Source organism: Mycobacterium sp. 3-98 (assembly GCF_035918355.1).
Lineage (GTDB): Bacteria > Actinomycetota > Actinomycetes > Mycobacteriales > Mycobacteriaceae > Mycobacterium > Mycobacterium intracellulare.
In genome coordinates this window covers 3,287,273-3,402,615 of the sequence record NZ_CP142360.1, presented here as the reverse complement: position 1 = coordinate 3,402,615, position 115,343 = coordinate 3,287,273, and the positions used below count along the sequence as shown (strand labels likewise).

Here is a 115,343-nt window from a genome sequence, read left to right as displayed (position 1 = left end):
TCGGTCGGCAAGTCCGCCAGCGGAACCTCGATGTCGAGCACGTCTTCGACGCGGCGCAGCAGGGCTACCGTCGCCTTCGGGTTCGGTGGCTGCGACACGTAATGCGGCACGGCCGCCCAGAACGTCACCGCCGGGATCCCGGCGGCCACGCAGGCGTCCTGAAACACCCCGGCGATTCCGGTGGGCCCCTCGTAGCGGCTCTCCTCAAGGCCGAAGCGCTTCGCCGACTCGGGGGAGTAGGCCGCGCCCGAGACCGGAACCGGCCGGGTGTGCGGGGTGTCGGCCAGCAGGGCGCCCAGGATCACCACGGTGTCCACGTTGAGCTTGTCCGCGATGGCCACCAACTCCGCGCAGAAGGTGCGCCAGCGCATGTTGGGTTCGACCCCGTGCATCAGCACGACATCGCGATCACTGCCCGGGGGCCGGCAGTGCGAGATCCGCATCGCCGGCCACACCAGCTCGCGGGTCACGCCGTCCACCTGCCGGATCACCGGGCGATTCACCTGGTAGTCGTAGTACGCCTCGTCGTCGATCTCCAAGATGGGGTCGGCTTCCCAGATGGCCTCGAGGTGTTCGAGCGCGTCGCTGGCCGCGTCGCCGGCGTCGTTCCAGCCCTCGAATGCGGCCACGACGATGGTCTGATGCAGTTCGGGCAGAGCGGCCTTACCACTAGGGAGGCCAAAGGGAGGGCCATCGGGCGGGGTCACAGAATTAGCGTACGGCCTTCCGCGCGACGACGATGCGGACCGCGCGCGGTTCGATGAGGAGTCGGGCAATTGGATCTAGCCCCCATCTTCGGGGCGCGGTGGCGGTGAATTGGCGCCCGCCGAGCGTTTCACCGGGGGCTTTACATAGGCCGACTATTCTTATGGCGTGACTGCCGCTGACGAAGGCCGTGCCGTGGACTTTGTGCTGGACGATCGCCACAACGGCGTCGCCGCGGTCAAGGCGAAATACGGCCGGCTGCAATCTCGTTAACCTTGGTAACTACTCCATTGCCGACAAGACCCGTGCGCTGGCGAGCCGGGGCAGCGCGGGTCGGGTCGAGCCAGGGCGTCCAGGCGTCGGGTGACGACGTAGACTTTTCTGGTCGAGAGGCGTTGCAACGGTTTCTGGAGGGGGCCTGGTCCCCTGCCGGTCTCCGCCACGCTCGGCAGAGTCAAGGACGCCTTCCGCTACGGAAGGAATGCACATGACGGCCGTTGAGACGAAGACTTCCGCGAAGAACACTTCCGCGTCGGATGCCTTCGCGCCGAACATCCGCCCCGACTGCACCGACGAACTGACGGCGGCCCTGCGCCAGCGGATCATGGTGATCGACGGCGCGATGGGCACGGCGATCCAGCGGGACCGGCCGGACGAGGCCGGCTACCGCGGCGATCGGTTCACGGAATGGCCGACCGCCCTGCAGGGCAACAACGACCTGCTCAACCTGACGCAACCGCAGATCATCGAGGGCATCCACCGCGAGTACCTCGAGGCGGGCGCCGACATCCTGGAAACCAACACGTTCAACGCGAACGCCATCTCGCTCTCCGATTACGACATGGCCGACCTGGCCTACGAGCTCAACTACGCCGGCGCCGCCCTGGCCCGCAAGGCGGCCGACGAGTACAGCACCCCGGAGAAGCCCCGCTACGTGGCCGGCGCGATCGGGCCGACGACGCGGACCGCGTCGATCTCGCCCGACGTCAACGACCCCGGCGCACGCAACGTCTCCTACGACCAGCTGGTCGCCGCCTACCTGGAAGCCGCCAACGGCCTGGTCGACGGCGGCGCCGACCTGCTCATCATCGAGACGATCTTCGACTCGCTGAACGCCAAGGCGGCCGTGTTCGCCGTCGAGACGCTGTTCGAGGACCGCGGACGCCGCTGGCCGGTGATCATCTCGGGCACCATCACCGATGCCTCCGGGCGGACGCTGTCCGGTCAGGTCACCGAAGCATTCTGGAACGCGATCAGGCACGCGAAGCCGATCGCGGTCGGCCTCAACTGCGCCCTGGGCGCGCCGGAGATGAGGCCCTACATCGCCGAGATGTCGCGGATCGCGGACACCTTCGTCTCGTGCTACCCGAACGCCGGCCTGCCCAACGCCTTCGGCGAGTACGACGAGACCCCGGAGCGTCAGGCCGGCTACATCGCCGACTTCGCCGAGGCGGGCCTGGTCAACTTGGTCGGCGGGTGCTGCGGAACGGCGCCGCCGCACATCGCCGAGATCGCCAAGGTCGTCGAGGGCAAACCGCCGCGCGAGGTGCCGAAGATCGAGGTGGCCACCCGTCTGTCGGGCCTGGAGCCGCTCAACATCACCGACGATTCCCTGTTCGTGAACATCGGTGAGCGCACCAACATCACCGGTTCCGCCCGGTTCCGCAACCTGATCAAGGCCGAGGACTACGACACCGCGCTGTCGGTCGCCCTGCAGCAGGTCGAGGTCGGTGCGCAGGTCATCGACATCAACATGGACGAAGGCATGATCGACGGCGTCGCCGCGATGGACCGGTTCACCAAGCTGATCGCGGCCGAGCCGGACATCAGCCGCGTCCCGGTGATGATCGACTCCTCCAAGTGGGAGGTCATCGAGGCGGGCCTGAAGAACGTGCAGGGCAAGCCGATCGTCAACTCGATCTCCATGAAGGAGGGCGAGGAGAAATTCATCCGTGAGGCGCGGCTGTGCCGCAAGTACGGCGCCGCCGTCGTCGTGATGGCCTTCGACGAGCAGGGTCAGGCCGACAACCTGGAGCGCCGCAAGGAGATCTGCGGGCGCGCCTACCGGATCCTGACCGAGGAGGTCGGCTTCCCGCCCGAGGACATCATCTTCGACCCGAACTGCTTCGCGCTGGCGACCGGAATCGAGGAGCACGCGACGTACGGGATCGACTTCATCGAGGCCTGCGCCTGGATCAAGGAGAACCTTCCCGGGGTGCACATCTCCGGCGGCATCTCGAACGTGTCGTTCTCGTTCCGCGGCAACAACCCGGTCCGCGAGGCGATCCACGCGGTGTTCCTGTTTCACGCCATCAAGGCCGGCCTGGACATGGGCATCGTCAACGCCGGCGCGCTGGTGCCCTACGACTCGATCGACCCCGAGCTGCGCGACCGCATCGAGGACGTCGTCCTGAACCGCCGCGAGGACGCGGCCGAACGGCTGCTCGAGATCGCCGAGCGGTTCAACAAGTCAGAGAAATCCGAAGACCCCGCCGCGGCCGAATGGCGCAGCCTTCCGGTCCGCGAGCGGATCACCCACGCTTTGGTCAAGGGCATCGACGCCCACGTCGACGACGACACCGAGGAATTGCGGGCCGAGATCGCCGCCGCCGGGGGCCGCCCGATCGAGGTGATCGAGGGCCCGCTGATGGACGGCATGAACGTCGTCGGTGACCTGTTCGGCTCGGGCAAGATGTTTTTGCCCCAGGTGGTGAAGTCGGCCAGGGTGATGAAGAAGGCCGTGGCGTACCTGCTGCCGTTCATCGAGAAAGAGAAAGAACAGAACGGTACGGCAGCGGCGAAGGACACCAACGGCACGATCGTGATGGCGACCGTGAAAGGCGACGTCCACGACATCGGCAAGAACATCGTCGGGGTCGTCTTGCAGTGCAACAACTTCGAAGTGATCGACCTTGGGGTGATGGTGCCCGCCGAGAAGATCCTGGCCGCGGCCAGGGAGCACGACGCCGACATCATCGGACTGTCCGGACTGATCACCCCGTCCCTGGATGAGATGTCCAACTTCGCCGTCGAGATGGAACGTGAAGGCCTCGAGATCCCGCTGCTCATTGGCGGCGCGACCACCTCGCGCGCTCACACGGCGGTGAAGATATCGCCGCGCCGGTCCGGTCCGGTGGTGTGGGTCAAGGACGCGTCCCGCTCGGTGCCGGTCGCCGCGGCCCTCCTCGATGACAAGCAGCGGCCGGGCCTGCTGGAAGCCACCGAGAAGGACTACGCATCGCTGCGAGAGCGGCACGCTCAGAAGAACGAGCGCCCGATGCTCACGCTGGAGAAGGCCCGCGCCAACCGGACCCCGATCGAGTGGGCCGGCCAGACGCCGCCGGTGCCCGCCCAGGGCCTCGGGGTGCGGGAGTTCAAGGAGTACGACCTCGCCGAGTTGCGCGAGTACATCGATTGGCAGCCGTTCTTCAATGCCTGGGAGATGAAGGGCCGCTTCCCCGACATCCTCAACAACCCGGCCACCGGCGAGGCCGCCCGCAAGCTGTACGACGATGCGCAGGAGATGCTCGACACCCTGATCAAGGAGAAGTGGCTGACCGCCAACGCGGTGATCGGGTTCTTCCCCGCAAACGCGGTCGGCTCGGGTATCGAAGACATCGAGGTCTACACCGACGACACCCGCACCGAGGTGCTGACCACGCTGCACCACCTGCGTCAGCAGGGGGAGCACCGGGAGGGCATCCCGAACCGGTCGCTAAGCGACTACATCGCGCCCAAGGACACCGGCCTGGCCGACTACATCGGCGCGTTCGCCGTCACCGCCGGGCTCGGCAGCGGTGAAAAGATCGCGGAGTTCAAGGCGGCCCTCGACGACTACAGCGCGATCCTGCTGGAGTCGCTCGCCGACCGGCTGGCGGAGGCGTTCGCCGAACGGATGCACCAGCGGGTCCGCAAGGAGTTCTGGGGATTCAAGCCCGACGAGCACTTGGACAACGACGCACTCATCGCCGAGAAGTACCAGGGAATCCGCCCCGCCCCGGGCTACCCGGCGTGCCCGGAGCACACCGAGAAGGCGACGCTGTGGAAGTTGATGGACGTCCACGAGCGCACCGGCATCGAGCTCACCGAGTCGATGGCGATGTGGCCCGGCGCGGCCGTCAGCGGCTGGTATTTCTCGCACCCGCAGTCGCAGTACTTCGTGGTCGGCCGGATGGCCCAGGACCAGGTCGCCGACTACGCGAGGCGCAAGGGCTGGACCCTGAAGGAAGGTGAGCGCTGGCTCAGCTCCAACCTCGCCTACAACCCGGAGGACTGAGCTCCGGCGCCTTCGTGCCGCGTCACCGCGACGCCGAGTACGTCAACGTCTGACGCGCGGCGCGCCCGGCGGGCTCGGACTGTGGCCAGAGTCCGGCCGCAATGGCATCACACCTTTTGCCCGCCTCCGAGCGACAACGCCCGCCTCCATCTGAGGTTGTCGCTCGGAGGTGGGCACGTCGGCAGTACCCCGGTCCAGATACTCCTGTGACTGGCGGTATGCCTGTGGCGCAACGACTTACACGGGGCTCATATGCGCAGCACGGAACTGAGCGCCGACAGCGGGATGTGCGCCTGCACCGTGCCGCCGTCCATGTACCACTGCATGACACCGGGTGTGAAGTTGATCGGGCTGTCGTGGCCGACCGGGTAGTCCGGCATGTAGAGGATCAACTCGTCGGGGGTCACCGCCCAGGCCTTGTACGCCCCGGAATAGACCTTGTCCGGGGTCCAGCGGTCGACGGTGAACGGGTAGGTGCCGGGGTCGTGCGGCGGCGGCGCCTGATCGAGCGCGGTTTGGACAAACGGTTGAGCCAGTGGGGGAATGGCGGTCAGCGGGTCCGACGTCGTCAGGTCCGCCAGCTGCACCCGCCTGCCGCTCGACATGTCAAACGTGAAGGTCCGATAGGCGTTGTTGGACTGGGGGCCATCGGCGTGATAGTCCTCGTGAAACACCGCGCTGAGCAGGTTGGCGTGCCGGAAGACTTCGAAGTTCTCCTCGCCGTAGCTGTCGGCGGCCATGCTGGAGTTGGCGTTTCGCCAGTTGTTGACCAGGGTGTGCAGGTAGTCACGGATCACCGGTCCTGTGGTCGGATTGTCGACCAGGTCCTCGGGCACCGCGACCTTGATGTCGCGCACGGCGTTGCGTTCCGAGGTGACCGAGGTGTGGCAGTACTGGCCGTCCCAGTTCCCGCCGAGCTCGCCGCAGAACGACGGCGCCGAGGCGTGCGCACGGGCGGTGGTGGGAAGCGTTGCGGCGGCGACCAATACGAACGCCGCGATGAGCCGGCGCGTCACAACAGCTGCACCTTGCTTGCCCGCCAGCGGCCGTCGACCTTTTCCATGGTCATCTTGATCCTGCTGCGGTCGATGCGCGGATCGGGTGCGGCCGTGTTGGTGACGGTCTGGTCGATGAACACCAACACGACGACCTTGTTCATGGATTCGGACTGGATGGCCGAGTCCACCACCACCCCATGCGCGGTCGCCTTGTTGTCGATCAGCAGCTGCCGAAGTTTCACGCTGGACTGGGTGTACATGTCCTTGAATTCGCCGGTCGCGCCGTCGAGCACCTGCCGGAAGTTCTCGTCGACCTTGTTCGAGTCGATGCTCGTCAGCACCTGCGCGTAGGAGATCGCCGCCTGCTGGGCCTGTTCGCCGGCCAGCCTGACCCGATGGTCCTGCCACTGCCGCCATCCCAGGAATCCCGAAACGGCAAGCGAGGCAACGAGTAACAGCGGCAGGATGCCGCGGCGCAGATATTGCCTCAGATCCTGTTTCCGAGGCCGCTTGCGGCGCTCGGCGTCCGGACGCTTGCGCCTGAGCAGACCGCCCTCGTCTTGATCCTCGGCCTCGTCGGCGGTCACGTCGTCGACATCGTCAGACACGTCTTGCGTCGATTCGGCGTCCGGCTCCGTCTTGACGGCCTCGGATTTCGGATTCTTTTGGGAGGTCACGATCACGGTCATCTCCTAGGATCGGCGCGGACGGTTCGGGGCCTAGTGCGGCGGTTCGATCGGCAGCTGCGGGCCGCCGTAGGGGGTCGGAATGGTGAAGCGGCCCTTGGGGGTCGGATCGGTCCGGCGGCCCAGGTTGGCCCCCATCGGCGGGCCGGCCGTGTCGTCGCCGCCCGGCCGCGGCGCGTTCTTGGCGCCCCGGATCGAGACTGCGGGGTCGTCGTCGCGGCAGTAGGTGTACATGAAGGGCTCGTAGTAGTCGGCGGCCGACGGCGGGTGCGACGGTGTCCCATAATCGCACACGTAGCGGGGGTACAGGTCGGCGATCGCCCACACCCCGTTGTCGTGGAACGCGCTCGTCACTGCGTCCAACACCGACCCACGGTAGTCCGGGAACAGCGCGTTGAGCGCCGGAACCCGCAGATACAGCAGCTGCGACACGGTCGCCATGCTGCCCAGCAACTGCACCATCGTGTCGGAATTGTCGGCGAACAGATTGTCGACGGCCGACAGGGTGCGCGGCGTCTGCGCAGTCAACCGGCGATAGCCCGCCTGCATCCTGGCCACCCCGGACAGCGTGCGGTTGAGTTCCGTTGCGGCCGCGCCCAAGCCGGAGTTCTTGTCGCTTGCCAGGGTGAGCACCACCCGGCTGGTCTTGATGATGCTGGTCGTCTGGGGCAGCACCGAGTCGAGCGTGGACAGCAGGAAGGTGCCGCCGTCGACGATGGCGGTCAGCTTCGCCGGGCCCTCCTTGCTCAGGCTCAGTTCCTTCTTGATCAATTCGATCTTGTGGGGATCGACCTGGGACAGCAGCCCGTCGGCGTCGCCCAGTAACCGCGCCAGGCTGACGGGAACGGTGGTGTGGTCCAGGGCGATACGGCTGCCGTCGTGCAGATACGGTCCGGCGTCGGACGCGGCCTCGAAGTTGATGTACTGCTCGCCGGCCGGCGACAGCGCCGAGACGTGCACGACGGCGTTCGCGGGGATCCGCACCTTCGAGGTGATGCTGGCGACGGCGTTCACCCCGTCGTCGGTGATCTGCAGCGACTCCACACGGCCGATGCGCACCCCGCGCAGCGCGACATCCTGATTGGGGAGCAGCCCGCCGGATTCCGGCAACTGCACCGTGACCCGGTAGGACGAGGTGAAGGGCTTAACCCGCAACGCGCCCACGAGCAGGTAGGCGGTGGCGACGACGAGGATCAGCACCAATCCGGCCACCGACAACCAAACCTGTTGCCGGTGGCCCCTGCGCACCACCCGGACAACGAAATTCGCGAACGTGGCGATGGTGCGGATCATGGGCGGGGTCCCGGCGGCGGCGGTTCGGGCGGCCCCGGTGGCGGGGCAGCCCCAGGCGGGGGACCGGGGGCGACGTCGATTTGGCCCGGGATGGTCGGGTCCGGAATCACCGGAACCTGTGGCGAATCCGGCCCCCGGCCCACCACGCGCTCCTGCAGGCGCCACAGGGTGTACTTCAGCGTGCCGACGAGCAGGTTCACGTTGTAGTGGTGGGGGCCGTGCAGCCCGATGTCACCGGGGTATCCGATATCGGGAAGCGACCCGAGCAGAATCTTGTCCACGCTGACGTTCACCGAAATCGAGTTCCCCGCAGTCGATTTGATTAACGGGGGAATCAGTCGATTCACCGACAGCCAGCTGGTGTCGGGGCTCACCGCCACATCGTTGGCGGCCCCGGCGACCGTGTTCAGGTCGCGGATCAGGCTGCGGCCGCTGGTGTCGGTTCCGCCGATCGACGGGAACCTGGCCAGCAGCCGGGAGGTGTCGCCCACCTGCACGGCCAGATTGGAGAGCTGGGCGGTGTTGTCGGCCAGGGCCGATGTGGCGGGACGGGCGGCCGACATCAGGTCGCTGATGGTGTGATTCTTGGCGTCGAGTTGGTCGGCCAGGTGCGACAATTGGGTCAATGCGTTCTTGATCTGATCGGACCGCGAATCCAGCGTCCCGAGCAGCTCGTTGGATTTGCGGATCATGTCCCCGAACGCCTGGCCCTGGTCGCCGGTCGCCTTGCCGAAACCGTTGATGATGTTGGTGAAATTGCGGACCGCCCCGCCGTTGACCAGAATCGCCGCCGAGCTCAGCACCGACTCGACCGTCGCGGCGGCGGCCGTGGAATCCAGGCCGATGGTGTCGCCGTTGCGCAGCAGCGGCGCATCCGTTTCACCGGCGGCCGGTGGCTTCAGGGCGACGAACACGTCGCCCAGCGGTGTCGCGGTGCGCAATTCGGCGGTGCTGCCGCGGGGGAGCTGCACGCCGTCCCTGATCCGCAGCCGGGTCAGCGCGGTGTAGTTGCGCGCGATCATCGATTCGAGCTGCCCGACGTCGGCGCCGGCGAGCTTGACCTTGGCGTTCATCGGCAGGTTGAGTGCGTTGGAGAACACCGCGTTCAGCGAATAGCCGCCCGAACCCAGCCCCGGCGCCGGAAGGGGCAGGCTGGCAAGGCCATTCGTGGCGCATCCGGCGCTCACCATGACCGCGGCCAGCAGCAACGGCATTGCCCGCCCGCGGGTGGTCATCATTTCTGCCCCATGGCGGCCATACCGTCCAGCACATAGGTCAACCCGAAATCGGGGCCGAAGTCCTGGATGGTCCCGGTGCTGCAGCCCAGTTGCCGAAGACCCATCAGGTTGCAGATCTCCTTGGTGTACTGGCTGTCGAAGATCAAACGGTCCGTGAGGAAGCGGGCCCGCACGGCGCCGTTGGCCCGGTCGATCATGTTGTAGGCGTTGTCGGCCAGCAGCGGGGCCAAATCCAGGAGCTCGGCCAGGTCGCGCCGCTTGTCGGCCACCGTCTTCAGCGTGGTGTTGCCGCTGCCGACGGCCTGCTTGACGTTGTCGCGGTTGGCGTCGAGCAGGTCGCCCGCCCGCTGGATCAGGTGGTCGAGCTTGCGTCCGGTGCTGCCGCTGCCGAGGTCCTCGTCCGCCATGATCTGGCTGACTTGGTGGATGGTGGTTGCGAATTCGCGCAATTTCGTGTCGTTGGCGGCCACGGCGTCGAACAGCGTGCTGATGTTTTTGACGATCGTGGTGATCTGCTCGCGGGTCGTCGTCCCGCCGTCGCTGGACAGGCGCAGCGCCTTGGACAGCTCGCCGAGAGCGGCTTTGATCTTCTCGCCGTTGCCGCTGACCACCGCGGTGCCACCGTTCAGCACGTCGGCGATCGGGCCGCCGCCGTGGCCGTCGCCCTCGAGCGATTTTGTCACCTTGTCCAAAACGTTGAGGACGCTGCTGAATTCGACGGGCGTCTTGGTGCGGGGCAACCCGATGGTGTCGTGGTTCTGCAGGGTCGGCCCGTCGTGATAGGGCGGCGTGAGTTCGATCTGTCGGTCGGTGAGGATGGAGGTCGACACCGTCACGGCCTGCGCGTCGGCGGGAATCTTGACGTGGCGGTCGACGGTGAAGTCGACCTCGACATAGCCGCCCTTGGCGTTGATCTTGGTGACCTTGCCCACCGGCATGCCCAGCACCGCGACCACGTTGCCCTCGTAAAGGCCCGAGGCGCTGTCGAATTGGGCGGTCACCGTGATCGTGTCCTCGTCGGAGCGCAGGAACCACCAACCGGCGACGGCCACCACCGCGATCGCCGCCACGGCAGCGACGATGGCCACCACCTTGACGACGAGCGGGGCGCCGGGGTTGTTCGTGCGGCCCTTCACTTGCAGTCCTTGAAGTACTGGATCATGCCGAACTGCTTGGCGCGACCGCTGATCGCGCACATCCACGAGTCGATCAGCGGAACGTTGGGGGCGTTGAAGTTGACCGCGTTGCCCTCGCCCGTGAGGTTGGCCGCCTCGCGGAAGAAGATCGGGCTGATTTGCAGCATGCTGTGCAGCAGGTCGTCGTGCGCGGACATCAAGGCGGTGAAGTCCCGCATGTCTTTGATCAGCGCGTCCAGACCCGCCCGGTCGTTGACCACGACCTGACTCATGGTGTCAACGAGACTCGTCAACGACTGCATCATCGCGTGGAAGACGGCGCGCCGCGCGACGAATTGGCCGAGCAGGTCTTGGCCCTGGTTGACCAGATTGCCGATGCCGGCCTGCTGGCGGCGCAGGGTGTTCGTCACCTGCTCGGTGCTGCGCAGTAGCTGGCCCAGCTGATCACGGCGCACCGCGATGATCGACGACAGCGTGTTGATGTTCGTGATCGCCTGCGGCACCACCGCGGGCAGGCCCTCGAGCTGCTTGCCCAGCACCGCCAGCGATTGGGCGAACCTGTCGGAGTCGACCTGCTCGAACGTCGTGGTCGCGTCCTGCAGCGCGGCTTGCAGGTCGTAGGGCACCTCGGTGTGAGCCAGGTCGAAGGTGTTGTGGGGCAGGTGCGCCGGGCCGCTGGGTTCCAGCGCGAGGTACCGCGACCCCAGAATGGTGGTGACCTTGATCCGGGCGCGGGAGTCCTTGCCCAGCGCGACGGTGTCCCGAACCTTCAGCCCGGCCTCGACGTGGTCGCCGACGAGTTTCATGCTCGTGACGTTGCCCACCGGGATGCCCGCGACCACGATCGGATTGCCGGCCCGCAGCGAGGCGGCTTGCAGGAACTCGGCGGTGTAGTGCCGATAGCCGGCGCCGATGGCGTGCACCAGCAGCATGACGCCGATCACCACCGCCACCACCGCGACCGCGATGAATCCGAGCCACGTCTTGTTGTAGCTTTCCAGCGGGCGTCGCTTCATCCCCGAAAGCCGTTGCCGCACAGTCTTGTCAGCCATCGACGGTGCTCCTGCATCTCGGGGTGTGCCACGCCCTGTTTCCCGGCGTGGCGGCGTTGATGATGATCGGCACGACATCGTTGAGCCCGGGGAAGAACCCCAGGAAGTTCACGTCACACACGTAGGCGTTGCCGTAGGCGCCCTGATTGCCGACCCGGACAAGTCCTTTCAGCAGCAGCGGGATGTTGTCGCCGAAGAACGCCACCTGCGGCTCGACGTCCATGATGTGCCGGGCCACGCCGGGCTTGCGATCGATGAATTCGCGCAGCGCCGGATAGACGTCGGACGCCGAGGTCGACAGGCGGCCGGTCACCCGCGCCAGCGAGCCCACGGAGGCGACCAGGTCGGGGCGCCGTCGGTCGAGCTCGCCGACGACGCTGCGGGTCTCGGTGATGACGCCGTCGAGATCGTCGTTCTGGGCCGCGAGGTTGCCCACCACCTTGTTGAGGTTGGTGATCACGCTGCCCAGCGCCTGATCCCGGCCCGCGAATGTCTCTGTGAGCGTGGACGTCTGGCCGACCAGCGTGGCCAGCGACGAGGTGTCGCCCTGAAGCGACTGAATGATGCCCTTGGTCAGGTTGTCGGCGTCGTGCGGGTTCAGCAGGCTGAACAACGGCTCGTAGCCGTTGAGCAACGTGGTGACGTCGAACGACGGCTCGGTGCGTTCCACCGGGATGGTGCTGCCCGGCGCGAGCAGCTCCGGACTCCCTTCCTTGCCCAACGACAGTCCGAGGTAACGCTGGCCGACGATGTTCTGGTAGGTCACCGACGCCAGGGTGTTTCCGAACAACCGCTGTTCTTGCTGCACGACGAACGAGACCTTCGCCAGTTTCCCGTCGAGCTCGACCTTTTCGACGCGGCCGACGCGCACCCCGGCCATGCGGACGTCGTCGCCCTCGCGCAGCCCGTACACGTCGGTGAACACCGCCGAATACCGTGCGGTGTCGCCGGCCACGTCACGGCGCAGGCTCACATACACCAGCCAGGTCAGCGCCAACGAGACGACCATGAACAGCGCCAGCGCGATGAGTGGACCGCGAAACTTCATGGGGCCTCCCCGGCCGGACGGCCCAGTGACACCGTGCTGCCACGGGTGACCGGTCCGAGCAGCAGCTCGGTGGCCGGCGAGGCGGGCGTTCCGGTGATCACGCCCAACATGTTTCGTTCGTACTGGCTCCCGACGGGCCCCACGTTCCCCCCGAATCGAGAGCCCCCGAAGGCGGACTGCGGAATCCACGGCGCCTTGGGCGCCACCGGGGCGACCCACGGCTGGTGCGGCTGCGGAGTCGCCGGAGCCCCCGGCGACGGGTTGTCGGGATTCGCGCTCCCTGGCACGGGCGGCGACGGCGTGATCCCCGGGGCCAGCGGGGGATTGGGATCGGTCAGGTTGGGAGTCGGGTTGATCAGCGGCGGGCCCACCGCGACAAGGTTTCCGTCCGGCCCGATCACCGTGCCCGGCGGGGGCGCCAGATCCTTGGGCGGATGATAGTTCTGCGGCAGCAGCACCTCGGGCAGGTCGGGGCGCACCGGAATCAGCGGCGCGGTAAAGCAGCTGGGCCCCTTGAGTTCGCCGTAGTGCGGACAGTCGGCGCGTGTGTAGGTGGAACTGGGCGTGAACGTCAGCATCGCGTGCATGTTGCCCAGGTTCTTCTCCGGGTTCCAGACCTGCTCCATGAACTGGTTGGCCAGGTCGTCCAGCTTGGTCACGGCGGGAACGAAGTTGTTCGACTTTTGCGCCAGCACGCCGAGCACCGGCGTGAAATCGGTGGTGATCCGGATGAGTTGGTCGATGTGGTTGTCGAACGACTGGCGCGTCGTGCCGACCGTGTAGTCCGCACCCGACACCAGCGAGGCCAGCTGCTCGCGCGTCTCGGCGAAGGTCCGCATCGGTTCGACGGCCTGATGCAATGCGTCGAGAAGATCGGGGGCGGTCTGCGCGAGCCCCGCCGTCGCATCCAGCAGGGCGGACACCGTCGACGGGCCGGTATCGGTGCTGACAATCGAATTGAGCTGGTCGAGAAGGCGATTCAATTGCGCGCCGGCATTGAGCAGGCTGACGCGACGGTGGTCGGTGGCCGCGCCCAGGGCGGCCAAGATCCCCACCGACCTGTCGTCACGGCCGCGCCCCGCGGCGGCCAGCAGGTCGCGCAACTTGCTGACGGTGGTTTGGAACAGCACGGTCGGCAACTGCTTGTCCTCCGGAATATGCGCGCCCTGGCGGATTTTCGCCCCCGGGCCCTTTTGGTTTGGGGAGCCCACCAACTGCACCGACGACACCGCGAACACATTGCTGGGCATCACGCGTGCGGTCACGGCGGCCGGAATCGCCTGGGCGTATTCGGGTTTGAGGTCGATGTGGACATAGTTGGGTTCGCCGTGTGCCGCCGGGACGACGTCGTTGACCATCCCGACAAGCACGCCGTGGTATTTGACGTCCGACTTCTGCGGAAGGCCATCGCCCACGTTGATCAGATCGGCAACCACCCGCACGTAATCGTTCAGCCTGCCGGTGGATTTGACCAACATCATGGCCGTGACCAGGGCGCTGACCACCACCACGGCGATGCCGACGCCGAACAGCTGGCGCTCGGAGGGGCCGCGTCCGTCCAGCTCAAGGGAATTGGGCATCTTCCACCGACCTCGCCACGGGCCTACCCGCCGAACCTTGCGCCGGAGTCCACACCCCACAGCGCCATGGTGAGCAGCATGTTCACGATGATCACGACCGTGATGCTGGCCCGCATGCCGTGCCCCGCGGCGACCCCGACGCCTTCGGGTCCGCCGCTGGCGTAATAGCCGTAGTAGCACTGGATGGTGGAGGCGATCCACACGAAGATGACGGCCTTGATCAACGAATAGACGATGTCCTGGCCGGCCAGCATCAGCGTGAAGTAGTGCAGGTAGGACCCGGTCGAACCGCCGCTGCCGATGCCCACCACGACTTGCGTGCTCAGGTAGCCGATCGCCAGGCAGGCGGCGTAGAGCGGAATGATCGCCACCACCGAGGCGATGAGCCGGGTGGTCACCAGGTAGGGAATGGGGCGGATCGCGATCGACTCTAGCGCGTCGATCTCCTCGGCGATGCGCATGGATCCCAGTTGGGCGGTGAAGCGGCAGCCGCCCTGCATGGCGAAGGCGAGCGACGCCATCAGCGGAGCCAGCTCGCGCGTGTTGACCAACGACGAGACGAACCCGGTGGCGGGCCCCAGACCGAGCAGGTCCAAGAAGTTATACCCCTCGATCCCGACGAGTGCGCCGACCGTCATGCCCAGCACCACCGCCACGCCCGCGGTGCCGCCGCCGACCACGATCGAGCCGTTGCCCCAGGTGATGTTCGACAGCAGCCGCAAGAATTCGCCGCTGTACTGGCGCACGGCGAGCGGCACAGCGACCGCCGCCCGGACGAAGAAGACCAGCAGATGGCCGAGCCGGATGATCGGCACTTTGCCCCTGCGGTAGAGCCGGACGAGCGGTGTCGAAATCGGTGCGAAAGGCACATACGCCGAGGCCGTCACGTCAGAGCCCCGTCCTGGGCGACAGCATGATGTAGAGCTGGCTGATGGCGACGTTGACGATCATCAGCAGCAGGATCGCCTCGACGACGGCGGCGTTCACCGAGTTCGCGACGCCCGTCGGTCCGCCCTTGGTGGACAACCCTTTTTGGCTTGACACGATGGCCACGATGGCGCCGAACACGATCGCCTTCAGCAGCGCCAGGACCATGTCACCGGTCGTCGCGAACGACGCGAACGTCGACACGAAGCTGCCAGGCGCGCCGTTCTGGAAGTACACGTTGAACATGTAGCTCGCGAAAAATCCGGCGAAGCACACGACGCCGGTCAGCGCCACACCGATCATCACCGCGGCTGCGAAGCGGGGGACGACCAGGCGCCGGATCACCGAGACCCCCATCACCTCCATCGCGTCGGTTTCCTCGCGCATGGTGCGCGAACCCAGATCGGCGGTGATCGCCGACCCGACCGCCGACGCCATGAGCACCGCCGCCACCAACGACGCGCCCTGGCGGATGACGGCGAGTCCGCTGGCCGCGCCGGCCAGCGAGGTGGCGCCGACCTGGCCGGCCAGCAGTGCGAACTGGATGGACAGGGTGACGCTGATCGGCAGCGAGACCAGGATCGTCGGCAGCACGGCGGTGCCGGCCATGAATGCGCCCTGCCGGACGAATTCGTGCCATTGGAACCGCCCGGTGATCAGGTCGACGAAGAAATATTGAACGGTGCGCACACCCAGGACGAACTGTTCGCCCACGGTCGTCAGGGAGGCGACCGGATGACGTTTGACGTATCCGACGGACCAGTCCCGGATGGCGACAACGCCGTCAAGCTGTGCTGTCGTCATAGCGGCGCGACCTGCGGTCGGCCTAGCAAACCCATGGCATAGGTCATCGCGTACCAGCTACCGCTGTCATCGGCCCTCTTCCCACCCCTAAGTCCTGAGTGCCGAGCAGAGGCCGTTGGGCGGCCGTTGGACGCTAACTTTATTAAAATAGTGTCAACAAGCGCCCAGTCTCTGCAGTTCATCGGTGTGTGCTGCATCACACTAGCCTATTTGATAGGGACTTTCAATAGTGTAGAGTCCCTCATCTGAGTTCGTCGCTGGACGCACCGCGGGGTTGTTTTGTCGGATTGACGAAGGTGATGGCATGCCCTCAGCAAACACCGGTTCGTTGCGGGACCGACGCCGTGCTGAGCTGCTGTCCCAGATCCAGCAGACCGCGCACCAGCTCTTCGCCGAACGGGGATTCGAGGCGGTGACGACCGAGGACATCGCGTCGGCCGCCGGGATCTCCATCAGCACCTATTTTCGGTACGCGCCCACAAAGGAGGGCCTGCTGGTCGACCCCGTCCGGGATGCGGCCGCCGAGATCGTGGGTTCCTACAGTGCGAGACCGCAACACGAGTCGCCCGTAGAGGCGCTGATCCAACTGTTCGTCACGCACGCCAGGGACGTCAGCGACGTTGACAACCTGGACACCTGGCGCCTCGCCGTGGCCACCGCGCCGCACCTGTTGAGTAAATCCGTGCTGATCAGCGAAACCGACCACGGCAACCTGATCCAGCAGGTCGCTCACCGGATGGGTGTCGATGCGATGGCCGACATTCGACCCGCGTTGTTGGTCCACACCAGTTTGGCCACAGTCCAATTCGTCCTCGACGGATGGTTGACCTCCGATGTCGGCGAAAGTCCGCCTTTTCACGAGCAATTGGAGCAAGCGCTGCGGCTCACCCTCGCCGGATTCGACTGAACCAGGCAGTGTTGAACGAAACCGCCGTGACTTTGCCGACCGCCGCGTGAAACAATCGCTGGCCGTGAAGACCTTCGAGGATCTGTTCGCCGAACTGGGCGAGCGTGCCCGCACCCGGCCGGCCGGCAGCGCGACGGTCGCCGCGCTCGACGGCGGCATCCACGGGCTGGGCAAGAAGATCCTCGAGGAAGCCGGCGAGGTGTGGCTGGCCGCCGAACACGAACCCGACGACGCGCTGGCCGAGGAGATCAGCCAGTTGCTCTACTGGACACAGGTGCTGATGGTCGCCCGCGGGCTGTCCCTCGACGACGTGTATCGGAAGCTGTGACCATGCTGCGGGTTGCGGTTCCCAACAAGGGCACGCTGAGCGAGCCGGCCACCGAGATCTTGGCGGAGGCCGGTTACCGGCGCCGTACCGACTCCAAGGATCTGACCGTCATCGACCCGGCCAATCAGGTGGAGTTCTTCTTCCTGCGGCCCAAAGACATTGCCATCTATGTGGGTTCGGGAGAGCTGGATTTCGGCATTACCGGGCGCGACCTGGTGGGCGATTCCGACGCCCCGGTGCGGGAACGATTGGCGCTGGGATTCGGTTCGTCGAGCTTCCGCTACGCTGCCCCGGCCGGGCGGGACTGGAAGATCGCCGATCTGGCCGGCAAGCGGGTCGCTACGGCGTATCCCAACCTGGTCCGAAAAGACTTGGCGGGCCGCGGCATTGAGGCGACCGTCATCAGACTCGACGGCGCGGTGGAGATTTCGGTGCAACTCGGCGTCGCCGACGCCATCGCCGACGTGGTCGGGTCCGGTCGCACCCTGAGCCTGCACAACCTGGTGGCCTTCGGTGATCCGCTGTGCGATTCGGAAGCCGTGCTGATTGAGAGCGACCAGGCCAGCCGCTCCGGGACGCAGGCCGCGCGCGATCAGCTGGTGGCGCGCATCCAGGGTGTGGTGTTCGGCCAGCAGTATCTGATGCTCGATTACGACTGCCCCCGCTCGGTGGTGGACAAGGCCACCGCGATCACGCCGGGGCTGGAGTCGCCCACGATTGCGCCCCTGGCCGATCCGGATTGGGTTGCCATCCGGGCGCTCGTCCCGCGCCGGGGAGTGAACGAAATCATGGATGAGCTGGCCGCCATCGGCGCCAAGGCGATCCTGGCGTCCGATATCAGGTTTTGCCGGTTCTGATTGCACACGCGGTGCGATCGCCGCGGCTGTGTTAGCGTCCGCCTCGGGGGACTGCCCGGGTTGGCGTATGGGCCGTCCCTGAAAAGGTCGCCGGCTGTTTCGTCCTCCAGGAGGTCTTCGTGACTCACGCGCTTGTTGTGTTGCTGGCTTTGTTGATTGGTGTCGTTGCCGGGTTGCGTTCGCTGACGGCACCCGCGGTGGTCGCCTGGGCCGCCGCCCCCGCCCTCCTGGGGTGGATCGACCTGCACGGCACGTGGGCGTCCTGGATGGCCAGCATCGTCGCGGTGGTCGTCTTCACGGTCCTCGCCGTCGGCGAATTGATCAACGACAAGCTGCCCAAGACCCCGCCGCGCACGGCGGCACCGATCTTCGCGGGCCGCATCGTGATGGGTGGCCTCGCGGGCGCGGCGCTGGGTGCCTGGCCGCACTGGACCTTTACCGCGCTCGGCGCCGGCGTCATCGGCGCGGTGCTGGGCACGCTCGGCGGTTACCAGGCGCGCAAGCGGCTGGCCGCCGCGGCGGGCCGGGACCTGCCCATCGCGCTGCTCGAGGACGCGGTCGCGATCGTCGGGGGACTCGTCATCGTGGCCGTGACGGGCCACGTGCTGACGGAGTACCTGCTGACGGCGGTTAAGTGACAGAACATTTCGACGCGATCATCGTCGGTGCGGGCCAGGCGGGCCCGCCGTTGGCGGGGCGGCTGACGGCAGCCGGGCAGCGCGTCGCGATCGTCGAACGCAAACTGATCGGCGGCACGTGCGTCAACACCGGGTGCATCCCGACCAAGACGCTGGTGGCCTCCGCGCATGCCGCGCACCTGGCGCGTCGCGGCGCCGACTACGGCGTCGGCACCGGCGAGATCAGCGTGGACATGGCGAAAGTCAAGGCCCGCAAGGACGAGATCATGCTCGACGACCGCAAGGGTGTCGAAGACTGGCTCGAGGGCATGGACGGCTGCACCGTCGTCCGCGGGCACGCGGTATTCACCGATCCGCACACCGTGCGGGTCGGTGACGACGTGCTGCACGCCGACCGCATCTTCCTTAACGTCGGCGGCCGCGCCGTGGTGCCCGACATTCCGGGCCTGGACGAGGTCGACTTCCTCACCAACGCGTCGATCCTCGAACTCGATGAACTGCCAACACATCTCGTCATCGTGGGAGGCAGCTACATCGCGCTGGAGTTCGCGCAGATGTACCGGCGCTTCGGGGCGCGGGTGACGGTGGTGGAGCGGGGTCCGCGGCTGGCGTCGCGCGAAGACGAGGATGTCTCGGCCACCATCGAAGAAATCCTGCGGACCGAGGACATCGACATCGTCGTCGACGCCGACGACGTGCGGGTCACCAAGACTGACAACGGATTTGAACTCATCCCGCGCGATGGCGCCACGCCCATCCGCGGGAGTCATCTGCTGCTGGCGGCGGGCCGGCGCCCCAACACCGACGACCTGGGCCTGCAGGCCGCCGGTGTGCGGACCGACGCCCGCGGCTATATCGTCGTCGACGATCAGCTCAAGACGAGCGTCGAGCACATCTGGGCGATGGGCGACTGTAACGGCAAGGGCGCGTTCACCCACACCTCGTACAACGACTTCGAGATCGTCGCCGCCAACCTGCTCGACGGCGACCCGCGGCGGGTGAGCGACCGCATCACCACCTACGCGCTCTACATCGATCCGCCGCTGGGGCGCGCCGGCCTGACCGTCGAGCAGGTCCGCGCGTCGGGGCGCAAGGCGCTCGTCGGAAAGCGGCCGATGACCAGAGTCGGCCGTGCGGTGGAAAAGGGTGAGACACAAGGCTTCATGAAAGTCGTGGTCGACGCCGAAACCAAGGAGATCCTTGGCGCCGCCGTCTTCGGGGTCGGCGGCGACGAGGCCATTCACTGCATCCTGGACGTCATGTCGGCCAACGCGCCGTACACCACGCTCTCCCGCACCATGCACATCCATCCCACGGTCAGCGAGCTCATTCCGACGGTGCTGCAGGAGATGTCGCCGCTGGACTAGGCGCTACGCCGCCGGCTCGCTCGAGCGCGAATCGCTTTGCGGGTCAAACGATTCCGGCCAGCCCGGGTAGGGCGGCGGTGTCCCACCGAAAAGCGGGCAGTGCTGCTGGTGGGGGCACCAGTCGCACAATCGCGACTGGGTGGGACGGAAATCGCCCGTCTGGCCGGCGGATTGGATGGCGCGCCAGATCGCGATCAGGGTCTTCTCGAAGCGCAGCAGCTCGTCGTGATCCGGCGAATAGTCCAGGACCTGACCGTCGGCCAGGTAGATCAGCCGCAGCCGGGTGGGCGGCACGCCGCGCGAACGCAACAGGGCCACCGCGTAGAACTTCATTTGGAACATGGCCTTGAACTCGGCCAGGGCCCGCGCTTCCGGTGGCGCCTTGCCGGTCTTGTAGTCGACCACCCGGAGCTCTCCGGTGGCGGCGACGTCGATGCGGTCGATGAATCCGCGCAGCAGCGTGCCGTCGGCGAGTTCGACCTCCACGCGTTCTTCGCAGCATTGCGGGTCGAAACGCGTCGGGTCCTCGAGGCGGTAGTAGCCGGCGAGCAACGCCTGGGCCTCGGCCAGCAGCTGGGAGCGCTGGGCCGGGTCCAATCCCGCAGTCATCTCCGGCGTCGCGGCCATCACCTGCTCCCAGGCGGGCTGCACCAGCGACAGGGCGGTGTCGGGGCCGCGCTGCGCGGCGGGCAGCTCGTAAAGCTGCTGCAGGGCGGCGTGAACCAGGGACCCGCGCAGCTGCGCCGGCGACGGGGCCTCGGGCAGGCGGTCGATGGCCCGGAAGCGGTACAGCAGTGGGCATTGCTTGAAGTCCGCCGCCCGCGACGGTGACAGCGCCGGGCGGGACACCTGCCTCGCCGGGCCCGTCACCGACTGCGGAGCCTCCGGCTGGACGATCATGTCGAAAGCCTATGACCGGGCTCCGACAACCCCAAGGACCCGTGGGGGCGAGTCGACTGGCACGCTAGACCGCGTGTCCGTAACCGGCCCGTTCACCGTGGGCGAGCGTGTGCAGCTCACCGACGCCAAGGGCCGGCATTACACGATGGTGCTCGCCGAGGGCGCCGAGTTCCACACCCATCGCGGGTCGATCCCGCACGACGCGGTCATCGGGCTCGAGCAGGGCAGCGTGATCAAGTCCAGTAACGGCGCCGCGTACCTGGTGCTGCGGCCGCTGCTGATCGACTACGTGATGTCGATGCCCCGCGGCCCGCAGGTGATCTACCCGAAGGACGCGGCTCAGATCGTTCACGAGGGCGACATCTTCCCCGGCGCCCGGGTGCTCGAGGCCGGGGCCGGTTCGGGCGCACTGACCTGTTCGCTGCTGCGCGCCGTGGGGCCCGGCGGGCGGGTGGTCTCCTACGAGCAGCGCGCCGACCATGCCGAGCACGCCCAACGCAATGTGTCGGTGTTCGCCGGCGGCGAGCCGCCCGACAACTGGGAATTGATCGTCAGCGATGTGGCCGACTCCGAGCTGCCTGATGGATCCTTCGATCGCGCCGTGCTCGACATGCTCGCGCCGTGGGAGGTGCTGGAGTCGGTCGCGCGGCTGCTCATCCCCGGCGGCGTGCTGATGATCTATGTGGCCACCGTCACCCAACTGTCGCGCGCCGTCGAGGCGCTGCGGGCTCAGCAGTGCTGGACCGAGCCGCGGTCGTGGGAGACGTTGCAACGCGGGTGGAATGTCGTCGGGCTCGCGGTGCGCCCGCAGCATTCGATGCGCGGGCACACGGCCTTCCTGATCTTCACGCGACGGCTCGCCCCCGGGGTGGTTGCGCCCGCGCCGCTGGGCCGCAAGCGCGAAGGCCGCGACGGTTAGTGGCGATCGCAAGCGCGGCGTTGCCGTCGACTAGGCCAGATCTTCGGGGCGCACCAGCGAGCGTCGCACCGACAGCAGCTCGAACTCGGGGTGCGCGGCCACCAGCCGCTCGGCCGCGTCCAGCACGTCGACCGCGTGGCCGCGGTCACCCGAAACCAGGGCGACCCCGATGCCGGCCCGTCGATACAACTCGTGCGAACCCGTCTCGGCCGCCGAGACGCTGAACTTGCGCTGCAGTTCGGCGACGACGGGACGGACGACCGATCGCTTCTGTTTGAGCGAGCGAACGTCGCCCAGCAACACGTCGAACTCGAGCCAACCGATCCACATCCGGCGCGTCAGCCCGGCGGGTTTTGGGACGGACCGGGTTCGGGAGCCGGCGGTGGCGGCGGCGGCGCGGGTTCGGGCGGGCTCGCGGGGGCGCCGGAGGACGGGGCCGCCGGCGACTTGCCCAGGGCCAACAGCGTTTCGGCGGTGTGCCGGGAAAGCTGCCAACCGCCTTGGAAGGGAGCGAATTCCATCGGGAAGGCGAAGTTCGCGTTGTCGGCCTGGGCGGTGTGCACGGCGACGCTGGCCTTCACATTGGACGGGTTCTTGTCCGACCACGCGATGTCGTTCGCGGCGAAGGTCATCGGCAGGTAGCCGTTGTCCCGCAACGCGTTGGTGAACTTGTCCAACGTGGCCGCGCTCTCCGGGGTGGCGCCCTCCACCAGACTCACCTTGGCGTCGCCGGGGACGTTCGGATCGGCCAGGCGGGCCAGGACATCGGTGAGGGCTTCGGGCGGTGGCAGGGGAGCCGTGACGGGCGCAGCAACTTGGCTGGACGTGGCCGGCGGCAGCGACGAGACGGTCGACGACTCGCTTGCGGGGTGCTTCGACGAACACGCCGCAAGACCGACCACCGCCAGGGCGATGGCGGTGCTGAGCGCTACGGACAGTGGTCGATGCATCCAGTGGGTCGGCCGGCTAAACGGCTCTGGCCGCTTCGGGTGGGAGCGATGTCGCTAAGGTCGGGCCGATGGGTGCAACTGAAGTCACACCGGCGGTGACTGCGACGCGAGCCGAGCCGGTGGCGAGGCTTTTTGCGGTCACTGTGCCACCTCCCGAGGCCGTTTCGATCATCACGATTAGTGGCCGAGATTACCAGCGTGACGAAAATCTTAACTTTTCGTGGGTATTTGACTACGCACATCAATCGTCAATCGCCGGTAGCTTTGAAGTATCCGCCGCGCCAATTCGGTGTGGGAAAGGAGCGCAAGATGGGTAGCTCAGAGCGTTCTGAAGCTTTCGGAACCCCCCACGAATCAGACATGTCCAGCGGCGACGAGGCCGAGTTGGAGCAGCTTCGCCGCGAGGCGGCGATGTTGCGCGAGCAGCTCGAGCACACGGTCGGTGCGCAAGGCGGCGCCCGCTCTGCCCGCGACGTGCATCAGCTCGAAGCGCGCATCGACTCCCTCGCGTCCCGTAACTCGAAGTTGATGGAGACCCTCAAAGAGGCCCGCCAGCAACTGCTGGCGTTGCGGGAGGAAGTCGACCGGTTGGGGCAGCCGCCCAGCGGCTACGGCGTCCTGCTCGGCACGCACGAGGACGACACCGTCGACGTGTTCACGTCCGGCCGCAAGATGCGCCTGACGTGCTCGCCGAACATCGAAGTCGCGTTGCTGCGTAAGGGCCAGACCGTTCGCCTCAACGAGGCGCTGACGGTCGTGGAAGCGGGCACCTTCGAGTCGGTCGGCGAGATCTCCACACTCCGTGAGCTCTTGGCCGACGGGCACCGGGCGCTCGTGGTCGGGCACGCCGACGAGGAACGCATCGTCTGGCTCGCCGAGCCGCTGGTCGCCGAGAACCTGCCGGACGGTCATCCCGACGCCCTCAACGACGACACCCGGCCCCGCAAGCTGCGGCCCGGCGACTCGCTGCTGGTCGACACCAAGGCCGGCTACGCGTTCGAGCGCATCCCCAAGGCCGAGGTCGAGGACCTGGTGCTGGAAGAGGTGCCCGATGTCAGCTACCTGGACATCGGCGGCCTGACCCGCCAGATCGAACAGATCCGCGACGCCGTGGAGCTGCCGTTCCTGCACAAGGAGCTCTACCGGGAGTACGCGCTGCGGCCGCCCAAAGGTGTGCTGCTCTACGGTCCGCCCGGCTGCGGTAAGACGCTGATCGCCAAGGCGGTGGCGAACTCGTTGGCCAAGAAGATGGCCGAGGTCCGCGGCGACGACGCGCGCGAGGCCAAGTCGTACTTCCTCAACATCAAGGGCCCTGAGCTGCTGAACAAGTTCGTCGGCGAGACCGAGCGCCACATCCGGCTGATCTTCCAGCGCGCCCGCGAGAAGGCGTCGGAAGGCACCCCGGTGATCGTGTTCTTCGACGAGATGGACTCGATCTTCCGCACCCGTGGCACGGGGGTGTCCTCGGACGTCGAGACGACCGTGGTCCCGCAGCTGCTCAGCGAGATCGACGGCGTCGAGGGGCTCGAGAACGTCATCGTGATCGGCGCGTCCAACCGCGAGGACATGATCGACCCCGCGATCCTGCGGCCGGGCCGGCTCGACGTGAAGATCAAGATCGAGCGCCCGGATGCCGAAGCGGCGCAAGACATCTTCTCGAAGTACCTGACCGAGGAGTTGCCGCTGCACGCCGACGACCTCGCCGAGTTCGGCGGCGACCGCACGGCCTGCATCAAGGCGATGATCGAGAAGGTCGTCGAGCGGATGTACGCCGAGATCGACGACAACCGGTTCCTGGAGGTCACCTACGCCAACGGTGACAAGGAAGTCATGTACTTCAAGGACTTCAACTCCGGGGCGATGATCCAGAACGTCGTCGACCGGGCGAAGAAGAACGCGATCAAGTCGGTGCTGGAAACCGGTCAACCGGGCCTGCGCATCCAGCATCTGCTCGACTCGATCGTCGACGAGTTCGCCGAGAACGAGGACCTGCCCAACACCACCAACCCCGATGACTGGGCGCGGATTTCGGGCAAGAAGGGCGAGCGGATCGTTTACATCCGCACGCTGGTCACCGGCAAGAGCTCGAGCGCGTCGCGGGCCATCGACACCGAGTCGAACCTGGGTCAGTACTTGTAAACATTTGTCGGCGCCACCGGCTAGCGTCGCACCCGTGCGGCTCCGCTTTGAGGCTCCGGGTGACGACGACGCCTACGACCAGGTTCGTGGCGTGCTATTGGACGAGCTCGACGGTTGGTGGTCCGGAGTCGACTCGGATCGGGAGGCGGTCGTCTCCGACGTCGGCGTCTTTCTGGACTGGCGTTACTTCGACTCCACCGGTGTGCTCGACGATTTCGCGCCGGCCGATATCGCGGAATTTTTGCTGGAGTGGTGTCCGCGGCGGTTCGAAGGCCGGCCGGACGACGCCGCCAGTCTGTGCTTCGCGGTCGGCGTATACGTCGACTTCATGCAGGCAACGGGGCGTCTGGTCGGCGGTGCCGACCGCGCCGCCAGGTTGCGCAGGCTGGCCGACGACCTTGCGCCGACCCTGCTGGCCGAAGCACGCGACCCTACCGTTGTCGAGGATCTTCCGGTCCCGGGCGACGCGCCGGAGCCCTTCGAACTGCCGTTCCTCTACGTTCCGCCGTCCGCGACCGATCTGGCGGCCGCCGCGACGGCGGTCCCGCTGCTCGCCAAACTCGATGCCTTGCGCGACTATCTCGGGCCGGACGGCAAGCCGCTGACCGACAAGGGCGAACTCGAACTGGCTGCTGGTCGCGCGCTTGTGGAACGCCTCGACACCGGCGACGTGTTGGATTTCGAGTTGGGCGAGCTGAAATATCCGGCGCGGTCGACGGCGGCGCTGCGGCGTCTGAATTTCCTCGTCCAAGTGGCTATCGAGGCGGGCGCGGTGGACGTGCATCGCCACCGGGTGCTGCCGGGGCAGGAGTGGGGGACGCGCTCGCCCGTGGAGCGGGCGGAGTCGCTGTTCGCGGCGATCCTCTTGTCACGTCCGTTGCGGTCGTTGCATTCGGCGCAGCTCTATCCCGAGCAGCACGTCATGCACGACCTGCTCGACGACGGGATCGCGTGTTGGCTGGCGCCGCTGCTGCAAGACGGCGCGAAACTTCCCTTCGAATCCTTGCTGGAGTGGGTGCACGCGCTGGTTGCCGCGCAACGGCCGTCGCCGCGCTGGTATGCCGACGAGGAGGACACGCTGGAGGCATACGTCGAGGACGACATGGGCCGACTCCTCGACGTGCTGCGGCAGGCCGGTGTGGTGCGCTGGACCGACGCCCTCGAACGGCCGCAGCCGCTTGGGCCTAGCAATTGGACCGGTGGGACTGTGGCGCTGACCGCGCTGGGGCGTCACGTCGTGCCGGAATACCTGGAGGACGCCGGATTCGCGCTGCGCCGTCTCGACCGAATCAACGACTGGGATGCGACGGACCTGATCGGCGCAATGTTGTTGGTGGGCAAGGACACTCATGTGCCGTTGATAGCAAACTGGCGGTCCGACCGGCCGGCCGCCGAGCGGGTGCAGATGGTCACCGAGGCGGCCGCGGCCATGGAGACCGCGGCCGGCCGGACGATGGGCTTCGTCGCCCTGAACGAGTTCGACATCGACGTCGCCGAACCCTTCGTTCGTCAGCTGCTGGACAGCCCGGTCGCCGGCCACGCCGCGCTCTGGCTGATCCAGCGGGACCGCGCCGACGCCGAGACGCTCGCGAGCTTCGTCGACGTTGCCGTGCTCGTCGACGTCCTCGCGGAGTCCTTGGAGTCGCCCGAGGAGTTGTGCAGCCTCTTCGCCGGTTTATCCGACCCGTCCCAGTTGCTGGACGACATCTGGCGTCATCCGGCGCCGGAGACCGCGCTCGTCCTCGACGCGCTCGGCCGTCACCTGCCGGACCGAGCACTGGCCAAGGCCGCGCGCAAAGCGGCAGTGCGGCACCAGAGTTGGATGGCAAACCGCCTGTGACGCGGCGTCAGTCCAACTGGAGCGAGTAGCTGTTCGTCAGATCGTCCTGCGTGACATGCGCGGAACGGGTGCGGGTGTCCACCCGCAACTCCTCGGTCAGCACGCGCGGCTGATAGGCCCACCCGTGCGGCAGGTTGAGCCGGGCGGCCAAGCCGGGCAGGTCGGCGCGCGACAAGGTGGGGTCGGCGACCTGGCTCCAGGTCTGCATGACCCAGCGCTGCCCGCCGGGATCGAGGAGTTCGTAGACCTCTTCACCCGGGTTGAAGACGAAGACCGTGTGGCGGTTGACCTGATTGGCGGTATAGGGCGCGGGGTTCATCGACGACAGCAGGACCGTGGCCTGCTGAATCATCTCGATCCCGCCGAAGGTCTTGGTGATCTGCGGCCCTTGCCGTTGCTTCTCGATGGCGTTCATCAGCCAGTAGCGCGGACCGTTGAGCAGCGCCGTGGCCGCCCCGTGCTCCTTGGCGATGGCCTGGGCGTCGAGCTTCGACCACAGCTCGGCCGGACAGTCGTTGAGCGGGAAGCTGTTGTACACCGTGGCCTGCGGTCCCGCCTCCCCGGGGGTCACGAGAAGCACTTCGCCGTAACGCTTCCCGGATAGGTCGGTCATCCCGTGAAGCTAATCACCGTCGTCGGCGGCGTCAACAGCAAACGCGATCACCGATGACCAGCGGCGCCAGGGCGCCGACGCCCGGGAGAAGGTCAATTCCGCACCTCGCCTAGTCTTTGAAGCATGCAAAGGATTATCGGGACGGAGGTCGAATACGGCATTTCCTCGCCATCGGACCCGACGGCGAACCCGATCCTCACGTCGACGCAGGCGGTCTTGGCTTATGCGGCCGCGGCGGGCATTCAGCGCGCCAAGCGGACCCGGTGGGACTACGAGGTGGAATCTCCGCTGCGCGACGCGCGCGGGTTCGACCTGAGCCGCTCGGCCGGCCCGCCGCCGGTGGTCGACGCCGACGAGGTCGGCGCGGCCAACATGATCCTGACCAACGGGGCACGGCTCTACGTCGACCACGCGCACCCCGAATACTCCGCGCCCGAATGCACCGACCCGCTCGACGCCGTGATCTGGGACAAGGCCGGCGAACGGGTGATGGAGGCCGCCGCCCGACACGTCGCCAGCGTGCCCGGGGCCGCGAAGTTGCAGCTCTACAAGAACAACGTCGACGGCAAGGGCGCCTCCTACGGGTCGCACGAAAACTATTTGATGTCGCGGCAGACGCCGTTCTCGGCGATCATCGCCGGGCTGACCCCCTTCCTGGTCTCGCGGCAGGTGGTCACCGGGTCGGGACGCGTGGGCATCGGGCCCTCCGGCGACGAGCCCGGCTTTCAGCTGTCGCAGCGCTCGGACTACATCGAGGTCGAGGTCGGCCTGGAGACCACCCTCAAGCGCGGCATCATCAACACCCGCGACGAGCCGCACGCCGACGCCGACCGGTACCGGCGCCTGCACGTCATCATCGGCGACGCCAACCTCGCGGAGACGTCGACCTATCTGAAGCTGGGCACCACGTCGCTGGTGCTGGACTTGATCGAAGAGGGCCCGGCGCACGGAATCGACCTGAGCGATCTGGCCCTGGCGCGGCCGGTGCACGCGGTCCACGCGATCAGCCGCGACCCGTCGCTGCGCGCCGCGGTGGCCCTGGCCGACGGTCGAGAGCTGACCGGGCTTGCGCTGCAACGGGTTTACCTCGATCGGGTGGCGAAGCTCGTCGACAGCCGCGACCCCGATCCGCGGGCGGCCGACATCGTCGAAACCTGGGCGCACGTGCTCGACCAACTCGAGCGCGATCCGATGGAGTGCGCCGAGCTGCTGGACTGGCCCGCCAAGTTGCGCCTGCTCGAAGGGTTCCGGCAGCGGGAGAACCTGAGCTGGTCGGCGCCGCGGTTGCACCTGGTCGACCTGCAATACTCCGACGTCCGGCTGGACAAGGGCCTGTACAACCGGCTGGTCGCGCGGGGCTCGATGAAGCGCCTGGTGTCCGAGCACCAGGTGCTCGAAGCGGTGGACAGCCCGCCGACGGACACCCGCGCGTACTTCCGCGGTGAATGCCTGCGCCGGTTCGGCGCCGACATCGCGGCGGCCAGTTGGGACTCGGTGATCTTCGACCTGGGGGGCGATTCCCTGGTCCGCATTCCCACGCTTGAGCCGCTGCGGGGCAGCAAAGCGCACGTGGGAGCGCTGCTGGACTCGGTGCACAGCGCGGCGGAACTGGTCGAACAACTCACCAGCTAGCCGCCGGTTCGGCCGGGGAACGTCGGGGTTGACCGGTAGGGTAGGAAAGACCAACGGGCGGCGTGGCTGGACAATTGAAAGGCCATTCAACAAGCCCAGACAACGCAGGAGGCGGCGATGGCTCAGGAGCAGACCAAGCGTGGCGGCGGTGGCGGTGACGAGGACGACTTCGCCGGCAGCACGGCCGCGGGCCAAGAGCGCCGGGAGAAGCTGGCCGAGGAGACTGACGATTTGCTCGACGAGATTGATGACGTTCTCGAGGAGAACGCCGAGGACTTCGTGCGGGCATACGTCCAAAAGGGCGGCCAGTGACCTGGCAGTTCTCTGATCGCCTACCCATCAACTCCGCACTTCCGGGAAACCCCGCCGTAGACCTTTCGTCGTTCGCCGACTTCCTACGCCGTCAGGCGCCGGAGTTGCTGCCGGCCTCCTTCGGGGCCGTCCAGTCGGAAAGCGCCGGGGCGCAGCTGCCCCACGGGACCACCATCGTCGCGCTGAAGTACCCCGGCGGTGTGGTGCTCGCCGGTGACCGGCGCTCGACGCAGGGCAACATGATCGCCGGGCGCGACGTCAAGAAGGTGTACATCACCGACGACTACACCGCGACCGGCATCGCCGGAACCGCCGCCATCGCCGTGGAGTTCGCCCGCCTTTACGCCGTGGAACTCGAGCACTACGAGAAACTCGAAGGCGTGCCGCTGACGTTTGCCGGCAAGGTGAACCGGCTGGCGATCATGGTGCGCGGCAACCTGGCCGCCGCCATGCAGGGGCTGGTGGCATTGCCGCTGCTGGTGGGTTACGACATCGACGCGCCCGATCCGGAAGGCGCCGGCCGCATCGTGTCGTTCGACGCCGCCGGCGGCTGGAACCTGGAGGAGGAGGGCTACCAGTCGGTGGGCTCGGGCTCCATTTTCGCCAAGTCGTCGATGAAGAAGTTGTACTCGCAGGTCACCGACGCCGACTCCGCGGTGCGGGTCGCGATCGAGGCGCTCTACGATGCGGCCGACGACGACTCCGCGACCGGCGGGCCGGATCTGGTCCGCGGCATCTATCCCACGGCGGTCACCATCGGCCCCGAGGGGGCGCTGGAAGTGCCGGAGGGCCGCATCGCCGAGCTGGCTCGCGAGGTGATCCAAAGCCGTTCGCGCGCTGACACTTTCGGCCCCGATGGTGGTGAGAAGTGAGCTTCCCGTATTTCATCTCGCCCGAACAGGCGATGCGCGAGCGCAGCGAGCTCGCGCGCAAGGGCATCGCGCGGGGCAAGAGCGTGGTCGCCCTGGTCTATGCCGGCGGGGTTCTTTTCGTCGCGGAGAACCCGTCGCGGTCGCTGCAGAAGATCAGCGAGCTCTACGATCGCGTGGGCTTCGCGGCCGCCGGCAAGTTCAACGAATTCGACAATTTGCGCCGGGGCGGAATCCAATTCGCCGACACCCGCGGCTACGCCTACGACCGCCGCGACGTCACCGGCCGCCAGCTGGCCAACGTCTACGCGCAGACGCTGGGCACCATCTTCACCGAACAGGCCAAGCCCTACGAGGTGGAATTGTGCGTCGCCGAGGTGGCGCACTACGGCGAGTCGAAACCGCCTGAGTTGTACCGCATTACCTATGACGGATCGATCGCCGACGAGCCGCATTTCGTGGTGATGGGTGGCACCACCGAACCGATCACCACCGCGCTCAAGGACTCGTACGCCGAAAACGCCAACCTGCGCGAGGCCACCCGCATCGCGGTGAAAGCGTTGCGGGCCGGCAGCGAATCCTCCAACGGCGACCAGTCCACCCTGGACGTGGCCAGCCTGGAGGTCGCCATCTTGGACCTCAACCGCCCGCGGCGGGCGTTCCGGCGGATCAACCGCGCCACCCTGGAGAATTTGCTGCGCGAACTGGATTCGAACGGATCCTCCGACGGCGACGGCGACGGCGACGGCGACGGCGACGGCGACGAGTCGGAGTCGAACGGCGGCTCGCCCGGCTAGACCACCGTCGGGCATGGCGTCTGACGCGGTGGTGCTGGTGTGGCTGCCGGTGCTCAAGGTGCCGATGAGGCTTCGCATCTCCCGGCGTGCGCGCCGCGGCCGCGTCATCACGAGGGGGCGCGGCGCGGCTCTGGAACCCGCCCGCGCAAAAGTTCGTCGATCGATACGCGCGGCTTGCTCACCGTCATGCTCGGACAACCAGTACGCTCGATTACGTGCAGCGACGAATCATGGGCATCGAGACCGAGTTCGGGGTCACCTGCACATTCCACGGCCATCGCCGGCTCAGCCCGGACGAGGTGGCCCGCTACCTGTTCCGGCGGGTCGTGTCGTGGGGGCGCAGCTCCAACGTCTTCCTGCGTAACGGCGCCCGCCTCTACCTCGACGTGGGCAGCCACCCCGAGTACGCCACCGCCGAGTGCGACAGCCTGGTGCAGCTGGTCACCCACGACCGCGCCGGGGAATGGGTGCTCGAAGACCTGCTCGTCGACGCCGAGCAGCGCCTCGCCGACGAGGGCATCGGCGGCGACATCTACCTGTTCAAGAACAACACCGATTCGGCGGGCAACTCCTACGGGTGCCACGAGAACTACCTGATCGTGCGGGCCGGCGAATTCTCCCGGATCTCCGACGTCCTGCTGCCGTTCCTGGTCACGCGCCAGTTGATCTGCGGGGCCGGCAAGGTGCTGCAGACCCCGAAGGCCGCGACGTTCTGCCTTTCCCAACGCGCCGAGCACATTTGGGAGGGCGTCTCGTCGGCCACCACCCGCAGCCGGCCGATCATCAACACCCGCGACGAGCCGCACGCCGACGCCGAGAAGTACCGGCGCCTGCACGTGATCGTCGGCGACTCCAACATGTGCGAAACCACCACCATGCTCAAGGTGGGCACCGCCGCGCTGGTGCTGGAGATGATCGAAGCGGGCGTGCCGTTTCGGGATTTCTCGCTGGACAACCCCATCCGTGCCATCCGCGAGGTCAGCCACGACATCTCCGGCCGGCGGCCGGTGCGGCTGGCGGGCGGGCGTCAGGCCAGCGCCCTGGACATCCAGCGCGAGTATTACAGCCGCGCGGTCGAGCACCTGCAGACCCGCGAACCCAACGCCCAGATCGAGCAGATCGTCGACCTGTGGGGTCGCCAGCTCGACGCCGTCGAGAGCCAGGACTTCGCCAAGGTGGACACCGAGATCGACTGGGTGATCAAGCGCAAGCTGTTCCAGCGCTACCAGGACCGCTACAGCATGGAGCTGTCCGACCCGAAGATCGCCCAGCTCGACCTGGCCTACCACGACATCAAGCGCGGGCGCGGCGTCTTTGATCTGCTGCAGCGCAAGGGACTTGCGGCCCGCGTCACCACCGACGAGGACATCGCCGAGGCGGTCGACAATCCGCCGCAGACCACCCGGGCGCGGCTGCGTGGCGAGTTCATCAGCGCCGCCCAGGCCGCCGGCCGTGACTTCACCGTCGACTGGGTGCACCTCAAGCTCAATGACCAGGCGCAGCGGACCGTGCTGTGCAAGGACCCCTTCCGTGCGGTCGACGAGCGGGTCAAGCGGCTGATCGCCAGCATGTAGCCGCTCCGACGCGGTTGCGCGACGCGGTGCGCGGGTGGAAGCGCCGGGCGGCGACCATCGAATAATCTGGTGCCAATGGCGACGTCAAAAGTCGAACGGTTGGTGAACCTGGTCATCGCCCTGCTGTCCACCCGCGGGTACATCACGGCGGAAAAGATCAGGTCGAGTGTGGCGGGTTACTCGGAGAGCGCGAGCGCCGAGGCGTTCTCCCGCATGTTCGAGCGCGACAAGAACGAGCTGCGCGACCTCGGCATCCCGCTCGAGGTCGGCAGGGTGTCGGCGTGGGACCCCACCGAGGGCTACCGGATCAACCGCGACGCCTATTCGCTCGCGCCGGTCGACCTGACCCCGGACGAGGCGGCCGCGGTGGCCGTCGCGACCCAGCTGTGGGAGTCACCCGAACTCATCACCGCCACCCAGGGGGCGCTGCTCAAACTGCGCGCCGCCGGCGTCGACGTCGATCCCGACGCGCCGGTCGCCATCGCGTCGCCGGTCGGAGTGCCGGGCCTGCGTGGCTCGGAGGATATTCTCGGAATCCTGTTGTCGGCCATCGATTCCCGACGGGCGGTCCAGTTTCCGCACCGGCCGTCGCGGGCCGAGCCCTACGCCACCCGCACCGTCGAGCCCTGGGGCGTCGTCACCGAGAAGGGCCGCTGGTATCTGGTGGGCCACGACCGCGACCGCGACGCCACCCGGACTTTCCGGCTCTCCCGGATCGGTCCCGACGTCACGCCGATCGGCCCGGCGGGCGCGGTCACCGTGCCGGAAGGCATTGACCTGCGCCGGATCGTGGCCCAGACGGTCACCGACGTTGCAGCGACACCGGCCGGCGGGGTGGCCCAGGTATGGGTGGCCGCCGGGCGGGCCACCGCGCTGCGCCGGGCCGGCAGGCACGTCGGCGAACGGCGGCTGGGTGAGCGCGACGGCGAGGTGATCGAGCTCGACATCCGATCCACCGACCAGCTCGCCCGTGACATCGCCGGCTACGGCGCCGACGCCCTGGTGCTCGAGCCGCAATCGCTGCGCGACGACGTGCTGGCCCGGTTGCGGGCGCATGCGGGCGTGTCCGCATGACCGCCATCTCCACCCGCCTGGTCCGGCTGCTGAACATGGTCCCGTACTTCCAGGCCAACCCGCGGGTCACCCGGGCCAAGGCCGCCACCGACCTCGGGGTCTCGGCCAAGCAACTCGAAGAGGACCTCAACCAGCTCTGGATGTGCGGCCTTCCCGGCTACTTCCCGGGCGACCTCATCGATTTCCAGTTCTCCGGGGACACCATCGAGGTGACGTTCTCCGCCGGCATCGACCGACCGCTCAAGCTCACCTCGCCGGAGGCCACGGGCCTGCTGGTGGCGCTGCGGGCGCTGGCCGACATCCCCGGCGTCGTCGACCCGGAAGCCGCGCGCAGTGCGATCGCCAAGATCGAGGACGCCGCGGGAGCCCTCGGCCACGACACCACACCCGCCGCGACGGCCGTCGACGAGCCCGCGCCGGCGGAAAGCCGGGCCGCCGCCGCGGTGCGCGCCGCCGTGCAGTCGCGGCACGCGCTGGCCATCGACTACTACTCCGCCTCGCACGACACCCTCAGCAGCCGGGTCGTCGATCCCATCCGGGTGCTGCTGATCGGCGGCCACAGCTACCTGGAGGCCTGGTCGCGGGAGGCCGAAGGGGTCCGGCTGTTCCGCTTCGACCGGATCGTGGAGGCCAGCGAACTCGACGAGCCCGCCGCGCCGCCCGAGCCGGCGCTGCATGCGCCCCCCGACACCTCGCTGTTCGACGGTGATCCCTCGCTGCCGTTCGCCAAGCTACGGGTCGCGCCCACGGCGTCCTGGATGTTCGAGTACTACCCGATGCGCGACGTGCGCGAGTTGCCCGACGGATCCTGCGAGGCGGTGATGACCTACGCCTCCGAGGACTGGATGACGCGGCTGGTGCTGGGCCTGGGGCCGGCCGTGCGGGTGCTGGCACCGGAGTCGCTGGCGCAGCGGGTGCGAGACGCCGCGGCCGCCGCGGTGGCGTCGTATGACGCCCTGAGCTCATAAAAGTCCAGGCAACGTGGCCCCTCGGCGCGGCGCGGGCCCACCGCCACGCTGCGCTGCTGCGGTAGCATCGGGTCAACGTCTGGAGGTAATCAAAGTGGGCAGTCTGAGTCCGTGGCACTGGGCGATCCTCGCGGTCGTGGTGATCTTGCTGTTTGGTGCCAAGAAGCTCCCCGACGCGGCGCGTTCGTTGGGCAAGTCGATGCGGATCTTCAAGTCCGAGATCCGAGAAATGCAGAGCGAGAACAAGCCGGAGAACTCGGCTTTGGGGACCCAAAGCGACGCCCCCGCGGCGAACCCCACGCCCGTGCAGTCGCAGCGGGTCGACCCTCCGGCGCCCAGCGAGCAGGGGCACAGCGAAGCACGCCCGGCGTAGCCGCCGTCATCGTCGCGGTGCCCGAGCGCCCCTGACCGAGCCCTAGACGAGCATCGTGAAATCACTCAAGGTTTCAGCGCGCACTTCTGGCCTGCTGAAGCGCCTCAACCCACGCAACAGACGCAGTCGCACCAACCCGGACGCGACCATGTCGCTGGTCGACCACCTCACCGAACTGCGCAGGCGGCTGCTGATTTCCCTGGCGGCCATCGTGCTGACCACGATTTTCGGGTTCGTCTGGTACTCGCATCCGATCTTCGGGCTGGAAAGCCTCGGCGAGTGGCTGCGTCATCCCTACTGCTCGCTGCCGCAGTCGGCGCGCGCGGACATCAGCGCCAACGGGCAATGCCGGCTGCTGGCCACCGCGCCGTTCGACCAGTTCATGCTGCGGCTCAAGGTGGGACTGACCGCCGGGGTGGTGCTGGCCTGCCCGGTCTGGTTCTACCAGCTGTGGGCGTTCATCACCCCCGGGCTCTACCAGAAGGAGCGCCGCTTCGCGATCGCGTTCGTGGTCCCGGCCGTGGTGCTGTTCGGTGCTGGCGCGGCGCTGGCCTACTTCGTGCTGTCCAAGGCCCTGGGCTTTTTGCTGACGGTCGGCAGCGACGTCCAGGTGACCGCCCTGTCCGGTGACCGCTATTTCGGGTTCCTGATCAATCTGCTGGTGGTGTTCGGCGTCAGCTTCGAATTCCCGCTGCTGATCGTCATGCTCAACACCGTCGGCCTGCTGACCTACCAGCGGCTCAAGTCGTGGCGGCGCGGCCTGATCTTCGCGATGTTCGTGTTCGCGGCGGTATTCACGCCAGGCTCCGATCCGTTTTCGATGACCGCACTCGGCTTGGCGCTGTCCGTCCTCCTCGAGTTCGCCATCCAGATCGCCCGCCTCCACGACAAGCGCAAGGCCAAACGCGAAGCCCAGACGGAGATCCCCGACGACGAAGCATCGGTCATCGATCGGCCCACCGCGATACCGGAGCCGTCGGTCACCGCCGGGCAACACGACGATGTCACCTGAACCGTCGGCGCCCCATGAGGTGGCGGAGCTGGTCGAACTCACCCGATTCGCCACGGATCTGCCCTTTGCGCTCGACGGCTTTCAGCATCGGGCGTGTGTGGCGCTCGAACGCGGCCACGGCGTGCTGGTCTGCGCGCCGACCGGCGCCGGCAAGACCGTCGTCGGGGAATTCGCGGTACACCTGGCGCTGGCGGCCGGCGGCAAGTGCTTCTACACCACGCCGCTCAAAGCGCTGAGCAACCAGAAGCACACCGACCTGACGGCGCGCTACGGCCGCGACCGCATCGGCCTGCTCACCGGGGACATGTCGGTAAACGCCGATGCGCCCGTCGTGGTCATGACGACCGAGGTGCTGCGCAACATGCTCTACGCGGATTCGCCTGCGCTGCGGGGCCTTTCCTACGTGGTAATGGACGAAGTGCACTTCCTGGCCGACCGGATGCGGGGCCCGGTGTGGGAAGAGGTGATCCTGCACCTTCCGGACGAGGTCCGCGTGGTCAGCCTGTCGGCGACGGTGAGCAACGCCGAGGAGTTCGGCGGCTGGATCCAGACCGTGCGCGGCGATACGACGGTCGTCGTTGACGAACACCGGCCGGTGCCGCTCTGGCAACACGTGTTGGTGGGCAAGCGACTTTTCGACCTCTTCGATTACCGGCATTCGGACGCCCCCGAGCAGCCGGGCGCCCCGCGCGAGCCCCGCGTCAACCCGGATCTGTTGCGGCACATCACCCATCGCCGTGAGGCGGATCGGATGTCGGATTGGCAGCCGCGGCGAAGCGCCGGACGCGGGCGTCCGCCGGCGCGGTCGGGCCGGCCCCGGCTCTACCGCACGCCGGCGCGTCCGGACGTGATCGCGAGCCTGGATGCCGAAGGGCTGCTGCCGGCGATCACGTTCGTGTTCTCGCGGGCCGGCTGTGACGCCGCTGTCCAGCAATGCCTGCGTTCCCCCCTGCAGCTGACCACCCAGGAAGAGCGGGCGCAGATCGCGGAGGTGATCGAGCATCGCTGCGGCGATCTCGCCGACGCCGACCTCGCCGTTCTCGGCTACTACGAGTGGCGCGAGGGGCTGCTGCGCGGTCTGGCCGCCCACCACGCCGGCATGTTGCCCGCCTTCCGGCACACGGTCGAAGAGCTGTTCACTGCCGGGCTGGTGCGGGCTGTGTTCGCCACCGAGACGTTGGCGCTGGGGATCAACATGCCTGCCCGCACCGTGGTGCTCGAGCGGCTGGTCAAGTTCAACGGCGAGCAGCACGTGGCGCTGACGCCGGGGGAGTACACGCAGTTGACCGGGCGCGCCGGCCGGCGCGGCATCGATGTCGAGGGCCACGCGGTGGTGCTCTGGAATCCCACCGAAGAAACCACCGAACCCTCCGCGGTGGCCGGGCTGGCCTCCACCCGCACCTTCCCGCTGCGCAGTTCGTTCGCCCCGTCGTACAACATGACGATCAACCTCGTGCAGCAGATGGGCCCCGAGCAAGCACATCGGTTGCTGGAGCAGTCATTTGCGCAGTATCAGGCCGACCGTTCGGTCGTCGGGCTGGTGCGCGGCATCGAGCGGGGCGACGCGATGCTGGGCGAGATCGCCGGCGAGCTGGGCGGCCCCAAGGCGCCGATCCTCGAATACGCCCGGATGCGCGCGCGCATCTCCGAGATGGAGCGCGCCCAGTCGCGTGCCTCGCGTCTGCAACGCCGGCAGGCGGCCACCGACGCGCTGGCCGCGCTGCGCCGGGGCGACATCATCAACATCACCCACGGCCGGCGCGGTGGGCTGGCCGTGGTGCTGGAATCCGCCCGCGACAGCTCCGACCCGCGGCCGCTGGTGCTCACCGAAAACCGTTGGGCGGGAAGGATTTCCTCGGCCGACTATTCGGGCATGTCGGCGCCGGTCGGGTCCATGCCCCTGCCGAAGCGGGTCGAGCACCGGCAGCCGCGCGTCCGCCGCGATCTGGCGTCGGCACTGCGGTCGGCCGCCGCCGGGCTGGCCATTCCGGCAAAGCGCCGCGGCCGCGGGGACGCCGACGGCGAATTTCATGACCCCGAGCTGGCGAAGCTGCGCGAACAGCTGCGGCGGCACCCGTCGCACAACACGCCCGGCCGGGAAGAACAGGTCCGGCAGGCCGAGCGCTATCTGCGGATCGAACGCGACAACGCGCAATTGGAGAACAAGGTTGCGGCAGCGACCAATTCGCTGGCCCGGACCTTCGATCGGATCGTCGGGCTGCTCACCGAGCGTGGCTTCATCGAAGGCCGCGACGGCGATCCCCGCGTCACCGACGACGGGCGGCTGCTGGCGCGCATCTACAGCGAAAGCGATCTGCTGGTCGCCGAATGCCTGCGCACCGGCGCGTGGTCCGGTTTGAAGCCCGCCGAGCTGGCGGCGGTGGTCTCGTCGGTGCTGTACGAGAGCCGGGGCGGGGACGGGCCGGGCGCGGCGTTTGCCGCCGACGCCCCCACGCAGCCGCTACGCCAGGCGTTGCAGCAGACGTCGCGGCTGTCGATGGCGTTGCGCGCCGACGAGCAGACGCACCGGATCGCCCCGAGCCGCGAACCCGACGACGGCTTCGTCAATGTCATCTACCGTTGGGCCCGGACGGGTGATCTGGCCGCGGCGCTGGCGGCGGCCGACCCGGCGGGCAGCGGCTCGCCCCTGCTGGCGGGCGATTTCGTGCGCTGGTGCCGGCAGGCGCTTGACCTGCTGGATCAGGTGCGCAACGCCGCCCCGGACGCCGAGGTTCGGGCCACAGCGAAGCGGGCCATCAACGACATTCGGCGCGGCGTCGTTGCAGTTGACGCCGGGTAGGCTAGGCCGGAGCTACCGTTAAACGCCGATAGTTCATGCCGAGACACAAGGGGCTGAGGAGAGAGATGAGCGGACCGCAGGGATCGGACCAGCAGTGGCAACCGCCCGGCCAAGGTCAAGGCAGCGACCACTCGTCGGACCCGACCCAGGTGGCGCCGTCCTGGCACGACCAGCAGACCCAGGAGGCCTCGTGGCAGGCGCCCGCCTACACGCCGCCGGCCGAATACCCGCAGTACCAGCAGCCGGCTGAACAGGCCTATCCGCAGCAGTACCCCCAGCAGCCGGGCTATGCCCAGCCCGGGCAGTACGGGCAGCCGGGTCAATACGCCCAGCCGGGTCAGTACGGGCAGCCGGGCCAGTACCCGCAGCCCGGCCAGTACGGGCAGCCGGGCCAATACCCACCGCCGGGTCAATACGGGCAGTACGGTCAATACGGCCAGCCGGGCCAGTACCCGCAGCAGTACCCGCCCTATGAGCAGCCCGGCAAGAAGCGACCGGTTGGGCTGATCGCCGGCGTGGGCGGCGGCATTGCGTTGCTGCTCGTCGTCGTCGTGCTGGTGCTGGGATTCTGGCAGCCGGGCTTCTTCGTCACCACCAAGCTCGACGTCAGCAAGGCGCAGGCCGGGGTTCAGCAGGTCCTCAGCGACGAAACGAACGGCTACGGCGCCAAGAACGTCAAGGACGTCAAGTGCAACCACGGCCAAAACCCGACCGTCAAGAAGGGCGCCACGTTCGACTGCGATGTCAGCATCGATGGCGCGCCGAAGCACGTGACGGTGACGTTCCAGGACAACAAGGGCACCTACGAGGTCGGCCGCCCGCAGTAGCGGACCCTCAGGTCGGCAGCGCGTCGAGCGCTTTCTGCAGGCGCGCGATCGACGATCCGACGCCCAGTTCGGTCGCCAGCTTGGCGGTTCGTTGCGGATCGGCCGCGACCAGCGGTAGTTCGTCGCTGGCCGTCGAAAACGTGACGTGCGCGTCGGTGGCCACCCGCACCACGTCGCCGGCCGCCTCGATGTAGTCCAGCGCGCCCAGCAGTTTCGCCCGCAGGCCCTTGGGCATCTTCGACTTCGGATCGTGGGCGGCGGCCAGGATCTGTTCCAGCGAGCCGTGCTGGGCCAGCAATGAGGCCGCGGTCTTCTCGCCGACGCCCGGAACGCCCGGTAGGCCGTCGGACGGGTCGCCGCGCAGCAACGCGAGTTCGGCGTAGGCGGGCCCGGCCCGCTCGACCGGCACGCCGTAGTGCTCGGCCACCTCGGCGGGCCCGAACAACGTGGCTTTGCTCAGCCCGCGGCCGAGGTAGAGCACCCGCACCGGGACCGGATCGTCCGACACCACCTGCATCAGGTCGCGGTCACCGCTGACCACCACGACCGGGTCGTCGCGTTCCCGCGCCGCCAACGTGCCCAGGACGTCGTCGGCCTCGAAACCCTCCGCGCCCGCCGTCGGAATCCCGAAGGCGTCAAGCAGTTCGGCGATCATGTCTATCTGGGGCGTCAGGTCGTCGGGGACCTCCTCGATGTCCGGTTCGCCCGGCGGCTCGGGCTCGGCCACGCGATGGGCCTTGTAGGACGGCACGAGGTCGACCCTGAACTGCGGCCGCCAATCCAGGTCCAGGCAGACCACCAGCCGGCTTGGTCGCTGTTGGGTGATCACGAAGGCGACGGAATCGATGAATCCGCGAACGGCGTTGACGGGCCGGCCGTCTGGCGCGGTGATCGAGGACGGGACCCCGAAATACGAACGGAACCACATGCTGGCGCCATCGAGCAGCACTAGTGGTCCCGGCATGCCGAATATGGTCTCACGCCCCCGCGGCCAACCCCCACCCCGTCGAACGTCGACTTGTTGTCGGCCGGCCAACCCCCCACCCCGTCGAACGTCGAGTTGTTGTCGGCCCACGCGCGAAATCGGCGCAACAAGTCGACGTTCGGCGGGCGGGTTAGCCTGACTGCCATGGAGTCACACCGCTTCGACGCAGCCGTGTATGCCCGTCGATTGGCCGCGGCCGCCGCCGCGGCCGCCGATGCCGGTCTGGCCGGGCTGGTGATCACGCCGGGGTATGACCTGCGCTACCTGGTCGGGTCGCGCGCCCAGACCTTGGAGCGGCTCACCGCGCTGGTGTTGCCCGCGTCCGGTGATCCGACGGTAGTGGTGCCGCGGCTGGAGCTGGCCTCGCTCAAGGGGTCGGCCATCGCCGAACTCGGCCTGGCGGTGCGCGATTGGGTCGACGGTGACAATCCCTACGATCTAGTGGGCGCCGCGCTGGGTGGTGCCCCCGCCGCGACCGCCGTGACCGATGCGATGCCGGCGCTACATCTGCTCCCGCTGGCCGGTGTGCTCGGCGCCCTGCCGGTGCTGGCCACCGAGGTGTTGCGCATGCTGCGAATGGTCAAGGAGGAGTGCGAAGTCGACGCGTTGCGCAAAGCCGGTGCCGCCATCGATCGGGTGCACGCCCGGGTGCCGGAGTTTTTGGTGCCGGGCCGCACCGAGGCCGACGTCGCCGCCGACATCGCGGACGCCATTGTGGCCGAAGGGCATTCGGAGGTGGCGTTCATCATCGTCGGATCCGGGCCGCACGGCGCCGACCCGCACCACGGATATTCGGATCGCGAACTGCAGGCCGGTGACATCGTCGTCGTCGACATCGGCGGCACCTATGAACCCGGGTACAACTCCGACTCGACACGCACCTACAGCATCGGTGAGCCGAATCCAGAAGTGGCTGAACAGTATTCGGTGCTGCAGCGCGCCCAGCGCGCCGCTTATGAGGCGGTACGCCCGGGCGTGACGGCCGAGCAGGTCGACGCGGCCGCCCGCGATGTGCTGGCGGCCGAAGGACTCGCCGACTATTTCGTGCACCGTACCGGGCACGGCATCGGCTTGTCGGTGCACGAAGAGCCCTACATCGTCGCCGGAAACGACCTGCCGTTGACCGCGGGCATGGCGTTTTCCATCGAGCCGGGCATCTATTTCCCGGGCCGCTGGGGCGCGCGCATCGAGGACATCGTCGTTGTGACCGAGGACGGCGCCCTAGCCGTCAACAACCGGCCGCACGAACTGATCGTGGTCCCGGTCGGCTGACGCTGTGGATGAGTGAGTTGTGGCGGCGAAGCGATCGGCGCGCTACGCGCCCCGGTCCAAAAGATCCGACGACCCGAGCACCCGCTCCACCTGAACCTCGATGACCACGCGCCGCGGGTTGGGGCGCGGCGTGCGGTAGCGCTGGGCGTAGCGCAACTCGGCGTCGCGCACCGCGTCGGCGTCGCTGTTCACCTTGGACCGGCCCTCCAGCGACAGCCAGCGCGCGCCGTCGACCTGGCTCAGCACGGCCAGCCCGCCGCGATCGGCGTTGACCGCCTTCTGGGACCCGCCGGTGGTGATGACCCGCGCGATGTGCGTCCTGGGGTCGAAGGTGAACCCGACCGCCACCACGTGCGGCGAATTGTCGGCTCGCAACGTGGTGAGCATGGCCAGATGGCGTTCCGACAGAAACGCGAGGGCCTCGTCGGTGAGCCGGGTCGTGGTATTCGCCATCACCGCTCACGCTAGCGCAGGTAATAATCGCAGCCGTGGACGACACGGGCGCGGGTCCAGTACTAATCCTGGGCGGACGCAGCGAAATCGGGGTCGAGTTGGCGCGACGCCTGGCCCCCGGGGCGACGGTGGTGCTGGCCGCGCGCCGCGCCGATCAGCTCGCTGACCAGGTCAGCGCGCTCAAAGCGGCCGGCGCCGCCGCGGTCGACACCAGGGAATTCGACGCCGACGACCTGGCCTCGCACGCCGCCCTGGTCGCCTCGGTCGTCGCCGACCACGGGCCCATCGGCACCGCGGTGCTGGCCTTCGGAATCCTGGGCGACCAGGCTCGCGCCGAGACCGATGCCGCGCACGCGGTCGCCGTCGTGCACACCGATTACGTCGCCCAGGTCAGCATGCTCACCCACCTGGCGACCGCCATGCGCAACGCCGGCAAAGGCCGACTGGTGGTGTTCTCCTCGATCGCAGGTGCCCGGGTGCGGCGCGCCAACTACGTCTACGCCTCGGCCAAAGCCGGCCTTGACGGCTTCGCCAACGGTCTGGCCGACGCGCTGCACGGCACCGGGGTGCGGGTGCTGATCGCCCGCCCGGGATTCGTCATCGGGCGTATGACGGAAGGCATGACGCCCGCGCCCCTGCCCAGCACGCCCGCGCAGGTGGCCGCCGCGACCGCGCGGGCACTGGCGAAAGGCCGCCGCACCGTGTGGATCCCGTGGGCGCTAGGACCCGCGGCCGCCGTAATGCGATTGCTGCCCGCGTTCGTCTGGCGCAGGATGCCGCGATGATGCGCGCCCGCGGCGATGAGGGGCCGCGCTCGTGATCGTCGTCGTCGGTATCGGCGCCGACGGCATGGCCGGTCTCGCCGAAGCATCGCGAGCCGAATTACGAAGGGCCACAGTTATTTACGGCTCCCAGCGCCAACTTGACCTGCTCGACGACACGGTGCCCGCGCGCCGCCGGGAGTGGCCCTCGCCGATGCTGCCCGCCCTGAAAGCGCTGCCGGTGGACGACGACATCCACGTGGTGGCCAGCGGCGACCCGCTGCTGCACGGCATCGGCGGCACGCTCATCCGCCTGCACGGCCCCGAGAAGGTACGGGTCCTGCCGCACGTGTCCTCGGTGACACTGGCGTGCGCGCGGATGGGCTGGAACGTCCACGACACCGAGGTGATCAGCCTTGTCACCGCGCAACCGCACACCGCTGTGCGCCGCGGCGGGAAGGCGATCGTGTTGTCGCAAGGCAAATCCACGCCCACCGAGCTGGCCGCCCTGCTCAACGCGCACGGCCGCGGCGATTCGCAGCTCACCGTGCTCGAAAGGCTCGGCGGCCCAGACGAACACCGCCGCGACGGCACCGCCCGCGACTGGGCCGGCGGCGCGCCCGGCCACGTCGACGACCTCAACGTGATCGCCGTGCGCTACCTGCCCGACGAACGCGTCTCCCCAATACCCGACGACGCATTCACCCACGACGGCCAGATCACCAAACAGGGCATCCGCGCGGTGACGCTGGCCGCCCTGGCGCCGCGGCCGGGGGAGCGGTTATGGGACGTCGGCGCGGCCTCGGGCAGCATCGGTGTCGAGTGGTGCCTGAGCGGACCGGGTTGCGGCGCAATAGCCTTCGAACGCGACGAACAACGCCGTCACAACCTCGAGCGCAATGCCGCGGCTTTCGGCGTCGGCATCGAGGTGCGCGGCGACGCCCCCGAGGCCTTTGACGGCGCCGCGCCGCCGTCGGCGATCTTCATCGGCGGCGGCCTGACCCAGCCCGGCCTGCTCGACGCCTGCCTCGACCACCTGCCCGCCGGCGGGCGGCTTGTCGCCAACGTGGTCACCACCGAATCGGAAGCCGCTGTCACACAGGCATATACGCGCCTCGGCGGTGAGCTGCGACGCTTCCAGCACTATCAGGGCAAGGCCCTAGGCGCCTTCACGGGCTGGCAGCCGCACTACCCGGTCACCCAGTGGGTGATGACCAAATGACGGTATATTTCATCGGCGCCGGGCCGGGCGCCGCCGACCTGATCACCGTCCGCGGTCAACGGCTCCTCCAAACCTGCCCCGTGTGCCTGTACGCCGGGTCGATCATGCCCGACGACCTGCTGGCGCTCTGCCCTCAGGACGCGAAAATCGTTGACACGGGCCCGCTCACGCTGGAACAGATCATCGCCGAACTACGTGACGCGCATGCCGCAGGACACGACGTGGCGCGGCTGCACTCCGGCGACCCGTCGCTGTACAGCGCGCTGGCCGAACAGTGCCGCCGGCTCGACGCGCTGGGCATCGACTACGAAATCGTGCCGGGCGTACCGGCTTTCGCCGCCGCTGCGGCCGCCCTGAAGCGCGAGCTCACCGTCCCCGGCGTCGCGCAGACGGTGACGCTGACCCGGGTGGCGACCCTGTCGACCGCGATGCCGCCCGGCGAAGACCTGGCGACGCTCGCCCGATCCGGCGCCACCCTGGTCCTGCATCTGGCGGCCGCCCAGATCGACGCCATCGTTCCGCAACTGCTCGACGGCGGCTACCGCCGCGAAACACCCGTCGCCGTCGTGGCTTTCGCGAGCTGGCCGCAGGAGACGGTGCTGCGCGGCACGCTTGCCGACATCGCCGCCCAGATGCACGAGGCCGACATCACCAAGACCGCGGTCATCGTCGTCGGCGACGCGCTGACCGCGGGGGAATTCACCGACAGCTATCTGTATTCGACCGGGCGGGCCCGGGGGAGCAGGCATTGATGCGCGTCTTGCTGCTCGGCGGCACCGGCGAGGCGCGCGCGCTGGCGAAAACCCTGCACCCCCGCGTCGACGTCATCAGCTCCCTGGCGGGCCGGGTGCCGGACCCGGCGCTGCCCGTCGGCCCCGTGCGCATCGGCGGCTTCGGCGGCGTGGACGGCCTGCGGCGCTGGCTGCACGACGAGGGCATCGACGCCGTCGTCGACGCCACCCACCCGTTCGCGGCCACCATGACGGCGCACGCCGCCACCGCATGCGGCCAACTGCGGATACCTCATCTGATCCTGGCGCGCCCGGCCTGGGATCCCGGCGAGGCACTTGTCGTCGGGTCGGACACGCATGCGGCGCAAACGGTTGCCCGGCAGGGCTATTCGCGCATCTTCCTCACCACCGGTCGCTCCGGCGTGCACGCCTTCGCCGGCAGCGACGCGTGGTTTTTGATCCGGGCGGTCACCGAACCCGACAGCGCCTCGCTGCCGCGCCATCACCGGCTGGTGCTCTCGCGTGGCCCGTACCGCTACGACGAGGAAGTCGCGCTGTTGCGCGAGCACCGCATCGACGCGCTGGTCACCAAGAACAGCGGCGGGCAGATGACGCGGGCCAAACTGGATGCCGCCGCCGCGCTCAAGGTGCCGGTGGTGATGGTGGCGCGCCCGCCGCTACCGGAGGGCGTCACCACCGTCGGCACCGTGGCCGAGGCCGCGGAATGGGTTGGCGCGCTAGCCGGTTAGGTCGCTGCGCTCGCCGTCGGCCAGCAACGCATCGCGGGCGCGCGCGACCCGCGACCGGATGGTGCCCACCGGGCAACCGCACACCGCGGCGGCGTCGGCGTAGGGCAGCCCGAGCAACTGGGTGAGCAAAAGCGCTTCCCGCTGTTCGGGATTGAGGCCGGCGATCATCGTCGTAACCTCGACGAGGTCTTCGAACCCGCGGGCGTTGCGGTCGCCACGCACCGCGTGTTCGGGATCGGCGCCCAGCGCGGCACGCGGCCGCGACTGCAGCTGGCGGATGTGATCGGCCACGACCCGGCGCGCGATGGACAGCAGCCACGTCCGGGCGCTCGAGCGTCCGGAGAACCGCTCGATGGCGCCGATGGCGCGCAGGAACGTCTCTTGGGCCAGATCGTCGGCGTTGCCGGCATCGGAGAGATAGGCGACGAACCGCCACACGTCTTGCTGGGTGGCTTTGATGAACGCCTCGAGCGCTCGCGCGTTCCCGCGCGCGGCGGACAAAGCGAGCTCGGTTACCGCCTCGTCGTCGCTCGGCGCGATCATGCTCAACCACCTTAGTTGCGCGGGTTTTCCGATCCTACGACGGGTCGTCGTAGAGGGCGCGGCGTGGTCGGGGGCGGCGTGGTTGATCGGCCGCAGGTGCCCGCGCCGTCGACCGCTCGACGGGTCGGCCGCCGAGGCGGGATGGTCGGCGTCGACCGCGCCGTCGGAGCCGTGCCGCCGGTGCGAGCCCACGCGCTCGCGCGCCACCAACAACGCGAATGCCAGGCCCAACAACAGCGGCATGTGGCTGGCGATCCGGGTGGCCGTGACCTGTCCGTCGAAGGCGTCGACAATCACATAACCAAGCAGCGCAACGGAATACACGCCGGTGATCGCCGCCACCCCCGACGCGGAGGCGGGCCAGACGCCGGCGGCGACCATCGCCAGGCCCAACGCCAACAACCACGCCGTGGACTCGTGCATCAGGTGCTCGCCCGACATCGCGCCGTGCATGTGACCGGACACCATGCCGAAATCGACGCCACTGATCTGGGCCGCGGCAATCGCCACCTGGAACAGGCCCACCGCGATCAAACCCCAGCGCCGGTAGTGCGACCGCAACCAGCGCATCCACCTCGGGTGTCCGGAGGCTTGGTCGTCGATGCTGGCCATGATCTTGTCGACCAGGTCGGGTCCCTCGCCGGGCGCCACCGAGGCGAACCGACGGGTCTGCGCCGCCGCCCCGATAAGCCAGGAACGGCAACTGCGGCACGATTCAAGGTGGGCGTCGACCTGCTGCGCGAGCACCTGGGGTCGCTCGCCATCCAATCGAGCCGACAGCGCTTCACGCGCAACGTCACACCGCATCCCTGCATCGTTGCAGCACGACCGTTCGCGCGCAAAGAAGCCCGGCTTTTTGGCACCCGAACGAAATGGCGGGGAACTAAACCGCCGCCGCAACCGACCTCTGGTCGTACGCATCGCCAGCCCATCCACGAGATTCCGAAGAGGTATTCGTGTTCTTGCCTGAAGGCCCTAGACGATGACCGCCCCGATCTTTGCCGCGTTTCCGCCCGAAGTGCACTCGACCTTGCTCAGCAGCGGCCCCGGCCCCGCCCCGTTGCTGGCCGCGGCGACGGCATGGTCGTCGATGAGCACCGACTACGCGACCGCGGCGGCCGAGCTCAGCGGGTTGCTGGGCGCCGTGCAGGCCGGCGCGTGGGACGGGCCCAGCGCCGACCAGTACGTGGCCGCGCACGTCCCCTACCAGGCCTGGCTGGTGGAGAGCGCGGCCAAGAGCGCAACCGCGGCCAGCCTGCACGAGACCGCGGCCACCGCCTACACCGCCGCGTTGGCCGCCATGCCCACGATGGGCGAACTCACGGCAAACCACGCGGTGCACGGGGCGCTGGTCGCCACGAACTTCTTCGGCATCAACACCATCCCGATCGCCGTCAACGAAGCCGATTACGCGCGCATGTGGGTGCAGGCCGCGACGACGATGACCACCTACCAAGCCGTCAGCGAATCCGCCCTGGCCGCGGTCCCGCCGACCACCCCCGCGCCGCCGATCGTCGTCCCGGGCGCCGAGGCGGGGACCGCCGGCGCCGCGGCGATGCAAGCGGCCGCCGTGGCGCCGGCGACGGATTCCGGCTCCAACCTCAACAACGCCGACACCTCGAGCGCCCAGCAGCAGGCCACCACCACGACGCAGTACCCGTCCTGGATGGACCAGCTGACCAAGTGGCTGCAGCAGTACACCCAGAATTTCGCGTGGCCGGTGTCCAAGGACCTCAACCCCGGTGGGTGGCCCTTCCCGCCGGTGCCGTGGGTCAACAGTCTCGCCTCGTTCTTCGGGCAGCTGGGACTGTCCCCGGCGCTGTCGACGGCGCTGGGTTGGGCCATCTTCCACACCTTGATGATCTTCTGGCCGTTCATCCAGCTGGCGATCCAGATGGCCGTGGTGCTGGCGCCGGTCGTCGTTGCCGCCATCGGCGCGGCCGCGGCCGGTGGGGCGGCTGCGGCGGTCACCGCGATCAGCGTCGGGATCCCGCTCGCGTCTGCCCCGTCCCTGCCGGCCGTCGCGGCGGCGCCCGCACCGGTGGTTGCTCCGGCGCCGACGATTGCCACCGCGCCCGCCAGTGTCAGCCACGTGTCGGCACCGTCCACCGCCCCCGCGACGACGGTTGCCGGGTCGGCCGGTGGCGGACCGGTCGGTGGCGGACCCGGGGTGGGCTTCGGTCCGACGGCGACCGACGGAATCGGCGCGGGCCTCTCCAACGCCCTGTATGCGGTGGGGCTGTCGGGACTGTCGGCGCGCGGCAGCGCGAGCAGCCGGTCACGGCGCAAGTCGGAGGAACCGTCTTCGGACGACCTCGACGCGCCCGCCGGCGCGGCCGCGGCCGCCGCGGCCAAGAAGAAGGCCCGGGCCCGCCGGCGCCGCGGCGGAACCGCCACCGAGCGCGCCTACCGCTACGAGTTCATGGACCTGGACCAGGATGGGGACCCGGGCGTCGATAGCGGGGACCCATTCGCCGCACGGCCCTCCGAGGACAGTGCGGGACCGCTCGGATTCGCCGGTGCCGCAGCCAAACCCGACGCGGCCCGGGCCGCCGGATTGGCGACGCTGACCCGCGACGGGTTCAGCGACGGCCCCAGCGTGCCGATGATGCCGAGCACCTGGGACCGCGACTAGCCCTACGACGATGCAGCCCGCGTAGCGGGGTGCGGAGGAGTAGGGCAATCGGACTGAGCCCTACGACGATGCAGCCCGCGTAGCGGGGTGCGGAGGAGTAGGGCAATCAGACTGAGCCCTACGGCTGATAGCGCCGGGGAGCGAAGACCCGGTCCTCGGTGGAATCGGCTGAGTACCACTGCGTTTGCGATGACCCGACGATCAGCAGGCAGCGCATGTCGATCTCGGCCGGGTTGAGATCGGCCAGCCGGACGACGCGGACGTCTTCGTCGTCGCCCGACACGCTGCGGCCGATCACCACCGGCGTGCCCGGCTCGCGGTGGGCCAGCAGAATGTCACGCATCGCCCCGACCTGCCATGTCCGCGTCTTCGACGCCGGGTTGTAGATCGCCAGCACCAGGTCGGCGGCCGCGGCGGCCTCAAGCCGCGCGGAGATCACCCCCCACGGCTTGAGCCGATCGGACAGCGAGATCACCGCGTAGTCGTGGCCCAGGGGCGCGCCGACCCGGCTGGCCACCGCCTGGGCCGCGGTCATCGCCGGGATCACCCGGATCTGCACGCCCGGCCATTGTTTGGCCTCTTCCAGCACCGCGGTCGCCATCGCGAAGACACCCGGGTCGCCCGACGACACCACCGCCACGGCCCGGCCCTGCTCGGCCAGCGCGCAGGCCAGCCGCGCGCGCTCGGGCTCGTCACGATTGTCGCTGGGGTGCCGCTGCTGGCCCTCGTGCACCGGGACGCGATCCAGGTAACCGCCGTAGCCGATCAGGTCGGTCGCCGCGGCCAGCTCCCGCCGGCTCTGCGGCGTCATCCAGTCCGCATCGCCGGGGCCCAGGCCCACCACCGCGACGCTGCCCGTCGCCTGCCCCTCGGGGGCGCGTCGGTGCAGCCGGCGGCCGCCCGGCAGCATGGCCAGCGAGAAGTACGGCACGCTGGTCTCGTCGACCTCCGCGGCGGGCAGGATGCGCTGACCGGCGCTGCTGGCGCGTTCGACGTAGAACGTGTCGTCAAGCTGCCCTGACGCCGAAAGCGCTTCCCGCACAGTGTGATACGAGCGCCCCAACTTGAGGACCACGGCGGCGTCGGCGTCGGCGAGCCGGCGGGTCAGTTCGCCGACCGGCAACGTGCCCGGCAGCACCGACAGCACCTCGTCGCCGGCCACCAGCGGCGTGGCGATGGCCGCCGACGCGGCGCTCACCGACGTCACGCCCGGAACGATGACCGCATCGAATCGCTCGGTCAGCCGCGTGTGCAGATGCATGTAGGAGCTGTAGAACAGCGGGTCGCCCTCGGCCAGCAGGGCCACGTTGCGCCCGGCGTCCAGGTGGGCGGCGATGCGTTCGGTGGCCTCGGCGTAGAAGTCCTCGAGCGCGCCGGCATAGCCGCCCGGGTGGTCGGTCACCTCGGTCGTCACCGGGTAGACCAGGTGCTCCTCGATCTGGCCGGGCCGCAGATACCGTTCGGCGATGCCGCGCGCGATGCTGCGGCCGTGCCGGGCGCTGTGATAGGCGACCACGTCGGCCTCGCCGATCACCCGCGCGGCCTTGACGGTCACCAGTTCCGGGTCGCCAGGCCCCAGCCCGACGCCCCACAGCGTCCCCCGGGCGGTCATTCGGCGTCGCTCGCGATCGCGTTGACGGCCGCGGCGGCCATGGCGCTGCCGCCCCGGCGGCCCTGCACCACCAGATACGACATTCCGCGCGGACGGTCGACGAGCTCCTGCTTGGACTGCGCCGACCCGACGAATCCCACCGGCCCACCCAACACCCCGGCCGGCGGCGCAAGCCCCTCGTCGATCAATTCGAGCAGCCGGAACAGGGCCGTCGGTGCGTTGCCGATGGCCAGCACGGCGCCGTCGAGCCGCTCGGCCCACAGCTCGACCCCGGCCGCCGAACGGGTGGTCTGCCGGCGCGCGGCCAGCTCGGCCGCCCGCGAGTCGGCCACCAGCGACACGACCTCGTTGCCGGCGGGCAGCCGTGCGGTGGTGATCCCCGCGGCCACCATCGACGAGTCGCACAACACCGGGGCGCCGCCGCGCAGGGCCGCGCCGACGCGCTCGACGACGTCGTCGGTGAACGCGACGTGCTCGGCGACGTCGACCTGGCCACACGTGTGGATCAACCGGACGACGACGCGGGCCACGTCGGCGGGGAATCGGGCCAGGTCGGCCTCGGCGCGAATGGTCGCGAACGACTGGCGATAGATCTCCGCGGCATCGCGGATGTAGTCGAGCACCCGCTCACCCTAAGGCTTGTCAGGTTCGCAGCATCCGGTATCCGTCGCCGGTGGCGACCAGCACCTGACCGGCCGGCGGGCTCCCGCAGGCGCGTTCGCAGCCCACGAAGTGCCGGTGCAGCGTGACGTCGGCGTCCAACGCCTCGGCGGCGTCGGCCCGCACGTCGGCGGCCGAGTGCGCACACCCGGGGCTGCCCGTGCAGGCGCTCACGGTCAGCCAGGGGGAGTTCTCGTCGAACACCAGCCCCAACGGTGCCAGCACGCGCAGCGCGGTGTCGGCCACGGATTCCTGCAGATCGCACACCAGCACCGAGCGCCACGGGGTGATCACCAGCGGCGCCTCGATCGCGGCCAGGTACTCCGCGACGCGCGCGGGCAGGACACCCAGCGGCACCGCGGCCCCCAGCGTCACCCGGCCGTCATCCTGACCGATCCAGCCCACCGGCGCCTTGGTGACGACGGGAAACGGTGTCCCGCCCGGCTCGGCGTCGGGTAGTAGCCGACGAAGGTCAGCCAATTCCTGGACGCGCCAGGCGGTTTCGCGGATCTCGACGAAGCGCGTCGCGAGAGCGACGAGCGTCTCCACCACCTCGCCGGCGGCCAGCCGCACGCCGGTGTCACGTCCGGCGAGCAGCAGCGCGCAACCGTCGGGCGACGCATGCACGCCGATGTCGGCGCGCAGACCGGACACGTCGGCCCGCCCGTCGTCGAGGCTGAACCAGAATCGGCCGCCCAGGTCCGCGAGGCGTGGCGCCGCGCAGATCGCGGCGTCCAGGTCGCCGACCCAGCCGCGCACGTCGACGTCGCCCCCGGCCCGCCCCGACAGCGGCGACGCGACGATGTTGCGGACGCGCTCATGCGTCGTCGACGGCAACAGGCCTGCGGCCGCCAGCGTCTCGGCCACCGCGGTGACGTCGGTCAGCCCGCGCAACTGCACGTTGCCCCGCGCGGTGAGTTCGAGCGTTCCCGACCCTGACTGCGTGGCGGCGGCGCTCAACGCCGCCAGCTGCGCGGCCGTGAGCATGCCCCCGGGTAACCGCACCCGGGCCAAAGCGCCGTCGGCGGCCTGGTGCACCTGCAGCGCACCCGGGCAAGCGTCGGTGTCACGCGTCCTGGCCACCCGTCCACGGTACGGCCACCGGCTGAACACGGCGGCCGACATTGGCTTCAGGCAGACGTAAACCCTTACCCACGGCAACGGTCGCGCCCTACCGTCGGCACGGTGAGCATTGCCACCGCGCTCGAGGCTGCGCCGAAACAGCCCAGGAGCGCCCAAACCGGCGCACCTGGCGGGTTATGGGCGCGCCGCAAATGGGAAATCGTGCGCATCGCTTCCCCGCTGGCGTTGCTGGCCCTGTGGCAGCTGGGCAGCGCGGTCGGTGTCATCCCGCAAGATGTGCTGCCCGCGCCGTCGCTGATCGTCGAGGCCGGAGTCGAGTTGATCCGTGACGGCCAGCTCGCCGCCGCGCTGCAGGTCTCCTCCGTCCGGGTTGTCGAGGGGCTGGTCCTGGGTGGGGTGATCGGGGTCGGCGCGGGCGCGGCGGTCGGGCTGTCCCGTTGGCTCGAGGCCTCCGTGGACCCGCCCATGCAGATGATCCGCGCGCTGCCGCACCTGGGCCTGATCCCCCTGTTCATCCTGTGGTTCGGGATCGGCGAGCTGCCCAAGGTCCTGCTGGTGGCGCTGGGGGTGGTCTTCCCGCTCTACCTGAACACCTTCTCGGCGATCCGCCAGGTCGATCCCAAAATGGTGGAAACCGCTCAGGTGCTGGGCTTTTCGTTCGCGCAGCGGTTCACCCGCATTTTCGTGCCCAGCGCGGCGCCGCAAGTGCTCGTCGGGTTTCGGCAGTCGCTGGCGATCGCGTGGCTCACCTTGATCGTTGCCGAGCAGATCAACGCCGACAAGGGAATTGGGTTCCTGATCAACAATGCCCGAGATTTTCTGCGGATCGACATCATCATCTTCGGACTGACCATCTATGCGCTGCTGGGCATCGTCACCGACGCGATCGTCCGCCTCATCGAGCGCCGCGCCCTGCGCTACCGGCACTGAAAGGTTCACGGTTGACAGTCATCGCAGAATCCGACGCCCACCCGCGGGTGCGGACCGAGGTCGCGGGGGAGCTGCGCCACGTCGACAAGTGGTACGGGAATCGCCATGTCCTCAAAGACGTTTCGGTGCGGGTGCGCGGCGGCGAGATCGTCGCGCTGGTCGGGCGCAGCGGGTCCGGCAAGTCGACGGTGCTGCGGGTGCTGGCCGGGCTCTCGCGTGACCACAGCGGCGAGCGCGTGGTGGCCGGCGCCCCGGCCCTGGCCTTCCAGGAACCGCGGCTCTTTCCGTGGCGCGACGTGCGCACCAACGTCGGCTACGGCCTCACCCGCAGCCGCCTCCCACGGCCGCAGGTGCGACAGCGCGCCGAGCGTGCGCTGGCCGACGTCGGGCTGACCGACCACGCCGGGTCCTGGCCGTTGACCCTGTCCGGTGGGCAGGCGCAACGGGTTTCGCTCGCGCGGGCGTTGGTCGCCGAGCCGCGGCTGCTGCTGCTCGACGAGCCGTTCGGGGCGCTGGACGCGTTGACCCGGTTGACGATGCACGCCTTGTTGCTGGATCTGTGGCGCCGGCACGGGTTCGGGGTGTTGCTGATCACCCATGACGTCGACGAGGCGGTGGCCTTGGCCGACCGCGTGCTGGTGCTCGAGGAGGGGCGCATCATCCACACGGTGACGATCGACGAGCCGCGCCGCACACCCGGTCATCCCGGTGCCCATACCGAGCGGCATCGCGCCGAGTTGCTGGATCGACTAGGGGTGCAATCGTGAACCGAGAACAGGCCGATCCTTGCGACGTCGAATCGAACTCCACCGCAACGGCATCGCCCGGCTCGCCGTTTGGGATCACGGCCCCCGGGGCACACTCGTGGCCGTGGACACGGTGGAATACGCCCCCGGACGCTTAGCCGACGTCTTCGGCGACTCCCGACGTCCCACCGTCCTGCTGTGGCACGGCATGCAGACCGATGCCCGCGCGGCCTTCGGACCCCTGGCCGGCATGCTCAGCGACCGCGGCGCGGCCGTCGTGGCGCCGGACTGGAATTCCCATGCCGACGACGGTGGCCGGGCGGATCTGTTGGGATCGCTCGACTTCACCCGCGACTTCGCGGGCCCCGGCAACGGCATCGTGCTCGTCGGGTGGTCCATGGGCGGTTGCGCCGCGGCGGGTCTGACGCTCAACGCGGCGCGGTTCGACGCCACCCTCGTCCACACCGTGTGCCTGGCCGGCGCGTTCATGGTGCCCGATCCGCTCTCCGGTCAGGCGCCGACCGACGCGCTATCGGATGGCCGCGCCGGCACGCCGTTCACGCTGCTGCACGGGCTGGCCGACGACGCCGTCCCCGTGAGTGCCAGCCGGGAGTTCGCCGCCGCCCTGGGCCGCGTCGGCTGGCCGGTCGAGTTGGTGGAGCTCGACGCCGACCATGGTTCCATCGCCGGCGCCGACTACGACCCGGTGGCGGATCGCTACGGGCCCGGCACGAGCGACGAGGCGCTGCGCGTCGCCGGGAAGGTCGCCACGCGGATTGCGGCCCTGATCGGTCACTGACCGACGCGAATCACGCGCCCACGAGGCTCAGACGCCACCCCGCTCGACCGCCACCAGCGCTGTGCCGCAAGAGTTTTCCGGGAGGGGAGGAAGCGCGAGTAAAGTGACGTCGGTGGCCGCGGCTTCGTCGAATGACCGGATGATCGCCGGGGTCGCCGCTGCCTCCGTCGCGCTCGGTGTCACCCAACTGGCCAGCATCCCGTTCGGTGCGCGGGCCGAACCCCGCGCCGCCGTGGGTTCTGCGGTCGTCGACCTGACACCGGGCCCCGTCAAAGAGTGGGCCATCCAAACGCTTGGCCCGCTGGACAAACCCTTCCTGGCCGTCGTCGTGCTCGTGGTGATCGCGACGATCGCGGCGATCGCCGGGACCCTCGAGACGCGGCGCCGCCCGTTCGGCAGCGTGGTGATCGCCGCGGCGGGCGTCCTCGGCTGCATCGCCGTGCTGTCGCGACCAGGCGGGACGGCGCTCGACACGCTCCCCACCATCGTCGGTGCCGCGTGTGGCGTAGGGGTGCTGCGGGTGCTCGCCCGGCGGTTCTCGCCTGAGCCGGACGACGACGCAGACGACCAGGAGCTGGCACATCCAAGCCGGCGCAGGTTGGTCATGTACGGGTTGCTCGGACTGGGCGTCGTCAGTGGGGTAGTGGGGGCGTTCGGTACCCGGCTGGCGCATTCGGTGGAAGCCGACCGTAAGACGTTCGCCCTACCCCGGCCACGATCCCCGGCGCGTCCGATACCGGCCGAAGTGCAGCCGAAAGGCGTTGCGTTGCCGAGCTTTATCACTTCAAGTGCTGACTTCTACCGGGTCGACACCTCGCTCAGTGTTCCCCAGCTCAGCCGCCGCGACTGGCGCCTGCGGATCCATGGGATGGTGGACCGCGAGATCACCTTGAGCTTCGACGACCTCGCCCGCTTCGACATCGTCGAGACGGTGACCACGTTGACATGTGTATCCAATCCCGTTGGTGGAGATCTCATTTCAACGGGCATCTGGACCGGCTACCGGCTGGCGGAGCTGCTGGCGACGGCCGGTGCACACCGCGATGCCGACATGGTGCTCTCAACGTCGATCGAGGGATTCACCGTCGGCACCCCTGTTCAGGCGGTCACGGACGGCCGCGACGCGTTGCTGGCGGTCGGCCTCAACGGTCAACCGCTTCCGGCCGAGCACGGCTACCCGGCCCGCATGGTGGTGCCAGGACTCTATGGCTACGTCTCGGCCACCAAGTGGGTGGTGGATTTGGAGCTGACCCGGTTCGATCGGGCCAAGGCCTACTGGACGCGGCAGGGCTGGGCGGCGCAAGCGCCCATCAAGACGGAGTCGCGGATCGACGTGCCCAGGGGCGGCCAGACAGTGCCGGTGGGGCCGGTGGTGTTCGGCGGCGTTGCGTGGGCCCAAAATCGTGGCGTGCGGGCGGTCGAAGTCCGCATCGGCGACGGCGGTTGGCAACCGGCCGAACTGGGCGCGAGTTATTCCAATGAGACATGGCGATTGTGGCGCTTCCCGTGGCAGGCGAAAAGCCCCGGGCGGGAAACCATCACCGTGCGAGCCATCGACAACACCGGTGCCGTCCAGACCGAAGAGCGCGCCAATCCCGTCCCCGACGGCGCCACCGGCTGGCACACGGTGAACTTCGCCGTCGTGCCGGCGTAGCAACCTATTTCGACGAGAGCTTCCGCCAACTGATCACCGCGATCACTATGCCGACGAGCGCTGTGATCGGCCCGATGACGGACCAGGTGGTGGTGTTGCTCATCGGGCTGCCGCCAAGCACCCCGAACCCTTGCAGTGCCCAGATCACCCCGAACAACGCGACGATCAGCCCAACCGCGAAAGTGACGACGAATCCTCTGCTCATAGAGGGACCCTACGTGCCGATTCGGCCGTCCGAAGCCGCTGCGGTACGAATGACGGGTGGCTGAACCGACCATCCTGCTGCTGTCGACATCCGACACGGACCTGATCAGCGCCCGTTCCAGCGGGAAAAACTACCGGTGGGCCAACCCCTCGCGGCTCTCGGAGGACGACCTGCCCGACCTGCTGGCCGGCGTCGCCATCGTGGTGGTCCGGATCCTCGGCGGCTACCGGGCCTGGCAGGGCGGGATCGACACGGTGATCGCCAGCGGCGTGCCCACGGTGCTGGTCAGCGGCGAGCAGGCCGCCGACGCCGAGCTGACCGGCTTGTCCACGCTGGCGGCCGGCATCGCGGTCCAGGCGCACATCTACCTGGCCCACGGCGGCGTGGACAACCTGCGCCAGCTGCACGCCTTCCTCTCGGACACCGTGCTGATGACCGGGTTCGGGTTCACCCCGCCGGTCGTGACGCCGACCTGGGGCGAGCTGGCGCGGCCGAATGCCAAGGATGTCGATGGGCCGACGATCGCCGTGCTGTACTACCGCGCTCAGCATCTGGCCGGCAACACCGGCTACGTCGAATCGCTATGTGCGGCCATCGAGGACGCCGGCGCACGGCCGCTACCCGTCTACTGCGCATCGCTGCGCACCGCCGAACCCGAACTGCTGCAACGGCTCAGCGCCGCCGACGCGATGGTCGTGACCGTCCTGGCCGCCGGGGGACTCAAACCCGCCACCGCGTCCGCGGGCGGCGATGACGACAGCTGGAACGTCGAACACCTTGCCGCGCTGGATATTCCGATCCTGCAGGGGCTGTGCCTGACCAGCCCGCGCGCCCAGTGGTGCGAAAACGACGACGGCCTGAGCCCGCTCGACGTGGCCAGTCAGGTGGCCGTGCCCGAGTTCGACGGCCGCATCATCACGGTCCCGTTCTCCTTCAAAGAGATCGACGAGGACGGCCTGATCTCCTATGTCGCGGACGCGGAACGCTGCGCCCGGGTCGCCGGGCTGGCGGTGCGGCACGCGCAGCTGCGCCACGTCACCCCGCCCGACAAACGGGTCGCCCTGGTGTTTTCGGCCTATCCCACCAAGCACGCCCGCATCGGCAACGCGGTGGGGCTGGACACGCCCGCGAGCGCCGTCGCGCTGCTGCGGGCGATGCGCGATCGCGGGTACCACATCGGTGACCTGCCCGGCGTCGAGGCGAACGACGGCGACGCCCTGATTCACGCGCTGATCGAACGCGGCGGCCAAGACCCCGACTGGCTCACCGAAGGCCAATTGGCCGGCAACCCGATCCGCGTGTCCGCCACCGACTACCGCGCCTGGTTCGCGACCCTGCCCGCCGAATTCACCGACGCCGTCGTCCAGCATTGGGGACCGCCACCGGGGGAGCTGTTCGTCGACCGCAGTAACGACCCCGACGGTGAAATCGTGATCGCCGCAATCCAATCGGACAACGTGGTGCTGATGGTGCAGCCGCCCCGCGGCTTCGGCGAGAACCCGGTCGCCATCTACCACGATCCCGACCTACCGCCCAGCCACCACTACCTGGCCGCCTACCGCTGGCTGGACACCGGGTTCGGGGCGCACGCCGTGGTGCATCTGGGCAAACACGGCAACCTGGAATGGCTGCCGGGCAAAACCCTGGGCATGTCGGCGGGCTGCGCGCCCGATGCCGCGCTGGGCAACCTGCCGCTGATCTACCCCTTCCTGGTCAATGACCCCGGCGAGGGCACCCAGGCCAAGCGGCGCGCGCACGCGGTGCTCGTCGACCACCTCATCCCGCCGATGGCGCGCGCCGAAACCTACGGCGACATAGCCCGTTTGGAACAGCTGCTTGACGAGCATGCCAACGTCGCCGCGCTGGATCCCGGCAAGCTGCCCGCGATCCGCCAGCAGATCTGGACCCTCATCCGGGCCGCGAAGATGGACCACGATCTCGGGCTCACCGAACGTCCCGCCGAGGACTCGTTCGACGACATGCTGTTGCACGTCGACGGGTGGCTGTGCGAGATCAAGGATGTCCAGATCCGCGACGGCCTGCACATCCTGGGCCAAAAGCCCACGGGGAAGCCCGAACTGGACCTCGTGCTGGCGATCCTGCGTGCCCGTCAGCTCTTCGGCGGCGAGCACGCCATTCCCGGCCTGCGCCAGGCGTTGGGTCTGGCCGAGGACGGCACCGACGAACGAACCAGCGTGGACGCGACCGAGACGGTGGCGCGGGAGTTGGTCGCGGCGCTGCAGGCCTCCGGCTGGGATCCCGATGCGGCCGAACGGCTCAGCGACAACCCAGAGGTGGCACGGGTCCTCCGGTTCGCCGCCACCGAAGTGGTGCCCCGGCTGGCCGGCAGCTCCGCCGAAATCGAGCAGGTGCTGCGCGCCCTGGACGGACGATTCATCCCGGCCGGCCCCTCGGGCTCCCCGCTGCGTGGCCTGGTCAACGTGCTGCCCACCGGGCGCAACTTTTACTCCGTCGACCCCAAAGCCGTGCCCTCCCGGCTGGCCTGGGAAGCCGGTGTGGCGCTGGCGGATTCGCTGCTCGCCCGCTACCGCGACGACCACGGCCGGTGGCCGCAATCGGTGGGACTGTCGGTGTGGGGGACCTCGGCGATGCGCACGGCCGGCGACGACATCGCCGAAGTGCTTGCGCTGCTGGGCGTTCGGCCCGTGTGGGATGACGCGTCACGCCGTGTCGTCGACCTCGCCCCGATTTCCCTGACCGAGCTCGGGCGCCCCCGCATCGACGTGACGGTCCGGATCTCCGGCTTCTTCCGGGACGCCTTCCCGCACGTGGTGACGATGCTCGACGACGCCGTGCGGCTGGTCGCCGGGCTCGACGAACCGGCCGACGACAACTTCGTGCGGGCCCACGCCGAGGCAGATCTGGCTCAGCACGGCGATCAACGCCGCTCGACCACAAGGATTTTCGGATCGAAGCCGGGCACCTACGGCGCCGGGCTGCTGCAGCTCATCGACAGCCGCAACTGGCGTGACGACGCCGACCTCGCCGCGGTCTACACCGCCTGGGGCGGGTTCGCCTACGGGCGCGACCTGGACGGCCGCGAGGCAGTCGACGACATGAACCGGCAATATCGGCGTATTGCAGTGGCCGCCAAGAACACCGACACCCGGGAACATGACATCGCCGACTCCGACGACTACTTCCAGTACCACGGCGGCATGGTGGCGACCGTGCGGGCGCTGACCGGCCAAGCGCCCGCGGCCTACATCGGCGACAACACCCGGCCCGACGCGATCCGCACCCGCACCCTGTCGGAGGAGACCACGCGCGTGTTCCGGGCCCGGGTGATCAATCCGCGCTGGATGGCGGCGATGCGCCGCCACGGATACAAGGGCGCGTTCGAGATGGCGGCGACCGTGGACTACCTGTTCGGCTACGACGCGACCGCTCAGGTGATGGCCGACTGGATGTACGAACAGCTCACCGAGCGTTACGTTTTGGACCCGGAGAACCGGAAGTTCATGGCCGAGTCGAATCCCTGGGCGCTACACGGCATGGCCGAACGGCTGCTGGAGGCGGCCGGGCGCGGCATGTGGGCGCAGCCGCAGCCGGAAACCCTCGACGGGCTGCGCCGGGCGCTACTGGAAACCGAGGGCGACCTGGAGGGCTGACCCCTCCCGCGAGTATGCGGCGGGCCGCACACCCGGCACTCAATGTGCGGCTGGCGGCACGCTGGGCACGAGCCGGCGGAGCCGTCAGATGCAATCCGATCCGCCATCCGGTAGGCGGTGATGGCGGCGACCCCTTCGGGGAGGCCGGCACGGCCGAGGTCGCAGTGCTGGTGAAAGTTGTCGTCGGCGGCAAGGATGTCAACGTCGAATTGCCACGAGCGGTAGGTTGGCACCGTGACACCGACGTTCGCCGATCTCGCCAAGGCGCAATACATCCTGTTGACCACGTTCACCAAGGACGGCAGGCCCAAGCCGACGCCGATCTGGGCCGCCGCCGATCAAGGCCGGCTCCTGGTCATCACCCAGGAACAGTCGTGGAAGGTCAAGCGCATCCGCAACACCCCGCGCGTCACGCTGGCCACCTGCACGATGAACGGACGCCCCACCAGTGAGGCCGTCGAGGGGACCGCCGTCATCCTCGACAAGTCGCACACCGCCGCGGTCTACGACGCGATCGGCAAGCGCTACGGCATCGTGGGCAAGGTGTTCAACTTCTTCAGCAAGTTGCGCGGCGGCATGGAGAACAATGTGGGGCTCGAGCTGAAAGTGGCGTGAACGCTAGGCCGTCGCGCCGGCCGCCAGGTGTTCGCCGAAGAACGCGAACACGCGGCGCCAGGCGTCCTCTGTGGCGTCCTCGTTGTAGCCGAAGCCGGTGATACGAAGCAGACCCTGGGCGGGAAGTTCGTTGGCGAAGCTGTGCCCGGCGCCGGGGTAGACCTTCACATCGGCGGTGATGTTCTTGTCGGCGATCGTCTTGCGCAGCTTCTCGGGCGCGCCCCGTCCCAGCGGGTCACGACCGCCCAAGCTGGCCACGATCGGGCACGCCCCATCGAGCGTCTTGTCGAGGTTGCGGGGCAGGGGAGTGCTGTAGAAGGGCGCGGCAGCACCAAAACCCTTGGGCGACATCACAAGTGCGAATTGGCCGCCCATGCAGAAACCGGCGATGCCCACCTGACCGGAACATTCCGGCATGGCTTTCAGGTGATCGCGCGCGGCCAGGATGTCGGTGAGGGCCCGGCCGCGCTGCGTCTGCAATTCCTTCATGACCCGCGAGATGCAACGGATCCGGCCACCGCGGGCATACATGTTCGGGGTGAGCGCCAGATATCCCGCCCGGGCGATGCGGTCGTTGGCCGACTGCTTGTCCCGGCCGTAGCCGAACGCATCGTGGATCACCACCACGCCCGGCCACGGGCCCTGTCCCGACGGCGTGCTCAGTAACGCATCGATCGGTCCGTCGGGGGTATCGATCTGAATCGTCGTCATAGCGTCATCTAACTGCAATCGCGAGGACGAGCACCACGGGAACTCCAACGCGGTCCGCGGACGTTGGCCTGACATGGTGTCGCGGCTGTTGCTCGTCTATGCCGTCGTCGAACTGGCGGTGATCTTCGCGCTGGTGTCGACGATCGGATGGGGTTGGACCCTGCTGATGCTGTTGGCGACGTTCCTGCTCGGGTGGGGCATCGTCGCTCCGATGGCAGGGTCCCACCTCATCCGTCGAATCGGGAGACTGCGCTCCGGGCCGGCCGGCTCACGCGACGCGGCCGGCGACGGCGCGGTGGTCAGTGTGGCCGCGCTGCTTGTCCTCATGCCCGGGCTCGTCAGCACGGCGCTGGGCCTGTTGCTGCTCATTCCGCCGGTGCGGTCGGCCGCCGGCCCCGGGCTGGGCGCCATGGCGGTGCGCACGCTGCGGCGCCGGGTGCCCGGAATCAGTTACGCCACCACCTTCCGCGCGGATCCCTATCCGGCCGGTCCTTACCCGGGTGACGTCCGCGGTCACGGCGACTACATCGACGGCGAGGTCATCGACGTCAAGGACGTCGAACCGGTGCGAACCCAGCGCTTCGACGGGCGCTGAGCCGGCGGGGCCGATTACAGTTGCCATTGCACGTAGCTTTGGGCTGTGACTGATGGTCCCCTTCCTCCTCAGGCCGTTTCACGGCCTGCATCGTCAGGGCACGTGACTGATGGTCCCCTTCCTCCTCAGGCCGTTTCACGGCCTGCATCGTCAGGGCACGTGGCTGATGGTCCCCTTGATAGCCCGGTGACTCTGCTCGTCAACGGCCGGGTGCACAGCCCCTCGCACCCCGACGCGACCGCGATGGCGGTCCGCGGCGGCGTCATCGCCTGGCTGGGCAGCGACGAGGTGGGGCGCAGCATGTTCCCCGATGCCGTTGTCGAAGACGTCGACGGCGGTTTCGTGGCGCCGGGATTCGTCGACAGCCACATTCACCTGACCGCGACCGGCCTGACACTGAGCGGGCTGGACCTGCGCCGGGCCGGCTCGCGCGCGCAATGCATTCAGATGGTCGCCGACTACGCCGCCGCCCACCCCGGCCAACCGGTATGGGGGCACGGGTGGGATGAAACCTCGTGGCCGGACAACACCCCGCCCGGCACCAGCGACCTCGACGCCGTTCTCGGCGACCGACCCGCCTACCTGGCACGCGTGGACGTGCACTCCGCGGCGGCCTCGACGGGCCTGCGACGCCTCGTCGCGGAACTTCCTTCGGCGCCCGGCTTCAGTGAGCAGCGGCCCCTCACCGGCGACGCGCACCATCTGGTGCGCGCCGCCGCCCGCGCCCTGCTGACCCCCGAGCAGCTCGCCGAGGCCCGCGCCGCGGCGCTTGAGGCCGCCGCAACGGCCGGCATCGTCGCGGTGCATGAGTGCGCCGGTCCCCAGATCGGCGGGATCGACGACTGGTTGCAGCTGCGGTCTCTCGAGCACGGTGTCGAGGTGATCGGCTACTGGGGCGAGGCGGTGCGCACCCCGGCGCAGGCCCGCGAGCTGATGGCCGCGACCGGGGCGCGCGGCCTGGCCGGTGACCTGTTCGTCGACGGCGCGATCGGGTCGCGCACCGCCTGGCTGCACGAGCCCTACGCCGACGCGCCGGACCGCGCGGGCACCTGCTACCTGGACGCCGACGCCGTGGAGGCCCACGTGCGGGCGTGCACCGAGGCCGAGATCACCGCCGGGTTCCACGTCATCGGGGACGCCGCCGTCGCCACCGTCGTGGACGCCTTCGAGCGGGTCGCCGCGGACCTCGGGCCGGTCGCCGTCGCGCGTTGCGGGCACCGCCTCGAGCACGTCGAGATGATCGACGCCGAGCAGGCCACCAAACTGGGTCACTGGGGCGTCGTCGCCAGCGTGCAGCCCAATTTCGACGCCCTTTGGGGCGGCGCCGACGGCATGTACGCGCGCCGGCTCGGCGCCGAGCGGGGCAGTCGGCTCAACCCGTTTGCGCTGTTAGCATCCCAAGGCGTGCCCCTCGCGCTAGGTTCCGACGCCCCGGTGACGGTTTTCGACCCGTGGATGAGCGTGCGCGCGGCCGTCAACCATCGCACCGCGGGCAGCGCAGTCTCGGCGCGGGCCGCGTTTGCTGCGGCCACCCGCGGTGGCTGGCGCGCGGCCGGTGACCGCGACGGCAAGGCGGGCACCCTGACGCCGGGTGCGCCGGCGTCGTACGCCATCTGGGATGCCGGGGCGCTGGAGGTGCACGCCCCGCGCGACACCGTGCAGCGGTGGTCGACCGACCCGCGGTCCCGCGTGCCCGCGTTGCCGCGCCTGGGCCCGGACGACGCCCTGCCGCGGTGCCGGCGAACCGTGCATCGGGGCGCTGTCATCCATGGCTAGGCACTGGTCGGGCGGTGAGGAGCCCCCGGACCAAGACGAACCGGACCAAACCGCCGCCGCCGACCCGGTGGACGAACGGGCCGAGCCGATCAGCGACGACGCCGAATCCGAACGCGACGACGAGCCCGCCGACGCGCACCCGAAACGGCCCCGCGAGCGCGCGCGGCTGACCGACCGACTGGGGACCGTGGCCCGCCGGGCGGCGACCGGGCTGGTGACCGCGGTGATCGCGAGGCTGCCCGCCGCCCAGGCCGCACTGCTGCCCCGGCTGACCCGGCTGATCTGCGCCGTGGTGGGCGGCCTGCTGCTGTGCGCCAGCTTCCCGACTCTGAACTGGTGGTGGGCTGCCGTGATTGCCGCGGCGCTGCTGGCGTGGGTGCTGACCCATCCCGCGACGACGCCGGCGGGCGGGCTGGGCTACGCGTTCCTGTTCGGCCTGGCCTTCTACCTGCCGCTGCTGCCGTGGGTCGGGCTCCTGGTCGGTTCCGTGCCGTGGGTCGCGCTGTCGGCCGTGTCGGCGCTGTTTCCCGCCGCCTTCGGTCTGTGCGCCGTCGTCGTGCGCCGGCTGCCCGCCTGGCCCATCTGGTTCGCGCTGCTGTGGGCCGCACAGGAATGGCTGAAGTCGGTCTTCCCGTTCGGCGGCTTCCCCTGGGGCTCCGTGGCGTTCGGCCAGACGCACGGACCGTTCCTGCCGCTGGTTCAGCTCGGCGGCGTCGCGCTGCTGTCCATGGCCATCATGCTGGTGGGTTTCAGCGCGACCGCCATCGCGCGGGAGATCGTGAAGTGGTGGCGCGCGGGCCACCCGGTGCGCGGCGCGGCCGAGGGAGCGGAAACCGAGCCGCCGCCGCCCGCGGTGGTGCTGCCCGGCGTCTGCATCTGCCTGGTGCTGTTCGCGTCGGCCATGGTCTGGCCGCAGGTGCGGCACGCCGGCACCGGCTCGGGAGGCGAGCCGTCCGTGACCGTCGCCGCGGTGCAAGGCAACGTGCCGCGGCTGGGTTTCGAGTTCAACGAGCAGCGACGGGCGGTGCTGGACAACCACGTCCGCGAGACGCTGGCGCTGGCCGACGACGTGCGCGCCGGGGCCGCGCCGCAACCGCAATTCGTGATCTGGCCGGAGGACTCATCCGACATCGACCCGCTGGTGAACCCGGACGCCGCGCTGGAGATATCGCAGGCCGCGGCCGCGATCGGCGCCCCGATCCTGATCGGCAGCGTGCTCGAAGTCCCGGGACGCCCCCCGGAGGATCCGCACTACACGAACACGATGATCGTGTGGAACCCGGCCACCGGCCCGGCCGAACGCCACGACAAGGAAATCGTCCAGCCGTTCGGCGAGTACCTGCCGATGCCCTGGCTGTTCAAGCATCTGTCCGGGTACGCCGGCCGCGCCGGGAGCATGGTGCCCCGGGCGGGCAGTGACGTCGTGCACATGGCGGGGGTGCCCGTCGGGGTCGCGACGTGCTGGGAAGTGATCTTCGACCGCGTCCCGCGGCACGCGGTCCTGGGCGGCGCCCAGCTGCTGACGGTGCCGGCCAACAACGCCACCTTCAACAAGACGATGAGCGAACAGCAGCTGGCGTTCGCCAAGGTCAGGGCCGTCGAACACGACCGATACGTGGTGGTCGCGGGCACGACGGGGATCAGCGCCGTGATCGCCCCCGACGGCGGCGAGTTGGCGCGTACCGACTTCTTCCAGCCCGCCTACCTGGACATGCCGGTGCGCCTCAAGACCAAGTTGACGCCGGCAACCCGCTGGGCGCCGCTGTTGCAGTGGATCATGGCGGCAGCGGCCGGGGCGGTCATTTTGGCAGGGATACGGCACAATGGATGGTTCCCGCGTCCGAGTCGTCTCAGGACCAGGTCCTCGGGTCGATCGGCACGTTCTTCCAAAACGGCCGGTGCGACCCCGGGCACATCCCCGCCCGACGAGCACGACTCAGACACCGCGCCCGACGAGGGCGGGGATCGCACGCCGGCAGACAACGGCGGGTGACGACACTCCGTCCCACCCGGGGACGGCCGACTTGCTTTCAATTCGGGCGACACAGAGGAGCTACATGACCACCGGCCAGCCGGCGCCCCACGCCCCGGGCAATCGTCCCAGCCAGCGCGTCTTGGTGATCATCCCGACCTACAACGAGCTGGAGAACCTGCCGGTGATCCACCGGCGGCTCAAGGACGCGTGCCCGCACGTGCACCTGCTCATCGTGGACGACAGCAGCCCCGACGGCACCGGCCAGCTGGCCGAGGAACTGGCCGCGGCCGACGCCGGTCGCACGCACGTCATGCACCGCACCGCCAAGGACGGCCTGGGCGCGGCGTACCTGGCGGGCTTCGCCTGGGGACTGAGCCGTGACTACTCGGTGCTCGTCGAAATGGATGCCGACGGCAGCCACGCCCCCGAACAGCTGCACCGCCTGCTGGACGCGGTCGACGGCGGCGCCGATCTGGCCATCGGCTCGCGCTACGTCGACGGCGGTACGGTGCGCAACTGGCCCTGGCGGCGGTGGGCGCTGTCCTGGACCGCCAACACCTACGCGCGGCTGGCGCTGGGCATCGGGGTGCACGACATCACCGCCGGCTACCGCGCCTACCGGCGCGAGGTCCTCGAGGCGATCGACCTCGACGGCGTCGACTCCAAGGGCTACTGCTTCCAGATCGACCTGACGTGGCGGACCATCTGCAACGGGTTCACCATCGTCGAGGCGCCCATCACGTTCACCGAACGCGAGCTCGGCGTGTCCAAGATGAGCGGATCCAACATCCGCGAAGCCCTGGTCAAAGTGACCCGATGGGGCATTCAGGGCCGCCGGTCGGGCGCGCGGGCCACCAGGGCGGACAACCGCAGCTAAACCGCGCGGTCAGCCTCGTCGACGGGTCTTGATGATCTCGAGGCGCTCCTTGAGCAGCTCTTCGAGTTCTTCGACCGAGCGGCGCTCCAGCAGCATGTCCCAGTGCGTGCGCGGCGGCTTCACCTTCTTGGGCTCGGGCAGGTCGCCCTCGATCAGGGTGCCTTCCAGCCCGTTGCGGCACAGCCAGGTGCCGGGGATTTCGGCGTCGTCGGCGAAGGGGACCTCGAACTCCTCGCCGTTCTCGGTGCGGTACTTCGCGAGCTGGCGCGGCGCCAGGTCATGGTTGCGGTCGGTCTCGTAGCTCACGGCTCCGAGGCGACTGCCTCTCAGTACGCGATCAGCCATGGGTGCTACTCCTTTAAGTCGTTTCGGAGCCCTGCGGCCCCCTGTGGTGCAATTCTCTCTCGATTAGCAACGCTGTGGCGATCTGCGCAGTTCCCGGCGTACAGCCGGCGTACGCGACGCGACCATCAATGATACCGGGATCGCAGGAGATCCCCGACTAAAGTCGGCAGGCGTGAGTCGCCGTACCCACCCGCAGCCCTGCCGCTGGTGCGGTCGAGACGTCGCCGACGTGGGGATGGGCCGCCGCCGCCAGTACTGCCGGCAGTCGTGCCGGCAGCGGGCCTACGAGCAACGTGCCTCGTTGAACCGGCACGGCGCGGCGGCGGTGCCCGACGACGCGGTGGTGCTGTCGGCCGACGACGCGGCCGACCTCTCCGACCGCGTCTACCAGGTGCGGTGCGCCGCAGAGGACGTTGCCACCGCCCTCGAGGAAGGCGCCGAGGCCACCGAACTGCGCCAGTTGTGCGACGCGCTGATCCACGCGGCCCGCGCCGCCGACGGCTGGCGCCGAGCGGGTGTCTGACACTGCGCCTGACCACCGACTATGGCTAGACGGGTACAGTCTCGCCATGGACCACGGGCCACGTCTGCAGCGGGCCGTGGTCCATCGAGTTCACCGGGCTGCGCGCGGCGCACCTCGCCTGAGCGGGCGCCGCACCTGTCCAAGCCGGTCCTCCTGTAGCAATCGGGAGCAGCGGACGTTTTGAAATCCAGTCGGAGTTGGCCATACTCACCAGCAACATTCTTGGGTCGGAAAGCTGCACGACGCTGGTCGAACGAAACACGGCGTCGCCTCGTGCAGCGAATCCCGTGAATCGGCGACAACCGCAGCCGGCGGGACAAGACGGCCAGACATTAGGTGAGGGTTAGGGCGAGGTTTAGTGATGGTGGACCAACTCCAGCATGCGACCGAGGCGCTGCGGAAAGCGCTGGTCCAGGTTGAACGCCTGAAGCGCACCAATCGCGCGCTACTGGAGCGGTCAAGCGAGCCGATCGCGATCGTCGGTATGTCCTGCCGCTTTCCCGGCGGCGTCGACAGCCCCGAGTCGCTGTGGCAAATGGTGGCCGACGGCCGCGACGTGATCTCGGAGTTTCCCGCCGACCGAGGATGGGACCTCGCGGCGCTGTACGACCCCGATCCCGACGCCCGCCACAAGTGCTATGTGAACGCCGGCGGTTTCGTCGACGGTGTCGCGGATTTCGATCCGGCCTTCTTCGGCATCGCGCCCAGTGAAGCCCTGGCGATGGATCCCCAGCACCGGATGTTGCTGGAGCTGTCCTGGGAAGCGTTGGAGCGGGCCGGGATTGACCCCAGCGGCCTGCGTGGCAGCGCCACCGGGGTGTTCGCGGGGCTCATCGTGCAGGGCTACGGCATGCTCGCCGAGGAGATCGAGGGCTACCGGCTGACCGGCATGACCTCGAGTGTGGCCTCGGGGCGGGTGTCGTATGTGCTGGGGCTGGAGGGTCCGGCGGTGTCGGTGGACACGGCGTGCTCGTCGTCGTTGGTGGCGTTGCACATGGCGGTGCAGTCGCTGCGTTCGGGGGAGTGCGATCTGGCGCTGGCCGGCGGCGCGACCGTCAACGCCACGCCGACGGTCTTTGTCGAATTCAGCCGGCACCGGGGACTGGCACCCGACGGGCGATGCAAGGCGTACGCCGGCGCGGCCGACGGCGTCGGCTGGTCGGAGGGCGGGGCGATCCTGGTCGTCGAGCGGCTGTCGGATGCGCAGCGGTTGGGTCATCCGGTGTTGGCGGTGGTGCGGGGTTCGGCGGTCAATCAGGATGGTGCCTCCAATGGGTTGACCGCGCCCAATGGTCCCTCTCAGCAGCGGGTGGTGCGTGGGGCGTTGGCCAATGCGGGGTTGTCGGCGGCCGAGGTGGATGTGGTCGAGGGGCATGGCACCGGGACGACGTTGGGTGATCCGATCGAGGCGCAGGCGTTGTTGGCGACTTATGGGCAGGATCGGGGTACTAGCGGGCCGTTGTGGTTGGGGTCGATCAAGTCGAACATGGGTCACACGCAGGCCGCCGCGGGTGTGGCGGGTGTGATCAAGATGGTGCAGGCCATGCGCCATGAAACGCTGCCCGCGACACTGCATGTCGATGAGCCCAGTCCGCATGTGGATTGGTCGGCGGGTGCGGTGTCGTTGCTGACCGAGGCCCAGCCGTGGGGTGCGGATCGTCCGCGGCGGGCGGGAGTGTCGTCGTTTGGCATCAGCGGCACCAACGCCCACGTGATCATCGAGGCCGCCCCCGCCGAAACCGTTGAGGTCACCGAGCGCCCCGAGGTGCCCGTGGTGCCGTGGGCGTTGTCGGCGAAGTCGGCCAGGGCGCTGGCGGCCCAGGCGGCGCGGCTGGCCGAATACCTGCGTGCCCACCACGAATTGGACGTCGCGGACGTGGGATGGACGCTGGCCGGTCGCGCGACGTTCGAGCATCGGGCCGTCGTGGTGGCCGCCGATCGGGACCGGTTGCTGGCCGGGCTGGACGAGCTGGCCAACGATGACCCGACCGGGTCCGTCCTGCGGGGCATCGCGACGCCGGCGGGCAAGACCGTGTTCGTCTTCCCCGGACAGGGCTCCCAATGGCTGGGCATGGGCATCGAACTGCTCGATACCGCACCTGTATTCGCACAACAGATCCAGGCGTGCGAAGAGGCGTTCGCCGAATTCGTCGACTGGTCGCTGATCGACGTGCTGCGCGGCGCACCCGGCGCACCCGGAATGGATCGCGTCGACGTGGTGCAGCCGGTGCTCTTCGCGGTGATGGTGTCGCTGGCCGAGCTGTGGAAATCGGTCGGGGTGAGCCCGGACGCGGTGATCGGCCACTCGCAAGGGGAAATCGCCGCGGCCTACGTCGCGGGAGCCTTGTCGTTGCGCGACGCAGCCCGGGTGGTCACGCTGCGCAGCAAGCTGCTGCGCTCGCTGGCCGGCCCCGGGGGCATGCTGTCGATCGCCTGCAGCACCGAGCGGGCCCGGGAGTTGTTGGCGCCCTATGGTAGTCGGGTCAGCATCGCCGCCGTCAACGGCCGGTCGGCGGTCGTGGTGTCGGGCGACGTGGCCGCGCTCGACGAACTCGTCGGGTTCTGCGCCGACCTCGAACTGCGGACCCGGCGCATCGACGTGGACTACGCCTCGCACTCGGTGGAGGTCGAGGCGATCCGCGACGACCTCGCCCAGGCGCTGTCCGGCATCGAGCCGCGTTCCTCGCGCATCGCGTTCTTTTCCACCGTGACCGGAAACCGCCTGGACACAGCGGGTTTGGACGCCGACTACTGGTACCGCAACATCCGGCAGACCGTGCAGTTCGACCAGGCCGTGCGGAGCGCGAGCGAGCACGGATACCGGACGTTCATCGAATCCAGCCCGCACCCGGCCCTGGTCGCGGGCATCGAGGACACCGCCAACCATCATGCCGGCCGCGACGCCGAGGCCTCCGAAGCCAAGGTCATTCCGACCCTGGGTCGCGACGACGGCGGGCTCGACCGATTCCTGACGTCCGCTGCCACCGCGTTCGTCGCGGGAGTGAGCGTGGGTTGGCGTGGTGTGCTGGACGGGGCCGGCTTCGTCGAGCTGCCCACGTATGCCTTTGACCGCCGGCGGTTTTGGCTGTCCGGCGAAGGAGCCGCGGCCGACGCCACCGGCCTGGGCCTGGGAGCCAGCGAGCACCCGCTGCTGAGCGCAGTGGTCGAACTGCCGTCCTCGGGCGGGGTCGTGCTGACGGGCCGCCTGTCGCCCAGCCTGCAGGGGTGGCTGACCGACCACGCCGTGTCCGGTGCGGTCGTGTTCCCCGGGGCCGGCTTTGTGGAATTGGCGATCCGCGCCGGCGACGAAGTCGGGTGTTCGACGGTCGACGAACTGACCCTGCAGGCGCCATTGATGTTGCCCGCCAAGGGCTCCGGAGCGGGATCGGTGGCCGTACAGGTCGTGGTGGGCCCGGCCACGGAAACCGGTCAGCGCGTCGTGTCGATCTTCTCGCGGCCGGACACCGGCTCGGGCTGGGTATGCCACGCCGAGGGCACACTGAGCACCGGCTCGGTCGAGCCGGGCGCGGACCTGTCGGCCTGGCCGCCGGCGGGCGCCGTCGCGGTCGACCCGGCCGACGGTTACGAGCAATTGGCCGCCCGCGGTTACGGTTACGGCCCGGCGTTCCAGGGCCTGACCGCGGCCTGGGTGCGCGGCGACGAGATCTTCGCCGAGGTGCGGCTGCCCGACGCCGCCGGGAGCGTCAATGGGTTCGGCGTGCACCCGGCGCTGCTCGACGCGGCCATGCACGCGCTGGTCATCGGCCACCAAATGGCCGACCACACCGACGAAGTGGTGTTGCCGTTCTTCTGGCAGGGCGTGTCGCTGCACGCCGCGGGCGCATCGGCGGTGCGCGCACGCATCGCGCCGGCGGGCGCCAGTGCGGTGTCGATCGAACTGGCCGACGGCCTCGGATTGCCGGTGCTGTCGGTGCGCGCGATGGTGGCGCGCTCGGTGAGCGAGCGGCAGCTGCGCGCGGCGGTGTCGGCCTCGGGTCCCGACCGGCTCTTCGAGGTGGAGTGGTCGCCGGCGACCGCCGGCGCGGGCGAGACGCCCCCGCACGAAGTCTTCGAATCCCTTGCGGCCGAGGAAGACCCGATCACGGGATCGTATCGTCGCACGCATGAGGCCCTGGCCGCCGTGCGGTCGTGGCTGTCCGAGCGCGACTCCGGGCTGCTGGTCGTCGCGACGCGCGGCGCGATGGGACTGGCGGGGGAGGACGTCCCCGACCTGGCCGGCGCGGCGGTGTGGGGGCTGGTCCGGTCGGCGCAGACCGAGCATCCCGGCCGGATCGTGCTGGTGGATTCCGATGTCGCGCTGGACGATAGCGCGATAGCGACCGCTCTCGCCGTCGGCGAGCCGCAGGTGCTGCTGCGCGACGGCAAGGCCCACACCGCACGGGTGCGGGGCAGCCGTGCGGTCGGCGGCATCATGACACCGCCGGAAAGCGGCCCCTGGCGGCTGGGCATCAGCAGCGCGGGCACCTTCGAAAACCTGCAACTCGAGCCGGTTCCCAACGCCGACGCTCCACTGGAGCCGGGTCAGGTTCGGGTGGCCCTGCGCGCGATCGCCACCAACTTCCGCGATGTCATGATCACCCTGGGCATGTTCACCCACGAGGCGCTGCTCGGCGGCGAAGGCGCCGGAGTCGTGGTCGAGGTCGGACCGGGTGTCACCGAATTCGAGGTCGGCGATTCGGTGTACGGCTTCTTCCCCGACGGCAGCGGCACCCTGGTGCCCGGCGACGTCCGTCTGCTGCAGCGCAAGCCGGCCGACTGGTCCTACGCCGAAGCCGCCGGCATCTCAGCGGTTTTCACCACCGCCTACATGGCGTTCATCCACCTGGCCGAGGTCCAGCCCGGGCAGCGAGTGTTGGTGCACGCCGCCGCGGGTGGGGTCGGGATGGCCGCCGTCCAGCTCGCCCGGCACCTCGGCCTGGAGGTGTTCGCCACCGCGAGCCGCGGCAAATGGGACACGTTGCGGGCCATGGGCTTCGACGACGACCACATCTCGGACTCCCGCAGCCTCGAGTTCGAGGACAAGTTCCGCTCGGTCACCGGCGGGGCCGGCATGGACGTGGTGCTGGACTCGCTGGCCGGCGAATTCGTCGACGCCTCCCTGCGCCTGGTCGCCCCGGGCGGCATGTTCCTGGAAATGGGCAAGACCGACATCCGCGACCCGGGCGCGGTGGCCCAGGAATACCCGGACGTCCGCTACCGCGCCTTCGACCTGTTCGAGCCCGGACGTCCTCGCATGCATCAGTGGATGATCGAGCTCGCCGGCCTGTTCGACGCCGGGGTCCTGGAACCGTTGCCGGTGACGACCTTTGACGTGCGGCGCGGTCGCGCGGCCTTGCGGTACCTGAGCCAGGCCCGCCACATCGGCAAGGTCGTCATGACTGTGCCTACCGGACCGGGTGCCGGCCTGGCCTCGGGCACCGTGCTGATCACCGGCGGGACCGGCATGGCGGGATCGACGCTGGCGCGTCACCTGGTGGCGCACCACGGCGTCGAGGACCTGGCGCTGCTGAGCCGGCGCGGACCGGACGCGCCGGGAGCCGCCGAGCTGATCGCCGAGCTGGAAGCGGCCGGCGCCCGGGCGCGAGTGATCGCCTGCGACGCGGCCGACCGGACGGCGCTGGCCGCGGTGATCACCGAACTCTCGGCGACTCGGCCTCTGTCCGGCGTGATCCACGCGGCCGGCGTGCTCGACGACGCGATGCTCACCTCGCTGACACCCGAGCGGATCGACGCGGTGCTGCGGTCCAAGATCGACGCGGCCTGGAACCTGCATGAACTGACCCGCGACCTGAATCTGTCGGCATTCGTGATGTTTTCCTCGATGGCCGGGCTGGTGGGCTCGTCGGGCCAGGGCAACTACGGCGCCGCGAACTCGTTCCTCGACGCGCTCGCGGCGCATCGGCGCGCGCACGGGCTGCCGGCGATCTCGCTGGGCTGGGGCCTGTGGGACCAGGCCAGCGCCATGACCGGCGGGCTCGACGCCGCCGACCTCGCCCGGCTGGGCCGCGACGGGATCCTGGCGCTGTCCTCGGACGAGGCCATGGAACTGTTCGACACGGCATTGATCGTCGACGAACCCTTCCTGGCGCCCGCCCGCATCGATCTCGGCGCGCTGCGCGCCCACGCGGTCGCGGTGCCGCCGATGTTCGCCGACCTGGTCAACGCGCCCACGCGGCGCCGGGTCGACGACTCGCTCGCGGCCGCGAAGTCCAAATCGGCTCTGGCGCATCGCCTCGACGGCCTGTCCGAAGCCGAGCAGCACGCCGTGCTGCTGGACCTGGTGCGCTCCCACATCGCCACCGTGCTGGGCAACACCTCCGCCGAGGCGATCGACCCGGACAAGGCGTTCCAGGAGTTGGGCTTTGACTCGCTGACCGCGGTCGAAATGCGCAACCGGCTCAAAACCGCGACGGGATTGGCGCTTTCGCCCACGCTGATATTCGACTACCCGACACCCAACGGCCTGGCCGGCTACATCCGCACCGAACTCGCCGGGGCCCCGCAGGAGATCAAGCACGCCCCGGTCGCGCGCGCCACCGAGGACGATCCGATCGTGATCGTCGGCATGGCGTGCCGCTATCCCGGCGGGGTGAATTCGCCCGAGGATCTGTGGCAGATGCTCACCGAGCGCCGCGACGTCCTCTCCGATTTCCCGACCGACCGCGGTTGGGATCTGGCCGGCGTGTACAACCCTGATCCCGACGTCCCGGGCACCTGCTACACCCGGACCGGCGGTTTCGTCGATGGTGTCGCGGATTTCGATCCGGCCTTCTTCGGCATCGCGCCGAGTGAGGCCCTGGCGATGGATCCGCAGCAACGCATGTTCCTCGAGCTCTCCTGGGAAGCCTTGGAGCGGGCGGGAATTGAACCCGGCGCGCTGCGTGGCAGTGCCACCGGCATGTTCGCCGGCGTGTACACGCAGGGCTACGGCATCGACGCCGCGCCCACCGCGGAAGGCTTCCGGCTGACCGGTCAGTCCTCGAGTGTGGCCTCGGGGCGGGTGTCGTATGTGCTGGGGCTGGAGGGTCCGGCGGTGTCGGTGGACACGGCGTGCTCGTCGTCGTTGGTGGCGTTGCACATGGCGGTGCAGTCGTTGCGTTCGGGGGAGTGCGATCTGGCGCTGGCCGGCGGCGTCACGGTCAACGCGACGCCCGACATCTTCGTCGAGTTCAGCCGCATGCGCGGGTTGTCCGTCGACGGCCGGTGCAAGGCGTACGCCGGCGCGGCCGACGGCACCGGATTCTCCGAGGGCGGCGGCATGCTCGTGGTGGAGCGGTTGTCGGATGCGCAGCGGTTGGGTCATCCGGTGTTGGCGGTGGTGCGGGGTTCGGCGGTCAATCAGGATGGTGCCTCCAATGGGTTGACTGCGCCCAATGGTCCCTCGCAGCAGCGGGTGGTGCGTGCGGCGTTGGCCAATGCGGGGTTGTCGGCGGCCGAGGTGGATGTGGTCGAGGGGCATGGCACCGGGACGACGTTGGGTGATCCGATCGAGGCGCAGGCGTTGTTGGCGACTTATGGGCAGGACCGTGGTTCGGGCGGGCCGTTGTGGCTGGGGTCGATCAAGTCGAACATGGGCCACACGCAGGCCGCCGCGGGTGTTGCCGGTGTGATCAAGATGGTGCAGGCCATGCGCCATGAAACGCTGCCCGCGACACTGCATGTCGATGAGCCCAGCCCGCATGTCGACTGGTCGGCGGGTGCGGTGTCGTTGCTCACCGAGGCCCGGGCCTGGAGTGCGGAGCGTCCGCGCCGGGCCGGGGTGTCGTCGTTCGGCATCAGCGGCACCAACGCCCACGTGATCATCGAGGCCGCACCCGCCGAAACCGTTCAGGTCACCGAGCGCCCCGAGGTGCCGGTCCTCCCGTGGGTGGTGTCGGCGAAATCGCCGTCGGCGTTGAGGTCTCAGGCCGCCCGGCTGGCGACCCACCTGCGCGCCCACCCGGATCTGGACGCCGTCGATGTGGGCTGGACGCTGGCGGGCCGGTCGACCTTCGAACAGCGGGCCGTCATCGTCGCCGATGACCGTGACCGCCTGCTGGCCGGGCTGGACGAGCTGGCCGCAGACGAACTGGCCCAATCAATCATTCGCGGGACGGCGGCGCCCGGCGGCAAGACCGTGTTCGTCTTCCCCGGTCAGGGCTCCCAACTACTCGGCATGGGTAGGGGATTGCACGACGCGTACCCGATGTTCGCCGAGGCCTTCGACGCCGTCCTGGCCGAACTGGACCAGCACCTGCTGCGCCCCCTGCGCGACGTCATCTGGGGCAGCGACGAAAGCCTGCTGAACACCACCGAATTCGCGCAGCCAGCGCTGTTCGCGGTGGAAGTCGCGCTGTTCCGGCTGCTCGAATCCTGGGGCATACACCCCGACTTCGTGATGGGCCACTCGATCGGCGAGCTGTCCGCCGCCCACGCCGCCGGCGTCCTGTCGCTGAAGAACGCCGCCGTCCTCGTCGCCGCCCGCGGCCGATTCATGCAGGCGCTGCCTGCGGGCGGGGCGATGGTCGCCGTGCAGGCCACCGAAGACGAGGTGCGGCCGCTGCTCGTGCCCTCCGAACAAGACAGCGTGGGCATCGCTGCCGTCAACGGGCCTGCCTCCGTGGTGATTTCGGGAACGCAAGGCGCGGTGACCGCGATCGCGGACCAGCTCCGCGCCGAGGGCCGCCGCGTCCATCAACTCGCCGTCTCGCACGCGTTCCACTCCCCGTTGATGGACGCCATGATCGACGAATTCGGCACCGTGGCGGCGGGACTGACCATCGGCAAGCCGACCATCCCGATCGTGTCCAACGTGACCGGCGGGCTGGCCACCGATGACTTCGGAACCGCGGCGTACTGGAAGCGGCACGTCCGCGAGGCGGTGCGATTCGCCGACAGCGTCCGATTCGTCCATGCGGCCGGCGGCAACCGATTCCTCGAAGTTGGGCCGAGCAGCGGTCTGACGGCGTCGATCGAGGAAACGCTGGCCGACAACCCGGTAACGACGATGTCCGCGCTCCGCAAGGACCGGCCGGAGCCGACGGCCCTGGTCAACGCCGTCGCGCACGGGTTCGTCGCCGGCATGGCGGTGGACTGGCGCGGCGCCATCGGCACGGCGAATCTCGTCGAACTGCCCACGTATGCCTTTGATCGGCGGCGCTTTTGGCTCTCGCGCGACGATGCCCCCGCCGATGCCGCGGGCCTGGGCCTGGCCCCCGGCGAACACGCCCTGCTGGGCGCGGTGGTCGAACTGCCGGCGTCGGGTGGGGTGGTGTTGACCGGTCGGTTGTCCTCGGGTACGCAAGGCTGGCTGGCCGATCATGCCGTCGGCGGTGTCGTGCTGTTCCCGGGTGCGGGATTCGTCGAGTTGGCCATCCGCGCCGGCGACGAGGTGGGCTGCGGAATCCTCGACGAGTTGAATCTGGCCGCGCCGCTGGTGCTCCCGGCCGGCGGCTCGGTCGCGGTTCAGGTCGTGGTCGGTGGCCCGGACGACTCGGGTGCGCGCGCGGTGTCGGTGTTCTCACGGGCCGAAGCGGGCTCGGGCTGGTCGTTGCACGCCGAAGGCGTGCTGCGCGCGGGGTCGGTGGAGCCGGGCGCGGACCTGTCCGCGTGGCCACCCGCGGGGGCGGTCCCGGTGGAGGTCGGCGACGGGTACGAGCAACTGGCCGAGCGTGGTTACGGGTACGGGCCCGCGTTCCGTGGCCTGACCTCGATGTGGCGCCGTGGCGACGAAATCTTCGCCGAAGTGACCCTGCCGTCCGACGCCGGGGTGTCGGTGAGCGGGTTCGGGGTCCACCCGGTGCTGCTGGACGCGGCGCTGCACGCGGTCATCTTGTCGTCCGAGAGCGACGAGCTCGCCCCGGGTTCGATACTGGTGCCGTTCTCCTGGCAGCAGGTGTCGTTGCACGCCGCGGGGGCGGCGGCGGTGCGCGCCCGGATCATGCCCGTGGGCGCCTCGGCGGTATCGATCGAACTGGCCGATGGGCTCGGACTGCCGGTGCTCTCGGTGGCATCGATGGTGGCCCGTCCGGTGACCGATCAGCAGCTCCTGGCCGCGGTGTCTAACTCGGGACCGGACCGGCTCTTCGAGCTGATTTGGTCCGCTCAGCCGACATCGACGGTGCAGCCGGTGTCGGTAAGCGCTTGGGGTGCACCGGAATCCGCGGAATACGACAACGGCGAGGCCGGACTATCCGTGGTGCTGTTCGAATCGGAGCCGGTGTCGGGCGACGTGATCACCGAGGTGTACGCGGCGACGCGAGCGGTGCTGCCGGTGCTGCAGTCCTGGTTGTCCCGCGACGTCACCGGGACGCTGGTGGTGGCGACCCGGGGCGCGATGACGTTGCCCGGGGAGGACGTCACCGATTTGGCCGGCGCGGCGGTGTGGGGCCTGGTGCGGTCGGCGCAGACCGAACACCCCGGCCGCATCGTGCTCGTCGACACGGACGCGCCGCTGGATCCCGATGCGATCGCCGCCGTGTTGGCGGTCGGCGAGCCGCAGGCGTTGCGGCGCAACGGGATGGTCTACACCGCGCGGGTGCTCGGCAGCCGCGCGGTCGGCGGCCTGCTGACGCCGCCCGAGCAGGGCCCGTGGCGGTTGGGCATGAGCAGCTACGGCACGATCGAGAATCTGCGGATAGAGCGGATTCCCGACGCCGACGCGCCGCTGGGACCCGGGCAGGTGCGGGTGGCGCTGTCGGCCATCGCCGCCAACTTCCGTGACGTCATGATCGCGTTGGGCCTCTATCCCGACCCGGACGCGATCATGGGCATCGAGGCAGCCGGCGTGATCACCGAAACCGCCTCGCAGGACGGGCGTTTCGAGGTCGGCGACCGCGTCATGGGGCTGTTCCCTGACGGCACCGGAACGATCGCCAAAACCGACGAGCGCCTGCTTGTCAAGGTGCCGGCGGGATGGTCACACACCGCCGCGGCGACTGCTTCGGTGGTGTTCGCCACGGCGCGCTACGCCCTGGTGGATCTGGCCGCCGCGAAGCCCGGTCAGCGGGTGCTGGTGCACGCCGCCGCCGGCGGGGTAGGAATGGCCGCGGTCCAGCTGGCCCGCCAGATCGGGCTGGAAGTGTTCGCGACGGCAAGCCGTGGCAAGTGGGACACGCTGCGGGCCATGGGGTTCGACGACGACCACATCGGCGATTCGCGCAGCCTTGAGTTCGAGGACAAGTTCCGCGCGGTCACCGGCAGGACCGGCACGGCCGGGATGGATATCGTGCTCGACTCGCTGTCCGGCGAATTCGTGGACGCCTCCCTGCGGCTGGTCGCGCCGGGCGGGGTGTTCCTGGAGATGGGCAAGACCGACATCCGCGACCCCGAGGTCGTCGCGCGCGACCACTCCGGGGTGCGTTACCGCGCCTTCGATCTCTTCGAAGCCGGACCGGACCGCATCGCCCAGATGCTCGACGAGCTGGCCGCCATGTTCGCCGAAGACGTGCTGAGGCCGCTGCCGGTGACCCGATTCGACGTGCGCCGTGCGCCCGCCGCGCTGCGCTATCTGAGCCAGGCCCGCCACGTCGGCAAGGTCGTCATGACCATGCCGGACGCGTGGACGGCGGGCACCGTGTTGATCACCGGCGCCACCGGGATGGCCGGTTCGGCGGTCGCGCGGCACGTCGTGACCCGCCACGGCGCGCGGAACGTGGTGTTGGTCAGCCGGCGCGGTCTTGATGCGCCGGGGGCGGCGGAGCTCGTGGCCGAGCTGAGGGCGGCCGGCGCGCACGCGGAGGCGGTGGCCTGCGATGCCGCCGACCGCGAGGCCTTGGCCAAGGTGATCGCCGACATCCCGATGCAACGCCCGCTGACGGGGGTGATCCATGCCGCCGGCGTCTTGGACGACGCGGTGGTGACGTCGCTGAATCCCGAGCGGATGGCCGCGGTGCTGCGTTCCAAGGTCGATGCGGCATGGAACTTGCACGAGTTGACCCGCGACCTGGATGTGTCGGCCTTCGTGATGTTTTCGTCGATCGCCGGCCTGGCGGGCGCCTCGGGACAGGCCAACTACGCCGCCGGCAACTCGTTCCTGGACGGGTTGGCCGCGCATCGACGCGCCCACGGCCTGCCGGCGATCTCGCTGGGCTGGGGGCTGTGGGATCAGGCCAGCGCCATGACCGGCGGGCTGGGCGCCGCCGACCTCGCCCGGTTCGGCCGGGACGGGATCGTCGCGATGTCCTCGGAGCAGGCGCTGGAGCTGATGGACACCGCGCTCATCGTCGACGAGCCGTTCATGCTGCCCGCCCACATCGACCTCGCGGCGCTGCGGGTCAAGTTCGACTCGGGCACGCTGCCGCCCATGTTCGTCGATCTGATCAACGCGCCGACGCGACGCCAGGTCGACGACTCGCTGACCGCCGCCAAGTCGAAATCCGCTCTGCTGCAACGCCTCGAGGGGCTCCCCGAGGACGAGCAGCAGGCGATACTGCTGGACTTGGTGCGTTCGCACATCGCCACCGTGCTCGGCAGCTCCAGCCCGGAGGCGATCCACCCGGACCGGGCGTTCCAGGAGCTTGGCTTCGACTCCCTGACCGCAGTCGAGATGCGCAACCGGCTCAAAGCCGCGACCGGGCTGGCGCTTTCACCCACGCTCATCTTCGACTATCCGAACTCCGCGGCGCTGGCGGGCTACATGCACCGAGAACTCGTGGGGGCGTCGGAACAAACCCCGGGGGGCGCGGCGCCGGGCGAAGCCGAGATCCAGCGCGTCGTCGGGTCGATTCCGGTCAAGCGGCTCCGACAGGCCGGCGTTTTGGAACTGCTGCTGGCGCTGGCCGACGAATCCAACGGCAACGCGCAGTCCGCGGCGCCGGCGACCACCGAAAAGGACATCGCCGACATGGACCTCGATGACCTGGTCAACGCGGCGCTGCTGGACGACGACGACTAGCCACCTATGACCACCAAAGGCATTCAGTGAGAATTGCTGTCACCGGGGCCAGCGGAGTGCTCGGCCGCGGACTCGCCATGCGGCTGCTCACCCAGGGCCACGATGTCGTCGGCCTTGCCCGAAACCGCCCCGAAAGCTGGCCGAGCGCAGCCGACTTCGTCGACGCCGACATCCGTGATGCCGCCGCGGTCAAGCGCGCCCTGGCGGGCGCGGAAGTGGTTGCGCACTGCGCGTGGGCGAACACTCCCGGACCAGACGAACGGATCGGTCACGAGGTCAACATCGACGGCGCCCGCAACGTGCTCGACGCGATGGTCGAGACCGGGTCCAGGAGAATCGTTTTCGCGTCGACGGCGCACGTCTACGGCGGCGGCGGCGGTGCGCCCAAGGCCGAACACGATGCCTTGACCCCGGTCACCGTCGACGGCCAACTCAACGCCCAGGTCGAACGCATGGTCGCGGAAGCGGGCACGGAATGGGTCGCGATCCGCTCCGCGCTGATCCTCGGCCGAAGCGTCGACAACTGGGTGCGCCGGATGCTGGCGCTACCGGTGTTTCCCGCCCGGTCCAGCGATCACCGCATGCAAGTCGTCCATCTCGACGACGCGCTTCGGCTGTTCAACCAGGCGATCGTGGACGGTGAAATCGACAGCGGCCCGGTCAATCTCGCCGCTGCCGGACAGGTGACCTTCCGGCAGATCGCCGCCGCTCTCGGGCGCCCGGTCGTGCGGCTGGGCTTCGAGCCGGGCGAACTGCAACGGGCGCAGGGCGCTCCGCTCATGGATCTCTCGCGATTGCAGCACGAGTGGGGATTTCGGCCCGCGTGGGAATCCACCGAATGCATCGACGATTTCGCGCTGGCCGTGCGCGGCCGGGTCACCGTGGGCAAGCGGGTGATATCGCTGCCCTGGCGCCTGGCCACCATCCAGGACCTACCCTCGGTCGACGCGCCGAGCGACGACGGCGTCAAGCCGAATTTGGCGGGCGCAGCGGGGGATAACGGGGAATTCGACACACCGATCGACCCGCGCTTTCCGACGTTTTTGGCCACGAACCTGTCGGAGGCACTACCCGGCCCGTTCTCGCCGGCGTCGGCGTCGGCGACGGTCCGGGGACTGCGGGCCAGCGCGGTGTGCGTTGCCGAGCGGTTGCGCCCGGGGGGCAAGATCCAGCGCGAAATCGCGATGCGCATGGTCGCGGTGTTCGCCCACCGCCTGTACGGCGCGATCACGACCGCGCACTTCATGGCCGAGACGGTGCCTTTCGTGAAGCCCACGACGGTGGTGAGCAACAGCGGATTTTTCGGCCCCAGCATGGCCGCCCTGCCGATCTTCGGTGAGGAACATCCGCACTCCGACATCGATCGAATCCGCAAGCGACTGCGCACCGTCCGCAACATCGGGGTATTCGGCGTCAACCTGATCGGCCTGTCGGCCGGCGCGCCCCTGGACACCCGCGAATTCGTTGCCGACGTCGATCGCCTGGAACGCCTGACCGAAGGGGACCTCGCCGGAATCGACGATCGCCGGCTGCTGAGCCTTATCTCGCTGGCGCGGGACCAGGTGGTGCACGGCTGGGTGCTCGCCGCCGGCTCATTCCTGCTGTGCGCGGCGTTCAACGTGCTGCTGCGTGGTCTGTGCGGGCGGGACGTCGCCGCCCCCGGTGGGCCCGAATTGGTCAGCGCGCGTTCGGTCGAGGCGATGCAGCGGTTGGTGGTTGCCGCGCAGCGCGATCCGAAAGTGACGGCGCTACTGGCAGAACCGGGGGACCGGCTGGACAAGCTGGCCGTCGAGGCACCGGAATTCCATGCCGCGCTGCTGGCCGAGCTGGCGCTCATCGGCCACCGTGGGCCCGCCGAGCTCGAGATGCTGTCAACCAGCTACGCCGACGACCCCGAGCTGCTGGTCCGGATGGTGACCAGGGCGATGAGCGCGCCGTCGGCGCAGCAACCCCAGCGCCCCCAGATTCCGTTGCACGCCAAGCCAATTGCGGTGCTGGCCACCCAGCAACTGCGCGACCGTGAGGTCCGCCGCGACAAGGTGGTGCGGGCCAACTGGGTTCTGCGCACGCTGCTGCGCGAGTACGGGCGCAGGGCGGTCGAGTCGGGCGTCTTCGAAGCCGCCGATGATGTCTTCTATCTGCTCGTCGACGAACTGGATGCCCTGCCGGCGGATGTGGGCGCGCTGGTGGCCCGGCGCCGGGCCGAGCAACGCCGGCTGGTCGCGGTGGCGCCGCCGACGGTGTTCAGCGGAAGCTGGCAGCCAACCGCGCCCTCGTCGCCCGCCCTGGCCGGCGGGGACACCCTGCGCGGGGTCGGGGTGTGCGGCGGGCGGGTGCGCGGCCGGGTACGGATCGTGCGCCCCGACACCATCGACGACCTGCAGCCCGGCGAGATCCTCGTCGCCGAGGTCACCGACGTCGGATACACGGCGGCGTTCTGTTACGCCGCCGCCGTCGTGACCGAACTGGGCGGCCCGATGTCCCACGCCGCGGTGGTGGCCCGCGAATTCGGCTTCCCCTGTGTCGTCGACGTTCAGGGGGCGACCAAGTCGTTGCCGCCGGGTGCCCTGGTCGAGGTCGACGGCGCGACGGGCGAAATCCACGTCCTGGAGCTGGCCGCGGACGACGCGCTGAGCTAGTCGAATTCCATCTCCAGACCGACCGGCCCGCTCAGTCCCAGCATCGGTTTCCACTGCGCCGTCGCTACGCGCCGCGGGTTGGTCATGCGCCGGGCGAGGACTTTGAGCGCTCCGGCGAGTTCCGTTCGGGCGAGGTTCGCGCCCAGGCAATAGTGGGCACCGCCGCCGAACGTCAGAATGGGCGGCGGGTCCTCGCGGGTGATGTCGAACCGGCCCGGGTGCGCATAGACCTGCGGATCGCAGTTGGCGGCAAAGGTATTCACTGAAATGAAGGTGCCGGCCGGAAAGGTGTAATCGGCGAATGTGACGTCGTCGAGGACGGTGCGCAGGGTGGTACAGACCGCGGGCGAATGGCGCATGCATTCCTCGACGGCCGGCATCGCGAGGTTGGGGTTTTTGCGGAGCATCGCCAGTTGCTCGGGGTGATCGCACAGCGCGTGCATGCACGCGGCCAGCTGATTGCGGGTGGTGTCGGTGCCGGCGGACAGGATGCTGAACGCCAGCATGCGCATCTCCGCGTTGCTCAGCCGGTCGCCGTCGTCCTGCGCGCGGATCAGTTCGGAGATCAAGTCGTCGGTCAACCGGCTCCGCCGTTCGGCGATCATGTCGTCGATGTAGGCGTCGAACTCGTCCCACGCCCGCATCACGATGTGCTGCTCGTTCGCCAGGTCGGAGTCGAACCGCACGATCTTGAAAATGTCCTCCGCCCATAGGGAAAACTGCTCCCAGTCCTCGGGTGGTGCGCCCAACAACGCGCAGATGATCGGGATCGGGTAGGGCCGGGCGATGTCGGCGACGAAGTCGCAGCGGCCGGCGCCGGCGACCTGATCGATCAAATCGTTGATCACCCTTTCGATGGTGTCTTCCATGCGCGCGGACGCCCGCGGCGTGAAGGCCCTGGACACCAGACCGCGCAGGCGCCGATGTTCCTCGCCTTCCATGCCGAGGATGGTGCCCAGCACCCGGTCATAGAGCGGGCCGGAGGTTATCCCGCGAGCCGTCATGTGCATGCCGGGCGGGAAGACGAACCGGGGATCGCGAAGTATCCCTCGGGCGAGTTCGTAGCCGAGCACCTCGGGTCCCAACGGCCCGAGGGCGATCGGAGATCGCTTGCGCGCCTCGTGGATCCGCGGGGCGACCTGGTGCACGGTGTCGGTGATGTCGTAGTGCAGTGTAGGCAGGCCTGCGTCGAAGACGCTGGGTGCTGCGGTGTCGACGGTCATGATGTCTCCTTGGCCGAAATCAACTCGGTTGGTAGCGCTTCGGTAGTACCTCGATAGGCGCCGAAATGGCCTCGCCCGGGGCTAACTCACCGGAGTCGGGCAAATCCGGTATCAACCTGGCCGTCGACGTGTCGGTGATCGCCGCGAAGTTGTCCCGCACGTTCTCGATGGTGAGATCGGCGTCGTATATACCCGTCGTCTGACCGAACACCCGGATGCTCACGTTTCCCCCACCCGCCTCGAGGTTGGCTCCGGATACCGGGCAACTCTCGTGAACCAGGAACGCCACCGCGGGTGACACCAGGCCGGTCGGAAAGTGATCCTCCATCAGTCTGGTGAAGGCGGACGGGTTGTTGAAATGGCGCACGGCGGTGGTGTCGGCGGCAGGCCCCAACGCATTGACCTTGATGCCCAGCGGTGCCCCTTCGACGGCGAGACCGCGTGTCAGCCCGAAGATTCCGCCCTTTGCCGCACCGTAGATGGAAAGATTTTCCAGTCCGAACATCGCCCCGGAGGTGGTGTTCACAATTCGGCCGTAACCGGCATCGCGCATGTGGGGCCACGCCGCCCGGCACATCCACACGGTCCCCATCAGGTGCACGTCGATGACATTGCGAATGTCGGCGTCGGAGATCTCGTCGAAGTGCGCCATGAAGCAGACACCGGCATTGTTCACCAGGATGTCAACGCGGCCCCACACGTCCATCGCGGTCTGGACGACCCGGCGCGCGCCGTCCTCGTCGGCGACGCTGTGCAGGTCGGCAACCGCCTCACCACCGGCCGCGCAGATCTCGTCGGCCACCTGTTCCGCATTGGCCCGCAGGATGTTTCGGCCGTCGGGCCCGACGCCGAGGTCGTTGACCACGACCTTGGCCCCTCGCTGGGCGAGCAGCTTGGCGTGCGAGCGCCCCAGGCTTGGCTCCTGGCCGCCGGCCCCGGTGACGATCGCGACCCGCCCGTCGAACCGGAGCTCGGTCATGACCTCTCCGTGGCGAGTATCCGCAGCGGCAATAGCGGCAGGGTGCACGTCGGGGACGGCCACGTGTTCCAGGGTCCCGGTGGCAGCTTGGAATGGGGTATCCGCCTTGACCACTCGGTCACGACGCCGCGGCCGAGAGCCAGGGGCGGCTCGTCCGAGGCGAGCTCGCAAACTCCGTTCGGCTCACGATGTTGGGCCATGCCGTCTCCAATCACGGAATGTTGGTCGCCAGGAATGTCAGTGGCAGTCCCAGGATCGACACGTCGTTTTCGTCGAGAAAGGTGCCCTCGCCCTCCATGCGTTGCCGGAAACGCGTTGTCGCACCGTAGCGCTCGGCGACGGCGTCGGCCCTGGAAGCTTCCGGGACCCCGATGACCACGGTGAACACGCCGTCGCCGTGGCGCTCGAGGAACTCGGTCACCGAAACGGCGACCTCCCCGGTCGATCCCGGGATCGGGCTGATCAGCTCGATGCCCCGATTCCAGTCGAGGTGAATGTCCAGACCGAGCTCGGCCAGCTGCAGCGGCTCGAAGACGAACCCCAGATCGCTGAACATCTGGGTCACGGCCGCATGTCGTTCCGGTGCCACGGCGAACACGACGTGATGGAGCGAGGGTTCTTGTGTTGTCGTCATGTCGTCAGGACTCCGCGGGGAAGTAGCAGGGGGAGGTCGTTGTAGGTGACGATGCCGGGAGGTGCGGCGACGACGGCGGGTATCGCGGTGATCGCCGGCACGGCGGTGATAGTGAGCCCCAACATGATGTAGTCGTCCAAGGTGGTGCCCTCGAAGTCCGGCGGTGGCAGGAAGCTCAGCGTGGTCTTGATCGTCGGTCGGCCCTGCACCTCGACGGTGTAGCCCATGTCCAGCGGCCAATCCGGTTCCAGCGCTTGCCCCTTCCGCCATTGCCCGCCGATTTCGATGACCTCTCGGCCGGCAACAATCCCTTTCCAGCGAACGTGGATGCCCGCCACGCAGCCCGTCGCGATGGTCCAGTCCCCGGGCAGGTGCAGATCCTCGGTGGTCTGGGCGTACTCGGCTTCACAACGGACCTCGTCGAGTTCGACGCCGAGGGCGTCGGCGAGCAGCAACACGCCGTCGCGGAAGATGCCGGATCCTTTCTCGGTGACAGCCGGCAGGTCCGGACGGTCGATGGGATAGCCGAAGCCCATAGGGATTTCGGTCGCCGGCGAGTTGTAGATCGTGGTATCAAAGGACTCCAGCACCGACACCTTGTCCACCCGCTCCGAGAGTCCCGCCGACACGATGGTGAACAGTTGGACGAAGCCTGGGTTGATGCCGGTGCCGAAGATGCTCGATCCGCCCGCCTCGCAGGCCTGGGCGATGCGCTCGCGTCCCGCGCCGAGAAAGTGGCCGGTGATGAACTCGGCGGTGCCCACCACATTGATGCCGGCCTTGAGGATGCGGACCAGCTCGTCGACGTCGGCGAACATCGGGTTGTAGACCACGCAGTCCGGCTTGAGCGCTAGCAGCGCCTCGATGTCGTTGGTGGCCTTGATATTCAGTGGCTCGATCCCGCACAGCTCGCCGACGTCGCGCCCTGCCTTCTCCGGCGAGAAGGCATAGCATCCGACCAGCTCCAGCGTCGCGTTCGCGGCGATCGCCCGGACCGAGCTCTTGCCGACGTTACCGGTCGTCCATTGGACGACCCGATAGGTCACCGGGCCGGCCCCGTCATGGGTGCGTCGCCGCGTGCGCTTGGCGGGCGAGTCGTTCGTCGTGGATCTTGACGAGTTCGCGGAACCCCAGCCGGTGGTACTTCGGTATCGGTTGGATGCCCCAGACGTCCTGCGCGGTGGCTTTGCCCTCGGCGCCCTCCGGGGGCCCGAACGGCGGGTAGGGGTACTTACACTCCAAGGTGTCGTTGGAGTACCGGATCTTAAGCAGCTCACTGCAGATTTGGGTGAGGCTCAGCGTCGGGTACCCGTAGTAGACCGCCATGAACGGCAGCGTGAAGGCACCCTCGATCACGAGCGCTACCAGGCACACCAACACGGCGCGCTTGATCCAGGTGTGCATGCGCGCGTAGTACGGCGTCGTCCCGGGCTCGAGATCGGCGGCCGGGTCCTTGTCTTCGGTGGGGGACGGTACGGACGGACTAGTCATGGCACTGCTCCTTTTAGTCGGAGAAGATTTCGCGATTGACGGTGTGCAGGTACGGGATCGCGAGGAACGGGGTGATGTAGAAGATGTCGTAGAGCCACCAGCCGATGACCGGGAACACGACACCGGCGTAGCGCACGTCGGCGAACATGGTCATGTTGAAGACGTAGGCCGACCAGATCACCACGCCCATCCAGCAGGTGACGACCATCCACTGATGGCCCCAGCGCTTCATCTGTAAAAACCCGATGGCCGCCGCCACCCGCATCGAGAATACGGTGAGGATCAGGCCTGCCACATAGGCCTTTTCGCCCGGACCCGCCGCGCCGCCGATCCACAACTCGTTGTAATGCCAGAAGTAGCCGGCGTCGAACATGTTGCCCCACCCGACCATCAGCACCCTGTTGATCAATGTGTGGTTGGCGACCAGGTCAAGTGCCCAACCCAGACTGTTGAGCATCCCGTCGATCAGGACGAGATAGCCGATGAGGGTCACGATCATGGGCCGCACCGACAGCCCGGCGCGCAGGGCCTGGCGCTGCAGCCATACCCCGCGCATGAAGATGGGAAATCCGATCAGGCCCGGTGCCCACATGCCCATCATTGCGGCGCCGACGATCATCCACTTGTCGGCGTGGCGCTGGGCCTGGCGTGATTCGTCGTGGTGATCCTCGAGGCTGCGCGACCCGTCGGCACGTTCCGGCGCGTCTCCCGAATTCCGTTTCAGCAGCGGCACATTCACAGATCCCACCAGCCCCGCGCGAACGACATGTAAAGCTGGACTCCGAACATCGCGAGCAGATAGCCGTAGATGAAGATCTGGAAGATGATGAGCGCCCTTTTGCGCTTCGCCTCCTGTCGGTCCATGCCGGTTGCTCCTTTCCCTAGGGCGAACTGTTCGAGGTGGCCAGGCTGGCTGCCGCGACTTCACGCAGACCGTCGGTGACCGCGCCATCGGTGCTCAGCGGCGCGAGTATGCACGCGTCGGCGGCGTCCAATTCGGTTGCGCCGGCCGCGATCAGCTGGGCGGCGGTGACCAGCACCCTGGTCGACGGCGGCTCGAAGTGGAAGGCTTCGTCGGCCGTGCGGATCGCGACCGCGCACCCGACCAGCCGCTGGGCGGTGGCCAACGGGATTCCGGATTCGGCGACGATCACGTCGGCCTCGCGGTCGGGCGGCAGATAGTGCATCGCCAGCGTGACGAACCGTTGGCGGAACGAGGGTTTGAGCTCCTTGAGTGAGCTGCGATAGGCCGGGTTGTACGAACACACCAGCATGAACTCTTCGGGGGCTTTCACCACCTCGCCGGCGCGGTCCAGGTACAACGATCGTCGGTGATCGGTGAGCGAGTGCAGGATCGCCAAGGAGTCGTGGCGGGCCTCGACGACTTCGTCGAGGTAGCAGATCGCGCCGGCTTTGACGGCCCGGGTGAGCGGGCCGTCGGTCCAGACGACGTCGCCGCCGGTCACCATGAAGCGGCCGACGAGGTCGGAGCTGGTGAGGTCGTCGTGGCAACTGATCGTGACTACCGGTCGCTGCAGCAGCGAGCCCATGTGTTCGACGAACCGGGTTTTGCCGCACCCGGTCGGGCCGGTCAGCATCACCGGCAGGCGCCGCTGAAAGGCCTGTTCGAACAGCTGAACTTCGTTGCCGTTGGCGAAATATGTGTCGGTGGTCATCTCTTCCTCAATCGGTCGGCATTCACGCTGCGACCAGTTCGCGATGGACATGGGCCAATACCCGGGGTAATTCCTCGATGCGCCGGATCCGTTGCGAACGGCGCGGCCCGAACACCTCCGGGAGGGGGTCGACCCGGGTCGGCCCGACGCCCACGTAATACATCGACACCCCGGCCTCGTTGGCCTCCTCGACGGCGTGCGCGGCATCGGCCCAGGCGTAACGGCCCTCGTAGCCTTCATCGGAGATCAGCCCGTCCCCGATGATGATCAGCAGGCGCCGCTCGGAGGCCTGGGCCAGCAGGCGGCTGGTCAAATGGCGCAGCGGCGCACCGAGTCTGGTGTAGCCGCGGGTGGACAGGCCCAGCCCGCTCGGCGGCACGAACCGGCGGTCTTCGAAGTCCTTCAGGCACCGCACCTCGACCCGGTGCCGGGTGTTGCCGGTGAACACGAAAACGCCATGGCGTTCGCGCGCCAGCGTCATGGCACGCGAAAGCGCGTCGGCACAGGCCAATTCGAGCTGGAACACCCGGCCCCCGTGCACCCCCAGCGACGAGCTGCCGTCGAGCAGCAATGCGGTGGTGACGTCGCGGCTGCTGGGCAGCAGGTCGCGAAACACCCGCGGCTCTTTGGCCTCGCCCGTCGTCAGGTCGATGTAGTGGCTGACGTATTGGTCGACGTCGAGGTCGGAGCCGTCTTCGAGTCGGCTGGTCATTGCACGGTGGGTGTGTTCTTCGAACCACTTGCGGACGTCGACGGCCACCGGCACCGGACGGCGCAGGCGCCGGCCGTCGGCGTGCTCGACGACAGCGACGTGGTCGTGCATGAATCGCTGTGTCCACATGTTCCACTCGGGATAGGGAATCCCGGGCCGGTGTTGGGGTGTGACGTCGAGATCGTTGTCCTGCGGCCGGCTCGGCGGCGGCAGGTTCGGGTTGCGGACGCCCCCGTCACCGCCGACCGGAACCGAGTATGGCCGCGGAAGACGCTTCTGCGTCGTGGTCCACGGCATCCTCCCGAAGCTGCGTCGCAACTTATCGGTCAATCCCTGCGGCGCCGTGTAGGCCAGCGGCAAAGCGCCCAGCAGCGGTGGGACCGCCAACTCCCGGCCGGTGGCCGCCAATCCGATTGCCCTGTCGAGCATCTGGGTGCCGTCCATGTCCGCGGCTTCGGGGTGGACGTCGGGGAGCAGCCGTTGGACCTCGGGAAGCAGGCCGGGCCAGCGCGACGCGATCCAGCCGAGCGCGACGCCGCCTTCGACGAGCGTGAGCGCGCGCAGTTCGCGCGCGGAGAGCTCGTTCAGCCGAAATTCGGTGACGCGTTCCTTCGATGGTGAGCATTGCAGGGCCACGCCGCAGGTCAGGGTTCTGCGTGTCCAGTCGGAGGGGGCGGGGTAGGGGACGTGGACGAATGTGAGCCCCGCGTTCAACCCGAAGCCCCGCCGCTCGCCGGTGACGAGCCGCACGCCTTCTCGGCGTTGCTCGCTCAGCGCGACCGCTGTCACCGCGCAACTGCGTTCCAGCGCCATCGCATGGCCGTCGGAATGCTCAGTCATCGGCCCAATCCCGCGCACCGCGAACCCCGGCTCAGAACGTGCCGATGTTGGAGAACAGCCAATACCAGAACCAGATGATCAGTCCGGTGCCGCCCCACGCGGCGACATAGCGAAGGATCTCCCACAGATAGCCCACGATGTGACCTCCTCGGTGCCGTGGTCAGTTGATGCGTGCTGAGATGTCGAGAACTCTCGTGAACCGAAGGCGCGTCGGGCATTTCAGTCGGAGAAGAGTTCGCGGTTGACGGTGTGCAGATAGGGGATGGCCAAAAACGGGGTGATGTAGAAGATGTCGTAGAGCCACCAGCCGACGACCGGGAGCACGACGCCGGCGAAGCGCACGTCGGCGAACATCGTCATGTTGAACACGTAGGTGATCCAAATGACCACGCCCATCCAGCAGGTGATGACCATCCACTGGTGGCCCCACCGCTTCATCTGCAGAAACCCGATGGCGGCGGCGATCCGCATGGTGAAGACGGTCAGGATCAGCCCGACCTCCAGGGCTTTCTCGCCGGGCCCCGCCGCGCCGCCGACCCACAGCTCGTTGTAGTGCCAGAAGTAGCCGGCGTCGAACATGTTGCCCCACCCGTTGAGCAGCACGCGCGCGAGGATGGTGTGGTTCGCCACCAGATCAAGCGCCCACCCTACGGTGTTGATGGCGGCGTCGATGATGACGAGATAGCCGAGCAGGGTGACCAGCATCGGCCGGACCGAGAGGCCGTCGCGTTGCGCCCGGCGCAGCAGCCGCACCCCCCAGAGGAACAGCGGCAGCCCGAAAACACCCAGGGCTGCCGTGCCGATCAGGAGGCTGCCGGAGATAAGCCATTTGTCCGCCCGCTGCTGCGCGAGCCGTGAGCGTTCCATGTGCTCGTCGATGGCCAGACCCGGCGATGGGGCAGAGCCGGGCGAGCGCGTGGCTGCACCTATCCCGGCGTCGCGCTGATGCAGCTTCGGCAAATTCACGAACCCTCCCCGCCATCGACACTGATTGGACCGGCGAGTGCACTATAACAGGCTGACTACAGTCAGCAGAAGACGCGCACCGGGTCGGCGACGAACCGGCAGCGAGATTCGCCCCAATTCCCGCAGTTCGTGCGTGCCACAGGGCTAATGCGGAGTTCACGCCGCCTGTCCACGCCCCACCAGCGGAGCGACAGTACTGACGAAAGTCAGCTGGTATTCGTTGACACGCCCGTTGCCAGACGCCTACGCTCAGCGAGCGCTCAGGCATTCTGGCCATGCAAAGGAGTAGCGATGACGCTCAAGTCGCCGGCCGAGAAGAAATATCGTGTAATCCAATGGGGCGTCGGCAATGTCGGAACGATCGCGCTGCGTCATTTTGTGCACAACCCTGCCTACGAACTGGTCGGCGTCCTGTGCAATCGACCGGAGAAAGTCGGCAAGGACGCCGGTGAGCTCTGCGGCAAACCGCCGACCGGCGTGCGGGCGACCACCGACAAGGATGCCATCGAGGCACTCGACGCCGATTGCGTGTTCTATGCGCCGCTATGGTCCGACCCCGACGAGGTGTGCCGCCTGCTGCGCGGCGGCAAGAATGTCGTCGCATCGGGTGGGGCGTGGTGGTATCGGACCGAGCACAGTCAGGCGGACATCGACAAGATCGATGCCGCGTGCCACGAGGGCGGCACGTCGTTTCATGCGGGTGGTGTCAACCCCGGGTTCGCCGGAGACCTGCTCGTCCTGACGCTGGCCCGAATCATCAGTCAGATCGACACAATTCACATCTACGAGGTGGTGAATTTCGGGCGCGACACCCTGAAGTACCTGTTCGAGATGGGGATGGGCAGCGACCCGGCCGGGTTCGAAGATGGCCCGAATCTGCTGGGACAGGCATGGCCGTTGTTCGCCCAGTCGATGGCCATGGTCGTCGAGGGACTGGGCAAAACAGTCGAGCGATACACGACCGAGGTGGAGCTCGGGACTGCCACCCGCGACATCCCCTTCGAGGGAGGGGAGAGCAGCGACATGCCGGGCTTCAAGGGCGTGATCAAAAAGGGGACTGTCGCTCGCCAGCACCACAAGTGGACGGCGTGGGTGGACGGCAGACCCCTCATCGTCTTTCACGAGATCTACACGATGGACACCTTCGACGCCATTGAACCGCAGGAGGATTGGCCCCAGCACTACCACTACCGCATTGTGATCGAGGGCGATTCCTCCACCGAGCTGATCCTGCAGGGCGCGCAGGACCCCAACGGCGGATACGCGCTGCCCGGATACACCTGGACCGCGATGGGCCCCGCGAACGCCATTCCCGCGGTCTGCGACGCTCCGCCGGGGTTCATGTCCCACAAGGAACTCGGCCTGATGCCGCTGCGCGGCGTCATACGCCCCTAGCGGCGGGTCAGGGCTTCAAACTTCGCAACGTCCTCGCGACGTAGTCTTCCAGCAGCGCATGGCCGGTCGGCCAGTGGTTGGTGGTGATCAACAGGGCGTAGAGACCCAGCAAGAAGAACACCGCACTGTTCATGGGATTGACGTGCGGATCCGTCTCACCGCGTTCCTGCGCAAGCGCGATTTCCTGGGCGACCAAGACGATCAACGGGTGATCGCGGCCGTCCTCGGTCTGCGGACGGGTCTGCGAGAAATGCAGCGCGAGAAAGTCATTGAAGAGCCGATCGCCCAGCCGGCGTTCCAACCCGGCCACGAGGCGGACCGCCTCGCCCAACGCGGAAGCGAGATCGTGCTTGGACTTCAGGAATTGGGCGAACTGCTTGGCTATGCGGTCCTCTTCGCGGCGCTCGAGCTCCAGCAGCACATGCTCCTTGGTGGGGAAGTGGAAGAAGAACGTCCCGTGCGCCACGCCCGCGGCGGCCACGATGGCACTGACGTCCGCCTCGGCCATGCCGGCCCGGGCGAACTCCGCGATCGCGGCCCCCATCAAACGCTCCCTCGTCTGCAGACGCTTTGCTTCTCGGGTCGACAGCCGATCCGTCACAGCCATGTGTTTCCTCACAGTTGACCCGACTCATGCGAGAGTTGCGGGGCTCAACGGCTCATTATGCCGTGTTCGCGCCAAAAACGCTTGCATAACTTGATTATTCTCAGGCACTCAACGGTACTGCGGACGCCGATCACGCGAATTCGTTGACTTTAGTCAGCCCAGTTCATAGATTGAACGGCGCACCCCACGCGCGATCGAAGGAGCTCGGCATGGCGTTGGAACAGTTCCAGCTTGATGGGCAGGTCGCGATCGTGACGGGCGCCGGGAAAGGCGTCGGGGCGGGCATTGCCCGGGTGTTGGGGGAGGCCGGCGCCACGGTTGTCGGGACCGCGCGTACCGAGGCGGATATCGTTGGCACGATTGAGGGCATCGAGGCCTCGGGCGGCAAGGGGCTGGCGCTCGTCGCGGACGCGATGAGCCGCCCGGACGGCGAGCGCGTCGTGAACACGGCCATGGAACGCTTCGGGCGCATCGACATTCTCGTCAACAACGTCGGCGGCTCCACCTATGCGCGCTTTCTGGACATCACCGACGAAGACTTCCGGCACACCTTCGACTGGTGCGTGACATCAGCGTTCATCATGAGCCAGCTCGTCGCCCCGCACATGATCAGCGCGGGACGCGGGTCCATCGTCAACATCTCGTCCGGTTCCGCCCGGTTCGGTATCCGCGCGTTGACGGCCTACTGCGTCGCGAAGGGCGGCCTCGAGGCGCTCACCCGCGCGATGGCACAGGAACTCGCGCCGAAGATCCGCGTCAACGCCATTGCGTTGGGATCGTTCGCCACCGACGGCCTGCGGGGCAGCCTGGACTTGATGCCCGGATCGCTGGAGAAAATGCAGGAGGCCACCCCGCTGCATCGGCTCGGTGACGTCGAGGATCTCGGGCGGCTGACGGTGTACCTGTGCACGCGCGACTGCTACGCGACGAACGCGATCTTCCACGTCGACGGCGGCATCGACTCGAACAACTCGCCGCTTCCAATCCCCGATTACTGACCTGGACCGCGACGCAACGCGCCATGATGGGTCATCGCCCACGGTCGGAAGGATGAGGGTAAGTGCGCAGAGTCATACAGTTTTCCACCGGGAATGTGGGCCGGCACTCGTTGCGGGCCATCATCGGCCGACCGGATCTGGAACTGGTCGGCGTGCACGCCGCCAGCGCCGACAAGATCGGCAAGGACGCGGCGCAGCTCTGCGGGCTGGACGAGCCGACCGGCATCATCGCCACCGACGATATCGACGCACTGCTCAATCTTGGCGCCGATTGCGTCGTCTACACGTCTCAGGGTGAGACGCGACCCATGGAAGCCATCGAACAGATGGCCAAGTTCCTCGCGGCGGGCATCAACGTCGTTGGCACATCGATGGTCTGGCTGGTGACACCCCGCCATGCCGACGATTGGTTGCGCGAGCCGTTGGAGCGCGCGTGCGCGGCAGGCAACGCCTCGCTCTACGTCAACGGCATCGACCCCGGCTTCTCCGGCGATACGCTGGTGCATTCGGCGGCCAGCCTGACCACGCGGATCTCGTCGATCACCGTGCAGGAGATCTTCGACTACGGAAACTACGACGATGCCGAGTTCACCGGTGCGGCAATGGGGTTCGGAACCACGCCCGACGACGACTCGCCGATGATGTTCTTGCCCGGGGTGATCGTGGCGATGTGGGGCGGTCAGGTCCGCAGTCTGGCCGACCATCTCGGGATCACGCTCGACGACGTGCGCCAGCGCTGCGAGCCGTGGTACACGCCCGAACGCATCGAATGCACGATGATGACCGTCCAGCCGGGGCAGATGGCCGCGGTCCGATTCGCCACCGAGGGCGTGCGCGACCGCAAGCCGGTCATCACCCTCGAGCACGTCACCAGGCTCACCCCGGCCGCCGCGCCCGACTGGGAATTCCCGCCCGATGGCCACACCGGTGTGCACCGCGTCGTCGTGGAGGGCGAGCCGCGGGTGGAGATCAACACCCATGTATCCCACCCCCTTTACGATTCCACCGATGCCGGCTGCATCTCGACCGCCGGCCGGGCGGTCAACGCGATCGACTGGGTGTGCCGCGCGCCCCAAGGGCTGATCGGGGTCGAGGACATCCCATTGTCAGCGACGATGCGCGGATTGATGTGGAACGAGCACTGAACTGACCACCCCGGCTCCAGGACGCGTTGCCGGTAAACGCATTCTGATCACCGGCGCCGCCCGCGGCATGGGGCGCGGCCATGCGCTGCGGCTTGCGCAGGAGGGCGCGGACCTCATCCTCGTCGACATCTGCCAATCCATGCCGCAGATTGAATATCCGTTGGCCACCGAGGATGACCTCACCGAAACAGTAAGGCTGGTACGGGATTTCGGTCGCCGATGCGTGAGTCGCGTTGTCGATGTCCGCGACGAGGCGCAACTGTGTTCCGCGGTCGACGAGGGAGTCGGCGAGCTGGGCGGCCTGGACGGCGCGGTCGCCAACGCCGGCGTGCTCACGGTGGCGCCGTGGGACAAGACCACTGCCGAACAGTGGCGCACGGTGGTCGACGTGAACCTGATCGGCGTCTGGAACACCTGTGCGGCCGCGATACCGCACCTGCTCGAGCAAGGTGGAGGCAGCCTGGTCAACATCAGCTCCGCCGGCGCCATCAAGGGATTCCCGCTGCAGACGCCCTACACGGCGGCCAAGCACGGCGTCGTCGGCTTGACGCTGGCCTTGGCCAACGAGCTGGCGGCGCAGAACGTGCGTGTCAACGCCGTGCTTCCCACGGGCGTGCCCACCGGGATGGTTCCGCCGTCGTTCGGGCCTCTCCTGGGAGAGCAGCGTTCCGATCTCATTCCCATCTTCGTCAATGCGATGCCCACGCCGGCTGTCGAGCCCGCCGACGTCAGCAGCGCAGTGCTGTTCCTGCTTTCCGACGAGTCCAGATACGTGACCGGGCTGGAGTTCAAGGTCGACGCGGGCGTCACCATCAACTGAAGCGAAACCCGTCCGATGGTGATTTGCCCGCCGGCCCACATAGTTTGCGTGTTCACGCTGCGGGTGGCCCGGGTACGGGTTACAAATAGCTGACCTCACAAAGGAGGGCTCATGACAAAGATCCGGACGTCCGCGGTCGGCCTGGCCGCCGCCGCGATGCTGCTCAGCGCCGCGATCGCCGGCTGCGGCGACGACAAGAACTCGACTGCGCCATCGGGTCCGGCCGCGTCGTCGAGCGCGGCCGTCTCGTCGAGCGCCCCCTCTTCACCCGGGGCGCCGGCGAACTACAGCTCCTTGCTCATCCAGGCCGCCGACGTCGGCCCGCACGCCACCGCTGACGGGCCGCCCAGCCAGAATCCGGGCGGCATCGTCGGCGTGGGGCAGGTCTTCAAGAACCCCGACGGCAAGCGCACCATCATCGACACGATCGCGGTCTTTCCCGACGCGGCGACGGCCGACAAGACGGCCGCGAACATGCGCGACGTCGTCGGCAAGAAGGTCAGCGGCGAGCAGCAGCCCATCGACGTCGGCACCAACGGATTCATGGTGATCGGGCAGAGCACCGACCCGGCCAATCCGATGGAGATCTCTGAGGCGGTATTCGTCGAGGGCAGGGCCATGGTCGATATGGAATTCGACTGTGTCATAGGCAATCCCACGCCAGCCGACATCCTGCTCGATCTCGCGCGCAAACAGGACGCCGCGGTCAAGGCGGGTCTGCCGGCTAGCTGAGCGGCCGTTCCTTCACAGCGGCCAGCCGTCCGGCTGCAGTGTGTAGCGCAGTTCGGCCGCCGGGGGCAATGGCCGCCGCTCATCAACCGATATGGCATCGACGACCAGGGCGACGTAGCGTCGCCAGCCGTCGCTGTCGGAATCCATCGTCGAGAGCACGCTGAAGAGCATGGCGATCAGCCGAGGCAGGTCGTCGCTGACCAGGTCGGCGCGAATCCTGCCGAGACGCTGGCCCTCGCGGGCAAGCTCGGCGAGCGCGGCATTGAGCGACATGGAGATGTCGGACGTGAGGGACCCGGCCCGGCGGGCGGCGGCCAGCAGGCTGTGTTCGCGCGCGCCGAGCGAGATCGCCGCTTCGATCAATTGGGTCAGGCCGCGCAGAGGATCCTTCGCGCGGCGGGCGGCGTCGATCACCGGCGTGAGATCCTCGGCGATGCTCTGTTCCAGCGCCGCCAGGACGAGATCCGCCTTGGTGGGAAACCTGCGGTAGAGGGTTCGTTCGCCGACGCCGGCCCGGCGGGCGACCGCCTCCACCGGGGCGTCCGGGCCCAACTCGCCGTAGACCTCGCGCGCCGCGCGCAGTATGCGCTCGACGTTGCGCGCCGCGTCCGCCCGCAACGGCCGGTCCTCCACCGCGGTCATCGTGACAGCGTAACCGACAGTTGACTACCGCCAACGGTCCCTTTACGCTCTACAACTGGCAGGTAACTGACATTTAATGGGAAACGCGGCTTATGTCAATATCTTTCGAGGCGTCCGACTCCTGCTCGGACGCGGAGCTTCCGGCACTGCCCGTGCCGCGTCCCGCCCACTGTCCGCTCGCGACGCCGGTAGAGTTCGCGAGCTGGCGGGAAGAGCCCGGGCTACGACAGGCGATGTTCCACGGAAATCCGGTCTGGGTGGTGAGCCGCTACTCCGACATCAGGGCGGCGCTGGTCGATCCGCGGCTGTCCGCGAAGACCATTCCGGACTCCATCATGCCCACCAACGCCGACAACGAGGTCCCGGTGATGTTTGCGCGCACCGACGATCCCGAGCATCACCGGATCCGGCGGATGATGACCGGCAACTTCACCTTCAGGCGTTGCGAATCGATGCGGCCGCAGATCCAGGAGATGGTCGACCATTTTCTTGACGAGATGATCGCGGTGGGGCCGCCTGCCGATCTGGTGCGTGAATTCGCCTTGCCGGTGCCATCATTGGTGATTGCGCTGCTGCTGGGCGTGCCGCCCGAAGATCTCGAGCTTTTCCAGCGCAACACCACTGCCGGGCTCGACCAGAAGACGTCCGAGGCGGAAAAGGGACAGGCCTTCGGGGCGATGTACGCCTACATCCAGGAGTTGGTGCAACGCAAGGAGCGCGAACCCGGCGACGATCTGATCAGCCGCATGATCACCGAGTACGTCGCGACGGGTCAACTCGACCACGCGACCGCGGCGATGAACAGTGTGATCATGATGCAGGCGGGTCACGAGACCACCGCCAATATGATCTCACTGGGAACGGTTGCGCTGCTGCAACATCCGAGCGCCTTCGAGCGGCTCGGCCAGACCGACGATCCCGCCCTCATCGCGAACGTCGTCGAAGAGCTGATGCGCTATCTGAGCATCGTGCACAGCCAGGTCGACCGCGTGGCGACCGAAGATCTGGTGATCGGTGGCCAGTTGATCCGGGCGGGGGAGTTCGTGATGATGAACCTGCCCGCCGGAAACTGGGACACCGAATTCGTCGACGACCCAGAGAGTTTCGACATCCATCGAAACACGCGCGGACACTTGGGTTTCGGGTACGGCGTGCACCAGTGCATCGGGGCCAACCTGGCCCGCGTGGAAATGCAGGTCGCGTTCGCCACCCTCGCGCGACGGCTGCCCGGGCTGAAGCTGGCCGTTCCGCCGGAGGAGTTGCGGTTCAAAGAGGCCGACATTTACGGCATGAAAGAGCTTCCGGTCACCTGGTGAACCGCCGAACGTGGAGTTGTTGGTGTCGAATGCCGCGATTTCACGCAACAACTCGACGTTGGGCAGCGAAATCCTCAGCAGCTGAACGCCGCGCCGACCCCGTCGGGCGGCGGCACCGACTTCAGGCAGCCGAAGGGCTGAATGCCGGCGGGCGCAAAACGCGCCGCCGACTGATGCGCGTAGTTCACGCAATACAGGCCGGCTTGGTCGGCGCGGCACCGATAGTCGCCGAACGACAGCGAGTCCCCATTCGCCAGCTCCGGTCCGTTGCCGTTGACGAAGGGGCCGGGGTCGGCCCGCGCGGCTCCCACCTGCAGGTGCACCCCGTCAAAGGTGACCCAACCGCCCTGCCATTCGCCATAGGCGGTCGCGGGGGCCGGCGCCGGAGTGGCCAGGTTCACCAGGCAATTCAGCGCGCCGTCGGTGTGCGCGGCATCCGTCATGCAGGAGACTTTGCCGCCCACCGCCGCCAGGGCGATGTCGCTGCCCAGGGGTGTGGCCACACCGTCGCGGGCCGCCGTGTGGTAGCGGCCAGGATCGGCGGGGTGGGCCGCCTCTATCCACGCGATGACGTCGGAGACCGCGGCGCCGGCGGCCGGCGCGGCGGATGCTCCTGGCGTCCTGCTTCCGGACGGGCCAACGGAGGTCTGAGTGGAACTCGGCGTCGGCTCGGAATGGTTGCCCGTGGTGTGTGAGCAGCCGGCGACCAGTACCGACGCGGCGATCATCGCAGCTATCCGCATCCAGTCAGGCTAACCGCCGCGCCGGGCAATAAGGCGCTGCGCGCGCGTTAACGCCGTCATGTCGGTTACCGTCGGGTTTATGCATCACCGGACTGTCCGCGCACACACGGCCACCGGCACCGTCGAGGGCTTCACCAGGGACGGGGTTAATCGGTGGCGGTCGATCCCGTATGCCCGTCCACCGGTGGGAAACCTGCGCTTCCGGGCGCCGCAGCCGGCGGCACCGTGGTCGGGAGTGCGGCACTGCCACGGCTTCGCCAATTGCGCACCCCAGCAGCGCCGTTACACCCTGCTCGGCCTGTCCGGGCTGGGCGGCCGCTATCAGCCGATGAGCGAGGACTGCCTCACCCTCAACGTCGTAGCGCCCGAGGGTGCCATGGAGGGACCGCTGCCGGTGATGGTCTTCATCCACGGCGGCGGGTACTTCCTGGGCAGCTCGGCGACACCGCTCTACGACGGCGCGGCCCTGGCACGCCGGGGATGCGTGTACGTGTCGGTGAACTACCGGCTGGGCGCGCTGGGATGTGTGGACTTCTCGTCGCTGTCGACGCCCGACATCACCATTGACAGCAACCTGTATCTGCGCGATCTGGTGCTGGCGTTGCAGTGGGTGCGCGACAACATCGCCGGATTCGGCGGTGACCCGGACAATGTGACGATCTTCGGCGAGAGCGCCGGCGCGTGCATCACCGCCTCCCTGCTGGCCGTGCCGTCCGCCAAAGGCCTGTTCGCCCGGGCCATTTCGGAGAGTCCCGCATCGGGCCTGACGCGATCCAAAGAGGTTGCCGCCGAGTTCGCGAACCGCTTCGCCGGCCTGCTGGGCGTGCGCAAGCAGGACGCCGCCGACGCTCTGATGCGGGCGTCGGCCGCCCAACTGGTGAAAACCCAGCACGCATTGATCGACGAGGGCATGCAGAACAGGCTGGGCGCCTTCCCGATTGGCCCGGTCGTCGGGGACGACGTGCTGCCGATGGATCCCGTTGAGGCGATGCGGCGCGGTGACGCGCACCCGGTACCGCTGATCGTCGGCACCAACGCCGAAGAGGGCCGGCTGTTCACCCGGTTCCTGGCGATGTTGCCGACCAACGAATCGATGGTCGAAGAGCTGCTGGCCGAGGCGGACCCCGCTATCCGCGAACGCATTACCGCCGCGTACCCGGACTACCCCGGGCGGGCGGCGTGCATCCAGCTCGGCGGCGACTTCGCGTTCGGATCGGCGGCCTGGCAGATCGCCGAGGCCCACAGCGCGCACGCGCCGACCTACCTCTACCGGTACGACTACGCCCCGCGCACGTTGCGCTGGTCGGGTTTCGGCGCCACCCATGCCACCGAGTTGTTGGCCGTCTTCGACGTCTACCGCACCAGATTCGGCGCCCTGCTGACCGCGGCGGCCGACCGGCGCGCCGCGTTGCGGGTCAGCAACCAGGTGCAACGGCGGTGGCGCGCCTTCAGCCGCACCGGCGTCCCGGGCGAGGATTGGCCCCGCTACAACGCCACCGACCGCGCCGTGATGGTCTTCGACCGCAAATCGCGGGTCGAGTTCGATCCACACCCGCACCGCCGGATGGCCTGGGACGGCTTCTCACTCGCGCACTGACCTGGCACGCTAACCCTCATGCACGCCGAGACCGAGCAAGTCATCGAAACCCCGAGTAACCTCACCGCCTCCTGGTTGGCCGCGGTGATCGGCACCGGACCCATCGCCGACTTCTCGGTCGAGCGCATCGGCACCGGGCAGATGAGCGAGTGCTACCGCATCCGGCTCAACTACGCGCAGGCCGACGGCGGGCCCGCGTCGGTGGTGCTCAAGGTCGCCGCCACCGACCCGGTGAGCCGGCAGACCGGGCTGGCTCTGGGACTCTACGAGCGGGAGGTCCGCTTCTACGGCGACATCGCGCCGCGGCTGGGCGGGCCCATCGCGCCCTGCTATCACGCGGCGGTCGACACCTCCACGGGCGTGTTCGACCTGCTGCTGGGCGACGCGGGCCCGGCCGTGGTCGGCGATGAAATCGCCGGCGCCACAATCGAACAGGCCCGCCTCGGCGCCGTCGAGCTGGGACGGCTGCACGGCCCGCTGCTCGGCGATGTCTCGCTGGCCGAAGCGCCGTGGCTCAACCGCGAGGCGCCGCTGAACCAGGCGATGATCACGCCGCTGTACGCGGGGTTCGTCGACCGTTACGGCGACCAGATCGCACCGGAGCACCGCGTGGTGTGCGAGCGTCTGGTTGCCGCGTTCGACGCCTACCTCGACCAGGAGGCCCAGGCGTCCGGGATACAGGGCCTGGTGCACGGCGACTACCGGTTGGACAACATGCTGTTCGGTACCTCGGGCGCCGACCGCGCGCTGACGGTGGTCGACTGGCAGACGGTGTCGTGGGGACCGGCACTGACCGACCTGTCCTATTTCCTCGGGTGCGCGCTGCCCACCGAGGACCGCCGCGAGCACTACGACGCGCTGCTGCGGGCATACCACGAGGCGCTGGGACCCGACGCGCCCCTGACCCTGGCCGACGTCGCCGACGGCGTGCGCCGGCAGAGCTTTTTCGGCGTGATGATGGCGATCGTCTCCTCGATGCTGGTGGAGCGCACCGACCGTGGTGACCAGATGTTCATGACGATGCTGCGCCGGCACTGCGATCACGTCCTTGACACGGACGCGCTGGCGACGCTGCCGGCGGCGGTGGCATCCGAGCCGTTGCAACCGGTGCCGGAGGATGAGCTCGCCCACGATCCGACCGCCGAACCGCTGTGGAGCGAGAGCTGGTACGCCGACTTCGCCGACACCGCACAGGGATTGGGCGGCTGGTTCCGCCTCGGCCTGGTGGCCAACGAGCGAACCGCATGGGTGCACGTGCTGCTGTGCGGCCCCGGCATGCCAACCGTCGCGGTCGACGCGCAGGTCCCGCTGCCGGCGGACCCGTGGACGGTGCGCACCGACGAGTTCGAGCTCGGGCATTCCGCCGGTACGCCGTTGCAGAGCTACCGCGTCGATGTGCGGGCGAGGGCTCAGGCTTACCCCGACCCGGCTGCGCTGTTGCGTGGGGAATCCGGCACGCCCGTCGCGATGTCCATGAACCTGGTGTGGGACACCGACGGCACCCCATACCAGTACGGGCTCACGACGCGATATGAGATTCCGTGCACCGTCTCGGGCACCGTCACGATCGGCGACACCAGCTACCGCCTCGACGCGGTGCCCGGCCAGCGCGATCACTCCTGGGGTGTGCGCGATTGGTGGAGCATGGATTGGCTCTGGAGCGCACTGCACCTGAACGACGGCACCCATCTGCACGGCGTCAACATCCGCATCCCGGGTGCACCGGCGTTCAGCATCGGCTACACCCAGCGCGCCGACGGCCGGGTCACCGAGCTGCAGACCGTCGACTCACGAGAGTCCTTCGACGACAACGGGTTACCGCTGGAGGCGACGCTGACGCTCAACCCGGGGGAGATCACCGCCAACGTGGACGTCCGCGGCCAGGCGCCGGTCCGGCTTGTCGCCGCCGACGGGCGGGTCAGCCAGTTTCCCCGCGTCTGGGCCACGATCACCACCGCCGACGGGCGCAGCGGCGTCGGTTGGCTGGAATGGAACCGCAACCTCGGTGAACAATCCGGGTGAGCCGATCGGCCCCTGTCGTGGTGATGGGCGTATCCGGATCGGGCAAGTCGACGGTCGGGGCGGCGCTCGCGCGACGCACGCGGGTCCCGTTCGTTGACGCCGACACGCTGCACCCGGCCGCCAACATCGCGAAAATGGCGGCCGGCGAACCGCTCGACGACGACGACCGCTATCCCTGGCTGGACAAGGTCGGCGAATGGCTGGCGGCTCACCGCGACGGCGGTGTGGTGAGCTGTTCGGCGCTGAAAAAGAAGTACCGCGACCGGCTGCGGGCGCACTGCCCGGGCGTCGAGTTCCTGCATCTGTCCGGTTCGGCGGAACTGATCGCCGGCCGGCTGGCGGCCCGGGCCGACCACTTCATGCCGGCCGCGCTGCTGCGCTCGCAACTGGACACGCTGGAGGCCCTCGGCCCGGACGAGGCGGGCATGACCGTCGACGCCGGCCAAGACGTCGAGGCGATCATCGACGCCGTCTTGAGGTCACGGCGGGACCCCTGACGACGCGGCCGATCGAAATGCCTACCGGTGAAAGCGATTCGCGTCGACGCGCGGCGACATTCCGCCGCCGCTAGTGGCCGGCGCCCCCGGCGTCCTGGGGCAGTTCGGTCAATGTCTCGAATGCCTCCGTGAACAGGGCGGCGATGTCGCGGTCGCTGGCGGTGGCGATCGGCTCCTTGTGCAGGAGGACGCGCAAGACGCCAATGCCCAGAAGCAGGGCGGCGACCATGTCGGCGCGGAGTCGAGGTTCGTCGGCCCGCATCCGGCGGGAGAGGTTGCGGGTCAAGCCGTTTTCGAGCTGGGCGTTGAGGCGTCCGACGACGTCGGGGTCCCCGCTGGAGCGCAGGAGCGCGAACAGCGGGGCGTCGCTGTCTTGCCGGGCTTGTAGCACTCGTTCGATCAGGGTCTGGCCCACCGCGCTGTCGGTGGCCCGGCGGATGGCTTCGACGTTGCCGGAAATGTTCGTGGCTTCGTCGAATAGCTGTTGCTTGGAACCGAAGTAGCGCCTGATGAGCATCACGTCGACGCCGGCTTGGGCCGCGATCGCACGCAGCGAGGTGGCCCGATAACCGTGTCGCAAGAACTGTTCGCGCGCCGCCGTCAGCAGGCGCGCTTTTGTGGCGGCGGCATCGCGCCGCGGCGGGCTCGCGTCCGGGCCGACGCCGGTCGACGTGCGCTTCATCGTGCTCCCTCAGAAATTTATCTACAACTGTAGACATGATGGGCCGGCGCGGCATAACATTGGCAATGTCTACGTTTGTAGACATTGCCGCCGGACAGGCCGGCGGCCAGGCATCGAAGGCGGGTGACCGTATGGCTGAGCGTCCGCAAACGGGTTCAGGACCAACGGGCATCGGCGCGACTTCCCTCGGTGTGGCGGTGCTGCGGGCCGAGGAAAGCTCACGCACGGACCGATTGTTCAACGACCCGTATGCGCGCGCATTCATCGACCGCGCTGATCCTGACGGATCTATGTGGGACGCCGCGGGTCTGGCCCGTGACTTTTTCCGGCTCATGGCCGGGCAAGTCGCGGTGCGCACCCGATTCTTCGATCAAGCGCTTCTCGATGGCGCGGCGACCGGCATCGGCCAGGTCGTCCTGCTCGCCTGCGGCATGGATAGCAGGGCATTTCGTCTGCCTTGGCGGGCCGGCACCACGGTCTACGAAATCGATCAGCCCGAGGTTCTGGCCTTCAAATCCGATGTGCTGCAAGAGATGCACGCCCAGCCGCGCTGCCGTCGTGTCGTCGTGCCGGCGGATTTGAGGACCGATTGGCCGGCACGCTTGGTGGGAGCGGGGTTCGAGCCCGCGAAGCGGACGGCCTGGCTCGCCGAAGGGATCCTCTACGCTCTTGACGCCGATGCCGCGGACGGCTTGCTCGGTCGGATCAGCTCCTGCTCGATCCTCGGCAGCATCCTGGCGCTGGATCACAACGAGGACTCCGAGCTCCTTCGCGCCGCGCGCGCGGCGATCTCACCCGAGCTCGTCTCGATGTGGCGGGGCGGCCCGTCGGGTGATCTCGGCCCTTGGCTGAATCAACATGGTTGGCGCGGCGACATCCGCGACGTCGGTCAGGTCGCCGCCGATTACGGCCGCAACGCGCCGCCCGCCTTCGAATCCGGCCGCGACGGGGCCAGCCGCGCCTGGCTGGTCACCGCAGCGAAAACCACGCCGTAAAAGCCAACGCTGTCAGGAGGATTCGTCATGGCCGGGGTAATGCTCGTCATACAACAAGTTGCCAGCGTCGAGCAATGGAGCGCCGTCTTCCGCGATCCGGCGCTCGATGCCGTGCGCCGCGATCACGGTTTGGTGGTCACCGGGACCTACGTGGATGCCGCCGATGCCAGGACGGTCATCGTCGTCATGGACATGCACGACCTCGACAAGGCACGCGAATTCGCCACCTCGCGGGAACTGGCCACAGCCCGCGAAAAGGCCGGCGCGATCGGCGCCCCGGAGGGGGTGTGGTACGGGCAGCGACAGATCCGGTGACGCCGTGTAGCATCTTGCTACAAGTTGTAACGGGGTGCTGCATCACGGAGGAAGTCATGGCCGACGCTCCCGATCGTGTGACCCGCGTGGCGTCCGACCTGATGGACAGCGCGGCCTCCGAAGGCGCCCGCCAGAGCCGTTCGGCCAAGCAGCAACTCGACCACTGGGCGCGTGTCGGGCGCGCGGTGTCCAGCCAGCACACCGCCTCGCGTCGGCGGGTCGAGGCCGCGCTGGCCGGCCACCTGGCGACCGGCGAACTCACCGTCGAGGAAGGCGTGGTGTTCAACGCCGAGATCTCCGCCGCCATCGACGAAAGCCTGGTGCACGCCGACTACGGGGCGACGCTGGCCGGGCATGGCGTCACCACGGTCGCCCTCAACGAGGACGGCGACATCGTCGAGCACCGGCCCGATGGCGCCGCCGTGGTGCTGGCGCGCGGGCGCTGACCCGGCGTTCGCCGGCGCGGTCCGATGCAGCGACTTGACCTGGTGGTCGGGCCGAACGGTGCCGGCAAGTCGACCTTCATCCCGTTCACCCTGGCGCCGCTGTTGCCCGGCAGCCCGGTCGTCAACGCCGACGAAATCGCAAGGCAGCGCTGGCCGGGGGAGTCGGCAGGGCGCGCCTACGACGCCGCGCAAATCGCCGCCGCCACGCGCGCGAAGTTGATCGACCTGGGGCGGTCGTTCATCGCGGAGACCGTGTTCTCCCACCCGTCGAAGCTGGACCTCATCCGCACCGCCCACCGAGCGGGCTTCACCGTCGTCCTGCACGCGATGCTCATCCCGGAAGACCTTGCCGTCGAACGTGTCCGGCACCGCGTGCGGGCCGGCGGCCACGACGTACCGGAAACCAAGGTTCGCGAGCGCCATCGTCGCTTGTGGACACCGGTCACCGACGCCATCGCGCTTTCCGACGTCGCCACCGTCTACGACAACAGCCGGCTGCGCGGGCCGCGCATTGTCGCCCGCCTCAGCGGCGGCATGACGATCGGTTCACCGGACTGGCCGGCGTGGGCTCCGGAGATCTTGCGGTCGCGCTGGCCGGACTAGCTGCACCAGCCCGACGCAATCACCAGGACAGCTTGCGCCGACGGGTCTCGACCTGCCCGCCGACGCGCTCGCGTGCGGTGTCGGCCAAGTGGCTGCCGCGCTTGCGCGCGGTCTCGGCGAGTTCCTCGGAGCGCGCCCGCGCCGTGGCGGCCAGCTTCTCACTGCGCTTGCGCGCCTTCTTGGCGAGCTTCTCGCTGCGTTTGCGCGCCTTCTTCGCCAGCGGTGCGGCCCGATCGGCGGCCTCATCGGCGAGCTCTTCGCCGCGCTTACGCGCCTTCTCGGCCAGATAGGCCGCGCGGTCGGCGGCCTCATCGGCCCATTCCTCCCCACGCTTGCGGGCCTTCTTCGCCAGCGGCTTGCTGCGCTCGGCCGCGGTGCTGGCCAACTCGCGGCCGCGCTCCAGCGCGGTCTCGGCATACGGCGCACCGCGCTGCGCCGCCGTGCTGGCCAATTCGCGGCCGCGTTCCAGCGCGGCTTCGGCGTAGGGCGCACCCCGTTCCGCCGCGGTGCTGGCCAGCTCGCGGCCGCGTTCGGCGCCGACGTGCAGGCCGTGCGCGATCCGGTCGCCCAGCTCCGACAAGTCGCCGTCGAAGGCGGAATCGTCGGATCCGGGCCACGCCGACGACACCCGCTCGGAGAGCCGTTCGGCCGCGCGGCGTCCACGCCACCCCAGCGACGGCTTACCCGCGGTGTCGGCGGAGGCGATCAACAGTCCGCCCAACAGGCTCAGGTCGGTCAGAAACTGCTGCCGTTTCTGGGCTTTGACCGCCGGATCGCTTTCGTTCCAGAACGAGTGCGCCCCAATGTTGGCCGGTAACACCGTCACCGCCAGCGCGGCCGAAGCGATGCGCGGAAGCTTCCCGCTGGCGAGCAGCAGGCCACCACCGATCTGGACGGCCGCGGTGATTTGGGCGACCGTCTCGGGGTCGCTCGGAATGTTGGCGCTCACCGAATCCGGCAATGCCTGCAAGCCGTCCACTGCCGGCGCCGCCGCCTGGGCCGCCGATTTGGGGTTGAGTAGTGAATTGACTCCTTGCCCGATGAATGCGACTGACAACAGGGGTCGCGCGATTCTCCTGATCACCATGGCCGGTGTATTACCCGACTGCCTGTCGAGCAAACCGTGACGCCGATTTGCGCAGCTAGGGCGGCGCTCTGGCCCAGCGGGATAGTGTGGAGCCCGTGCGAGCGTTGATCATCGTCGACGTGCAAAACGATTTCTGCGAGGGCGGCGCCGTGCCGGTGGCCGGCGGCGCCGCGGTGGCGCCCGCCATCAACGCCTACCTGTCTAGCGCGCCGGGTTATCGCCACGTGGTGGCCACCCAGGACTTCCACATCGACCCGGGCGGGCATTTCTCCGACCGGCCGGACTATTCCTCGACCTGGCCACCGCACTGCGTCGCCGGAAGCGCGGGCGCGGAATTTCGGCCCGACTTGGACACCGCGCGCATCGATGCCGTCTTTCGCAAAGGCGCGTACTCCGCGGGGTACAGCGGGTTCGAAGGTGCCGACGAGAACGGGACCCCCCTCCTGGAGTGGTTGCGGCAGCGCGGCATTGACGACGTCGACGTGGCCGGCATCGCCACCGACCATTGCGTCCGGCGGACCGCCGAGGACGCGGCGCGGGCGGGCCTGAGGACCCGGGTGCTCGTCGACCTGACCGCGGCCACAACAGCGGATGCGGCCGCCCAGGCGCTGGCGGAATTGGAATCCGTCGGCGTCGAATTGGTGGGGGGATCGTAATGGTGGTGCCGCTGGACCGGGAACGTCTACTCGCGGCGGTGGAGCGCTCACCGCAGGCGGCCGCCGCGCACGATCGGGCCGGATGGGTGGGGCTGTTCACCGGCGACGGCCGCGTCGAGGATCCGGTGGGCTCGCGGCCCCACGTGGGGCATGAACAGATCGGCCGTTTCTACGACACGTTCATCGGCCCGCGTGACATCAAATTCCACCGCGATCTCGACATCGTCGTCGGCACGACGGTCTTGCGCGATCTCGAGCTCGAGGTCGCCATGGGCCCCGCCGTGACCATGTACATCCCCGCATTCCTGCGCTACGACCTCCGAGAAGCCAACGGCGAGTGGCTGATCGGTGAACTACGGGCGTATTGGGAACTGCCCGCCATGATGGCGCAGTTCCTGCGCACCGGACCGGGCGCGGTGAGCCCGGCGCTGCACCTGTCCAAAGGCCTGCTGACCAATCAGGGATGGCGGGGGAGCGCGGGATTCATGGCCGGATTCCGTCGGGCGGGGGCGCGCCACCAACGGCTGGTGCGGACTTTCCTCGCCGCCGCCGCGCGAGGAGACGCATTCGCTGCGGCACGTGCGCTATCATCAACGGCCGCAATAACTTTGGGTGATCGCGATCCGCTCGAGCTGGCCGAATTGGTGGAACAACTGGACGGGGCCGGCGCGACCAAGACCAAGAGCGCCGGCCCGACGGTCGCGGTCTCCATCAACTCCGACCACGGGCGCGCCATCATGTTCGCCGATGTGACGCGGCGCGGCGACGCGATCGAGCGGATCCGGTACTTTCCCTGCTGATCCGACGATGTTCAGCGCGCGAGCATCAGCGCCAGCGACGTGGCGGACAGGCACAAGTAGGCCCCGGGGAACGCGATGTTGTACAGGACCCGCGCCTTCACATGCGTCAACACCGCGCCGACGAAAAACAGGACCAGGCCTGCGGCGGCGGCGATGCCCAGTTCGCGTGCGCCCAGCAGCCCGACCACGATCCCGGCGGCTCCGGCCAGCTTCACGGCGCCCAACGCCGGTAACCACGCACGCGGCACCCCGACTTGGGCGGAGTTCGCCAGCACGAATCGAGCCGGAACGAGATCGGCGATGGCGATCGCGGCGGTGACGGCCGCGGTCGACAGGGTGACCACGACAAGTGCGGTGTTCATGTGGATCAATCCCTTGTCGCGCAGCGAGTTCCGCGGCGAATTGTCTGGTTACTGAGCGCGCCGCGGCGCACAATCGGTAGGGTCATGGTGTTGGTCTCCTTCGCAACAGGAAGTCCAGTGGATGCGGTCATCTCCTTGACGATTCCCGTGCAGAAAAGGTGACCCATGGGCGCAACAACGGATTTGGTGGCTCTCGCGGAGCGTTTCGCCGCGGATCGGCGGCACCTGCGATCGGTCGCGTTCCAGCTGCTGGGTTCGGTGGCCGACGCGGACGACGCGGTGCAGTCGGCGTGGCTGAAGGCCAGCCGCGCGGACTTTCGGGCCGTCGACAACCTCTCCGGTTGGTTCACGACGATCACCGCGCGCGAGGCGCTGGACCAGCTGCGGGCGCGCAAGCGCCGCGCCGAGCAACCCCTCGCCGAACCCGACGAGCTGGACCGGCTGGCCGAGGCGGCGTCGGCGCCTGCCGACGAGGACGCGCTGCTGGCGGAGTCGGTGAGCAGCGCCCTGCTCGTCGTGCTCGACCGCCTCTCACCGGCACAGCGCGTCGCTTTCGTGCTGCACGACGTGTTCGCCATGTCGTTCGAGACGATCGCCGAGTTGTTGCATCGGTCGCCGGACGCGGCGAAGAAACTCGCCAGCCGGGCCCGCGGCCGGCTGCAGGCCGCCCCGGCCGCCCAGCCCCGCAGCACGGCCGGTCACCTCGAGGTGGTGGAGGCGTTCCTGGCGGCCTCCCGCGGTGGCGACATCGCCAGCCTGCTCGAGCTGCTCGCACCCGACGTCGTGCGCACGGTTGACCGCTCCCTGGTCCCCGCGGACGTGCCCACCACGGTGCGCGGCGCCCGGCAGGTCGCCGAGGAGACCCGCCGCTTCGCCCGGCGGGCGCGCGCCGGCGCTGTCATGCTCATCGACGGGGCACCGGGCATCGTGATCGCCACCCATGGGCGCGCTCAGGTCCTGCTGGTGATCGGCATCGGAGCCGACGACCGCATCCACACGATCGACATCACCGGCGATGCCGAGCGCATCCGCCGGGCGGCGCTTACGCTGCCGGCCAGGCCGATCCAGGAACATCACAAGCTCGTCGGGTACCAAGGACGTCAGATACAACCGGCCAGCGGCCGGGAACGGGGCTAGACCGGGAGAGCCATGCTCGACAAGCCGTTCGGACGGCGCAGCCTGCTGCGGGGCGCCGGCGCGCTGTCCGCCGTCGCGCTGGCACCGTGGTCCGCCGGCTGCGCTCCCGACGACGACGCGCTGACCTTCTTCTTCGCGGCCAATCCGGACGAGCGTGAGGCGAGGATGCGCATCATCGACGAGTTCGCGCGCCGCCATCCCGACATCAAGGTGCGTGCGGTGCTGTCCGGGCCGGGCGTCATGCAACAGCTTTCGACGTTCTGTGTCGGCGGCAAATGCCCCGACGTGCTGATGACGTGGGAACTGTCCTACGCCGAACTCGCCGACCGCGGTGTGCTGCTGGATCTGAATCCTCTGTTGGCGCGGGACAAAGCGTTCGCCCAGCAGCTCACGGCGGACAGCATCCCGGCGCTGTATGAGACGTTTGCGTTCAACGGAAGCCAGTTCGCCCTTCCCGAACAATGGTCGGGAAACTACCTGTTCTACAACAAGCGGCTGTTCGCCGACGCTGGGGTGCCCGCCCCGCCCACCACGTGGCAACGGCCTTGGGATTTCAGCGGATTCCTGGACACCGCCCGCGCGCTGACCAAGCGCGACACCTCCGGGCGGGCGGCGCAGTATGGCTTCGTCAACACCTGGGTGTCGACCTACTCGGCGGGACTGTTCGCGATGAACAACGGCGTCCCCTGGTCCAACCCGCGGCTGAATCCGACCCACCTCAATTTCGATGATGCCGCCTTCCAGGAGGCGGTGCAGTTCTACGCCGACCTGGCCAACGAACACCGGGTCGCGCCCAATGCATCGGAGACGCAGTCGATGTCCACCCCCAACCTGTTCGCGGTGGGGCGGGCGGCGATCGCGCTGGGCGGGCACTGGCGCTACCAGACCTACCTTCGCGCCGAGGACCTCGATTTCGATGTCGCGCCGTTGCCGGTCGGCCCGGCGCTCGCCAACGGGCGTGCGGCGTGTTCGGACATCGGCGCCACCGGGCTGGGCATCTCGTCGACCAGTCCACGCAAGGAGCAGGCCTGGGAGTTCGTGAAATTCGCGACGGGTCCGGTCGGCCAGGCGCTGATCGGTGAATCCTGCCTGTTCGTTCCCGTGCTGCGGTCGGCCCTGAATTCGGAAGGATTCGCCAACGCCCATCGGCGGATCGGCAATCTCAGCGTGCTCACCGAGGGCCCGGCGTATTCGCAGGGTCTGCCGATCACCCCGGCCTGGGAGAAGGTGAACGCGTTGATCGACCGCAACTTTGGCCCCGTCCTGCGCGGACGCCAACCGGCGACGTCCTTGGCCGGCCTGTCCCGCTCCGTCGACGAAGTGCTGCGCAGCCCATGACCGCGATTCATTCGGGTGGCGCGGCCGCCCCTGCGCCGAAGGCGGGCGCAACGGCCCCGGAAAACCCGAGCCCATGGCGCCGCCACGCGTGGGCGGGCCGGCTGTTCGTCGCTCCCAACTTGGTGGCCGTCGCCGTGTTCATGCTCTTTCCGCTGGGCTTCTCGCTGTACATGAGCTTTCAGCGGTGGGATGTGTTCACACCGCCGAAATTCGTGGGGCTGAAGAACTTCGGGGAGCTGTTCACCGCGGATCCGCTGTTCCTGATCGCGATCCGCAACACAGTGATCTTCACCCTGGGGACGGTGGTGCCCACGGTCGTCATCAGTTTGGTTGTCGCCGGTGTGCTGAACCAGAAGGCCAGGGGCATCGGCATTTTCCGCACCATTGTCTTCCTCCCATTGGCCATCTCGTCGGTGGTCATGGCGGTCGTGTGGCAGTTCGTTTTCAACACCGACAACGGCTTGCTGAACATCATGCTCGGCTGGGTGGGGCTCGGCCCCGTCCCATGGTTGGTCGAGCCCCACTGGGCCATGGTCTCGCTGTGCATCGTCAGCGTGTGGCGCAGCGTACCGTTCGCCGCCGTCGTGTTGTTGGCCGCGATGCAGGGCGTCCCGGGGACGGTGTACGAGGCGGCCAAAATCGACGGAGCAAGCGAGATAAGGCAATTCGTCTCGATCACGGTGCCGTTGATCCGGGGATCGATCTCTTTTGTGGTCATCATCTCGGTCATCCACGCCTTTCAGGCGTTCGACATGGTCTACGTCCTCACCGGCGCCAACGGCGGACCGGAATCGGCGACCTACGTCTTGGGCATCATGCTGTTCCAGCACGCGTTTTCGTTCCTCGAGTTCGGATACGCGTCCGCGCTGGCGTGGGTGATGTTCGCCGTCCTGCTGGTGCTGACCGTGGTGCAGTTGAAAGTGAGCCATCGACGTTCTTTGGAGACTTCGCGTGGGCTTAAGTGAGGGGGTCATCAGGCGCACCGCGTTGCGCGGCGGCATGGTCTATGCCGCGCTGCTCGGCATCGCCTGGTGCGCGCTGTTCCCGATCGCGTGGGCGGTGTCGGGCTCGCTGAAAACCGAGGGCGAGGTCAGCGAGCCCACCCTGCTGCCGGCGCACCCGCGGTGGTCCAACTACACCGAAGTGTTCGCGCTGCTGCCGTTCGGGCGGATGTTCTTCAACACCGTGCTGTACGCGGGTTGCGTCACCGCGGGGCACGTGTTCTTTTGCTCGCTGGCCGGATATGCGTTCGCGCGACTGGATTTCCGCGGCCGCGACGCGCTGTTTGTGGTGTATTTGGGGACGTTGATGGTGCCGTTGACGGTGACGGTGATCCCGCAGTTCCTCGTCATGCGGACCGTGGGATGGGTCGACACTCCGTGGGCAATGATCGTGCCGGGCTTCTTCGGTAGCGCGTTCGGCACGTACCTGATGCGGCAATTCTTCCGGACCCTACCGACCGATCTGGAGGAGGCGGCGATACTCGACGGTTGTTCGCCATGGCAGGTCTATTGGCGCATCCTGTTGCCCCACGCCCGGCCGGCGGTCATGGTGCTCGCGGTCCTCACCTGGGTCAACGTCTGGAACGATTTTCTCTGGCCGTTGTTGATGATTCAGCGCAACAGCCTGGCCACGCTGACGCTGGGGCTGGTCCGGATGAAGGGTGAATACGTTGCCCGGTGGCCGGTCCTGATGGCAACCTCGATACTCATCATGCTGCCGTTGGTCGTCATCTACGCGTTCGCGCAACGCTCGTTTGTCCGCGGCATCGCGGTCACCGGGATGGGTGGCTGATCGTGGCCTCGGTGAGCTTCGAGCAGGCGACGCGGCGCTATCCCGGAGCGGATCGCCCGGCGCTGGACAACCTGGATCTCGTTGTCGGCGACGGCGAGTTCGTCGTTCTGGTGGGGCCATCCGGATGCGGCAAGACCACCTCGCTGCGGATGGTGGCCGGGCTGGAAACCGTGGACTCCGGACGCATTCGGATCGGTGACCGGGACGTCACCCGTGTCGATCCCAAGAACCGCGACGTCGCGATGGTCTTTCAGAACTATGCGCTCTACCCGCACATGACGGTGGCCGAAAACATGGGCTTTGCCATGAAGATCGCCAAAACCCCGAAAGCGCAGATCCGTGAACGGGTATTGGACGCGGCAAAATTGCTTGACCTGCAACCGTATCTCGATCGCAAACCGAAGGACCTGTCCGGCGGCCAGCGTCAGCGAGTGGCGATGGGGCGCGCGATCGTGCGCCGGCCGCAGGTGTTCCTGATGGACGAACCGCTGTCCAATCTCGATGCGAAACTGCGGGTGCAGACCCGCAACCAGATCGCCGCATTGCAACGGCGGCTGGGTACGACCACCGTCTACGTAACCCACGATCAGGTCGAGGCGATGACCATGGGTGACCGCGTCGCCGTGCTGCGCGACGGCGTGCTGCAGCAGTTCGCCCCACCCCGGGAGCTCTACCGAAACCCGGCCAACGTCTTTGTGGCGGGTTTCATCGGGTCGCCGGCAATGAATTTGTTCACCCTGCCGCTTGTGGATTCCGCCGTGTCGCTAGGTGATTGGCCCGTCGCGGTGCCGCGGGAGATCGCCGGTGCCGCGGGGGAGGTCGTCGTCGGGGTCCGTCCCGAACACTTCGAGGTGGGCGGCCTCGGTGTCGAAATGGAGGTCGACGTGGTGGAAGAACTGGGTGCGGACGCCTACCTGTACGGGCGAATCACCGGCTCCGGCAAGGTAATCGATGCGCCGATCGTGGCGCGCGCCGACGGACGCAATCCACCGGCAAGGGGCAGCAGGGTGCGCCTGCACCCGGAGCCGGGA

97 protein-coding genes and 2 pseudogenes (2 of these 99 running past the window's edge) are annotated in these 115,343 nt (G+C 68.4%); 58 read left to right on the top strand and 41 right to left on the bottom strand.

Annotated features, from left to right (window positions below):
- On the bottom strand, positions 1-707 hold the 5' portion of the coding sequence (locus tag QGN30_RS16155; protein WP_014380025.1) for a PAC2 family protein. The gene continues 196 nt to the left of window position 1, outside the view; the window shows 707 of its 903 coding nt (coding positions 1-707); the start codon lies at positions 705-707; its stop codon lies beyond the left edge, outside the window.
- Between the two features lie 479 nt (positions 708-1,186).
- On the opposite strand from QGN30_RS16155, the gene metH reads away from it, so the two are divergent.
- Positions 1,187-4,981 carry a methionine synthase gene (metH, locus tag QGN30_RS16150; protein ID WP_248923625.1) on the top strand — a complete coding sequence of 1,265 codons (3,795 nt, stop codon included), beginning with the start codon at positions 1,187-1,189 and terminating at the stop codon, positions 4,979-4,981.
- 248 nt (positions 4,982-5,229) lie between these two features.
- Here the strand turns inward: metH and QGN30_RS16145 are convergent, their stop codons facing one another.
- The 10 genes from QGN30_RS16145 to QGN30_RS16100 are packed head-to-tail and all read right to left on the bottom strand — an operon-like array spanning position 5,230 to position 15,743.
- Complete coding sequence (locus tag QGN30_RS16145; protein ID WP_036458839.1) at positions 5,230-5,997, bottom strand: mannan-binding family protein; 768 nt, start codon at positions 5,995-5,997, stop codon at positions 5,230-5,232.
- Entirely contained in the window at positions 5,994-6,668 is a 675-nt protein-coding gene (locus QGN30_RS16140) for a hypothetical protein (RefSeq protein WP_038536086.1), read from the bottom strand. The genes QGN30_RS16145 and QGN30_RS16140 overlap by 4 nt, the downstream gene beginning before the upstream one ends.
- Before the next feature lie 30 nt (positions 6,669-6,698).
- Positions 6,699-7,958: an MlaD family protein gene (locus tag QGN30_RS16135; protein WP_009953398.1), complete on the bottom strand. Its 1,260-nt coding sequence runs from the start codon at positions 7,956-7,958 to the stop codon at positions 6,699-6,701.
- Positions 7,955-9,196 carry an MlaD family protein gene (locus QGN30_RS16130; RefSeq protein WP_014384591.1) on the bottom strand — a complete coding sequence of 414 codons (1,242 nt, stop codon included), beginning with the start codon at positions 9,194-9,196 and terminating at the stop codon, positions 7,955-7,957. Before QGN30_RS16130 ends, QGN30_RS16135 begins: the two co-directional genes overlap by 4 nt.
- Positions 9,193-10,332, bottom strand: coding sequence for an MCE family protein (locus QGN30_RS16125; protein ID WP_038536088.1), 1,140 nt, complete (start codon positions 10,330-10,332; stop codon positions 9,193-9,195). The genes QGN30_RS16130 and QGN30_RS16125 overlap by 4 nt, the downstream gene beginning before the upstream one ends.
- Positions 10,329-11,384, bottom strand: a complete 1,056-nt coding sequence (locus QGN30_RS16120) for an MCE family protein (RefSeq protein ID WP_038536090.1) — start codon at positions 11,382-11,384, stop codon at positions 10,329-10,331. The genes QGN30_RS16125 and QGN30_RS16120 overlap by 4 nt, the downstream gene beginning before the upstream one ends.
- Positions 11,377-12,432 carry an MlaD family protein gene (locus QGN30_RS16115; protein WP_014384593.1) on the bottom strand — a complete coding sequence of 352 codons (1,056 nt, stop codon included), beginning with the start codon at positions 12,430-12,432 and terminating at the stop codon, positions 11,377-11,379. The genes QGN30_RS16120 and QGN30_RS16115 overlap by 8 nt, the downstream gene beginning before the upstream one ends.
- Positions 12,429-14,012, bottom strand: a complete 1,584-nt coding sequence (locus tag QGN30_RS16110; protein ID WP_038536092.1) for an MlaD family protein — start codon at positions 14,010-14,012, stop codon at positions 12,429-12,431. Before QGN30_RS16110 ends, QGN30_RS16115 begins: the two co-directional genes overlap by 4 nt.
- 23 nt (positions 14,013-14,035) lie before the next feature.
- Complete coding sequence (locus QGN30_RS16105) at positions 14,036-14,899, bottom strand: ABC transporter permease (protein WP_014380031.1); 864 nt, start codon at positions 14,897-14,899, stop codon at positions 14,036-14,038.
- Between the two features lies 1 nt (position 14,900).
- Entirely contained in the window at positions 14,901-15,743 is an 843-nt protein-coding gene (locus tag QGN30_RS16100; protein ID WP_008256279.1) for an MlaE family ABC transporter permease, read from the bottom strand.
- Positions 15,744-16,047: 304 nt separating this feature from the next.
- Here QGN30_RS16100 and QGN30_RS16095 point away from each other — a divergent pair, with 304 nt between their 5' ends.
- The 5 genes from QGN30_RS16095 to QGN30_RS16075 all read left to right on the top strand — a co-directional run bounded on the left by QGN30_RS16095 (position 16,048) and on the right by QGN30_RS16075 (position 19,840).
- The gene (locus QGN30_RS16095; protein ID WP_014382447.1) at positions 16,048-16,650 is read left to right on the top strand and encodes a TetR family transcriptional regulator; all 603 of its coding nucleotides are present in this window, start codon (positions 16,048-16,050) and stop codon (positions 16,648-16,650) included.
- A gap of 46 nt (positions 16,651-16,696) precedes the next feature.
- Entirely contained in the window at positions 16,697-16,978 is a 282-nt protein-coding gene (locus QGN30_RS16090; protein ID WP_009953388.1) for a phosphoribosyl-ATP diphosphatase, read from the top strand.
- A gap of 2 nt (positions 16,979-16,980) precedes the next feature.
- Positions 16,981-17,835 carry an ATP phosphoribosyltransferase gene (gene hisG, locus QGN30_RS16085; RefSeq protein ID WP_026071591.1) on the top strand — a complete coding sequence of 285 codons (855 nt, stop codon included), beginning with the start codon at positions 16,981-16,983 and terminating at the stop codon, positions 17,833-17,835.
- Positions 17,836-17,954: 119 nt separating this feature from the next.
- Entirely contained in the window at positions 17,955-18,473 is a 519-nt protein-coding gene (locus tag QGN30_RS16080) for a membrane protein (protein WP_026071592.1), read from the top strand.
- Positions 18,470-19,840 (top strand): FAD-containing oxidoreductase, encoded by a 1,371-nt coding sequence (locus tag QGN30_RS16075; protein ID WP_014382449.1) that lies wholly within the window; start codon positions 18,470-18,472, stop codon positions 19,838-19,840. Before QGN30_RS16080 ends, QGN30_RS16075 begins: the two co-directional genes overlap by 4 nt.
- 3 nt (positions 19,841-19,843) lie before the next feature.
- On the opposite strand, the gene QGN30_RS16070 is transcribed toward QGN30_RS16075, so the two are convergent.
- Positions 19,844-20,740 (bottom strand): RecB family exonuclease, encoded by an 897-nt coding sequence (locus QGN30_RS16070; RefSeq protein WP_009953385.1) that lies wholly within the window; start codon positions 20,738-20,740, stop codon positions 19,844-19,846.
- Positions 20,741-20,813: 73 nt separating this feature from the next.
- Here QGN30_RS16070 and trmI point away from each other — a divergent pair, with 73 nt between their 5' ends.
- Entirely contained in the window at positions 20,814-21,659 is an 846-nt protein-coding gene (gene trmI / locus QGN30_RS16065) for a tRNA (adenine(58)-N(1))-methyltransferase TrmI (protein WP_014382450.1), read from the top strand.
- Positions 21,660-21,689: 30 nt separating this feature from the next.
- On the opposite strand, the gene QGN30_RS16060 is transcribed toward trmI, so the two are convergent.
- Together QGN30_RS16060 and QGN30_RS16055 are read right to left on the bottom strand one after the other, a co-directional pair.
- Positions 21,690-21,989, bottom strand: coding sequence for a DUF503 domain-containing protein (locus QGN30_RS16060; protein ID WP_008256301.1), 300 nt, complete (start codon positions 21,987-21,989; stop codon positions 21,690-21,692).
- A gap of 8 nt (positions 21,990-21,997) precedes the next feature.
- Positions 21,998-22,609, bottom strand: coding sequence for a hypothetical protein (locus tag QGN30_RS16055; RefSeq protein ID WP_014382451.1), 612 nt, complete (start codon positions 22,607-22,609; stop codon positions 21,998-22,000).
- Between the two features lie 309 nt (positions 22,610-22,918).
- Here QGN30_RS16055 and arc point away from each other — a divergent pair, with 309 nt between their 5' ends.
- Positions 22,919-24,748 (top strand): proteasome ATPase, encoded by a 1,830-nt coding sequence (gene arc, locus QGN30_RS16050; RefSeq protein ID WP_008256304.1) that lies wholly within the window; start codon positions 22,919-22,921, stop codon positions 24,746-24,748.
- Between the two features lie 34 nt (positions 24,749-24,782).
- Positions 24,783-26,588, top strand: a complete 1,806-nt coding sequence (locus QGN30_RS16045) for a hypothetical protein (protein ID WP_038536101.1) — start codon at positions 24,783-24,785, stop codon at positions 26,586-26,588.
- A 7-nt stretch (positions 26,589-26,595) separates the two neighbouring features.
- On the opposite strand, the gene QGN30_RS16040 is transcribed toward QGN30_RS16045, so the two are convergent.
- A complete protein-coding gene (locus QGN30_RS16040) occupies positions 26,596-27,201 on the bottom strand; it encodes a hypothetical protein (protein WP_009953378.1) in 606 nt (201 codons plus the stop codon).
- A 123-nt stretch (positions 27,202-27,324) separates the two neighbouring features.
- Here QGN30_RS16040 and dop point away from each other — a divergent pair, with 123 nt between their 5' ends.
- The 11 genes from dop to QGN30_RS15985 all read left to right on the top strand — a co-directional run bounded on the left by dop (position 27,325) and on the right by QGN30_RS15985 (position 39,439).
- Positions 27,325-28,833: a pup deamidase/depupylase gene (gene dop, locus QGN30_RS16035; RefSeq protein WP_008256308.1), complete on the top strand. Its 1,509-nt coding sequence runs from the start codon at positions 27,325-27,327 to the stop codon at positions 28,831-28,833.
- Between the two features lie 117 nt (positions 28,834-28,950).
- Positions 28,951-29,145 carry a ubiquitin-like protein Pup gene (locus QGN30_RS16030; protein WP_009953377.1) on the top strand — a complete coding sequence of 65 codons (195 nt, stop codon included), beginning with the start codon at positions 28,951-28,953 and terminating at the stop codon, positions 29,143-29,145.
- The gene (prcB, locus tag QGN30_RS16025; RefSeq protein ID WP_014380035.1) at positions 29,142-30,017 is read left to right on the top strand and encodes a proteasome subunit beta; all 876 of its coding nucleotides are present in this window, start codon (positions 29,142-29,144) and stop codon (positions 30,015-30,017) included. Before QGN30_RS16030 ends, prcB begins: the two co-directional genes overlap by 4 nt.
- Positions 30,014-30,811: a proteasome subunit alpha gene (gene prcA / locus QGN30_RS16020; protein ID WP_248913612.1), complete on the top strand. Its 798-nt coding sequence runs from the start codon at positions 30,014-30,016 to the stop codon at positions 30,809-30,811. The genes prcB and prcA overlap by 4 nt, the downstream gene beginning before the upstream one ends.
- Positions 30,812-31,026: 215 nt before the next feature.
- On the top strand, positions 31,027-32,385 hold the full coding sequence (gene pafA, locus QGN30_RS16015; protein ID WP_248913613.1) for a Pup--protein ligase: 1,359 nt from the start codon (positions 31,027-31,029) through the stop codon (positions 32,383-32,385).
- Positions 32,386-32,460: 75 nt separating this feature from the next.
- A complete protein-coding gene (locus QGN30_RS16010; RefSeq protein ID WP_038536109.1) occupies positions 32,461-33,459 on the top strand; it encodes a helix-turn-helix transcriptional regulator in 999 nt (332 codons plus the stop codon).
- Positions 33,456-34,427, top strand: coding sequence for a helix-turn-helix transcriptional regulator (locus QGN30_RS16005; protein WP_038536112.1), 972 nt, complete (start codon positions 33,456-33,458; stop codon positions 34,425-34,427). Before QGN30_RS16010 ends, QGN30_RS16005 begins: the two co-directional genes overlap by 4 nt.
- Before the next feature lie 94 nt (positions 34,428-34,521).
- Positions 34,522-34,800, top strand: coding sequence for a Sec-independent protein translocase subunit TatA (gene tatA, locus QGN30_RS16000; RefSeq protein ID WP_009953370.1), 279 nt, complete (start codon positions 34,522-34,524; stop codon positions 34,798-34,800).
- A 55-nt stretch (positions 34,801-34,855) separates the two neighbouring features.
- Positions 34,856-35,812 (top strand): twin-arginine translocase subunit TatC, encoded by a 957-nt coding sequence (tatC, locus tag QGN30_RS15995; RefSeq protein WP_008256322.1) that lies wholly within the window; start codon positions 34,856-34,858, stop codon positions 35,810-35,812.
- A gap of 19 nt (positions 35,813-35,831) precedes the next feature.
- A complete protein-coding gene (locus QGN30_RS15990; protein ID WP_038536115.1) occupies positions 35,832-38,612 on the top strand; it encodes a DEAD/DEAH box helicase in 2,781 nt (926 codons plus the stop codon).
- 65 nt (positions 38,613-38,677) lie between these two features.
- A complete protein-coding gene (locus tag QGN30_RS15985) occupies positions 38,678-39,439 on the top strand; it encodes a DUF4333 domain-containing protein (protein WP_008256331.1) in 762 nt (253 codons plus the stop codon).
- 7 nt (positions 39,440-39,446) lie between these two features.
- Here the strand turns inward: QGN30_RS15985 and QGN30_RS15980 are convergent, their stop codons facing one another.
- On the bottom strand, positions 39,447-40,403 hold the full coding sequence (locus QGN30_RS15980; RefSeq protein WP_020188912.1) for a 5'-3' exonuclease: 957 nt from the start codon (positions 40,401-40,403) through the stop codon (positions 39,447-39,449).
- Between the two features lie 165 nt (positions 40,404-40,568).
- On the opposite strand from QGN30_RS15980, the gene QGN30_RS15975 reads away from it, so the two are divergent.
- The gene (locus QGN30_RS15975) at positions 40,569-41,696 is read left to right on the top strand and encodes a M24 family metallopeptidase (protein WP_009953361.1); all 1,128 of its coding nucleotides are present in this window, start codon (positions 40,569-40,571) and stop codon (positions 41,694-41,696) included.
- A gap of 42 nt (positions 41,697-41,738) precedes the next feature.
- Here QGN30_RS15975 and QGN30_RS15970 read toward each other — a convergent pair whose 3' ends face one another.
- Complete coding sequence (locus QGN30_RS15970) at positions 41,739-42,149, bottom strand: F420-dependent biliverdin reductase (RefSeq protein WP_008256343.1); 411 nt, start codon at positions 42,147-42,149, stop codon at positions 41,739-41,741.
- A gap of 35 nt (positions 42,150-42,184) precedes the next feature.
- Between QGN30_RS15970 and QGN30_RS15965 the strand changes: the two genes are divergently transcribed.
- The 4 genes from QGN30_RS15965 to QGN30_RS15950 are packed head-to-tail and all read left to right on the top strand — an operon-like array spanning position 42,185 to position 45,612.
- A complete protein-coding gene (locus QGN30_RS15965; RefSeq protein WP_014380039.1) occupies positions 42,185-42,934 on the top strand; it encodes an SDR family NAD(P)-dependent oxidoreductase in 750 nt (249 codons plus the stop codon).
- A 31-nt stretch (positions 42,935-42,965) separates the two neighbouring features.
- Positions 42,966-44,132: a bifunctional cobalt-precorrin-7 (C(5))-methyltransferase/cobalt-precorrin-6B (C(15))-methyltransferase gene (locus tag QGN30_RS15960; RefSeq protein WP_038536117.1), complete on the top strand. Its 1,167-nt coding sequence runs from the start codon at positions 42,966-42,968 to the stop codon at positions 44,130-44,132.
- The gene (gene cobM / locus QGN30_RS15955) at positions 44,129-44,884 is read left to right on the top strand and encodes a precorrin-4 C(11)-methyltransferase (RefSeq protein ID WP_038536120.1); all 756 of its coding nucleotides are present in this window, start codon (positions 44,129-44,131) and stop codon (positions 44,882-44,884) included. Before QGN30_RS15960 ends, cobM begins: the two co-directional genes overlap by 4 nt.
- Entirely contained in the window at positions 44,884-45,612 is a 729-nt protein-coding gene (locus tag QGN30_RS15950; protein WP_038536122.1) for a cobalt-precorrin-6A reductase, read from the top strand. The genes cobM and QGN30_RS15950 overlap by 1 nt, the downstream gene beginning before the upstream one ends.
- On the opposite strand, the gene sigC is transcribed toward QGN30_RS15950, so the two are convergent.
- Both sigC and QGN30_RS15940 read right to left on the bottom strand, forming a co-directional pair.
- Complete coding sequence (gene sigC / locus QGN30_RS15945; protein WP_225331104.1) at positions 45,601-46,155, bottom strand: RNA polymerase sigma factor SigC; 555 nt, start codon at positions 46,153-46,155, stop codon at positions 45,601-45,603. The genes QGN30_RS15950 and sigC overlap by 12 nt on opposite strands.
- Positions 46,156-46,317: 162 nt before the next feature.
- Positions 46,318-46,962: pseudogene (locus QGN30_RS15940) on the bottom strand (DUF2275 domain-containing protein); the annotation flags it as partial.
- Positions 46,963-47,137: 175 nt separating this feature from the next.
- Between QGN30_RS15940 and QGN30_RS15935 the strand changes: the two are divergent.
- A complete protein-coding gene (locus QGN30_RS15935) occupies positions 47,138-48,790 on the top strand; it encodes a PPE domain-containing protein (protein ID WP_095763186.1) in 1,653 nt (550 codons plus the stop codon).
- 118 nt (positions 48,791-48,908) lie between these two features.
- Here the strand turns inward: QGN30_RS15935 and QGN30_RS15930 are convergent, their stop codons facing one another.
- From QGN30_RS15930 to cobG, 3 genes are read right to left on the bottom strand one after another with little or no spacing between them, the layout of a single operon-like run.
- Positions 48,909-50,402, bottom strand: coding sequence for a precorrin-2 C(20)-methyltransferase (locus tag QGN30_RS15930; protein WP_038536130.1), 1,494 nt, complete (start codon positions 50,400-50,402; stop codon positions 48,909-48,911).
- Complete coding sequence (locus QGN30_RS15925; protein ID WP_038536132.1) at positions 50,399-51,025, bottom strand: precorrin-8X methylmutase; 627 nt, start codon at positions 51,023-51,025, stop codon at positions 50,399-50,401. The genes QGN30_RS15930 and QGN30_RS15925 overlap by 4 nt, the downstream gene beginning before the upstream one ends.
- A gap of 19 nt (positions 51,026-51,044) precedes the next feature.
- Complete coding sequence (gene cobG / locus QGN30_RS15920; RefSeq protein ID WP_038538624.1) at positions 51,045-52,145, bottom strand: precorrin-3B synthase; 1,101 nt, start codon at positions 52,143-52,145, stop codon at positions 51,045-51,047.
- Between the two features lie 102 nt (positions 52,146-52,247).
- Between cobG and QGN30_RS15915 the strand changes: the two genes are divergently transcribed.
- From QGN30_RS15915 to QGN30_RS15900, 4 genes are all read left to right on the top strand, one after another.
- Entirely contained in the window at positions 52,248-53,075 is an 828-nt protein-coding gene (locus tag QGN30_RS15915; RefSeq protein ID WP_038536135.1) for an ABC transporter permease, read from the top strand.
- Between the two features lie 11 nt (positions 53,076-53,086).
- The gene (locus tag QGN30_RS15910; RefSeq protein ID WP_038536136.1) at positions 53,087-53,842 is read left to right on the top strand and encodes an ABC transporter ATP-binding protein; all 756 of its coding nucleotides are present in this window, start codon (positions 53,087-53,089) and stop codon (positions 53,840-53,842) included.
- Positions 53,843-53,945: 103 nt separating this feature from the next.
- Positions 53,946-54,620, top strand: coding sequence for an alpha/beta hydrolase family protein (locus QGN30_RS15905; RefSeq protein ID WP_248923626.1), 675 nt, complete (start codon positions 53,946-53,948; stop codon positions 54,618-54,620).
- A gap of 139 nt (positions 54,621-54,759) precedes the next feature.
- Complete coding sequence (locus QGN30_RS15900) at positions 54,760-56,274, top strand: molybdopterin-dependent oxidoreductase (protein WP_416366872.1); 1,515 nt, start codon at positions 54,760-54,762, stop codon at positions 56,272-56,274.
- 4 nt (positions 56,275-56,278) lie between these two features.
- Here the strand turns inward: QGN30_RS15900 and QGN30_RS15895 are convergent, their stop codons facing one another.
- Positions 56,279-56,479: a hypothetical protein gene (locus tag QGN30_RS15895; protein WP_014941854.1), complete on the bottom strand. Its 201-nt coding sequence runs from the start codon at positions 56,477-56,479 to the stop codon at positions 56,279-56,281.
- A gap of 56 nt (positions 56,480-56,535) precedes the next feature.
- Here QGN30_RS15895 and cobN point away from each other — a divergent pair, with 56 nt between their 5' ends.
- Complete coding sequence (gene cobN, locus QGN30_RS15890) at positions 56,536-60,111, top strand: cobaltochelatase subunit CobN (protein ID WP_248923628.1); 3,576 nt, start codon at positions 56,536-56,538, stop codon at positions 60,109-60,111.
- Positions 60,112-60,345: 234 nt separating this feature from the next.
- Complete coding sequence (locus tag QGN30_RS15885) at positions 60,346-60,726, top strand: PPOX class F420-dependent oxidoreductase (protein WP_008256371.1); 381 nt, start codon at positions 60,346-60,348, stop codon at positions 60,724-60,726.
- Between the two features lie 3 nt (positions 60,727-60,729).
- Here QGN30_RS15885 and QGN30_RS15880 read toward each other — a convergent pair whose 3' ends face one another.
- Positions 60,730-61,437, bottom strand: a complete 708-nt coding sequence (locus QGN30_RS15880; protein WP_008256373.1) for a dienelactone hydrolase family protein — start codon at positions 61,435-61,437, stop codon at positions 60,730-60,732.
- 73 nt (positions 61,438-61,510) lie between these two features.
- Between QGN30_RS15880 and QGN30_RS15875 the strand changes: the two genes are divergently transcribed.
- The 3 genes and pseudogenes from QGN30_RS15875 to lnt all read left to right on the top strand — a co-directional run bounded on the left by QGN30_RS15875 (position 61,511) and on the right by lnt (position 66,660).
- On the top strand, positions 61,511-62,032 hold the full coding sequence (locus tag QGN30_RS15875; RefSeq protein ID WP_009953340.1) for an FxsA family protein: 522 nt from the start codon (positions 61,511-61,513) through the stop codon (positions 62,030-62,032).
- Between the two features lie 243 nt (positions 62,033-62,275).
- Positions 62,276-63,808, top strand: coding sequence for an amidohydrolase (locus QGN30_RS15870; protein WP_201406107.1), 1,533 nt, complete (start codon positions 62,276-62,278; stop codon positions 63,806-63,808).
- Positions 63,801-66,660 (top strand): annotated as a pseudogene (gene lnt / locus QGN30_RS15865) (apolipoprotein N-acyltransferase). The gene QGN30_RS15870 and the pseudogene lnt overlap by 8 nt, the downstream one beginning before the upstream one ends.
- Positions 66,661-66,669: 9 nt before the next feature.
- On the opposite strand, the gene QGN30_RS15860 reads toward lnt, so the two are convergent.
- Positions 66,670-67,005 carry an RNA polymerase-binding protein RbpA gene (locus QGN30_RS15860; RefSeq protein WP_007770897.1) on the bottom strand — a complete coding sequence of 112 codons (336 nt, stop codon included), beginning with the start codon at positions 67,003-67,005 and terminating at the stop codon, positions 66,670-66,672.
- Between the two features lie 172 nt (positions 67,006-67,177).
- Here QGN30_RS15860 and QGN30_RS15855 point away from each other — a divergent pair, with 172 nt between their 5' ends.
- From QGN30_RS15855 to QGN30_RS15845, 3 genes are all read left to right on the top strand, one after another.
- Positions 67,178-67,528 (top strand): hypothetical protein, encoded by a 351-nt coding sequence (locus QGN30_RS15855; protein WP_026071594.1) that lies wholly within the window; start codon positions 67,178-67,180, stop codon positions 67,526-67,528.
- Positions 67,529-67,889: 361 nt separating this feature from the next.
- Positions 67,890-80,423: a type I polyketide synthase gene (locus tag QGN30_RS15850; RefSeq protein ID WP_095563035.1), complete on the top strand. Its 12,534-nt coding sequence runs from the start codon at positions 67,890-67,892 to the stop codon at positions 80,421-80,423.
- A 26-nt stretch (positions 80,424-80,449) separates the two neighbouring features.
- Positions 80,450-83,062 (top strand): sugar epimerase family protein, encoded by a 2,613-nt coding sequence (locus QGN30_RS15845; RefSeq protein WP_029385277.1) that lies wholly within the window; start codon positions 80,450-80,452, stop codon positions 83,060-83,062.
- Here the strand turns inward: QGN30_RS15845 and QGN30_RS15840 are convergent.
- From QGN30_RS15840 to QGN30_RS15795, 10 genes are all read right to left on the bottom strand, one after another.
- The gene (locus tag QGN30_RS15840) at positions 83,059-84,285 is read right to left on the bottom strand and encodes a cytochrome P450 (RefSeq protein ID WP_038536150.1); all 1,227 of its coding nucleotides are present in this window, start codon (positions 84,283-84,285) and stop codon (positions 83,059-83,061) included. The two genes, QGN30_RS15845 and QGN30_RS15840, sit on opposite strands and share 4 nt — an antisense overlap.
- A gap of 19 nt (positions 84,286-84,304) precedes the next feature.
- Positions 84,305-85,264: an SDR family NAD(P)-dependent oxidoreductase gene (locus tag QGN30_RS15835; protein ID WP_038536153.1), complete on the bottom strand. Its 960-nt coding sequence runs from the start codon at positions 85,262-85,264 to the stop codon at positions 84,305-84,307.
- Positions 85,265-85,475: 211 nt separating this feature from the next.
- On the bottom strand, positions 85,476-85,898 hold the full coding sequence (locus tag QGN30_RS15830) for a hypothetical protein (RefSeq protein ID WP_008256385.1): 423 nt from the start codon (positions 85,896-85,898) through the stop codon (positions 85,476-85,478).
- A complete protein-coding gene (locus QGN30_RS15825) occupies positions 85,895-86,944 on the bottom strand; it encodes an NAD(P)H-dependent amine dehydrogenase family protein (RefSeq protein ID WP_014941859.1) in 1,050 nt (349 codons plus the stop codon). The genes QGN30_RS15830 and QGN30_RS15825 overlap by 4 nt, the downstream gene beginning before the upstream one ends.
- Positions 86,945-86,957: 13 nt before the next feature.
- The gene (locus tag QGN30_RS15820) at positions 86,958-87,389 is read right to left on the bottom strand and encodes a hypothetical protein (RefSeq protein WP_038536155.1); all 432 of its coding nucleotides are present in this window, start codon (positions 87,387-87,389) and stop codon (positions 86,958-86,960) included.
- 13 nt (positions 87,390-87,402) lie between these two features.
- Entirely contained in the window at positions 87,403-88,128 is a 726-nt protein-coding gene (locus QGN30_RS15815) for a hypothetical protein (protein ID WP_038536158.1), read from the bottom strand.
- On the bottom strand, positions 88,125-88,253 hold the full coding sequence (locus QGN30_RS15810) for a hypothetical protein (RefSeq protein ID WP_009956405.1): 129 nt from the start codon (positions 88,251-88,253) through the stop codon (positions 88,125-88,127). Before QGN30_RS15810 ends, QGN30_RS15815 begins: the two co-directional genes overlap by 4 nt.
- Positions 88,254-88,270: 17 nt before the next feature.
- Positions 88,271-89,065 carry a CbbQ/NirQ/NorQ/GpvN family protein gene (locus tag QGN30_RS15805; RefSeq protein WP_014384630.1) on the bottom strand — a complete coding sequence of 265 codons (795 nt, stop codon included), beginning with the start codon at positions 89,063-89,065 and terminating at the stop codon, positions 88,271-88,273.
- 22 nt (positions 89,066-89,087) lie between these two features.
- Positions 89,088-90,617: a nitric oxide reductase activation protein NorD gene (locus QGN30_RS15800; RefSeq protein ID WP_038536160.1), complete on the bottom strand. Its 1,530-nt coding sequence runs from the start codon at positions 90,615-90,617 to the stop codon at positions 89,088-89,090.
- A 219-nt stretch (positions 90,618-90,836) separates the two neighbouring features.
- A complete protein-coding gene (locus QGN30_RS15795; RefSeq protein WP_009956400.1) occupies positions 90,837-91,484 on the bottom strand; it encodes a hypothetical protein in 648 nt (215 codons plus the stop codon).
- A gap of 390 nt (positions 91,485-91,874) precedes the next feature.
- On the opposite strand from QGN30_RS15795, the gene QGN30_RS15790 reads away from it, so the two are divergent.
- Complete coding sequence (locus QGN30_RS15790) at positions 91,875-92,978, top strand: NAD(P)H-dependent amine dehydrogenase family protein (protein ID WP_095562689.1); 1,104 nt, start codon at positions 91,875-91,877, stop codon at positions 92,976-92,978.
- A gap of 7 nt (positions 92,979-92,985) precedes the next feature.
- On the opposite strand, the gene QGN30_RS15785 is transcribed toward QGN30_RS15790, so the two are convergent.
- On the bottom strand, positions 92,986-93,585 hold the full coding sequence (locus QGN30_RS15785) for a TetR/AcrR family transcriptional regulator (protein WP_026071596.1): 600 nt from the start codon (positions 93,583-93,585) through the stop codon (positions 92,986-92,988).
- 209 nt (positions 93,586-93,794) lie between these two features.
- On the opposite strand from QGN30_RS15785, the gene QGN30_RS15780 reads away from it, so the two are divergent.
- The 4 genes from QGN30_RS15780 to QGN30_RS15765 all read left to right on the top strand — a co-directional run bounded on the left by QGN30_RS15780 (position 93,795) and on the right by QGN30_RS15765 (position 97,280).
- The gene (locus tag QGN30_RS15780; RefSeq protein ID WP_009956396.1) at positions 93,795-94,583 is read left to right on the top strand and encodes an SDR family NAD(P)-dependent oxidoreductase; all 789 of its coding nucleotides are present in this window, start codon (positions 93,795-93,797) and stop codon (positions 94,581-94,583) included.
- Positions 94,584-94,645: 62 nt separating this feature from the next.
- Positions 94,646-95,728 (top strand): NAD(P)H-dependent amine dehydrogenase family protein, encoded by a 1,083-nt coding sequence (locus QGN30_RS15775; RefSeq protein ID WP_026071597.1) that lies wholly within the window; start codon positions 94,646-94,648, stop codon positions 95,726-95,728.
- Between the two features lie 67 nt (positions 95,729-95,795).
- Entirely contained in the window at positions 95,796-96,548 is a 753-nt protein-coding gene (locus tag QGN30_RS15770; RefSeq protein WP_014382482.1) for a mycofactocin-coupled SDR family oxidoreductase, read from the top strand.
- Positions 96,549-96,659: 111 nt separating this feature from the next.
- Entirely contained in the window at positions 96,660-97,280 is a 621-nt protein-coding gene (locus tag QGN30_RS15765) for a hypothetical protein (protein ID WP_014382483.1), read from the top strand.
- 12 nt (positions 97,281-97,292) lie between these two features.
- Here the strand turns inward: QGN30_RS15765 and QGN30_RS15760 are convergent, their stop codons facing one another.
- The gene (locus tag QGN30_RS15760; RefSeq protein ID WP_014384636.1) at positions 97,293-97,922 is read right to left on the bottom strand and encodes a TetR/AcrR family transcriptional regulator; all 630 of its coding nucleotides are present in this window, start codon (positions 97,920-97,922) and stop codon (positions 97,293-97,295) included.
- A gap of 92 nt (positions 97,923-98,014) precedes the next feature.
- Here QGN30_RS15760 and QGN30_RS15755 point away from each other — a divergent pair, with 92 nt between their 5' ends.
- Positions 98,015-99,238 (top strand): cytochrome P450, encoded by a 1,224-nt coding sequence (locus QGN30_RS15755; protein ID WP_026071599.1) that lies wholly within the window; start codon positions 98,015-98,017, stop codon positions 99,236-99,238.
- 74 nt (positions 99,239-99,312) lie between these two features.
- Here the strand turns inward: QGN30_RS15755 and QGN30_RS15750 are convergent, their stop codons facing one another.
- Positions 99,313-99,981 carry a hypothetical protein gene (locus tag QGN30_RS15750; protein ID WP_198347177.1) on the bottom strand — a complete coding sequence of 223 codons (669 nt, stop codon included), beginning with the start codon at positions 99,979-99,981 and terminating at the stop codon, positions 99,313-99,315.
- 79 nt (positions 99,982-100,060) lie between these two features.
- Between QGN30_RS15750 and QGN30_RS15745 the strand changes: the two genes are divergently transcribed.
- From QGN30_RS15745 to QGN30_RS15735, 3 genes are read left to right on the top strand one after another with little or no spacing between them, the layout of a single operon-like run.
- Positions 100,061-101,578, top strand: a complete 1,518-nt coding sequence (locus tag QGN30_RS15745) for a carboxylesterase/lipase family protein (protein ID WP_038536166.1) — start codon at positions 100,061-100,063, stop codon at positions 101,576-101,578.
- A gap of 18 nt (positions 101,579-101,596) precedes the next feature.
- A complete protein-coding gene (locus QGN30_RS15740; RefSeq protein ID WP_095562692.1) occupies positions 101,597-103,600 on the top strand; it encodes a DUF7064 domain-containing protein in 2,004 nt (667 codons plus the stop codon).
- The gene (locus tag QGN30_RS15735) at positions 103,597-104,097 is read left to right on the top strand and encodes a gluconokinase (protein WP_038536171.1); all 501 of its coding nucleotides are present in this window, start codon (positions 103,597-103,599) and stop codon (positions 104,095-104,097) included. The genes QGN30_RS15740 and QGN30_RS15735 overlap by 4 nt, the downstream gene beginning before the upstream one ends.
- A gap of 70 nt (positions 104,098-104,167) precedes the next feature.
- Here the strand turns inward: QGN30_RS15735 and QGN30_RS15730 are convergent, their stop codons facing one another.
- Positions 104,168-104,779, bottom strand: a complete 612-nt coding sequence (locus QGN30_RS15730; protein ID WP_095562693.1) for a TetR/AcrR family transcriptional regulator — start codon at positions 104,777-104,779, stop codon at positions 104,168-104,170.
- 35 nt (positions 104,780-104,814) lie between these two features.
- Between QGN30_RS15730 and QGN30_RS15725 the strand changes: the two genes are divergently transcribed.
- The 4 genes from QGN30_RS15725 to QGN30_RS15710 are packed head-to-tail and all read left to right on the top strand — an operon-like array spanning position 104,815 to position 107,138.
- The gene (locus tag QGN30_RS15725; protein WP_225331100.1) at positions 104,815-105,774 is read left to right on the top strand and encodes an SAM-dependent methyltransferase; all 960 of its coding nucleotides are present in this window, start codon (positions 104,815-104,817) and stop codon (positions 105,772-105,774) included.
- A 27-nt stretch (positions 105,775-105,801) separates the two neighbouring features.
- Positions 105,802-106,089, top strand: a complete 288-nt coding sequence (locus tag QGN30_RS15720; RefSeq protein WP_014941865.1) for a hypothetical protein — start codon at positions 105,802-105,804, stop codon at positions 106,087-106,089.
- 56 nt (positions 106,090-106,145) lie between these two features.
- Positions 106,146-106,535, top strand: coding sequence for a TA system antitoxin ParD family protein (locus tag QGN30_RS15715; protein WP_038536179.1), 390 nt, complete (start codon positions 106,146-106,148; stop codon positions 106,533-106,535).
- Positions 106,536-106,559: 24 nt separating this feature from the next.
- Positions 106,560-107,138 carry a zeta toxin family protein gene (locus QGN30_RS15710; RefSeq protein ID WP_038536181.1) on the top strand — a complete coding sequence of 193 codons (579 nt, stop codon included), beginning with the start codon at positions 106,560-106,562 and terminating at the stop codon, positions 107,136-107,138.
- Positions 107,139-107,157: 19 nt separating this feature from the next.
- Here the strand turns inward: QGN30_RS15710 and QGN30_RS15705 are convergent, their stop codons facing one another.
- Positions 107,158-108,225: a DoxX family protein gene (locus QGN30_RS15705; RefSeq protein WP_038536184.1), complete on the bottom strand. Its 1,068-nt coding sequence runs from the start codon at positions 108,223-108,225 to the stop codon at positions 107,158-107,160.
- 95 nt (positions 108,226-108,320) lie between these two features.
- On the opposite strand from QGN30_RS15705, the gene pncA reads away from it, so the two are divergent.
- Entirely contained in the window at positions 108,321-108,881 is a 561-nt protein-coding gene (pncA, locus tag QGN30_RS15700; protein WP_042911761.1) for a pyrazinamidase PncA, read from the top strand.
- The gene (locus QGN30_RS15695; protein ID WP_009956375.1) at positions 108,881-109,681 is read left to right on the top strand and encodes a nuclear transport factor 2 family protein; all 801 of its coding nucleotides are present in this window, start codon (positions 108,881-108,883) and stop codon (positions 109,679-109,681) included. Before pncA ends, QGN30_RS15695 begins: the two co-directional genes overlap by 1 nt.
- 11 nt (positions 109,682-109,692) lie before the next feature.
- Here the strand turns inward: QGN30_RS15695 and QGN30_RS15690 are convergent, their stop codons facing one another.
- A complete protein-coding gene (locus QGN30_RS15690; RefSeq protein ID WP_020188920.1) occupies positions 109,693-110,043 on the bottom strand; it encodes a DoxX family protein in 351 nt (116 codons plus the stop codon).
- A gap of 165 nt (positions 110,044-110,208) precedes the next feature.
- On the opposite strand from QGN30_RS15690, the gene QGN30_RS15685 reads away from it, so the two are divergent.
- The 5 genes in view from QGN30_RS15685 to QGN30_RS15665 are tightly spaced (at most 34 nt apart) and all read left to right on the top strand, a layout consistent with a single transcriptional unit that may run on beyond the window.
- A complete protein-coding gene (locus QGN30_RS15685; protein WP_014382494.1) occupies positions 110,209-111,180 on the top strand; it encodes a sigma-70 family RNA polymerase sigma factor in 972 nt (323 codons plus the stop codon).
- Positions 111,181-111,192: 12 nt separating this feature from the next.
- Entirely contained in the window at positions 111,193-112,518 is a 1,326-nt protein-coding gene (locus QGN30_RS15680; RefSeq protein ID WP_014382495.1) for an ABC transporter substrate-binding protein, read from the top strand.
- The gene (locus QGN30_RS15675) at positions 112,515-113,483 is read left to right on the top strand and encodes a carbohydrate ABC transporter permease (RefSeq protein WP_014382496.1); all 969 of its coding nucleotides are present in this window, start codon (positions 112,515-112,517) and stop codon (positions 113,481-113,483) included. The genes QGN30_RS15680 and QGN30_RS15675 overlap by 4 nt, the downstream gene beginning before the upstream one ends.
- Positions 113,484-113,517: 34 nt before the next feature.
- Entirely contained in the window at positions 113,518-114,312 is a 795-nt protein-coding gene (locus QGN30_RS15670; protein WP_263650005.1) for a carbohydrate ABC transporter permease, read from the top strand.
- 2 nt (positions 114,313-114,314) lie between these two features.
- Positions 114,315-115,343: the 5' portion of an ABC transporter ATP-binding protein gene (locus QGN30_RS15665; RefSeq protein WP_008256437.1), read on the top strand. The gene runs 42 nt beyond the window's last position; the window shows 1,029 of its 1,071 coding nt (coding positions 1-1,029); the start codon lies at positions 114,315-114,317; its stop codon lies beyond the right edge, outside the window.

Coding starts and splice junctions, on each gene's coding strand:
- QGN30_RS16100 (WP_008256279.1), bottom strand. CDS start 15,743: ATGACGACAGCACAGCTTGACGGCGTTGTCGCCATCCGGGACTGGTCC.
- QGN30_RS15985 (WP_008256331.1), top strand. CDS start 38,678: ATGAGCGGACCGCAGGGATCGGACCAGCAGTGGCAACCGCCCGGCCAA.
- QGN30_RS15810 (WP_009956405.1), bottom strand. CDS start 88,253: ATGGACCGACAGGAGGCGAAGCGCAAAAGGGCGCTCATCATCTTCCAG.
- QGN30_RS16115 (WP_014384593.1), bottom strand. CDS start 12,432: ATGAAGTTTCGCGGTCCACTCATCGCGCTGGCGCTGTTCATGGTCGTC.
- QGN30_RS15935 (WP_095763186.1), top strand. CDS start 47,138: ATGACCGCCCCGATCTTTGCCGCGTTTCCGCCCGAAGTGCACTCGACC.
- QGN30_RS15695 (WP_009956375.1), top strand. CDS start 108,881: ATGGTGGTGCCGCTGGACCGGGAACGTCTACTCGCGGCGGTGGAGCGC.
- dop (WP_008256308.1), top strand. CDS start 27,325: ATGCAAAGGATTATCGGGACGGAGGTCGAATACGGCATTTCCTCGCCA.
- QGN30_RS15690 (WP_020188920.1), bottom strand. CDS start 110,043: ATGAACACCGCACTTGTCGTGGTCACCCTGTCGACCGCGGCCGTCACC.
- QGN30_RS15800 (WP_038536160.1), bottom strand. CDS start 90,617: ATGACTGAGCATTCCGACGGCCATGCGATGGCGCTGGAACGCAGTTGC.
- cobM (WP_038536120.1), top strand. CDS start 44,129: ATGACGGTATATTTCATCGGCGCCGGGCCGGGCGCCGCCGACCTGATC.
- QGN30_RS16120 (WP_038536090.1), bottom strand. CDS start 11,384: ATGGCTGACAAGACTGTGCGGCAACGGCTTTCGGGGATGAAGCGACGC.
- QGN30_RS15835 (WP_038536153.1), bottom strand. CDS start 85,264: ATGACCGAGCTCCGGTTCGACGGGCGGGTCGCGATCGTCACCGGGGCC.
- QGN30_RS15875 (WP_009953340.1), top strand. CDS start 61,511: ATGGTGTCGCGGCTGTTGCTCGTCTATGCCGTCGTCGAACTGGCGGTG.
- QGN30_RS15790 (WP_095562689.1), top strand. CDS start 91,875: ATGACGCTCAAGTCGCCGGCCGAGAAGAAATATCGTGTAATCCAATGG.
- QGN30_RS15830 (WP_008256385.1), bottom strand. CDS start 85,898: ATGACGACAACACAAGAACCCTCGCTCCATCACGTCGTGTTCGCCGTG.
- QGN30_RS16110 (WP_038536092.1), bottom strand. CDS start 14,012: ATGCCCAATTCCCTTGAGCTGGACGGACGCGGCCCCTCCGAGCGCCAG.
- QGN30_RS15705 (WP_038536184.1), bottom strand. CDS start 108,225: ATGGTGATCAGGAGAATCGCGCGACCCCTGTTGTCAGTCGCATTCATC.
- QGN30_RS16130 (WP_014384591.1), bottom strand. CDS start 9,196: ATGATGACCACCCGCGGGCGGGCAATGCCGTTGCTGCTGGCCGCGGTC.
- QGN30_RS15685 (WP_014382494.1), top strand. CDS start 110,209: ATGGGCGCAACAACGGATTTGGTGGCTCTCGCGGAGCGTTTCGCCGCG.
- QGN30_RS15785 (WP_026071596.1), bottom strand. CDS start 93,585: ATGGCTGTGACGGATCGGCTGTCGACCCGAGAAGCAAAGCGTCTGCAG.
- QGN30_RS15900 (WP_416366872.1), top strand. CDS start 54,760: ATGATCGCCGGGGTCGCCGCTGCCTCCGTCGCGCTCGGTGTCACCCAA.
- QGN30_RS16005 (WP_038536112.1), top strand. CDS start 33,456: ATGACCGCCATCTCCACCCGCCTGGTCCGGCTGCTGAACATGGTCCCG.
- QGN30_RS15860 (WP_007770897.1), bottom strand. CDS start 67,005: ATGGCTGATCGCGTACTGAGAGGCAGTCGCCTCGGAGCCGTGAGCTAC.
- sigC (WP_225331104.1), bottom strand. CDS start 46,155: ATGATCGCGCCGAGCGACGACGAGGCGGTAACCGAGCTCGCTTTGTCC.
- QGN30_RS15930 (WP_038536130.1), bottom strand. CDS start 50,402: ATGACCGCCCGGGGGACGCTGTGGGGCGTCGGGCTGGGGCCTGGCGAC.
- QGN30_RS15770 (WP_014382482.1), top strand. CDS start 95,796: ATGGGGCGCGGCCATGCGCTGCGGCTTGCGCAGGAGGGCGCGGACCTC.
- QGN30_RS15780 (WP_009956396.1), top strand. CDS start 93,795: ATGGCGTTGGAACAGTTCCAGCTTGATGGGCAGGTCGCGATCGTGACG.
- QGN30_RS16140 (WP_038536086.1), bottom strand. CDS start 6,668: ATGACCGTGATCGTGACCTCCCAAAAGAATCCGAAATCCGAGGCCGTC.
- QGN30_RS16070 (WP_009953385.1), bottom strand. CDS start 20,740: ATGATCGTCCAGCCGGAGGCTCCGCAGTCGGTGACGGGCCCGGCGAGG.
- metH (WP_248923625.1), top strand. CDS start 1,187: ATGCACATGACGGCCGTTGAGACGAAGACTTCCGCGAAGAACACTTCC.
- QGN30_RS16040 (WP_009953378.1), bottom strand. CDS start 27,201: ATGACCGACCTATCCGGGAAGCGTTACGGCGAAGTGCTTCTCGTGACC.
- QGN30_RS16060 (WP_008256301.1), bottom strand. CDS start 21,989: ATGTGGATCGGTTGGCTCGAGTTCGACGTGTTGCTGGGCGACGTTCGC.
- QGN30_RS15675 (WP_014382496.1), top strand. CDS start 112,515: ATGACCGCGATTCATTCGGGTGGCGCGGCCGCCCCTGCGCCGAAGGCG.
- QGN30_RS16055 (WP_014382451.1), bottom strand. CDS start 22,609: ATGCATCGACCACTGTCCGTAGCGCTCAGCACCGCCATCGCCCTGGCG.
- QGN30_RS15765 (WP_014382483.1), top strand. CDS start 96,660: ATGACAAAGATCCGGACGTCCGCGGTCGGCCTGGCCGCCGCCGCGATG.
- QGN30_RS15850 (WP_095563035.1), top strand. CDS start 67,890: ATGGTGGACCAACTCCAGCATGCGACCGAGGCGCTGCGGAAAGCGCTG.
- QGN30_RS15975 (WP_009953361.1), top strand. CDS start 40,569: ATGGAGTCACACCGCTTCGACGCAGCCGTGTATGCCCGTCGATTGGCC.
- QGN30_RS15970 (WP_008256343.1), bottom strand. CDS start 42,149: ATGGCGAATACCACGACCCGGCTCACCGACGAGGCCCTCGCGTTTCTG.
- arc (WP_008256304.1), top strand. CDS start 22,919: ATGGGTAGCTCAGAGCGTTCTGAAGCTTTCGGAACCCCCCACGAATCA.
- QGN30_RS15795 (WP_009956400.1), bottom strand. CDS start 91,484: ATGGAACGCTCACGGCTCGCGCAGCAGCGGGCGGACAAATGGCTTATC.
- QGN30_RS15720 (WP_014941865.1), top strand. CDS start 105,802: ATGGCCGGGGTAATGCTCGTCATACAACAAGTTGCCAGCGTCGAGCAA.
- QGN30_RS16010 (WP_038536109.1), top strand. CDS start 32,461: ATGGCGACGTCAAAAGTCGAACGGTTGGTGAACCTGGTCATCGCCCTG.
- hisG (WP_026071591.1), top strand. CDS start 16,981: ATGCTGCGGGTTGCGGTTCCCAACAAGGGCACGCTGAGCGAGCCGGCC.
- QGN30_RS16135 (WP_009953398.1), bottom strand. CDS start 7,958: ATGATCCGCACCATCGCCACGTTCGCGAATTTCGTTGTCCGGGTGGTG.
- QGN30_RS15710 (WP_038536181.1), top strand. CDS start 106,560: ATGCAGCGACTTGACCTGGTGGTCGGGCCGAACGGTGCCGGCAAGTCG.
- QGN30_RS15760 (WP_014384636.1), bottom strand. CDS start 97,922: ATGACCGCGGTGGAGGACCGGCCGTTGCGGGCGGACGCGGCGCGCAAC.
- QGN30_RS15715 (WP_038536179.1), top strand. CDS start 106,146: ATGGCCGACGCTCCCGATCGTGTGACCCGCGTGGCGTCCGACCTGATG.
- QGN30_RS15880 (WP_008256373.1), bottom strand. CDS start 61,437: ATGACGACGATTCAGATCGATACCCCCGACGGACCGATCGATGCGTTA.
- QGN30_RS16095 (WP_014382447.1), top strand. CDS start 16,048: ATGCCCTCAGCAAACACCGGTTCGTTGCGGGACCGACGCCGTGCTGAG.
- QGN30_RS15730 (WP_095562693.1), bottom strand. CDS start 104,779: ATGAAGCGCACGTCGACCGGCGTCGGCCCGGACGCGAGCCCGCCGCGG.
- QGN30_RS15740 (WP_095562692.1), top strand. CDS start 101,597: ATGCACGCCGAGACCGAGCAAGTCATCGAAACCCCGAGTAACCTCACC.
- QGN30_RS15755 (WP_026071599.1), top strand. CDS start 98,015: ATGTCAATATCTTTCGAGGCGTCCGACTCCTGCTCGGACGCGGAGCTT.
- QGN30_RS15950 (WP_038536122.1), top strand. CDS start 44,884: ATGCGCGTCTTGCTGCTCGGCGGCACCGGCGAGGCGCGCGCGCTGGCG.
- QGN30_RS15805 (WP_014384630.1), bottom strand. CDS start 89,065: ATGACCACCGACACATATTTCGCCAACGGCAACGAAGTTCAGCTGTTC.
- QGN30_RS15820 (WP_038536155.1), bottom strand. CDS start 87,389: ATGACTAGTCCGTCCGTACCGTCCCCCACCGAAGACAAGGACCCGGCC.
- QGN30_RS16030 (WP_009953377.1), top strand. CDS start 28,951: ATGGCTCAGGAGCAGACCAAGCGTGGCGGCGGTGGCGGTGACGAGGAC.
- QGN30_RS15895 (WP_014941854.1), bottom strand. CDS start 56,479: ATGAGCAGAGGATTCGTCGTCACTTTCGCGGTTGGGCTGATCGTCGCG.
- QGN30_RS15840 (WP_038536150.1), bottom strand. CDS start 84,285: ATGACCGTCGACACCGCAGCACCCAGCGTCTTCGACGCAGGCCTGCCT.
- QGN30_RS15725 (WP_225331100.1), top strand. CDS start 104,815: ATGATGGGCCGGCGCGGCATAACATTGGCAATGTCTACGTTTGTAGAC.
- QGN30_RS15680 (WP_014382495.1), top strand. CDS start 111,193: ATGCTCGACAAGCCGTTCGGACGGCGCAGCCTGCTGCGGGGCGCCGGC.
- QGN30_RS15980 (WP_020188912.1), bottom strand. CDS start 40,403: ATGCCGGGACCACTAGTGCTGCTCGATGGCGCCAGCATGTGGTTCCGT.
- QGN30_RS15750 (WP_198347177.1), bottom strand. CDS start 99,981: ATGCGGATAGCTGCGATGATCGCCGCGTCGGTACTGGTCGCCGGCTGC.
- QGN30_RS15745 (WP_038536166.1), top strand. CDS start 100,061: ATGCATCACCGGACTGTCCGCGCACACACGGCCACCGGCACCGTCGAG.
- QGN30_RS15870 (WP_201406107.1), top strand. CDS start 62,276: ATGGCGGTCCGCGGCGGCGTCATCGCCTGGCTGGGCAGCGACGAGGTG.
- QGN30_RS15670 (WP_263650005.1), top strand. CDS start 113,518: ATGGTCTATGCCGCGCTGCTCGGCATCGCCTGGTGCGCGCTGTTCCCG.